The 115,343-nt window shown below is 58.0% G+C and carries 94 protein-coding genes, 1 tRNA gene and 2 pseudogenes (1 of these 97 cut by a window edge); 58 read left to right on the top strand and 39 right to left on the bottom strand.

The annotated features are described in order from the left end of the window. Positions 1 to 48: 48 nt before the first annotated feature. From CLU84_RS11495 to CLU84_RS11475, 5 genes are all read left to right on the top strand, one after another. On the top strand, positions 49 to 1,305 hold the full coding sequence (locus tag CLU84_RS11495; protein ID WP_099737281.1) for an MFS transporter: 1,257 nt from the start codon (positions 49 to 51) through the stop codon (positions 1,303 to 1,305). 167 nt (positions 1,306 to 1,472) lie between these two features. Next, positions 1,473 to 1,979: a BON domain-containing protein gene (locus tag CLU84_RS11490; protein WP_099737280.1), complete on the top strand. Its 507-nt coding sequence runs from the start codon at positions 1,473 to 1,475 to the stop codon at positions 1,977 to 1,979. 85 nt (positions 1,980 to 2,064) lie between these two features. Further along, positions 2,065 to 3,288 (top strand): PLP-dependent transferase, encoded by a 1,224-nt coding sequence (locus CLU84_RS11485; protein ID WP_099737279.1) that lies wholly within the window; start codon positions 2,065 to 2,067, stop codon positions 3,286 to 3,288. A gap of 253 nt (positions 3,289 to 3,541) precedes the next feature. Next, positions 3,542 to 4,348, top strand: a complete 807-nt coding sequence (locus CLU84_RS11480; RefSeq protein ID WP_099737278.1) for a DUF2189 domain-containing protein — start codon at positions 3,542 to 3,544, stop codon at positions 4,346 to 4,348. Positions 4,349 to 4,368: 20 nt separating this feature from the next. Continuing rightward, complete coding sequence (locus CLU84_RS11475; RefSeq protein ID WP_233210018.1) at positions 4,369 to 4,626, top strand: hypothetical protein; 258 nt, start codon at positions 4,369 to 4,371, stop codon at positions 4,624 to 4,626. Here the strand turns inward: CLU84_RS11475 and CLU84_RS11470 are convergent. Continuing rightward, positions 4,607 to 5,329 (bottom strand): arylesterase, encoded by a 723-nt coding sequence (locus tag CLU84_RS11470; RefSeq protein WP_099737277.1) that lies wholly within the window; start codon positions 5,327 to 5,329, stop codon positions 4,607 to 4,609. The two genes, CLU84_RS11475 and CLU84_RS11470, sit on opposite strands and share 20 nt — an antisense overlap. Here CLU84_RS11470 and CLU84_RS11465 point away from each other — a divergent pair. Next, positions 5,328 to 6,008 (top strand): ABC transporter ATP-binding protein, encoded by a 681-nt coding sequence (locus CLU84_RS11465; protein WP_099737276.1) that lies wholly within the window; start codon positions 5,328 to 5,330, stop codon positions 6,006 to 6,008. The genes CLU84_RS11470 and CLU84_RS11465 overlap by 2 nt on opposite strands. An 86-nt stretch (positions 6,009 to 6,094) precedes the next feature. Here CLU84_RS11465 and sstT read toward each other — a convergent pair whose 3' ends face one another. Then, complete coding sequence (gene sstT / locus CLU84_RS11460; protein ID WP_099737275.1) at positions 6,095 to 7,327, bottom strand: serine/threonine transporter SstT; 1,233 nt, start codon at positions 7,325 to 7,327, stop codon at positions 6,095 to 6,097. 305 nt (positions 7,328 to 7,632) lie between these two features. Here sstT and rlmB point away from each other — a divergent pair, with 305 nt between their 5' ends. Next, the gene (rlmB, locus tag CLU84_RS11455) at positions 7,633 to 8,427 is read left to right on the top strand and encodes a 23S rRNA (guanosine(2251)-2'-O)-methyltransferase RlmB (RefSeq protein WP_099737274.1); all 795 of its coding nucleotides are present in this window, start codon (positions 7,633 to 7,635) and stop codon (positions 8,425 to 8,427) included. Between the two features lie 101 nt (positions 8,428 to 8,528). Here rlmB and CLU84_RS11450 read toward each other — a convergent pair whose 3' ends face one another. Then, positions 8,529 to 10,430 (bottom strand): hybrid sensor histidine kinase/response regulator, encoded by a 1,902-nt coding sequence (locus tag CLU84_RS11450; protein ID WP_233210017.1) that lies wholly within the window; start codon positions 10,428 to 10,430, stop codon positions 8,529 to 8,531. Between the two features lie 136 nt (positions 10,431 to 10,566). Here CLU84_RS11450 and CLU84_RS11445 point away from each other — a divergent pair, with 136 nt between their 5' ends. Continuing rightward, complete coding sequence (locus CLU84_RS11445; RefSeq protein WP_099737272.1) at positions 10,567 to 11,343, top strand: NAD-dependent deacylase; 777 nt, start codon at positions 10,567 to 10,569, stop codon at positions 11,341 to 11,343. Positions 11,344 to 11,414: 71 nt separating this feature from the next. On the opposite strand, the gene CLU84_RS11440 is transcribed toward CLU84_RS11445, so the two are convergent. From CLU84_RS11440 to CLU84_RS11420, 5 genes are all read right to left on the bottom strand, one after another. Beyond that, a complete protein-coding gene (locus CLU84_RS11440) occupies positions 11,415 to 12,014 on the bottom strand; it encodes a chromate transporter (RefSeq protein ID WP_099737271.1) in 600 nt (199 codons plus the stop codon). Next, the gene (locus CLU84_RS11435; RefSeq protein ID WP_099737270.1) at positions 12,011 to 12,601 is read right to left on the bottom strand and encodes a chromate transporter; all 591 of its coding nucleotides are present in this window, start codon (positions 12,599 to 12,601) and stop codon (positions 12,011 to 12,013) included. Before CLU84_RS11435 ends, CLU84_RS11440 begins: the two co-directional genes overlap by 4 nt. Before the next feature lie 196 nt (positions 12,602 to 12,797). Continuing rightward, positions 12,798 to 13,013 (bottom strand): hypothetical protein, encoded by a 216-nt coding sequence (locus tag CLU84_RS11430; protein ID WP_233210016.1) that lies wholly within the window; start codon positions 13,011 to 13,013, stop codon positions 12,798 to 12,800. Between the two features lie 169 nt (positions 13,014 to 13,182). Beyond that, positions 13,183 to 13,734: a GAF domain-containing protein gene (locus CLU84_RS11425; RefSeq protein ID WP_099737268.1), complete on the bottom strand. Its 552-nt coding sequence runs from the start codon at positions 13,732 to 13,734 to the stop codon at positions 13,183 to 13,185. 125 nt (positions 13,735 to 13,859) lie between these two features. After that, complete coding sequence (locus CLU84_RS11420) at positions 13,860 to 14,153, bottom strand: helix-turn-helix transcriptional regulator (RefSeq protein ID WP_233210015.1); 294 nt, start codon at positions 14,151 to 14,153, stop codon at positions 13,860 to 13,862. A gap of 126 nt (positions 14,154 to 14,279) precedes the next feature. Between CLU84_RS11420 and cls the strand changes: the two genes are divergently transcribed. The 3 genes from cls to sbcB all read left to right on the top strand — a co-directional run bounded on the left by cls (position 14,280) and on the right by sbcB (position 18,265). Then, positions 14,280 to 15,734: a cardiolipin synthase gene (gene cls, locus CLU84_RS11415; protein ID WP_099737267.1), complete on the top strand. Its 1,455-nt coding sequence runs from the start codon at positions 14,280 to 14,282 to the stop codon at positions 15,732 to 15,734. Positions 15,735 to 15,743: 9 nt separating this feature from the next. Continuing rightward, positions 15,744 to 16,580: an NAD-dependent protein deacetylase gene (locus tag CLU84_RS11410; protein ID WP_233210014.1), complete on the top strand. Its 837-nt coding sequence runs from the start codon at positions 15,744 to 15,746 to the stop codon at positions 16,578 to 16,580. A 245-nt stretch (positions 16,581 to 16,825) separates the two neighbouring features. After that, complete coding sequence (sbcB, locus tag CLU84_RS11405; protein ID WP_099737994.1) at positions 16,826 to 18,265, top strand: exodeoxyribonuclease I; 1,440 nt, start codon at positions 16,826 to 16,828, stop codon at positions 18,263 to 18,265. 650 nt (positions 18,266 to 18,915) lie between these two features. Here the strand turns inward: sbcB and CLU84_RS11400 are convergent. After that, positions 18,916 to 18,992: transfer RNA gene (locus tag CLU84_RS11400), tRNA-Val, on the bottom strand. Positions 18,993 to 19,169: 177 nt separating this feature from the next. On the opposite strand from CLU84_RS11400, the gene CLU84_RS11395 reads away from it, so the two are divergent. Then, a complete protein-coding gene (locus tag CLU84_RS11395) occupies positions 19,170 to 20,081 on the top strand; it encodes a Dyp-type peroxidase (RefSeq protein WP_099737265.1) in 912 nt (303 codons plus the stop codon). Positions 20,082 to 20,159: 78 nt separating this feature from the next. Here CLU84_RS11395 and CLU84_RS11390 read toward each other — a convergent pair whose 3' ends face one another. Then, the gene (locus CLU84_RS11390; RefSeq protein ID WP_099737264.1) at positions 20,160 to 20,600 is read right to left on the bottom strand and encodes a biopolymer transporter ExbD; all 441 of its coding nucleotides are present in this window, start codon (positions 20,598 to 20,600) and stop codon (positions 20,160 to 20,162) included. A gap of 13 nt (positions 20,601 to 20,613) precedes the next feature. Further along, positions 20,614 to 21,246 carry a MotA/TolQ/ExbB proton channel family protein gene (locus CLU84_RS11385; protein WP_099737263.1) on the bottom strand — a complete coding sequence of 211 codons (633 nt, stop codon included), beginning with the start codon at positions 21,244 to 21,246 and terminating at the stop codon, positions 20,614 to 20,616. A gap of 388 nt (positions 21,247 to 21,634) precedes the next feature. On the opposite strand from CLU84_RS11385, the gene xseA reads away from it, so the two are divergent. The 6 genes from xseA to CLU84_RS11350 all read left to right on the top strand — a co-directional run bounded on the left by xseA (position 21,635) and on the right by CLU84_RS11350 (position 30,088). Next, the gene (xseA, locus tag CLU84_RS11380; protein WP_369826837.1) at positions 21,635 to 22,972 is read left to right on the top strand and encodes an exodeoxyribonuclease VII large subunit; all 1,338 of its coding nucleotides are present in this window, start codon (positions 21,635 to 21,637) and stop codon (positions 22,970 to 22,972) included. A 430-nt stretch (positions 22,973 to 23,402) separates the two neighbouring features. After that, on the top strand, positions 23,403 to 23,987 hold the full coding sequence (locus tag CLU84_RS11375; protein ID WP_099737261.1) for a Fe-Mn family superoxide dismutase: 585 nt from the start codon (positions 23,403 to 23,405) through the stop codon (positions 23,985 to 23,987). Positions 23,988 to 24,173: 186 nt separating this feature from the next. Continuing rightward, complete coding sequence (locus CLU84_RS11370) at positions 24,174 to 25,025, top strand: class III extradiol ring-cleavage dioxygenase (protein ID WP_233210013.1); 852 nt, start codon at positions 24,174 to 24,176, stop codon at positions 25,023 to 25,025. An 897-nt stretch (positions 25,026 to 25,922) separates the two neighbouring features. After that, the gene (locus CLU84_RS22410; RefSeq protein ID WP_099737260.1) at positions 25,923 to 26,282 is read left to right on the top strand and encodes a DUF2946 family protein; all 360 of its coding nucleotides are present in this window, start codon (positions 25,923 to 25,925) and stop codon (positions 26,280 to 26,282) included. A 90-nt stretch (positions 26,283 to 26,372) separates the two neighbouring features. Beyond that, positions 26,373 to 28,559, top strand: a complete 2,187-nt coding sequence (locus CLU84_RS11355; RefSeq protein ID WP_233210012.1) for a TonB-dependent siderophore receptor — start codon at positions 26,373 to 26,375, stop codon at positions 28,557 to 28,559. An 11-nt stretch (positions 28,560 to 28,570) separates the two neighbouring features. After that, the gene (locus CLU84_RS11350) at positions 28,571 to 30,088 is read left to right on the top strand and encodes a PepSY domain-containing protein (protein WP_099737258.1); all 1,518 of its coding nucleotides are present in this window, start codon (positions 28,571 to 28,573) and stop codon (positions 30,086 to 30,088) included. Positions 30,089 to 30,355: 267 nt separating this feature from the next. Here CLU84_RS11350 and CLU84_RS22405 read toward each other — a convergent pair whose 3' ends face one another. Together CLU84_RS22405 and CLU84_RS11340 are read right to left on the bottom strand one after the other, a co-directional pair. Beyond that, positions 30,356 to 30,568, bottom strand: a complete 213-nt coding sequence (locus CLU84_RS22405; protein WP_233210011.1) for a hypothetical protein — start codon at positions 30,566 to 30,568, stop codon at positions 30,356 to 30,358. 84 nt (positions 30,569 to 30,652) lie between these two features. Beyond that, positions 30,653 to 30,874, bottom strand: a complete 222-nt coding sequence (locus tag CLU84_RS11340; RefSeq protein WP_233210010.1) for a phage protein GemA/Gp16 family protein — start codon at positions 30,872 to 30,874, stop codon at positions 30,653 to 30,655. A gap of 1 nt (position 30,875) precedes the next feature. Between CLU84_RS11340 and CLU84_RS11335 the strand changes: the two are divergent. After that, a pseudogene (locus CLU84_RS11335) lies at positions 30,876 to 31,514 on the top strand (DNA adenine methylase); the annotation flags it as partial. 33 nt (positions 31,515 to 31,547) lie between these two features. Here CLU84_RS11335 and CLU84_RS11330 read toward each other — a convergent pair. Further along, positions 31,548 to 31,841 carry an H-NS family nucleoid-associated regulatory protein gene (locus CLU84_RS11330; RefSeq protein WP_099737257.1) on the bottom strand — a complete coding sequence of 98 codons (294 nt, stop codon included), beginning with the start codon at positions 31,839 to 31,841 and terminating at the stop codon, positions 31,548 to 31,550. A gap of 512 nt (positions 31,842 to 32,353) precedes the next feature. Between CLU84_RS11330 and CLU84_RS11325 the strand changes: the two genes are divergently transcribed. Beyond that, the gene (locus tag CLU84_RS11325; RefSeq protein ID WP_099737256.1) at positions 32,354 to 33,682 is read left to right on the top strand and encodes a GGDEF domain-containing protein; all 1,329 of its coding nucleotides are present in this window, start codon (positions 32,354 to 32,356) and stop codon (positions 33,680 to 33,682) included. 893 nt (positions 33,683 to 34,575) lie between these two features. On the opposite strand, the gene CLU84_RS22220 is transcribed toward CLU84_RS11325, so the two are convergent. From CLU84_RS22220 to CLU84_RS11310, 4 genes are all read right to left on the bottom strand, one after another. Then, positions 34,576 to 34,962, bottom strand: a complete 387-nt coding sequence (locus CLU84_RS22220; protein ID WP_199173723.1) for a hypothetical protein — start codon at positions 34,960 to 34,962, stop codon at positions 34,576 to 34,578. Positions 34,963 to 34,966: 4 nt separating this feature from the next. Beyond that, positions 34,967 to 35,236: a hypothetical protein gene (locus CLU84_RS22215; RefSeq protein ID WP_199173722.1), complete on the bottom strand. Its 270-nt coding sequence runs from the start codon at positions 35,234 to 35,236 to the stop codon at positions 34,967 to 34,969. A gap of 200 nt (positions 35,237 to 35,436) precedes the next feature. Next, the gene (locus CLU84_RS11315) at positions 35,437 to 36,456 is read right to left on the bottom strand and encodes a DUF4062 domain-containing protein (protein WP_099737255.1); all 1,020 of its coding nucleotides are present in this window, start codon (positions 36,454 to 36,456) and stop codon (positions 35,437 to 35,439) included. A gap of 354 nt (positions 36,457 to 36,810) precedes the next feature. After that, the gene (locus tag CLU84_RS11310; RefSeq protein WP_099737254.1) at positions 36,811 to 37,050 is read right to left on the bottom strand and encodes a Mor transcription activator family protein; all 240 of its coding nucleotides are present in this window, start codon (positions 37,048 to 37,050) and stop codon (positions 36,811 to 36,813) included. Positions 37,051 to 37,185: 135 nt separating this feature from the next. On the opposite strand from CLU84_RS11310, the gene istA reads away from it, so the two are divergent. The 4 genes from istA to CLU84_RS11285 all read left to right on the top strand — a co-directional run bounded on the left by istA (position 37,186) and on the right by CLU84_RS11285 (position 43,409). Next, positions 37,186 to 38,712: an IS21 family transposase gene (istA, locus tag CLU84_RS11305; RefSeq protein WP_099735609.1), complete on the top strand. Its 1,527-nt coding sequence runs from the start codon at positions 37,186 to 37,188 to the stop codon at positions 38,710 to 38,712. Next, positions 38,702 to 39,487, top strand: a complete 786-nt coding sequence (istB, locus tag CLU84_RS11300; protein ID WP_099735610.1) for an IS21-like element helper ATPase IstB — start codon at positions 38,702 to 38,704, stop codon at positions 39,485 to 39,487. Before istA ends, istB begins: the two co-directional genes overlap by 11 nt. A gap of 1,173 nt (positions 39,488 to 40,660) precedes the next feature. Beyond that, entirely contained in the window at positions 40,661 to 41,980 is a 1,320-nt protein-coding gene (locus tag CLU84_RS11290) for a GTP pyrophosphokinase family protein (RefSeq protein ID WP_099737252.1), read from the top strand. Between the two features lie 328 nt (positions 41,981 to 42,308). Further along, the gene (locus CLU84_RS11285; protein WP_144445443.1) at positions 42,309 to 43,409 is read left to right on the top strand and encodes a hypothetical protein; all 1,101 of its coding nucleotides are present in this window, start codon (positions 42,309 to 42,311) and stop codon (positions 43,407 to 43,409) included. A gap of 243 nt (positions 43,410 to 43,652) precedes the next feature. Here the strand turns inward: CLU84_RS11285 and CLU84_RS11280 are convergent, their stop codons facing one another. Both CLU84_RS11280 and CLU84_RS11275 read right to left on the bottom strand, forming a co-directional pair. Continuing rightward, positions 43,653 to 44,069 (bottom strand): Mor transcription activator family protein, encoded by a 417-nt coding sequence (locus tag CLU84_RS11280; protein WP_099737250.1) that lies wholly within the window; start codon positions 44,067 to 44,069, stop codon positions 43,653 to 43,655. Beyond that, positions 44,066 to 44,476, bottom strand: coding sequence for a regulatory protein GemA (locus tag CLU84_RS11275; RefSeq protein ID WP_233210009.1), 411 nt, complete (start codon positions 44,474 to 44,476; stop codon positions 44,066 to 44,068). Before CLU84_RS11275 ends, CLU84_RS11280 begins: the two co-directional genes overlap by 4 nt. Between CLU84_RS11275 and CLU84_RS11270 the strand changes: the two genes are divergently transcribed. The 7 genes from CLU84_RS11270 to CLU84_RS11240 all read left to right on the top strand — a co-directional run bounded on the left by CLU84_RS11270 (position 44,447) and on the right by CLU84_RS11240 (position 49,829). Further along, on the top strand, positions 44,447 to 45,091 hold the full coding sequence (locus CLU84_RS11270) for a hypothetical protein (protein WP_233210008.1): 645 nt from the start codon (positions 44,447 to 44,449) through the stop codon (positions 45,089 to 45,091). The genes CLU84_RS11275 and CLU84_RS11270 overlap by 30 nt on opposite strands. 82 nt (positions 45,092 to 45,173) lie before the next feature. Then, positions 45,174 to 45,953 carry a hypothetical protein gene (locus tag CLU84_RS11265; protein ID WP_099737249.1) on the top strand — a complete coding sequence of 260 codons (780 nt, stop codon included), beginning with the start codon at positions 45,174 to 45,176 and terminating at the stop codon, positions 45,951 to 45,953. A 109-nt stretch (positions 45,954 to 46,062) separates the two neighbouring features. Continuing rightward, the gene (locus CLU84_RS11260) at positions 46,063 to 46,278 is read left to right on the top strand and encodes a hypothetical protein (RefSeq protein WP_099737248.1); all 216 of its coding nucleotides are present in this window, start codon (positions 46,063 to 46,065) and stop codon (positions 46,276 to 46,278) included. A gap of 3 nt (positions 46,279 to 46,281) precedes the next feature. After that, complete coding sequence (locus CLU84_RS11255; protein WP_099737247.1) at positions 46,282 to 48,519, top strand: hypothetical protein; 2,238 nt, start codon at positions 46,282 to 46,284, stop codon at positions 48,517 to 48,519. Then, positions 48,512 to 48,733 (top strand): hypothetical protein, encoded by a 222-nt coding sequence (locus tag CLU84_RS11250; RefSeq protein WP_099737246.1) that lies wholly within the window; start codon positions 48,512 to 48,514, stop codon positions 48,731 to 48,733. The genes CLU84_RS11255 and CLU84_RS11250 overlap by 8 nt, the downstream gene beginning before the upstream one ends. Positions 48,734 to 48,883: 150 nt before the next feature. Further along, positions 48,884 to 49,117, top strand: a complete 234-nt coding sequence (locus CLU84_RS11245) for a Com family DNA-binding transcriptional regulator (RefSeq protein ID WP_099737245.1) — start codon at positions 48,884 to 48,886, stop codon at positions 49,115 to 49,117. Continuing rightward, the gene (locus tag CLU84_RS11240; protein WP_099737244.1) at positions 49,038 to 49,829 is read left to right on the top strand and encodes a DNA adenine methylase; all 792 of its coding nucleotides are present in this window, start codon (positions 49,038 to 49,040) and stop codon (positions 49,827 to 49,829) included. The genes CLU84_RS11245 and CLU84_RS11240 overlap by 80 nt, the downstream gene beginning before the upstream one ends. A 75-nt stretch (positions 49,830 to 49,904) precedes the next feature. Here CLU84_RS11240 and CLU84_RS11235 read toward each other — a convergent pair whose 3' ends face one another. Beyond that, positions 49,905 to 50,198: an H-NS family nucleoid-associated regulatory protein gene (locus CLU84_RS11235; RefSeq protein ID WP_099737243.1), complete on the bottom strand. Its 294-nt coding sequence runs from the start codon at positions 50,196 to 50,198 to the stop codon at positions 49,905 to 49,907. Between the two features lie 689 nt (positions 50,199 to 50,887). Then, positions 50,888 to 52,282 carry a DUF4145 domain-containing protein gene (locus tag CLU84_RS22205; RefSeq protein WP_199173777.1) on the bottom strand — a complete coding sequence of 465 codons (1,395 nt, stop codon included), beginning with the start codon at positions 52,280 to 52,282 and terminating at the stop codon, positions 50,888 to 50,890. Between the two features lie 622 nt (positions 52,283 to 52,904). On the opposite strand from CLU84_RS22205, the gene CLU84_RS11225 reads away from it, so the two are divergent. Then, a complete protein-coding gene (locus CLU84_RS11225) occupies positions 52,905 to 55,136 on the top strand; it encodes an NADP-dependent isocitrate dehydrogenase (RefSeq protein ID WP_099737242.1) in 2,232 nt (743 codons plus the stop codon). A 396-nt stretch (positions 55,137 to 55,532) separates the two neighbouring features. Here the strand turns inward: CLU84_RS11225 and CLU84_RS11220 are convergent, their stop codons facing one another. Continuing rightward, positions 55,533 to 56,555: an ABC transporter substrate-binding protein gene (locus CLU84_RS11220; protein WP_099737241.1), complete on the bottom strand. Its 1,023-nt coding sequence runs from the start codon at positions 56,553 to 56,555 to the stop codon at positions 55,533 to 55,535. A 284-nt stretch (positions 56,556 to 56,839) separates the two neighbouring features. Here CLU84_RS11220 and CLU84_RS11215 point away from each other — a divergent pair, with 284 nt between their 5' ends. Continuing rightward, positions 56,840 to 57,493: a flavin reductase family protein gene (locus tag CLU84_RS11215; protein ID WP_099737240.1), complete on the top strand. Its 654-nt coding sequence runs from the start codon at positions 56,840 to 56,842 to the stop codon at positions 57,491 to 57,493. A gap of 15 nt (positions 57,494 to 57,508) precedes the next feature. On the opposite strand, the gene CLU84_RS11210 is transcribed toward CLU84_RS11215, so the two are convergent. After that, complete coding sequence (locus CLU84_RS11210) at positions 57,509 to 58,138, bottom strand: N-methyl-D-aspartate receptor NMDAR2C subunit (protein ID WP_099737239.1); 630 nt, start codon at positions 58,136 to 58,138, stop codon at positions 57,509 to 57,511. 60 nt (positions 58,139 to 58,198) lie between these two features. Then, positions 58,199 to 59,428, bottom strand: a complete 1,230-nt coding sequence (locus CLU84_RS11205) for a nucleoside recognition domain-containing protein (protein ID WP_099737238.1) — start codon at positions 59,426 to 59,428, stop codon at positions 58,199 to 58,201. A 161-nt stretch (positions 59,429 to 59,589) separates the two neighbouring features. Between CLU84_RS11205 and CLU84_RS11200 the strand changes: the two genes are divergently transcribed. The 3 genes from CLU84_RS11200 (at position 59,590) to CLU84_RS11190 (ending at position 61,575) form a co-directional block, all read left to right on the top strand. Next, positions 59,590 to 60,015 (top strand): virulence factor MviN, encoded by a 426-nt coding sequence (locus CLU84_RS11200; protein ID WP_099737237.1) that lies wholly within the window; start codon positions 59,590 to 59,592, stop codon positions 60,013 to 60,015. Positions 60,016 to 60,172: 157 nt separating this feature from the next. After that, the gene (locus CLU84_RS11195) at positions 60,173 to 60,877 is read left to right on the top strand and encodes a YebC/PmpR family DNA-binding transcriptional regulator (RefSeq protein WP_099737236.1); all 705 of its coding nucleotides are present in this window, start codon (positions 60,173 to 60,175) and stop codon (positions 60,875 to 60,877) included. A gap of 149 nt (positions 60,878 to 61,026) precedes the next feature. Further along, positions 61,027 to 61,575, top strand: a complete 549-nt coding sequence (locus CLU84_RS11190) for a cupin domain-containing protein (protein ID WP_099737235.1) — start codon at positions 61,027 to 61,029, stop codon at positions 61,573 to 61,575. A 192-nt stretch (positions 61,576 to 61,767) separates the two neighbouring features. Here CLU84_RS11190 and upp read toward each other — a convergent pair whose 3' ends face one another. The 5 genes from upp to CLU84_RS11165 all read right to left on the bottom strand — a co-directional run bounded on the left by upp (position 61,768) and on the right by CLU84_RS11165 (position 68,217). Further along, positions 61,768 to 62,400: a uracil phosphoribosyltransferase gene (upp, locus tag CLU84_RS11185; protein ID WP_099737234.1), complete on the bottom strand. Its 633-nt coding sequence runs from the start codon at positions 62,398 to 62,400 to the stop codon at positions 61,768 to 61,770. A 111-nt stretch (positions 62,401 to 62,511) separates the two neighbouring features. Continuing rightward, positions 62,512 to 63,486, bottom strand: coding sequence for a threo-3-hydroxy-L-aspartate ammonia-lyase (locus CLU84_RS11180; RefSeq protein WP_099737233.1), 975 nt, complete (start codon positions 63,484 to 63,486; stop codon positions 62,512 to 62,514). A 219-nt stretch (positions 63,487 to 63,705) separates the two neighbouring features. Next, the gene (locus CLU84_RS11175; protein WP_099737232.1) at positions 63,706 to 64,602 is read right to left on the bottom strand and encodes an enoyl-CoA hydratase-related protein; all 897 of its coding nucleotides are present in this window, start codon (positions 64,600 to 64,602) and stop codon (positions 63,706 to 63,708) included. Between the two features lie 156 nt (positions 64,603 to 64,758). Beyond that, positions 64,759 to 66,348, bottom strand: coding sequence for a methyl-accepting chemotaxis protein (locus CLU84_RS11170; RefSeq protein ID WP_099737231.1), 1,590 nt, complete (start codon positions 66,346 to 66,348; stop codon positions 64,759 to 64,761). A 342-nt stretch (positions 66,349 to 66,690) separates the two neighbouring features. Next, a complete protein-coding gene (locus tag CLU84_RS11165) occupies positions 66,691 to 68,217 on the bottom strand; it encodes a helicase HerA-like C-terminal domain-containing protein (protein ID WP_099737230.1) in 1,527 nt (508 codons plus the stop codon). Between the two features lie 77 nt (positions 68,218 to 68,294). Here CLU84_RS11165 and CLU84_RS11160 point away from each other — a divergent pair, with 77 nt between their 5' ends. The 7 genes from CLU84_RS11160 to rng all read left to right on the top strand — a co-directional run bounded on the left by CLU84_RS11160 (position 68,295) and on the right by rng (position 75,051). Beyond that, on the top strand, positions 68,295 to 69,014 hold the full coding sequence (locus CLU84_RS11160; RefSeq protein WP_099737229.1) for a YebC/PmpR family DNA-binding transcriptional regulator: 720 nt from the start codon (positions 68,295 to 68,297) through the stop codon (positions 69,012 to 69,014). Next, entirely contained in the window at positions 69,011 to 70,303 is a 1,293-nt protein-coding gene (purD, locus tag CLU84_RS11155) for a phosphoribosylamine--glycine ligase (protein ID WP_099737228.1), read from the top strand. Before CLU84_RS11160 ends, purD begins: the two co-directional genes overlap by 4 nt. Further along, positions 70,303 to 71,256, top strand: a complete 954-nt coding sequence (hemF, locus tag CLU84_RS11150; protein ID WP_099737227.1) for an oxygen-dependent coproporphyrinogen oxidase — start codon at positions 70,303 to 70,305, stop codon at positions 71,254 to 71,256. The genes purD and hemF overlap by 1 nt, the downstream gene beginning before the upstream one ends. Before the next feature lie 240 nt (positions 71,257 to 71,496). After that, complete coding sequence (gene rsfS / locus CLU84_RS11145) at positions 71,497 to 72,180, top strand: ribosome silencing factor (RefSeq protein WP_099737226.1); 684 nt, start codon at positions 71,497 to 71,499, stop codon at positions 72,178 to 72,180. Beyond that, positions 72,180 to 72,647 carry a 23S rRNA (pseudouridine(1915)-N(3))-methyltransferase RlmH gene (rlmH, locus tag CLU84_RS11140; protein WP_099737225.1) on the top strand — a complete coding sequence of 156 codons (468 nt, stop codon included), beginning with the start codon at positions 72,180 to 72,182 and terminating at the stop codon, positions 72,645 to 72,647. Before rsfS ends, rlmH begins: the two co-directional genes overlap by 1 nt. A 167-nt stretch (positions 72,648 to 72,814) precedes the next feature. After that, entirely contained in the window at positions 72,815 to 73,429 is a 615-nt protein-coding gene (locus tag CLU84_RS11135) for a nucleoside triphosphate pyrophosphatase (protein ID WP_099737224.1), read from the top strand. A gap of 134 nt (positions 73,430 to 73,563) precedes the next feature. Next, complete coding sequence (rng, locus tag CLU84_RS11130) at positions 73,564 to 75,051, top strand: ribonuclease G (protein ID WP_099737223.1); 1,488 nt, start codon at positions 73,564 to 73,566, stop codon at positions 75,049 to 75,051. 110 nt (positions 75,052 to 75,161) lie between these two features. Here rng and CLU84_RS11125 read toward each other — a convergent pair whose 3' ends face one another. Beyond that, positions 75,162 to 76,982, bottom strand: coding sequence for an acyl-CoA dehydrogenase (locus CLU84_RS11125; RefSeq protein ID WP_099737991.1), 1,821 nt, complete (start codon positions 76,980 to 76,982; stop codon positions 75,162 to 75,164). A gap of 491 nt (positions 76,983 to 77,473) precedes the next feature. Here CLU84_RS11125 and CLU84_RS11120 point away from each other — a divergent pair, with 491 nt between their 5' ends. From CLU84_RS11120 to CLU84_RS11110, 3 genes are all read left to right on the top strand, one after another. Beyond that, positions 77,474 to 78,454 carry a quinone oxidoreductase gene (locus CLU84_RS11120; protein WP_099737222.1) on the top strand — a complete coding sequence of 327 codons (981 nt, stop codon included), beginning with the start codon at positions 77,474 to 77,476 and terminating at the stop codon, positions 78,452 to 78,454. Positions 78,455 to 78,603: 149 nt separating this feature from the next. After that, on the top strand, positions 78,604 to 79,269 hold the full coding sequence (locus CLU84_RS11115) for a DsbA family protein (RefSeq protein WP_099737221.1): 666 nt from the start codon (positions 78,604 to 78,606) through the stop codon (positions 79,267 to 79,269). After that, complete coding sequence (locus tag CLU84_RS11110; RefSeq protein ID WP_099737220.1) at positions 79,238 to 79,591, top strand: Rieske (2Fe-2S) protein; 354 nt, start codon at positions 79,238 to 79,240, stop codon at positions 79,589 to 79,591. The genes CLU84_RS11115 and CLU84_RS11110 overlap by 32 nt, the downstream gene beginning before the upstream one ends. A gap of 150 nt (positions 79,592 to 79,741) precedes the next feature. Here CLU84_RS11110 and CLU84_RS11105 read toward each other — a convergent pair whose 3' ends face one another. From CLU84_RS11105 to CLU84_RS11090, 4 genes are all read right to left on the bottom strand, one after another. Beyond that, positions 79,742 to 80,863 carry a porin gene (locus CLU84_RS11105; protein WP_233210007.1) on the bottom strand — a complete coding sequence of 374 codons (1,122 nt, stop codon included), beginning with the start codon at positions 80,861 to 80,863 and terminating at the stop codon, positions 79,742 to 79,744. 185 nt (positions 80,864 to 81,048) lie between these two features. Beyond that, entirely contained in the window at positions 81,049 to 82,065 is a 1,017-nt protein-coding gene (locus tag CLU84_RS11100) for a tripartite tricarboxylate transporter substrate binding protein (RefSeq protein WP_099737219.1), read from the bottom strand. 95 nt (positions 82,066 to 82,160) lie between these two features. After that, positions 82,161 to 82,757, bottom strand: coding sequence for an alpha/beta hydrolase (locus tag CLU84_RS11095; protein ID WP_099737218.1), 597 nt, complete (start codon positions 82,755 to 82,757; stop codon positions 82,161 to 82,163). A gap of 14 nt (positions 82,758 to 82,771) precedes the next feature. Continuing rightward, positions 82,772 to 83,683, bottom strand: a complete 912-nt coding sequence (locus tag CLU84_RS11090; RefSeq protein ID WP_099737217.1) for a TauD/TfdA family dioxygenase — start codon at positions 83,681 to 83,683, stop codon at positions 82,772 to 82,774. A gap of 110 nt (positions 83,684 to 83,793) precedes the next feature. Between CLU84_RS11090 and CLU84_RS11085 the strand changes: the two genes are divergently transcribed. Further along, on the top strand, positions 83,794 to 84,819 hold the full coding sequence (locus tag CLU84_RS11085; protein ID WP_099737216.1) for an AraC family transcriptional regulator: 1,026 nt from the start codon (positions 83,794 to 83,796) through the stop codon (positions 84,817 to 84,819). 84 nt (positions 84,820 to 84,903) lie between these two features. Here the strand turns inward: CLU84_RS11085 and CLU84_RS11080 are convergent, their stop codons facing one another. Together CLU84_RS11080 and CLU84_RS22040 are read right to left on the bottom strand one after the other, a co-directional pair. Then, positions 84,904 to 85,896 carry a tripartite tricarboxylate transporter substrate binding protein gene (locus tag CLU84_RS11080; RefSeq protein ID WP_099737215.1) on the bottom strand — a complete coding sequence of 331 codons (993 nt, stop codon included), beginning with the start codon at positions 85,894 to 85,896 and terminating at the stop codon, positions 84,904 to 84,906. Positions 85,897 to 85,922: 26 nt separating this feature from the next. Then, entirely contained in the window at positions 85,923 to 86,060 is a 138-nt protein-coding gene (locus CLU84_RS22040; protein ID WP_158235186.1) for a hypothetical protein, read from the bottom strand. A 539-nt stretch (positions 86,061 to 86,599) separates the two neighbouring features. Between CLU84_RS22040 and CLU84_RS11075 the strand changes: the two genes are divergently transcribed. Beyond that, positions 86,600 to 87,670 (top strand): 3-keto-5-aminohexanoate cleavage protein, encoded by a 1,071-nt coding sequence (locus CLU84_RS11075; protein ID WP_099737214.1) that lies wholly within the window; start codon positions 86,600 to 86,602, stop codon positions 87,668 to 87,670. A gap of 150 nt (positions 87,671 to 87,820) precedes the next feature. Here CLU84_RS11075 and CLU84_RS11070 read toward each other — a convergent pair. Then, positions 87,821 to 88,758, bottom strand: a pseudogene (locus tag CLU84_RS11070) (MBL fold metallo-hydrolase). Between the two features lie 86 nt (positions 88,759 to 88,844). On the opposite strand from CLU84_RS11070, the gene CLU84_RS11065 reads away from it, so the two are divergent. Beyond that, positions 88,845 to 89,444, top strand: a complete 600-nt coding sequence (locus CLU84_RS11065) for an NUDIX domain-containing protein (RefSeq protein ID WP_099737213.1) — start codon at positions 88,845 to 88,847, stop codon at positions 89,442 to 89,444. A 238-nt stretch (positions 89,445 to 89,682) separates the two neighbouring features. Further along, positions 89,683 to 89,991, top strand: a complete 309-nt coding sequence (locus CLU84_RS11060) for a metalloregulator ArsR/SmtB family transcription factor (RefSeq protein WP_099737212.1) — start codon at positions 89,683 to 89,685, stop codon at positions 89,989 to 89,991. 56 nt (positions 89,992 to 90,047) lie between these two features. Here the strand turns inward: CLU84_RS11060 and CLU84_RS11055 are convergent, their stop codons facing one another. Further along, positions 90,048 to 90,461 (bottom strand): DsrE family protein, encoded by a 414-nt coding sequence (locus tag CLU84_RS11055; RefSeq protein ID WP_099737211.1) that lies wholly within the window; start codon positions 90,459 to 90,461, stop codon positions 90,048 to 90,050. A gap of 1,114 nt (positions 90,462 to 91,575) precedes the next feature. On the opposite strand from CLU84_RS11055, the gene CLU84_RS11050 reads away from it, so the two are divergent. From CLU84_RS11050 to CLU84_RS11015, 8 genes are all read left to right on the top strand, one after another. Then, entirely contained in the window at positions 91,576 to 93,063 is a 1,488-nt protein-coding gene (locus tag CLU84_RS11050) for a TolC family outer membrane protein (protein ID WP_099737989.1), read from the top strand. A gap of 38 nt (positions 93,064 to 93,101) precedes the next feature. Beyond that, the gene (locus CLU84_RS11045; RefSeq protein WP_099737210.1) at positions 93,102 to 93,347 is read left to right on the top strand and encodes a hypothetical protein; all 246 of its coding nucleotides are present in this window, start codon (positions 93,102 to 93,104) and stop codon (positions 93,345 to 93,347) included. A gap of 12 nt (positions 93,348 to 93,359) precedes the next feature. Then, positions 93,360 to 95,639 (top strand): type I secretion system permease/ATPase, encoded by a 2,280-nt coding sequence (locus CLU84_RS11040; RefSeq protein ID WP_233210006.1) that lies wholly within the window; start codon positions 93,360 to 93,362, stop codon positions 95,637 to 95,639. 14 nt (positions 95,640 to 95,653) lie between these two features. Then, entirely contained in the window at positions 95,654 to 97,066 is a 1,413-nt protein-coding gene (locus CLU84_RS11035; RefSeq protein WP_099737987.1) for an HlyD family type I secretion periplasmic adaptor subunit, read from the top strand. Positions 97,067 to 97,101: 35 nt separating this feature from the next. Then, positions 97,102 to 97,740 (top strand): response regulator transcription factor, encoded by a 639-nt coding sequence (locus CLU84_RS11030; protein WP_099737209.1) that lies wholly within the window; start codon positions 97,102 to 97,104, stop codon positions 97,738 to 97,740. Positions 97,741 to 98,016: 276 nt separating this feature from the next. Then, positions 98,017 to 113,034, top strand: a complete 15,018-nt coding sequence (locus CLU84_RS11025; RefSeq protein WP_144445442.1) for an Ig-like domain-containing protein — start codon at positions 98,017 to 98,019, stop codon at positions 113,032 to 113,034. A gap of 301 nt (positions 113,035 to 113,335) precedes the next feature. Then, positions 113,336 to 113,995, top strand: a complete 660-nt coding sequence (locus CLU84_RS11020; RefSeq protein ID WP_199173721.1) for a transglutaminase-like cysteine peptidase — start codon at positions 113,336 to 113,338, stop codon at positions 113,993 to 113,995. A gap of 45 nt (positions 113,996 to 114,040) precedes the next feature. Next, on the top strand, positions 114,041 to 115,343 hold the 5' portion of the coding sequence (locus CLU84_RS11015) for a LapD/MoxY N-terminal periplasmic domain-containing protein (RefSeq protein WP_099737206.1). 686 nt of this gene lie beyond the right edge of the window; the window shows 1,303 of its 1,989 coding nt (coding positions 1–1,303); its start codon is at positions 114,041 to 114,043; the stop codon falls past the right edge of the window.

Here is a 115,343-nt window from a genome sequence, read left to right as displayed (position 1 = left end):
TCGATGGCTCATTGACGGTGCCTGACAGCCTCATCAAAGAGACAAACAATGCCGCAAAGCAATACATGGCAGGCAGGCACCGCAGCCATGCAGGCCTCTGCCTGGTGGGTGGGCTTCGCCTTGGTGGTCGGTGTCATGGGGGCGGCGCTGATCAGCCCGCTGTATGCGCTGTACCAGCAGGCCTGGCAGTTGCGGGCCAGCGATATCTCGATGATCTATGTGCTTTATATGTGCGGTGGCCTGTGTGCGCTGCTGTTTCTGGGGCGGTTGCCCGATCGCATTGGCTTTCAGCGCGTGCTGCTGTGCTTTTTGTTGCTGACGCTGGTGGGCACTCTGATCTCCATGCTGGCGTGGAATCTGCCCAGTCTTATCGTGGGTCGCTTCATGGTGGGTGTGGCCTCCAGCCTCATCACCATCAGCGCTACCACGGGGCTGACGGTGCTGGCCGCCAGTGGATCTACCGGGCTGCGCCCTCAGCGCGTGGCCATGGTGGCCAGCTTTCTCAATGTACTGGGTTTTGGTTTGGGGCCGCTGATTGGCGGCATGGCCGGGCAGTGGTTGCATCAGCCCTTGATGATGGCCTATGTAGCGCCACTGGTGCTGGGCTGCGCGGGTGTCGCAGCCATCGCTTTGCTAAAGCTGCCGCAATCTGCATTACAGGCTGCAGCAGCACCCAGTCGCCTGCGCTGGCAAGATTGCAGGCCCCGTTTGACCTGGCCTGCGCGTGATGACTCTCTGGCTTTCGTCCTGACCTGTGGCTACCCGTTTGTGGCCTTTGGTGTCTTTGGGCTTTATGCAGCCATGGCACCGCTGTTCTTGCAGCAGATGATTCCGTGGAGCGGCCCGATCGTTATTGGCACCGCAATTGCAGTCATCTTGCTGGTGTCTGCCTGCATTCAGCTGGTGGCTGAGCGGCTGGCGCTGCACCGCTGCGGATTCACCGGTATGGCGCTGCTGGTGGTCAGCAACGGCATGCTGGTTGTGAATCTGCACAAAGGATCAACCTTGCTGTTTGTTCTTGGTGTGAGCTTGACCGCACTGGGCCACGGCATGTGCATGTTGGCGGGCATGACCATGGTGGGCCGCATTGCACGGCCCGATAACCGGGCGGGCATGCTGTCCACCTATCAGACCATTGGCTTGCTGGGCTCCATGCTACCCATGATGGCGGTGGGCTGGATTGCCGATCATTGGGGCATCCAGGTGGCTGTGACCGCTTTTGCCTGCTTTGTTATGGTGCTGGGCTCTTTACTTGGGCTGGCATTTGTGCGGCATCCACGCGTGAGGGCGAAGTCAGAAGTCTGAAATGTCAGGCTAATTACTATTGCTGCTCAGGCTGTCAACGAGCATATTTCCACAGGCGGCATCAGAGTTGTCCTACGGTCATGTGCGAACAGTTCGTATGAGGGGGCAAATATTGAGTCGTTAAAGTTAAACGTCAAATTTATGTAAGAAATAAGGGAGCAATAGAGATGACTCAACTTTTTAAGCGTTCTGCACAAATCCTTGCCATTACTGCTCTGTCTTTTGGTCTGGCTGCCTGCGGAAAGTCGGATGACAAGACTGCAGGCCAGAAGCTGGACTCTGCAATCTCCCAGACCCAGCAAGCCGCTGAAAATGTCGGCAGCAAGATTGAAGACGGTGCTGCCAAGGCTGGCGATGCCACCGCAAATGCACTGGACAAGGCTGGCGAGAAAGTCAGCAACGCCGCTGATGCAGCAGGCAACAAGATTGAAGAAGGCGCTACCAAGGCTGGTGCTGCACTGGACGATGCCGGCATCACCGCGGCCGTCAAGACCGATCTGATCAAGGCCCCTGAAATCAGCGCCCTGCAAATCAATGTGGACACCCAAGGCGGTGCTGTGACCCTGTCGGGTACCGTGCCCACGGATGCGATCAAGACACAGGCTGGCGATATTGCCAAGGCCGCAAAGGGCGTGACCTCGGTCAACAACAATCTGACCGTGAAGGCTGGCTGATACTCTTCAGCTACCGTCTCGTATGAAGCCAGAGCGCGCAAGCCCTCTGGCTTTTTTTCGTCTGTGTGGCAGCTAAGATGGCTTCATGACCCAAGCCGATCAAAAGCTCTCCACCCATCTGATTCACCATCCGTACAAACCCCCGGCGGATTTTGAAGGTCCGCTGACTGCGGTGCACAAAGCCTCGACGGTGTACTTCGAGAATGTGCAGGCCATGCGCGATCGTCGCTGGCTGGACAAGAGCAGCTACACCTATGGGCTGCACGGCACGCCCACCACCTATACGCTGGAAGAGCGACTGGCCTCGCTTGAAGGCGGTTTGCAATGCCTGCTGGTGCCCAGCGGTCTGGCGGCCATTGCCACGGTGTCGCTGGCGCTGCTGAAGACTGGCGATGAAGTACTGGTGCCTGACAACGCCTACGGCCCCAACAAGACCCTGACCGAGGGTGAGCTGGCCCATTTCGGTATCACCCACCAGTATTTCGACCCCATGAATGTGGAGGATCTGGCCGCCAAGATCACGCCCGCTACCAAACTGGTGTGGCTGGAGGCACCGGGCTCTGTCACCATGGAGTTCCCTGACCTCATCGCCCAGGTGCGCCTCTGCCGTGAAAAAGGCGTGACTACAGTGCTGGACAATACCTGGGGCGCAGGTTTGGCCTTTCGCCCGTTTGACTTGCTGGGCGACGGCAGCCTGGGCGTGGATGTCACCGCCCATGCGCTGACCAAGTACCCCAGTGGCGGCGGCGATGTGCTGATGGGCAGCATCATCACGCGCAACCAGCCGCTGCACATGCGCATCAAGCTGGCCCATATGCGCATGGGGCTTGGCGTGAGCGGCAATGATGCGGAATCCGTGCTGCGCAGCCTGCCCAGCATTGGCCTGCGTTACCACGCCCAAGACCGCGCCGCGCGTCAGCTGGCACAGTGGCTGGCCACGCAAAACGCCGTGGCCCAGGTGCTGCACCCGTCTATGCCTGATGCGCCGGGTCATGCGCACTGGAAGCAGCTGTGCGCTCAGGGTCAGAACGCCGAAGGCGTGGCCGCAGGCCTGTTCAGCGTGGTGATTGACGAGCGCTTTGACCAGGCGGCGGTTGACCGCTTTTGCGACAGCCTGCGCCTGTTCAAGTTGGGCTACAGCTGGGGCGGTCCGGTCAGTCTGGTTGTGCCCTATGAACTGCCAGAAATGCGCAGCCGCGCTACGCCGCATATCAAGCCCGGAACGGTGGTGCGCTTCGCCATTGGTCTGGAAGATGCGGCCGATCTGCAGGTTGACCTAGCGCAGGCCTTGGTCAAAGCCTTTGGTTAAAGTGAATTTAAAGCGATAAAGCAATTGATTCGCTATTGAAATAAAAGCGGTCAGCGCCTTCTACGGGCTGATTTCAGGGCATTTCATGCCTGAAATTCAGCAGATACAGGCGCTGGCCGCTTCTGTTTTGATCATTGGCGCGCAGGCAAGTGGATGCGGGCTTTCCGCAATGCCGATTAAAGCGTGAGCAGTTAACTTGTACTCATCAAGTGCACGCAGCACTGCGGCGCACGGGTCACAAGGAGGTTCTCGCATGCAAGCGTCCCCTGTATCCGAAGTCAAGGCGGAGTCCGGCAATCTGCAGATACAGCGGTTGCGCTGGACCGACCCCTGGCAGTGGCTGGCGCAAGGCCTGCACGATGTGCGCAGGGCACCGGGCATTGCGCTGTTCTATGGCCTGTGCTTCTGGGGCATGGCGCGAATGATGGTCTGGGTATTCAGGGCCAGCCCTGAGTATGTGATGTCCATGGCTAGCGGCTGTCTGCTGGTCGGGCCTTTTATGGCCATGGGCCTGTATTACGTCAGCAAGCAGCTGGAGCAGGGTAAATCGCCACAGCTGTCCGAGTCGCTGACCTGCTGGGACTCACACCTGGCCAGCATGGGCATGCTGGTCATGGTGCTGATGGTGCTGGAAATGCTCTGGGGCCGTGCCGCCATGGTGGTGTTTGCTATTTCTTTTGATACGGGCATGCCCACCACCGCCAATATGCTGCAGACCCTGCTGCGGCCCGAAAACTGGGAGTTTTTGCTGGTCTACACGGCCGTCGGCGCCGTGTTTGCGGGGCTGGTGTTTTCCAGCATGGTGGTGTCTTTGTCCACCATTCTGGATCTGGATACCGATGCGTTGACGGCCTGCATCACCAGCATGCGCGTGGTGGGCAGCAACACGGGGGTGATGCTGCTCTGGGGCATGATCATCACTGTGCTGATCGCCGTATCTTTCTTGTTCTACAGCGTGGGCTTGATTGTGGTGGGGCCGGTGCTGGGCTGCGCCAGCTGGCATGCTTATCGCTCTAGCGTCAGCGCTGAAGTGAAGGCCAAAGCCGATGCAGCCGCCTGAATCAGAAAAGTGAGAACGCCATGGAGTTTTTGAACTGGTTGAAAAAAGTCTTCACGCCGCAGCCCGCAGGTATGGGGCGCGGCTCAGACGCGTCCCAGAGCTGGACTTTATCGAGCAGCCGCGATGATGGCAGCGATGTCTTCAATGACAGCTACTTCAACGGCTCAGGTGGTGTTGAAAGCGACACTCAAGCTGCTCGGACAGCAGCGACGGTGGAGGTGATGGCGGCGGTAGCGGTGGCGACTGAGTCCGCGGCTCTTATTTCAGTAGTGGCTTGAGTTTGGGCCAGACATTGCCCAGCATCAGTGGCTGGGCCTTGGCGTTGGGGTGAATCCGGTCTGACTGAAACCATTGCGCGGCATCCGGCGCATCGCCAAAGCCAGAGAGCAGAAACGGCACCAGCGGCAGCTTTTGCTCGCTGGCAATTTTCTCGAACATGCTGGCAAACTGCTCGGTGTAGGCCGTACCGTAATTGGGGGGCACCTGCATGCCCACCAGCAGCACCTGGGCACCGGAGTCTTTTGATGCTTTGACCATGGCTTGCAAATTGCTCTGCGTGCTTTGCAGCGCCAGTCCGCGCAGGGCGTCATTGCCGCCCAGCTCAAGCACCACCAGCGCCGGCTGGTGCTGGGTCAGCAGCGATGGCAGTCGTGACCTGCCGCCGGATGTGGTTTCGCCGCTGATGCTGGCGTTGACCACTTTGCGCGGGATTTTTTCATCGTCCATATGCTGCTGCAGCAATTGCACCCAGCCCTTGCCGCGGGTCAGCCCGTATTCGGCACTGAGGGAATCGCCCAGCACCAGCACCGGGCCGAGTTTTAAAGGCACGGACGCTTCTTTGGATTTGCCCTGAGATGCGGCGGTGGCTGTACCGCAAGTCCCCGAAATTGCCAGCATCAGCGCAACAGCGATACAGTGACGACGCGGCAGTGCAAAGTTCTGGCGGCTGCCCTTGGTGTTTTTCTTGTCCAATTGATTCATGTCCAAAACTCTTGCCATTCCTTTGATTGCGGTTGAGCAACTGTCCAAGTCGGTCAGCGACTCCACCGGCGTGTTGGATATTTTGCGGGATATCAATCTGAGCTTCACTGCGGGCGAAACCGTAGCTATTGTGGGCGCATCGGGTTCGGGCAAAAGCACTTTGCTGTCGATTCTGGCGGGTCTTGATACCCCCAGCCGTGGCACGGTTCAGCTTCAAGGGCAGGACTTGTTTGCGCTCAGCGAAGACGAGCGTGCAGCGGTGCGGGCGCAGAAGATGGGTTTTGTCTTTCAGAGCTTTCAGTTGCTGGGCAATCTCACCGCCTTAGAAAACGTCATGCTGCCGCTGGAGCTGGCTGGCCAGCGCGATGCCAGAGCACGCGCCACACAGATGATGGAGCGGGTGGGGCTGGGCCAGCGTCTCAATCACTACCCTAAGCTGATGTCGGGCGGGGAGCAGCAGCGCGTGGCCCTGGCTCGGGCCTTTGTGGTGGAGCCAGCTGTGTTGCTGGCGGACGAGCCTACGGGCAGCCTGGACTTCGCCACCGGTCAGACCATCATGGAGCTGATGTTCGCCCTGAACCGCGAGCGCGGAACGACCCTGATTCTGGTCACGCATGACCGAGGGATTGCTGCGCAGTGCGATCGCAGCATCACGATTGAGGCCGGTCAGGCGGTTTGATCTTGATGCCCTGAAAACACAAAAGGCCTGTGTCAAACAGGCCTTTTGCTTAGATGCAGTATGCGCTTGCAGCTATCAAATCTGCATTAGATGCTGGGTACTTCTTCACCGGCCTTGCGCTGGGCAGCGCGGCAGGCGGCGGCGGTGAATAGTACGTCGGTGGAGGAGTTAAGGGCGGTTTCGATCGAATCCTGAATCACGCCGATCACATAGCCCACGCCCACAACCTGCATGGCCACATCGTTAGAGATGCCGAACAGGCTGCAGGCTAGCGGAATCAGCAGCAGCGAACCACCGGCGACGCCTGAGGCACCGCAGGCGCTGATGGATGCCAGCACGCACAGCAAAATGGCGGTAGGAATATCCACTGCAATATCCAAGGTGTGTGCAGCGGCCAGCGACAGCACGCTGATGGTGATGGCCGCACCAGCCATGTTGATGGTGGCGCCCAGCGGGATGGAGATGCTGTAAGTATCTTCGTCAAGCTTGAGCTTTTCAGCCAAAGCCAGATTGACGGGAATATTGGCCGCCGAGCTACGGGTGAAGAAGGCCGTCACAGCACTTTCGCGCAGGCAGGTCAGCACCAGCGGGTAGGGGTTGCGGCGGGTCTGGGTCCAGACGATGACGGGGTTGACCACCAGTGCCACAAACAGCATGCAACCCACCAGAACGGTCAGCAGGTGCGCATAGTCCTTGAGTGCATCCAGACCGCCTTCAGAGAATGTGGCAACGACCAGACCGAAGATGCCGAAAGGAGCCAGTCGAATAATGCCTTGGATGATGCGGGTGATGCCCTTGCTCAGATCATCCAGCACGGTGCGCGTGACTTCATTGGCGTGGCGCAGCGCAACACCCAGCGCAATGGCCCAGGCCAGAATGCCGATGTAATTGGCCTGCAGCAAGGCGTTGACGGGGTTGTCGAACGCGCTTTTGAGTACATTCATCAGTACCGTACTGATGGCGCCGGGAACACCCTGCGCGGCAGGTGCTTCACGAAAGTGAATGACCGAGGGGAACAGCATGCTGGCGGCAACGCCCACGCAGGCCGCAGCCAGAGTGCCAATCAGATACAGCCAGATGACGGGCTTGATTTGCGTCTCCTGGCCGGGGCGGTGGTTGCTGATGGCGGCAATCACCAGCAGAAAAACCAGTATCGGAGCGACGGCCTTGAGGGCTGAGATGAACAGCGTGCCCAAGAGGGAGGCTGGCTGGGCCGCAGCTGGCGCGAGCCAAGCCACGAGGCCGCCCAGAACCAGGGCAATCACAATCTGTAGCACCAGACTGGTGCGGTTAAGCCTGTCGAGCAAAGCGTTGAGCATGCTGAGTATTTATTGTGGAGGGGTGAGTGGTGGCAAGGGCAACTCTCGCCATGCATGCACATGGTGAAGAGGGGGACCTGCCGTTTTCGTGGTCAGAGATGCGGATCTGTGCCTGCGCAGCGGGACGACCTCTGCGTGTCATGTAAAGACTTGCACCCGGCAAAAATATTGTGGGTGCTGCTTGATGGGTGGCGGCTTTGTCCTTTGGGCGCGCAGTGTAGCGGCAATAAAAAAACACAGCCGCCAGCCCAGGCATGGCCCTGCGCGCGCCATGCTTGATGAAAAGGCCAGGATAATGTGGCCCTATGTCGTCCCCCAAAGTTCTTTTCGGCTTTCACGCCGTCGGCGTGCGTCTGAAGACCGCCCCCCAATCCATCGTCGAAGTCTATTTCGAGTCCTCGCGTCGCGATGCGCGCATGCGCCAGTTTCTGGATCGTGCCAAGGAAGCCGGTGTTCGCCTGATCGAAGCCGATGCCCTGCGTATCGCTAAGCTGGCTGGCTCGCATGGTCACCAGGGCGTAGCTGCCCGCGTGGAAGAAATCAAGGACACGCGTACGCTCAATGAGCTGCTGGAAGATCTTGAGGCCGACGGCGTCAAGGCACCTTTGCTGCTGGTGCTCGATGGCGTGACCGATCCTCACAATCTGGGCGCCTGCCTGCGTGTGGCCGATGGCGCTGGCGTTCACGCCGTGATCGCCCCCAAGGACCATGCGGCTGGCATCAACGCCACCGTGGCCAAGGTGGCCAGCGGCGCGGCTGAGACGGTGCCTTACTTCATGGTCACCAATCTGGCCCGCACCCTGAAGGAGCTCAAGGATCGCGGTATCTGGATCATTGGTACCAGCGGCGATGCCGACAAGCACCTCTACCAGGTGGACTTGACTGGCCCTACGGCGCTGGTGCTGGGGGCTGAAGGCGACGGTATGCGTCAGCTCACCCGCAAAACTTGCGATGCGCTGGTCAGCATCCCCATGCAGGGTGCGGTGGAGAGCCTGAATGTGTCCGTGGCCAGCGGTGTTTGCCTGTACGAGGCGTTGCGCCAGCGTGTGGCAACAGGTGCTGTGGCTGTTGGTGGTGCTGTCGGTACAGCCAAGATCTGATTTTCGACTCGGCTTTAAGCCAGACAGGCGCCTTCTGCGAAAGCAGAGGCGCATTTTCCATACCCTTTTGAGAAGGGCTGAGTCTGCGTTTTCAGGCAGGTTCAGGCAGGTGACTGGTCAAGCGGAGACTCGGCCGGGTCTGCCCGATTCGCATCCAGCAGCTCTTGCACGGTGCGAGCCAGCTGGTCCATATCCAGTGGTTTGGGCAGGGCCACGCAGTCGCTGGCTTCTGGCCGTTCGGTGGGGGCTGCGCTGGTCGTGAAGATGATGGGAATGCATCGCCCCTCCAGCCTGAGCTTTTCCTGCATCTGGGCAACGCTCATCAGCCCTGGTACTTGATCGGAGGCAATGATGAGATCCACCTTCATGCCGTTGCTGATGTAGCGCAGTGCGACTTCAGGCTGGTAGGCCGTGACGACTGCGTAGCTCTGTTCATACAGGCGCTGAGCCATCGCATTGCGGGTGTCCAGATCGGGTTCTATGAGCAGTATCGCTGGCTGCTTGCCTTCCGCACTGCGCTCGTGCGGGTCCGGTGATGCAAGCGGAGATTGGGCCCTAGGGAAATAAAGGCTGACAGTGGTGCCCATACCCGGAGTGCTTTCCACCTCAATCAAGCCGTGGACATGGTCCATGAAATTTTTCACCATGGGCAGGCCCAGACCTGCACCTTTACCTTCGGGTTTGGTGGTGAAGAACATATCAAAAACGCGAGCGAGTACCTCTTCGTTCATGCCCATGCCGTTATCGGTCACGCTGACTATCACATGTTCGCCCACATGGCTGGGGCGCTTGAGCAGCACGTTTTCCATTGTCAAGGTGATCTGGCCGTGCGCTTCGGTCGCATCGCGTGCGTTGATGCAGAGGTTTATCAACGAATTTTCAAAATACAGCTTGTCCACGCTGATGGGCCAGACGCTGGCGGCGATATGCAGTTGCAAGCCTGCGTCCTGCCCCACGGCATTTCTCAGCAGGGGCTCCAGATCGTGGAGCAGCGCACGCGGATCGACGGCGGCCAACTGCATCGATTTGCGGCTGCTGAACCCTGTCAGATTCGAGGCCAGACTGCCAGCCTTCTGAATGGTGTCGAGAATGACATCCACATGCTCGCGCTGCTCAGGATCGGCCAGATGTTTTTCCAGCAGGCCAGCATGCAGGCCGGTGATGAAGAGCTGGTTTTTTATGTCATGCACAACGCCAGCCGAGAGCTGGTTCACCATGCTCATCTTCTGGGCCTGTGCCAGATAGGTCTCGGATTGTTCCAGGGCCCGCTGCTTGAGCATGAGCTGGTGGTTGAGCGTTGTGACCTGATCGCGAAGCCGATTCTCGGACTGCCTCAGGCCATCAATGCTGAGGTTGGCACCGACCCAGTACAGCGTCTGCCCCGCATCGTTCTTGACGGGTGAGAGCGAGGCAAAAAACCAGTGGTAATCACCGTCGTGCTGCTTGATGCGCAGCCGGTATCCCGTGGATTTCCCTGTGATTAGTGCACGTGAAAAACCGGTGTTGACGGCGGCCAGATCATCGGGGTGAACGATATCGATCCAGATACCGTCGTTCAGATTCAAGTGCTGCACTTGTCCGTAGGCATATGCATGCAGGGCGCGGTTAAGCCAGGTCAGTTCACCATGCGGCGTTGCAATCCATACTTGGTAGGGCAGGTGATCCAGAAAGGCTTCAAAGTGGTTGGCATGCCCGAGTCCCGGCGCTAGCTCGGGCTGGTTGAGTGGGACTGAGGGCAGCACGTAACACTGCACGGCATCAATTCCCGCATCGCCGCGAACCGGGGAGAAGTGCCAGCACCCGGTGGTTCCGGGTAATGCGGTGCTGACTTCTTGCCCTGTTTCAATGCATTGGGCAATGGCCTGCCTAGCCTGTGTAAATGCTTGCAGCTTAAAGAGGCAGGGCAGGCCGCTGAGCTGCAGATGCCGCTGCAGGGCCGGGTTGCTAAAGCGCAAATCCAGCGTTTGGGCATCAACAAGTCCCCATGCCAAGGCAACTGGCATCATGGTTTGCTGAAGTGCGAAAAGTCGCCCCGATTCGTTCATGTGCTGATTGCTTGCAATATCTTCTGGCAATGTAAGGTCTCGCAGTGAAACTTAAGTATTTCACGTTGCTTCTTGCTTTTTAAGGACTTCCCCCTTGGTTCAAGCACTTATTGACAATTCTTCAACATGGGCGAGATCCATTGCAACCGTACGTCATTGGATTCACGAGGCGCAGCACGTTGCCGTTCTGACGGGGGCAGGCGTCAGCGCTGAATCGGGCGTGCCGACTTTCAGAGACGACACCAGTGGTTACTGGGCGAAGTTCAAGCCTGAAGAAATGGCCAGTGAGGCGGGGTATCGCAAGGACCCGCCCTATGTCTGGCGCTGGTATGAGCACAGGCGTGCGCAGATCGCAGGTGTGGAGCCCAACGCAGGGCATTTGGCCCTGGCGCAATGGGCGCAGCAGCACCCCGGCCGCATGACGCTGATTACACAGAACGTGGATGGCTTGCACCAGCAGGCGGGCAGCTGCGATGTACTGAGTCTGCATGGCGAGCTAAGAAAAAACCGCTGGCTGAACCGCCGTTGCGCTCAATGTGATCTGGACAACCCCGCACCGGGTGAGCCGCCCCATTGCCCCGCATGTGGCAACTTGTTGCGCCCCGCTGTGGTGTGGTTTGGTGAGTCCTTGCCCGGCGCTACCTGGGCCAAGGCAGAGCAGGCGGCCGAAGAGTGCCAGCTGATGCTGGTGGTGGGCACCTCGGGGGCGGTCTATCCCGCAGCGGGTCTGGCAAAGATTGCGCGTCGCACGGATTCACGCGTGGTCATCATCAACCCCCATGCGAGCGAGCTGGACTCTGTGGCCGACCATCTGATCGCCATGCCGTCTGCGCAGGTGCTGCCTTTGCTGTTTTCAAGCCTTGAACTTTGATTGATGAGTATCAAATTTATAGCTGTTAGCGCTTTATTCATAAGCGCTAACAGCCTGTTTGGCTTAGATTTTTACACCCAGTGCAGCGCACCCAGCAGGGCGCCGCCGCCCAGAAGCCACAGCAGATGAATGCGCGTGCGCCAGACCATCAGCGTGCACACCAGGCTCAGCAGCCACAGCTTCCAGTCCTTTTGCCACTGACCGCTGGCGCTGCCCAGCAGCCAGCCTGTGGCCAGCAGCAGGCCAATTACCAACGGTGCCATGCCTTGTTTGAAGGCGCGCACGCCGCGCTTGTCGCGGTTGCGCTGACCCCAGCGCGACGCTTGCCAGGTCAGTAGCGAGCTGGGCAACAAGATACCCACCATGCTGATCGCCACGCCCAGTGCGCCCAGGGCCCATGCTTCAGGCCCGCTACCGCCGCCAGCGTTCAGCCCCACATTCCAGCCCAGAAGGGCAATGAACAGCACATTCGGGCCGGGGGCTGCCTGTGCAATGGCGATGGAGCTGGTGAACTGTGTTTCGGTCAGCCAGTGATTGCCATCGACCAGATAGCGGTGCATATCGGGTGCTGCCGTAATCGCGCCGCCTACGGCCATCAGCGACAGCGTTAGAAAATAGACCAGGAGATGCAACCAGTCCATGGCCGTCAGGTGAATGAGCAAGGTGTTCATGTCAGCCTCCGGTATGTCAGCACGCAGCCCGTGCCGCCGACAAAAACCAGAGCCCAGAACAGCGGCAGGCGCAGCACGGCTACCAGCCCAAAGGCGGCTATGGCCAAGCCTGTGCAATACCATTTGCCCAGCGGATGCTTGCGCAGCGTGCCTGCCAGCTTGAGGCCCATGCCCGCCACCAGTCCGGCGGCCACGGCGCCCATGCCGCGCAGCGCCCCGGCAACGGCCGGGTTGCCTGCAAACTGCGCATAGACCAGGGTGAGGCTGATGACCACCAGCATGGGAAAGGCCAGCATGCCGCACAGCCCCACCAGCGCGCCGCGCCAGCCAAAGTAGCGCTCGCCCAGCATGATGGAGAGGTTGACCACATTGGGGCCGGGCATGATCTGGGCCACGGCCCAGTCCTCCATGAATTCCTCGTTGCTCAACCACTGACGCTTTTCGACCAGCTCGCGTTGCACCACGGCCAGTACGCCGCCAAAGCCTTGTAGGGCCAAAAAGGTCAGCGACCAGAACAGCTCGCGCAGGTGACGAGGTCGAGGGCGCTCGTTCAGTGAGGCGGAAGGAGGTGTAGGGCCAGGGCTCATGCGTGCAACTATTGATATATGCGCATGCAATCAGCACATATTGCTATCAATTATGAATTGCTTGATGGATTCTGAACATGCCTGGGCGGCCATATCAGCTATCAGTTGCACTCATACCGCCTTGCACAAGTGAGATGGCAGTGCAGTCAGTGCGGTGGTAATGATGAAGGTTTGCTTGCAGGCAGACTTGAGCTTGCTAGTCGGAGGTCTGTTTGAGGCTTTGCTGGTAACAGTCCAGGGATTCGAGCAAGCGCCCATACAGCTCATCTGTGGCCATGGAGTTGAGCATCTGGGTTTTCATCTTTTCGGAATAGCACTCAAAGCGCTTTTCCAATTGCTCTCGCAGCTCTGGGCGAAGCGCTTCAATCAAGGCCAAATTGAGCGCTTCGAGAGCCAGAAGTTGCGCCTTCATTTTTCTGATCTCGTTGCTCTGATTTCCTAAAAAATCCATGAAGCCTCCCTGATTGTCAGAGCTGCATCCTACGGTTATTAACAGACGAGCGAGTCAGAACTTACGAGACGTCATCGGTCTTTTTCATGAAATTTGGCGATGAGATTTTCTGTTCAAGTGCTTGCAGCACCTACTTTGAGAGCTGTTCCTGCGAGTGGCGAGCCTGCTTGATGTCGATTCGCTTGGCGGCAATCTTGGCTACGCATTCGAGCTTGTTCAGGTCTTGGGCCGTCAGGCTTTCATCGGCGGCCTGACTGAAGCAGCACAGCGTGCCATAGATCTGGCCACTGGCCAGCACGATGGGCGTGCTGATGTGCGCACCAACGCGAAAAGGCGTGACGGGCAGCAAAGGGAAGGCCGGGTGTGTGGCGGCATCGTTGACAAGGCTGGGCAGGCGGCCATCCAGAACGCACTGGCAAAATGATTCTTCCAGCGGGCCACCGCCGCCGGTGGCAATCAACTCCTTGCCCACCGCAGCATCTACATGCTTGAACATGCGCTGACCGTCGCGAATTTCGGAGACAAAAATCACCTCCATGGACAGGTGCTGGCGCAGGTCGTGCAAGACCTGGCGCACATTTTCATCAATCAGTTCATCACTCTGGTCGGCAGTGGCCAGCAGCAACTCGCTGACCTGAACCTCCAATGCCTCTGGTGCGTAATCCCAATTGTGAATAGCCATCTCTCAAACCTCGAACTGCGTTACAAAAACCAGACCATTGTGGAGGAACACTTTCTGCCAGCGCATTAACAGGACGTAAGAATTTTGGCTAAAAGCAGGTCAGGCGCAGCATAGGCTTCAGCGCTTTAGTTAGTTGGGCTGGCAGGTGAATCGACAGGCGATTCGGCGGGTATTTGTGGGTTGCTGGCCGACTGAATCAAGGCCTGCACTTGCCCGTGCAAAGCAGCGGGCACGGCAATCAACTCCATGCCCAGCACACGGGCCATTTCCTGCAGGGTGGAAAAGCGCGGATCCACATCGCCGGTTTCTGTGCGCTGCACCGCCATGCGCGACAAGCCAGCGCGCTCGGCCAAGTCGGCCTGGGTGATGCGGGCCGCTTTGCGGGTCTGTGCCAGGGTGGTAATGAGTTCAGAAGTCATGCGTATGAATGTACGCTTTTTGTGGGGTGTGAATCGCCTACAGAGCCCGGAAGTTGGCGTTTGTCGGCATTCCGTCGCCAGAGTGTGCGAGCATGATCATGCCCAATACAACAATAGGAGTGCCAATTGGACTGGATCGCTGCCCAGCTCGGTCATGAAAACGTCAAGCTCTGGCTCTCAGCAGGCTGGACGTTCTATGTCGTCGTGGTCGGCGTCTGGATCTTGCTGCAGCGCAGCCAGCCGATTGCCACGCTGAGCTGGCTGCTGTCCATGGCAGCCTTGCCGGTTGTCGGCCTGGTGGTCTATTACTACTTCGGGCCTCAGCGCATCAAGCGCCAGCGCATCAAGCGATTGCGCTCCCGAAAACGCTCGCGTGTGCGCAGCAGCATGCAAAAACTCAGGGAGCGCATTCCGGCCCAGCAGGAGCGCTTGCGCCAGGTCGCCCGGCTGGTGGGCATGACCAGCGACTTTCCGGTGAGCACGGCGACCTCGATGCGAGTGCTGGTGGGCGGAGCAGCGACCTTCGATGCGATTAGCGAGGCCGTGCGTGCCGCGCGCCACCATGTTCATCTGGAGTACTACATCTATGAGCCCGACCAGACTGGCACGGCGCTGCGCGATCTGCTGATCGAAAAGGCCAAGGCTGGCGTGCAGGTTCGGCTGCTGGTCGATGCGCTGGGCTCCAAAAAACTGGGGCGAACATTTCTGAAACCACTGCAGCAGGCTGGGGCTGAGGTGCTGCGCTTTCACGACTCCAAGATAGGGCGGCGGCTGCGACCTGTGGTCAACTTTCGCACCCACCGCAAGATTCTGATCTGCGATGGCAAGGTGGGCTTTACCGGCGGCGTGAACGTGACCGACGAGGAGAACGAACGTATCCGTGCCGACGCTTATCACGACGTGCACATCCGGGTGGAGGGCTCTGTCGTCAACTGGCTGCAGACCGTGTTTCTGGAGGACTGGGCATACACGCTGGGCAAAGACCCGTACAAGCTGCCCGAAACCTTGGATGACTTGCTGCCCGATTGCGAGGATGGCTCCATCCCCATGCAGGTCGTCACCTCAGGCCCCGACGATCAGCTCGATGCGATTTACCGCGCCTACCTGGCGGCCATCAATGCAGCCCAGCAGCGCATCTGGCTGACCACGCCTTACTTTGTGCCGACTGAAGGAGCGCTGACCGCGCTGACCAACGCTGCGCTGCGCGGGGTGGATGTACGGATTCTGGTGCCCAAAAAGTCCGATTCCCTCTTTGTGACGGCCGCTGCACGCTCCTATTTTGATGAACTGATTCGCTGCGGAGTGCATATTTATGAATATGACGCCAGCATGCTGCACTCCAAAACACTGGTGGTCGATGACAACATGGCCATGATCGGTACGGCCAATTTTGACTACCGCAGCTTCTTTCTGAACTACGAGGTTTGTGTGATTGGCTATGGCACTGAGCTCAATCAGGCGCTGGACAAGCAGTTTTTGGCGGACCTGGGGCAGGCCAGCGCCGTTCAATACCGCAGCGAAAAAGGCCTGCTCCGCCGCCTGTTTGGCTCTATCGCGCGACTGACTTCACCGCTTTTGTAATGAGACATCGTGACTAATTTTGTAGAACCTCTGGCGCTATGGCGCCTGAAAGACTGGCTGCACGCGCACCCGCGCCTGCTGGTCATTGGCGGCGCAGGCTGCAGCACTGAAGTCGGCATTCCCGACTACCGCGACCAGAGCGGGCAGTGGAAGCGCCCGCAACCCGTCACCTATCAGGACTTTATGGGCGATGTGCTGGTTCGCCAGCGCTACTGGGCACGCTCCATGCTGGGCTGGCGCGTCATGGGACAGGCGCAGCCCGGAGCCGCCCACAAAGCGCTGGCGCTGATGGAGCAACAAGGCCGGCTTGAGCTGTTGATTACCCAGAATGTGGATGGCCTGCACGAAGCGGCAGGCAGCCAGCACACCGTAGATCTGCATGGCCGCATCAGCACCGTGCTTTGCACCGACTGCGGCCACCGCTTTGCGCGGGCTTATCTGCAGCAGCAATTGCTGGCCTTGAACCCTGCATGGGCCCAGTTGTATGCAGCCCCTGCGCCGGATGGGGATGCTGATCTTGAGGGACAGGACTTCAGCCAGTTTGTGGTGCCTAGCTGCCCGCATTGCGGCACGGGCCTCATCAAGCCCGATGTGGTGTTTTTTGGCGAAACCGTGCCGCGTGACCGCGTGCGGACCTGTATGGATGCCGTGGCCAGCGCCGATGCGGTGCTGATCGCCGGCTCCTCGCTCATGGTGTATTCGGGCTACCGCTTTGTGCTGGCTGCGCACGAGCAGGGCAAAAGCATCGTCGCCATCAACCGGGGCGTGACGCGAGCGGATGCGCTGCTGGACTTCAAGGTTGAGGCTGATGTGGGGCAGACCTTGATGGCGCTGGCGGCTTACTAAGACTCGTGAACACCTGCCAACATCACCCTTGATACGTCGTTGCGAAGCATGGTCGCACTGGCGTACTGCCTGCGGCTTCGCGCCTCGTCTCAACCGTAAACCCACGGCGTGTTTGCGGCTCTGAATGCGGGCTCTTACCGATGAATTCCTGTTTTGATAGCTGCCAGCGCATTGCTACCAATAGCTTGAGGCCTATTTGATGCATTTTCTTGCCAGCCATGGCTTCGCAGGCATACTTTCGCCCCATGGCTCATACCTTTTTCTGGCACGACTACGAAACCTTTGGCGCCCAGCCGCGCTATGACCGCCCGGCGCAGTTTGCGGGCATACGCACAGACGATCAGCTCAACGAAATCGGAGAGCCCGTCATGTGGTACTGCCAGCCCGCCAACGACTATCTGCCCGACCCGCAGGCCTGTCTGATTACGGGCATCACGCCCCAGCGCGCGCTGGAAGAGGGCATTCCTGAGCACGAATTTTCTGCACTGATCGAGGGCGAGCTGGCCCAGCCCGGCACCGTGGGCGTGGGTTACAACACCATTCGCTTTGATGACGAGATCACGCGCTTCATGTTCTGGCGCAACCTCACCGATCCTTATGCGCGTGAGTGGCAGAACGGCTGCGGCCGCTGGGATTTGCTGGATGTGGTGCGCATGGTTTATGCGCTGCGCCCCGATGGGATTCAATGGCCCAGCAAAGAAGACGGCACACCCAGCTTCAAGCTCGAAGATCTGGCCCGTGCCAATGGTCTGCTGCATGAGCAGGCCCACGATGCTTTAAGCGATGTTCGCGCCACGATTGCGCTGGCAAAGCTCATCCGCGACAGGCAGCCACGACTGTTTGACTTTGCCTTTGGCCTGCATAAAAAGGAAGGCGCGCTGCGCGAGATGGGCCTGCCCGCCACGCAAGAGCATGCCCGCCCCTTCTTGCATGTGACCGGCATGATCAGCCCCGCCCGTGGCTGCATTGGCGTGATGTGGCCGCTGGCCACGCACCCGACTAACAAGAATGAGGTCATCTGCTGGGATCTATCTGCTGATCCGACAGAACTTGGCGGTATCAGCATCGAGGACCTGCGCCTGCGCATGTTTACCCGTCAGGCGGATCTACCCGAGGGCGTGACACGCTTGCCCATCAAGAGCATTCATATCAACAAATCGCCCATGGTGGTGGGCAGCTTGAAGACGCTCAGCTCCGCCATGGCCGAAAAATGGGGTGTGAGCATGGAGCAAGCCCTGCAATACGCAGCCATTGCCCGTGACCTGCCCGACATGAGCGCCCAGTGGAAGGCCGTCTTCACCCGCGAGTCAGGCGAGCCGCTGGATGCCGATCAAGATCTGTACGGCGGTTTTGTCGGTAACGAAGACCGTCGTCGTCTGGAGCGCATCAAGCGCCTCTCGCCGCAAGAGCTGGCCCTGGACAAGACCGGCTTTGACGACGCCCGCCTGACGGAGCTGGTCTGGCGCTACCGCGCGCGCAACTTCCCCATGACGCTGAACGACGGCGAGCAGCAGCGCTGGGAGCAGCACCGCGTGGCCTGCCTGATTGAAGGCCAGGGCGGGGCGCGCACGGCTGAGCAAATGTTTGCCATGATCGACGCCCTGTCCGAAACCGCCGACGAGCGCGCTGAGGAGGTTCTGGGTGAGCTGTACGACTATGCCGACGGCATCGTGCCTGAGGTCTGAGCGGCAGAGTTTTGCCATACAAAAACCAACAAAACTGAATGGATACGGCCAATTCCCATAGTCAGTTGAGGTCGAGGACCGTTACCTCGCTTTGGGTGTTAGGGATCTATCATCACGAAAAGCTCTTGCTAGGGCTCGACCTTATTTATCGTCACTAGGAATACATCGCAGCTGGCTGGGCATCGGTACTACCCAAAGCAATCATTGGTATTTCTACAGCAGCGAACCTAAAGCTGAGCCAAAGGGGGCCCCAAGTCAAACTCTGCTCTGGCCGGGCTTTCAGCCAATCGTGTCCACTCAATACGGCGGTAGTCGATGAAGACCCTTGTGGGTGTTGATCGTTACAGAGGTGAAAGCTGGGGAGGAGACGCGCCATTGCGTAAGCTTTTTGCTCAGAAGTGACACCAGTCTGCGCTTGCAAAGTGCCTTCCAGATCGTCCAAGGCTGATCGATCAGCTTCCTGAGTCTGAGAAGAGAGCGATGTTAGGCGGTATATGGTGAGGAAAACGTGATGCGAAAAGTACAAATATCGGCTTAAACGGCTTTGTTTGTGCGCCGTTTTCCGCGAACGGTTTTCATACTGCACAAACAAAAATGCCCGCTTGTTAGCGGGCATTTTTGCTGCAAGCACTGGTTTTGCTTGCGATATTTGGTAGGCGCGATTGGACTCGAACCAACGACCCCCACCATGTCAAGGTGGTGCTCTAACCAGCTGAGCTACGCGCCTGTTTCGTTGATGAAGCAATTGTAGCAGCCTAAAAAACCGGTTTTTTGAAAGATTCGACTTTTTTGCGTTTGCGGAGTAATTTTTTCAATTTTTGAGGCTCTGGCCAATGCTTGGCGGGGTGCTCTTCATTCGCCACTAAACTTTGATGTGTCTTCTCTCTATCGAATCGGCAATTTCATGACCAAAGCACAAGCGGGCATTCTGGCGTCTCTTCCTGAACAGGGGCGCTATGTTTTTTTCACCTTGTCTGGGGCTGGTGCTCAGGTGTCGAGTGCGCTCAAGACATTGCAGGCCTCTATAGATAGCACGCAGGTGGTGGTAGGGCTGGGCCAGCAAGTGCTGCAGGCGCTGGATAAGCGCATTGCGCAGATGCATGAGTTTCCGCAGTTTAAGGGGCCTGAGTTTGAAGTGCCCAGCACGCCGCAGGCGCTTTGCCTGTGGCTGCGCGGCGATCAGCGTGGGGATTTGATTGCTCTGACGGCCAGGCTGGCGTCGATGCTGGCACCGGCCTTTATGCTCCGTCATGTGGTGGATGCGTTTGTGCACCAGCGCTCGGGCGGGCATGGCCGCGATCTGACAGGTTATGAAGACGGTACAGAAAACCCCGAGGGCGATGACGCCGTGGCCACAGCCATTGCCTCAGAGCAGGGCGCAGGGCTGGATGGTGGCAGCTTCTGGGTGCTGCAGCAGTGGCAGCATGACTACGCCGTGTTTGATCGTATGCCAGCACATGAGCAAGACCACGCAGTGGGCCGCCGTCGCAGTGATAACGAAGAGCTGGACGATGCGCCGGAGTCTGCCCATGTCAAACGCACAGCGCAGGAGAGCTTTGAGCCTGAGGCTTTTCTGGTGCGCCGCTCTATGCCCTGGTGGAGCGTCAGCCCGCAAGGCGCGGATCGCAGCGGTCTGATGTTCTCGGCCTTCGGCTGCAGCTTTGATGCCTTTGAAGCCCAGATGCGACGCATGCTGGGCATGGATGACGGCATCAGTGATGCGCTGTTTCGCTTCTCCAGCCCTTTGACTGGTAGTTATTTTTGGTGCCCGCCTGTGGCGCATGGCAAGCTGGATTTGTCCGCGCTTGGTATGTGATGAGTAGCTGAGCAGTGCAAGTGCAATAAAAAACGGGCCAGATGGCCCGTTTTCTTTGATGCAGGCATTAAGCCCTGCTCAGTGTGTACTGCGAGAACCACCTGATCCGCCTGAAGGCTGGGTGGCAAACGTGATCTGAGACAGGCCGGCGTGGCGAGCTGCTTCCATGACTGTCACCACGGACTGGTGGGGCGCATTTGCGTCGGCACTGATGATGACCACGCTGTCTTTGCCGGCAGAAGCCGCGCCAGAGAGGGCGGCTGCGACGGTGTTGACGCTGCGATCGTTCACGGCCTGTTTGTTGACAGCGTAGCGGCCATCGCTGGCCACGGACACGATGATTTCCTTGGGCCTATCGCGCTGCTGCTCGGCGTCGGCCACGGGCAGGGTCAGCTGCAGCTCGGTGAACTTGCTATAGGTGGTGGAGAGCATCAAAAAGATCAGCACCACCAGCAGCACATCGATGAAGGGGATCAGATTGATCTCGGGCTCATCACGGTGGCGGGGACGAAAGTTCATGGGGGCGTCCGTTTTACTTGGCCGAACCCACGCGGGCCAGATGGCGCACAAACTGCTCAGAGGCCAGCTCCATACCCAGCAGGTAGCCATCCACACGGCCGCGGAAGTAACGCCAGAAGATGAGGGCGGGAATTGCCACCATCAGGCCGAATGCGGTGTTGTACAGCGCAATCGAGATGCCATGCGCCAGCTGGGCCGGGTTGCCTGCGCCAGAGCTTGCGCCGGGCTGGGAACCAAAAATCTCAATCATGCCGATCACCGTGCCCAGCAGGCCCAGCAGCGGCGCGGCCGAGGCGATGGTAGCCAGGGCGCTCAGATACTTTTCCAGCTTGTGGGCAGCGGCGCGACCAGCGCCTTCCATGGCGGAGCGCAGCTCTTCTTCGCTGCTGTCGGGGTGGGTTTGCAGCGTGTTCAGGCCGGTGGCCAGCACTTCACCCAGAACCGAGCTCTGGGCCAGCTGTTTTGTAGTCTCTGCACTGGGCAGGCTCTTGGCAGATACGGTAATAGCTTCATTGAGCAGGTTCGCTGGTGCGACCTTGCTGGTCTTCAGTGAGGTGAAACGCTCAAAAATCAGGGCCAGAGCCAGAATCGAGCAGGCAATCAAAGGCCAGATTGGCCATCCTGCGGCTTGTATGATCGACAGCAACGTTCTCTCCCTCGTCTTATTCGGAAATTGCACTCGACGATTATGACCTACAGCTGTGCGGGTCTGACCCGTATTTATGAGGGCGTTGATGACGTGGTTTGCGCCAGCTCAGCAGAGTGGCACTTGCTCTTACGCATTGCAACTATCACAAAAAACTGTGGATAACTTTGTGATCTATTAATGGCGCACAAAAGCTTTCAAGGGTGTATTGGATATTTGTTACGACTTTGACGCTTGGATGAATCTAAATAATCTTTAAAAATCAAAGACTTACTTTCTATTTTCTACGATTTATTCAGGATGCTAGGCAGCGAGCTACTTCAAGACCTGGTGCCTCTATCTGTGGAAAATTTCGGCAAGAAAAGCTCTTTAACACCGCATGAATTCAATGTTTGATAGTCAAAGCCCAGCAGCCACGCCGCGTGTATGGGATGTTGGGGCGCTATGCCACGCCATTGGTGATGCCCTGCAGGCCCGCTTCAATCCGGTCACGGTGCGCGGCGAGCTGAGTGGCTTTTCGCGTGCGGCCAGCGGGCATTGCTACTTCAATCTCAAAGACGCCAGTGGGCAGATTCGATGCGCTATGTTTCGTCGCGCCGCCGAGCAGGTGGGCTTTTCACCGCGCGATGGTGAACTGGTGGAGGTGCGTGGACGTCTGGGCGTGTATGAACAGCGCGGTGACCTGCAACTGGTGGTGGAGGGCATGCAGCGCGCCGGGCAGGGCGCTTTGTTTGAGCAGTTTTTGCGCCTCAAAGCCCTGCTGGAGAGTGAAGGCCTGTTTGAACAAGCCCGCAAGCGCCCGCTGGCACCGTTACCGCGCGGCATTGGCGTTGTGACCTCGCTAGGCGCAGCGGCCTTGCACGATGTGGTGACTGCGCTGCGCCGCCGTGTGCCGCATATTCCTGTGGTGATTGCGCCAGCGCTGGTCCAGGGTGTGCAGGCGCCGCAATCCATTGTGCAGGCGCTATCAAAAATGTATCAGCTAGCGCATGCAGGACAAGCGCTAGAGGGTGATTTGGCTCTTAATAAAGCGCAGCAACCCGTCATCGACACCATCTTGCTAGTGCGCGGCGGGGGCTCGCTGGAAGACCTTTGGGCCTTTAACGACGAGCAGGTGGCGCGCACCATCGTGCAAAGCCCGGTGCCGCTGATCAGCGGGGTGGGGCACGAAACAGATTTCACCATTGCCGACTTCTGCGCCGACCTGCGCGCGCCCACGCCCACGGCGGCGGCAGAGCTGGTGGCCCAGCCGCGCGAGGTCTGGCTGGGCACGCTGGATTTGATGCTAGACCGGCTGAACAACGCCATGCAGCGCTTGCTGGACAGGCAGGCCCAGCGGCTTGATCTCGCCGCCGGTCGGCTGGGCCGGCCCCGCGAGCAGCTTGGGCGCAACCACTTGCAGCTGGCAAGGCAGGCTCAGCGCCTACGCCATGCCATGCTCTTGAAGTTGCAGCGCCTTGCGCAGAACCAGCAATCGCTACAAGCCAATTTGCCTCATATTTTGCAGCGCAGTCTGGAGCAGAAAAAAACTCAGCTCGAGCGCATGGACCTGCGCCTGCAACTGCTGGATCCGCGTCTGGTGCTGCAGCGCGGCTATGCCTTGCTGACGGATGAGAAGGGCAAGCCTGTGACCCAGGTCAGACAGGCTGAGCCGGGGGCGGCGCTCAAGGCGCAGCTGTCGGATGGGGCTGTGGATCTGGTCGTCACCCAGCCGCGCCTGCTCTGAGATCGCACCTAAGAGGTGCTCACACCACCCAGCAAATCTCAGATTTGCGGTTGGTGAGGCTTGAAGCGCTAAGTGGTACAAGCGTACGGCAAGGCGAAACAACGAGCTATCAAGGGCGGTGTTAGCGACTTTAAATACCTGCGTGGCCACTGGGCTCTTCATCAGAACTCTTTTGCTGTAAGCGCAGGCAATCGCGGCAAAGCAAGGATTGGCGCGCGGTAGACTGTGAGTGCATGCCTTTTGTTGCTGCCGTAATAGTCCTGATGAATGGCGTCGTGTGGTTCAGTTCTTTCTACAATGGCCCGGTTAGTGCAATACTTGACGGCTGTAGTACAGCAATGTGCAGCTGTTCTGGTCCGCACAACGGCCACCACGCCAGCATCCAGATGCCGGGCGGTCCTAAAAAATTTCAACCACGAGGAAAACCATCATGGAACGCACTCTGCCTTCTCTGCCTTATGCAATCGACGCCCTGGCTCCCCACTACAGCCAGGAAACGCTGGAGTTCCACCACGGTAAGCACCACAACGCTTACGTGGTGAACCTGAACAACCTGCAAAAGGGCACCGAGTTCGAGAACATGGACCTGGAAGAAGTGGTCAAGAAGTCTTCCGGTGGCATCTACAACAACGCTGCCCAGATCTGGAACCACACCTTCTTCTGGAGCTGCATGGCTCCTGCCGGCGGTGCAGAGCCTACAGGCGCTCTGGCTGACGCTATCAACAAGAAGTGGGGCTCCTACGCCGAGTTCAAGAAGGCCTTCGTGGCTTCGGCTGTTGGCAACTTCGGTTCCGGCTGGACATGGTTGGTCAAGAAGGCTGACGGCTCCGTGGACATCGTCAACATGGGTGCTGCTGGCACCCCCCTGACCACTGCCGACAAGGCTCTGCTGACTGTGGACGTGTGGGAACACGCTTACTACATCGACTACCGCAACGCCCGTCCCAAGTTTGTCGAGACCTTCCTCGAAAAGCTGGTGAACTGGAAGTTTGCTGAAGCCAACTTCGCTGCTTAATGCAGGGTATCAGGTCTGGTGCTGCAAAGCTCAAGACCTGATTGCAGGCCAAGCCAGAACCTCCGCAAGGAGGTTTTTTTGTGCCTGCTGTCTGGTTTTTATGATGACTTAAGGCTCTAGCCCATTTACATCAAGCGCAGACAGCTATCTTTTTGATACTTGAATCAACAGTGCAGAGGTGTGGCGATGAGTGAAGGTGCAAGCGTTTCAGTGCCCATGAACAGCGATGGCCGTATGCCGGCGTACTTTCTCTGCCACGGCGCAGGCCCCTGGCCCTGGGTGCCCGAGATGCGCGACTGGCATGCCCAGATGGCGGCAGGCCTGCGCGACATTCCGCGCCAGTTGCGGCGCACACCGCGTGCCGTGCTGCTGATTTCGGCCCATTGGGAAGAGCCTGTTTTCACCGTGCAAAGCGCGGCTCAGCCCGACATGCTGTACGACTACGGCGGCTTTCCCCCGCATACCTACAGCCTGCATTACCCCTCGCCCGGCGCGCCAGAACTGGCCGGCCGCGTGCTGCAACTGCTGGCGCACAGCGGCATTCAGGCCCGTGCTGATGCGCAGCGTGGCTACGACCACGGCATGTTTTCGCCCATGGCCGTCATCTACCCACTGGCCGATGTGCCCGTGCTGCAACTCAGTCTGCGCAGTGATCTGAATGCGGCAGAGCATCTGGCGCTGGGCCGTGCCTTGGCACCGCTGCGCGATGAGGGCGTGCTCATCATTGGCAGCGGCAGCAGTTATCACAATATGCGCACCTTCGGCCCCATAGGGCGCGCGCCATCCAAGCTGTTTGATGACTGGCTGGCCGAGACACTGATGCAGGTCACACCTGTAGAGCGCAGTCAGCGGCTGGCTGACTGGCACGCTGCGCCCGGTGCCCGCATGGCCCATCCGCGCGAGGAGCACCTGCTGCCGCTGATGGTGGTAGTGGGCGCCGCTGAGCAAGAGATGGCGCGGCGTGTTTATTTTGAAGAAGCCTTCATGGACTCGGCCACGGTGTCCAGCTATTGCCTGCAGCCGGAGTCAGAGCGCTGAACCAGAGCTTCTTCTTGCTCATCGAGCGGGCTAGCCAAAAACTCCAGCCTGTCATCGTCAATGGAGTTAGTGCTAACCTGCAAAAAACGCTGAAGCTGGCATTTGGAAGATTGGTAAGTGCCTGCCGGTACCTGGGCGGCGGCAGGGCTGCTACATCAACGATATAGCCGCAGCGGCAGGCGGCTATGTGCAGCCTCACAACACTGACCAGGTGCTGTGCATCTTGCCTAAGTACCCCACTGCACCCTGGCACTGGGGCGATGTGGTGCCGGATTTCGAGATCCCAACTGCCGTGGTTGAGTGTGGGGGAGTGACCGCTTTGGCACAGAGGTGGGGCAGGGTATATTTTGAGAATGCTAATTTTGGCGCGGGTTTGCGGGCGATTTGAGTCACGTGGGGCATGTTGCCAACTTTGGCTCCGAATGGGCCGACCAAGTGCATAAAGCAGCCAGAATGGGCTGGTAGCGAGCAGAAGACGGCAGTGGATGGGATCGCCGGTATCCCTTATCTGTCGGGCGCTGAGGGGGACGTTTGGTCGCGCTGCCAGGAATTTGCCTCTGTTCCAAGCTCGGAAGTCTTGAGGTCGGAACGTGTTTTGCTTTCCACCTAAGAATATCTATAAAAATCAAATAGATAGTTGGATCTCCCACGATCTTCGATACTTCCAAGCTCGCGGTAAGCCGGAAGCGTCAGATTTGGGTTTTATAGGCCCAGCTCAAAAAATGTCCAACCTGAAGGAGTTTGGACGTTTCAGTCACCATTGCTCAGAATTACGATTTTTCTGCGTCCAAGCACACACGGAAACGTGGCCACGCAAAGCTATATTTTTTGGATAGTGGGAGGTAACGAGAATTCGACAACTCTACGCTTTCGTAAGAGGCCTCATAATGCGCAGCCATGCAAGCACTGCGTAACTCCCTGTCGCTGACCCGCCTAGTTCTGGCGTGGTTCTTGCTGACTTTGAGTATGGCAATGGCTTCGCCCATAGTGCATCCAAAAGCCATCGAGGTGGTCTGTACCTCAAGTGGCAGCATGCAGGTGATCATGCTTGATGACGACGGTCAGCCAGCGCCAGGGATTCATCACTCGTTGGACTGCCCCTTGTGTCTGACCATCACGACACCTCCCACCTATTCTTCACAGCATCTCGAACAGCCACAGCCGCTAGGCTTGGCGCTACATCCTGTCGTTTCAGCGCGCATTGCTGCGCTAGTGGGGGCACCCTTACCCCCGCGAGGGCCGCCAACACTCGTGTAAGTCCACTGTGTCCGCTAGTTGATAACGGATGCAGCCTATCGCCGTCGGGCTAGTCCTGCCCGGCCGATTTCACTTGCACGCAGATAGTTCATGACCCATCCTTTTTATGGCGCGATGCCCAATGGCAACGCGGGCTCCTTTTCGCTCGTTTCCTTTCAACGCAACCGCGTGGCCCTCGCTGTGGCCCATCTGTTGTTAGCTGCCCCTCTTGCCGTATCTAGCTCTGCTAGTTGGGCGCAAGCCGACGTTACCTTGGACACCGTTACCGTACGTTCATCGGGAGACACTCCCCTTGATCGCTCAGTGGGCACCGGTAGTCGTCTCGATCTCAGTGCACGCGACACTCCGGCGAGTGTCGAGGTGACTACGCGCGAGCAGTTGGAAGCTCGCGGCGACACCTCTCTTGTTGACGCAATCACGCGATCTACCGGCATCACCAGTCTGGGGCATCCGGGCAACAGTGGTAGCTCACTATCTGTACGAGGGTTTACGGACAATACCTCGGTCATGCGTCTGTACGACGGTACGCGCCAATATGGGGGAGTCGGCGTGAGCTTTCCCTTCGACACATGGTCGATCGACCGTATCGAAGTGCTGCGTGGACCCGCATCTGTGATCTACGGTGATGGTGCGATTGGTGGCGTAGTCAACGTGATTCCCAAGAAACCCACACGCGGGCCTGTTCAAAATGAAGTCCAAGCAACGGTAGGAACAAAAGGCAAACGTGCATTGGCCTTTGGCAGCGGGGGCACGATCAATGACCAATGGTCTTACCGCTTTGATGTCAGTGGTGACCAATCGGATGGGTGGGTGGATCGTGGTGACTCCAGCAATCGGACGATATCCGGCGCTCTGCGCTGGGATGTGACACCTGATTTCAACCTGCAGCTGTCGCACGCACAAGGCCGGCAAAATCCCATGCGCTACTTCGGTACACCGCTGATCAATGGGGTACAAGACCCGGCCATCCGAGAGCGCAACTACAACGTTGCCGACAGCCGCATCCAGTTCAAGGATCGCTGGACCGAACTGGCTGCTCAATGGGCTCCTAGCAGCAATATCGTTGTACGCAGCAAGCTTTATCACATTGGCAGCGACCGCTATTGGCGCAATGCTGAAGCGTACCGGTACAACGCCACTACGGGATTGATTGACCGCTCGGACAACACCGAGATCGGTCACGACCAGACGCAGACAGGCAACACCACGGATGTGACCTTCCACGGCAGCTTGCTCGGACGTCCAAACCAGCTCTCCCTGGGCTTCGACGTGAACCGCGCATCGTTTCAGCACACCAATAACACTTACACCGGCAGCTCCGGTCCGGTCGATCCCTTTAACCCAGTCCCGGGCTATTACAGCAGCTCCGTACCTTTCATTCCGCGCTATCAAAACAAGGCTGAGCAATATGCGCTGTTTGCGGAAGACCGGTTTGAACTGACAGATCGCTGGTCTGTCGTGGCGGGCACTCGCTTCGACCATGCGGACCTATCGCGTCAGGATCTGGTGGCGGGCAATCAGGCTTTCAAACGCAGCTACTCCAACACCGGTTGGCGACTTGGCTCGGTCTACAAGCTAAGTCCTCAGCTATCCCTGTATGCGCAGGCATCCAAGGCCGCAGATCCAGTGAGCGGCCTGCTGATGTTGTCGGCGGCTAATTCCGTCTTCGACGTATCGAGCGGCAAACAGTTTGAGGTCGGTATCAAGCAATCCTTCTGGGGCGGCAAGGGTGACTGGACGCTTGCAGCGTATTCCATCACCAAAAACAACTTATTGACGCGAGACCCTGCAAACCCCGCTTTGCGCATACAGGTTGGCGAACGCTCCTCCAAGGGCATTGAGGGGACCCTGTCGATGCAAGTCAGCAAGGCCGTGCAGATTGATGCCAACTTTGCGCTGCTCAAGGCTCGCTATGACGATTTCAGCGAGTCCGTGGGCGGCATCGCTGTTTCACGCAATGGCAATATTCCCACCGACGTGCCGGAGCGTGTTGCCAATGTCTGGGTGAGCTGGAAAGTTGTGCCTGACTGGACGCTGTCCGGCGGCCTTCGTCATGTGGGCAAGCGCTATGCAGACAATGCGAATACCTTGAAACTGCCTGCCTACACCACGGCAGACCTGGCGCTGCAATGGAAGGCAACCAAGGCCACCACGTTCACGCTGCGCGGCTTCAACATCTTCGACAAGCACTACTTCACGACCTCCTACTACACCAGCACGCAGTGGTTCGTCGGGGAAGGGCGGCGTGTTGAGCTGACACTGAATCATCGTTTCTGAACGGGCCGCCGATGTGGACTTCTGCCCATGCCAAACGGCTTGTGTTTCTGGTGCATCGATGGACCGGAGTGGGAGCCTGTGTGCTGATGGCGCTCTGGCTCTTCAGTGGAGTTGTGATGCTATTTGTCGGCTACCCCAAACTGCAGCCGATTGAGCGTTTGCAGGCATTGCCTTCCCTGAGTCCAGGCCAGACCTACCTGCCTGTTGAGGCAGCCCTGAAGCAAAGCCAGTCTGCTGACAAGGTGCAGCAGGTCATGCTCACCACTATTGCGGGCCGCCCCAGCTACCGGCTCAGGGAAGCAGACGGCACGCTGCGAGTGGTGGATGCCAGCACGGGCGCTGTTGTGACGCCGCCCGACGACGCAGCGGGCTTGCGCAGCGCCCAGGTGTTCCTGTCCGGAGCCAATGGAGTGCTGCAAGGTCGCACGCAAGACGATCGATGGACGCATTCCGCCTCGCTCGATCCCCATCGGCCTCTCATCAAGGTCCTGATGGATGATTCCGCATCAAGCCTGTTGTACATCTCGTCGACCACCGCCGAGGTGGTCATGGAGGTAACGCGCCATCAACGCTACTGGAACTACGTGGGTGCCTGGCTTCACTGGGTGTATATGCTGCGTGAAGGCTCCAAGGACCCTGTGTGGAGCTGGCTGGTCATCGCACTCTCGGCATTGGGAACCGTCTCCGCTATTGCCGGTGCCTTGGTGGGCATCTGGCGATGGCGCTTCAGCGGACGCTACAAATCTGGAGCCAAGACCCCGTATCGGGAGTTCCAGATGCGCTGGCATCACATCTCCGGCCTCGTATTTGGAGTGATGATGATTTGCTGGATCTTCAGCGGCCTGATGTCCATGAATCCGCTGGGGATCTTCAGTCCGCAAGGACCTCGTCCCGATCTGCGTGCCTACCAGCATACAAGTGCAGGAAGCAATCCCTTCAGGCTCACCACGCTCGAAGCGCTGACACGGCTCGGTGCCGAGGGGTTTGACACGCGCGAGGTCGAATGGAAAGTGTTGGATGGGCAGCCCTACCTGCTGGCTTTCAATGGAGTGGGGCAGACTCGAGTCCTATCCGTAAACCTTGCTGCACCGCAGGTAGAGAAGGAACTTGACCGCTCGAGACTAGAGCAGGCAGCGAAGAAACTGCTTCCTTTTGCCATCCGCTCGACCACTTTACTGACCGAGTACGACGCCTACTATTACCGTCGGGGTGAGGCTTCAATGTACTCAGCAGTGGCACGTGATCTGCCTGTGCTTCGGATGCAATTTGAAGATCCAGGAAAAACGGTCGTGTACATAAGTCCGAACTCAGGTGATGTTGTACTGAGCTTGGACAGAACACAGCGGACAGGCCGGTGGTTGTTTAATTTCCTACACAGCTGGGACCTTCCATGGATGCTGCGCCACGCTTGGCCGCGTGATGTCACCCTTGTTTTGATAAGCATTGGAACGTTGGCTCTGGCACTGAGCGGTATCGTGCTGGGATACAGGCGACTCAAGCGGTTTGTTGGGCATAAACGCAGATTTTGATCTGAGTGAATGAAAAACGCCCAACCAGAGATGGTCGGGCGTTTTTTGTGGCAAAGGACGGGTTTAAAAGAGTGGCCGCTGCCTCCGATCAAGCGGAGCTGTCAATCCCATACTAGCCACGATGCGAGCCACCTGTCCCTCAGTGAGACCATATTCGGCTGCGATCTCCTGAACTGTCTTGTTCGTTGAATACTCCGCCGCAATCCGTGCATTGCATACAGCCTGGAGCGCTCTTTTCGCTTTCAGTAGTTGGAAATGAGGTAACCCTTAATATTCTTTAGCCAGCTTTAAAAGCGCATCTATACCAATGACCACCGCGTAGGGATGCTCTTCAGTGGCGCGCTCTGGCGTCAGAAAGTACACCCGCGGACCACCCCATTTCTGAAGCAATGCCATGGTTGCTTGCAGACCAACCAGGCGCTCAAACTCCTGTAGCAGCGGTAGCAGCAGGTCGATGGAAACGTCGAAGGACTGGGTCATTTGGCCTGTGCCTGGCGTTTGGCCCGATCCAACATGGACATCAGTGCTTCAATGACAGTGCTGGCCTGGGCGGTTGGCCGGAACTTAACGTCCGACACCCCAGTGCCTAGGGTTCAGGCCACGAAGGCGAGCAGGGCTGTCGTCGCGCAGGCCGCCCGCTTCGTCCAATTTTTTCCAGAGCCACTTGATCTTCTCGGGCTGACCAAACGGTTTAAAGCTCGCGGACTTAGGTTTAAAACCCAGCTTGGCCATGTGAGCCAGTACCTGGGCACGGCCAGCAGCATCCAGATCCGCAGAGCGGGCCACAGACGTTGAGGTTTTAAACGACGTCAACGGTGACCTGGTCAACCTCTACCGGGTGGTCACTCACCATCTGGAAGAGTTTGTGCGCCAATTTAAATGGGCCTTGACCAGCAGGCAGGTCTTTAAATGGTTGCAAGAGACCCGGCCTGAGACCCTGACGGATATCCAGCGGGCAGCCCGTTTCTTTTATCTGCAGCAGCAAAGTTTTGGTGGAAAGGTGGCTAGTCAGACCTTTGGTACGGCCACCACCGCGCCTGCCATCAACCTGCTTCGGATTGAAGAAAACCTCTCGGCAGCACACCTGCGCATGGCGGGTGGCACCTATATCGAGCAACTGGATTGGGCCAAATGCATTGACCGCTATGACCGGCAACATACGCTGTTCTACCTGGACCCACCTTACTGGGAGACAGAAGGTTATAGCGTGCCTTTTGAGTGGGACCAGTACGAGCTAATGGCCCAGAAACTCAAGGCGGTGATCAGCATCAACGACCACCCAGCCATCCGGGAATGCTTTAAAGACTTCGAGATGGAAGCTTTGAAACTTGACTACACGGTCGGCGGTGGAGCCAATCGAGTAGAGCGGGGCGAGCTGGTGATTTACAGCTGGGCCAGAAGTGAGGAGCCTGCAGGGCTGTTTTGAGCAAATAAAAAAAGTGGCCCTCGAGGGCCACTTTTAGATTTCGAACTTGGAACGGTCTTGATCTTTGATCCAGGTAGGTGGCTTTCCTCGACCAGTCCAAGTCTGGCCAGTTGCTGGGTCGCGGTATTTAGGAGCGACGGAAACTTTCTCGCGCATTGGTTTTTGTTTGGCGGTCGAGAAGACATCGTCCTGTGTCAGACCAAAAGCTTCAATCAAGCTCTTAATTTCTTGCACCGCACCTGCGACTTCAGACTTTCGAGCGGCAGCAATCTGTTTCTCCAGAGCTTCGCGTTGCGCTAATAATTCCTTGTACGAATGTGTACTCATTTAAAAGATGTCCTTAGTAAATATTTGAGCCAGCACTAAATTGGTGCACTCATACATGAGATACATCGCTTATGCAGTTGGTTCACTTTCAATTGAAAGTGGCCGCGCACATTGTGTCTTGGTTTGAGGCCTGTCAACTTCAAAAAAACATAGGCGCAGCACAAATACTGAATGTGATCACTTACTGATATTTCAGCTTCAGTGCTGAAAAGGGAGCGGGGCGAGTTGGTGATCTACAACTGGTCGAGAAGCGAGCAGCCTGCGGGAATGTTTTAAGGTGAGGAGGCTGACTGTTGTCGGCCACAAGCGGACTCATGCATAAATCAAATCGCGGCTTTGCAAGGACTCTTCAGCACTAACACCAACTCGCCCAGGATTGATCAACTGATATTATGTAAAGATAGGAACGCCTACATTGTTGAGAATTCTAAGAATTTATCGCGTTTACCTGAGAGTTTACAAAGTCTTTACAAAGTTAACTTGCGTAGTTAACTTGATTTGCATAGCGGCCCTTGATCTCGATTCTTCGATTAGTTGCAGTTGCATTGGACCAGTTAGAGGTGGCAGTCTGCATCTTTGACACCAAGGACAGGACCCTGCTTTGGAACGATACGTTTTTGCAGTTTTTCCCTGAGCACGCTGGACACGTCTATGTAGGTGAGGACTACCGGGAGAATTTGCGGCGCTTCTACCTGCGAAGGCTCTCTGAAGACGAACTGTCAGGAATGGAGCGCTACATTGAAGAAGGCCTTCAGCGGCATCAACACCAGCAGCGCGCTTTTGAATTCGACCATTATGACTATCGCGTTCGAGTAGCGTCTCTTTCACTGAGAGCTTTTGGCCGGATCAGGTTGTGGCGTAAGACGGCTCCTTTGCTCACAGGAATGCAGGACCGCATTAGTCCAAAGCAGGTGCAGTTGCCAAATCACATATCGGCAGACACCGTTATGGCCTTGGAGAGCTTGGCTGATGGAATCTTGATGGTGGACCAACAAGATAGAGCGGTTTGGGCCAACCACGCTTTTCTTGTGCTCTATGGTTTGCTAAACATCGAGAGCCTGAATAGGCGGATGTTTGACGATATTTATGTCGCGGCATGGCATCATAAGCAAACCACATCTGACTTCGCAACCGGACTTTCCGTTCTCAAAGAGCGTCAACGCTTCTCTGGGGCTCCTTATGTGCTTGCTCTGCCACAAGATCGCTGGGTACGGGTTGTGGAGCTACGTGGGACCCAAGCCAACGGCTGCAGCTACTTTTCGCATGTCGACATCACTGATTCGCGACAGCAACAAGAAAAGCTGAGGCAACTGACGATGCATCTAGAGTCATTGGCGGTGAAGGATGCTTTGACAAACTTGGTGAACCGCAGGCGGTTTGACGAGGTGCTGGAATCAGAGTGGCGCAGAGCGCTCCGGTCAGAGGCAACACTTTCGCTGCTCATGTTGGATGTGGATCACTTCAAGTATCTCAACGACACCTTTGGACATCCCTTTGGAGATGAGGTGCTTAAGCGCTTTGCCACTCTGCTGGACCACTGCGTCCAACGCGCGGGAAGTTTAGTTGCTCGCTACGGGGGCGAAGAGTTTGCAGTTCTGCTGCCAGGCACAGATTTACCCGGTGCGACAAAGCTCGCAGAATTCATCAGGCAACAGGTTGAGGGTATGTCGCTTGGTAATGAGCAAACTAAATTGGTGCGGATCACTATCAGTATTGGGGTTGCATGCGTAAGTGGCTCTGAGCTGGAGTTGTCTTCCTCTGCGCTCATTGACATGGCTGATAGGTCCCTTTACGAAGCCAAAAGAGAAGGCCGCAACCGAGTTGTCATTGCCAATAAATAGGCCAACATGTTTAGCTGGGCATTGCTGTTTGCATTTTAACTTTTGGTAGCAAAGCTGCTCATAGGTGGCGAATGCCTGCTAAGGGGCGATCAGAGACAGTCGCTTCAAGGCGCTGAGCATCAAAGCAACATCTTGCGTTAAGTGATTGCTTGCGGCATTGTCAGCTTCGGTGCCAAAGGCTGCGCAACTTTGTGCCAAAGCGCGTGCAACTTTGTGCCAAAGGCGGCGCAACGCAATTTACTTTTGTGGGGGAGTGATCGCTTTGGCACAGGGGTGAGGGCTAATAAATTTTGGGTTCGCTAATGTTGGCGCGGGTTTGCGGGCGATTTAGGGTATGCAGAACAGTTTGGCCGCTTTGGCACCGAATGGGCTGGTCAGGGAGCAAAAATGGCCCAAATGAGCTGATAGCGCTCTGAATGAGGGCTTGGCGCGGGATTTCTAGTTTCCATCGTGTGGCAGCCATTTACCGGGGATGGAGGCTCATTTTGGGTGAGAATGTGCCCGTGAGTATCTACCCCAAAAGTTGGGCGTATCGAAGTTGGGCGCACCTTTTTCTCGTTTTGTATAAAGGCCATAGAAGTCAAAGACTTAAAGAACGTTCCTGCTCCGAATGAAAACGCCCAGCTTGCAAAAAGCTGGGCGTTTTCATTCGGAAGAACTTTAAAACAAGGTGCGCTGCCTTCGTTCTGGATGCGTTATCACGCCAAAGCTTGGCACGATTTTGAGTACCTAGCCTTCGGCAATGCAATGCGAGGTTTGGCAGCTATCTCGCCTTTAGCCAAGGTGCGGTTGTCGGTGTCCAACCTTAAAGTGGACAGAAGCTAACGATTGAATTCACCTACGGGTTACTGGTGACGACGCCAGCTTTTTGCATCGTAGGATGCAATGAAGTGTTAGATTCCACGCGCAGTTAGGGCTGCAGAAACTTGCTCTTTGAAAGGTTGCATGCGCAAATAGGCGCGTTTCGATAGATCTAGTTGGTAGTTCAGTGACTTCCGAATTTCGGCATGTATGTGAATCGCGTTTCGCGCTTCATAGAACTCGATCAGTTCATCCTTTAGCCAGTCTTCTATTAGGCCAAGCGCTGCAGCACACTCGGCCTTTTTGTCAAACCGAACCTTTGATTCACTTGTCTTTCCAACTGCTTCGTATGTGGGAATGATCTGCTTGCCAGCATGTTCAAGATGCTTCTGCAGCAGCGCAAGACTCTCATTCGGTATTGAAAATTGCTTCTTTACTGGAAACTCAGTCAAAGAAATAACTGCCGGATCAGCGCTCAAGCGATCAAAAAGGATGTGATGTATGACGGCCATCATAGATGGAGGCATAAGACAGGATCTGCAGTCGTATCTGGGCTCGTAAGAGCCACCCATCAGCTTCGAGACCCTCAAGTAACTTGTAGATGTACCGTGTGGATATGAACTCCTCGCCAAGTCGCTTTTCAAGATTAGGCTCTTTGACGAAGTCGAAGTACGTGACATGCCAATCTTCATTTGCGATATGCGCGTCGATATAGGCAGTTATTTGATCTTTGACGGCTGCTTCGAAGGCCATAAACAGTCTTTAATATGGCCTAACTAGATTTAGGTTGAAAACCAAAATAGAAGGCCGATGATGGGATGGGCAATTTTTCTCGCTTGTTGCAGTCGATGCTCGAACCTGGGCCGACTTTAGTTTGCACCATTTCTTGGCACATGCTGCAACAAATGAGGTACCACTGCCGCATTGCTGAATGGGGTGGACTGTCAAAAAGGCTATTGCTTAGTTGACCGAGCAGTTGTTTTTTTTGCAGGAGCAGCTATTTTCTTTGCAGGAGCAGCTTTGTTTTGGACGATCTTTTTATCAAGTTCTGCTAATAAAGAGATTCCCAAAGCTGTCGTTGCATAGCGCCTGTAAGTAACGCCAGCAACCTTCTCATTCTCCACAAGCCCATGGATTTGAAGCTTGGGGCAAATATTGAAGTACAAGAATTTCTGAAGATCAGTAGAATTTATTTGATTGGTGATGCCGCGAACCAATAGCTCTTTTTGTGAAAAAAAGATGTCGAGCAAGGTAACTGTTACATCGTCCCCGGTAACAAGGTTTTCAGGGATTTTTATATCAATTTCGCTTAAAAGGTCGATAAGTTCTTGGAACTTCTTTTCGGATTTCTCTGATGCGCTAGTCCTACTACTCTCCAGTGAGACAATTGCATTCTTAAGCTCGTTGTTCTCATCCGTAAGCTTCTTAATTTCGTCGAACAGAGGCTTGGTATCGACGATTTCGTCAGCTTGAACCCACCCTTTTAGAGCTCGATTTGTGGAAAAATCCGATAGCGTTTCGTGAACACAAAGCTTGATGTCTTTTTCGTCATCGAAAAAAGAAGAAATGCTGTCCATCACCTTCTTCCTGAACAAGACAAGCTCTTTTGTGTTAACGCGCTCTAAGGCAGATTGGCCAGCGTCACGAACTTTTTTCTCCAGTGCATTTTCAGTAATCACGACTGCAAAAAATGCTTTTTTTTGTTGTACAGCGTAATCATATTCAAGCTCTGTGTAGCTAATTCCAGACGTTGGCTCTACTGATCCATAGCGTCCTCCAAGAATCAACATATAGACGTCAGATTCGTCGATCCATCGTTTGATTGTTTCGAGCTGAGAGCTGTCTCCCGAAGTGAATAGTTCCATACCTGCTGGTATATGCCCAGCTTTTAGGACAGCGCTAACTGCTGCTTGCCTCTCTGGCAGCAAATCAATGTATGTGCTTGATATAAATACTTGTAAACGACGCTTCATGTTGATGCTTTAAAGGAAGAACGTCTAAAGATAGCGCACTTTTATGCTCAAACGAGAGAACGAGCCTTTAGCAAAGTCTAGTGTGAGGAGTCAATGCAGATTCATTTAATGAGGTTTCCAAGACTGAAGAGGGCTGCTTCCCTAAGGTTCGATGTGTTTTTATTTGAGTGATTGCTTACTTTAATTTGTATTTGCGGGTTGTCTCATATTGACATTTAAAGGAGATGAGTATTATTTTATTTGCGGTTTGCATGCTGAGCAGTCTTGACAGGTTGCGTATCTGTGACAGCCTAGTTGAATGAAAAAAACGCCCCACCGGGAATGGTCGGGCATTTTTTGTGGGGAAGGACGGGTTTAAAAGAGTGCCCGCTGCCTCCGGTCGAGCGGGGCTGTCACTCCCATGCTGGCCACGATGCGAACCACTTGGCCCTCAGTGAGACCATATTCGGCGGCGATCTCCCGAGCGGTCTTGTTCGTTGCATACTCAGCCGCAATCCGTGCATTGCGCACAGCCTGGAGCGCTCTTTCCGCTTTTGGCAACTGAAAATGAGGCAACCCTCCATATTCCTCCGCCAGCTTTAAAAGCGCGTCCATTCCAATGACTGCTGTGTAAGGATGCTCTGTTGATTTCCACCCAGAAGTGACCCACTAGCCCCCGGTTTTTCCATCTCAGTCTGATCCACGCATTAACCCTAGCCTGCTGCTTTCTTGTGCAGTAGGAGACCAGGAGTGATTGACGTGGCTACTTTGAGTGTCATCAGACGCTGGGCTCTACGTGAGCACCTGTCCATCCGAGAGATCGCCCGCAGAACCGGGCTTTCTCGCAATACCATCCGCAAGTATTTGCGCTCCGACGTTGTGCAACCTCAACTTGCACAGCGCACCATTGCCACCAAGCTCGACCCCTTCGCCAGCAAGCTGTCAGGCTGGCTGCGTACAGAAGTCAACCGCTCTCGCAAGCAGCGGCGCACGATCAAGCAGATGTTTCTGGACTTGGAGGCGTTGGGCTACACCGGCTCCTACAACCGAGTCGCTGCCTTTGCCAGAGTATGGAAGGCTCAGTGTCATGCGGCGGAGCAGACATCAGGGCGAGGCGTTTTTGTGCCCCTGGTCTTCGGCGCTGGAGAAGCCTTCCAGTTTGATTGGAGCGAGGATTGGGCTGTCATTGCGGGTGTACGCACCAAGCTGCAAGTGGCTCACTTCAAGCTCAGCCACAGCCGAGCCTTCTATCTGCGGGCCTATCCCCTGCAAACCCATGAGATGCTGTTCGATGCCCACAACCGTGCCTTTGCGGTGTTTGGAGGCGTCCCTAGGCGGGGGATCTACGACAACATGCGCACAGCCGTCGATCGTGTCGGCCGTGGCAAGCTCAGAGAGGTCAACGCCCGCTTCAGTGCGATGGCCAGCCATTTCCTGTTCGAGGCACAGTTTTGCAATCCGGCCTCGGGATGGGAGAAGGGACAGGTCGAGAAGAATGTTCGGGACGCTCGCCATCGTATCTGGCAATCTGTACCAGCGTTTCCGACACTCAGAGCCCTCAACGATTGGCTAGAGCAACGGTGTCAACAGTTATGGCAAGAGATTGCGCATGGCCAATTGCCTGGCTCACTTGCTGATGTGTGGGAGCAAGAACGCTCAACCTTGATGCCCATGCCTCGGCCGTTTGACGGCTTTGTCGAGCATGCCAAACGAGTCTCTCCCACCTGCCTAGTTCACTTCGAGCGCAATCGCTACAGCGTGCCGGCCTCTTATGCCAACCGACCTGTGAGCTTGCAGGTGTATGCCGACCGCCTGGTCGTCGTGGCCGAAGGCCAGTTCGTCTGTGAACACCCGCGCATCATTGAGCGCAATCACCAAGGCTCTGGGCGTACGGTCTATGACTGGCGTCATTACTTGGCCGTATTGCAGCGCAAGCCCGGCGCATTGCGTAATGGTGCTCCGTTCGTCGAACTGCCAGATGCGTTCAAGCGCCTGCAAGCACTACTCCTGAAGCAGCCCGGTGGCGACCGTGAGATGGTGGAGGTGCTTGCCTTGGTGTTGCAGCACGATGAGCAGGCCGTCCTGGCCGCTGTCGAGTTGGCTCTGGAGGATGGCGCACCCCGCAAGACCCACATCATCAATGTCTTGCACCGCCTCATTGATGGAACACCGGAACCTGAGCCCATCCATTCACCCCAAGCCTTGGCCTTGATCGTTGAGCCCCAGGCCAACGTCGTGCGCTACGACCAACTCCGACAGGTGCGCCATGCGTCATGACCCCGCCATTGCTGCGATCATCATCATGCTGCGCCAACTCAAGATGTTTGGCATGGCCCAGGCCGTGACAGAACTTGCCGAGCAAGGCTCACCAGCCTTTGAAGCAGCACATCCCATACTCTCGCAACTGCTCAAGGCCGAGAGCGCAGAGCGAGAAGTGCGCTCCATTGCCTATCAGCTCAAGGTGGCCAAGTTCCCTGTCTACAGAGATCTGGCAGGCATTGACTTCGCACACAGCGAGGTCAATGAAGCCTTGGTGCGCAGCCTTCATCGCTGTGAATTCATCGAGAAGGCCAACAATGTGGTGCTTGTCGGAGGCCCCGGTACTGGCAAGACGCACATCGCTACGGCCCTGGGTATTCAGGCCATTGAGCACCACCGTCAAAGGGTGCGCTTCTTCTCTACGGTGGAATTGGTTAATGCCTTGGAGCAAGAGAAAGTACAAGGCAAAGCCGGACAGCTCGCCCACAGGCTGGTGCATACCGATCTGGTGATACTCGAGGAGCTGGGCTATCTGCCCTTCAGCTCATCTGGTGGTGCGCTACTGTTTCATCTGCTCTCAACGCTTTACGAACGCACCAGCGTAGTGATCACCACCAACCTGAGCTTCAGCGAATGGGCCAGCGTGTTTGGGGACGCCAAGATGACCACCGCATTACTGGACCGCCTGACCCACCACTGCCATATTCTGGAAACAGGCAACGACAGCTACCGCTTCAAGCACAGCAGTGCAGTCCAACAACCGCCCATGAAGAAGGAGAGAAACAAAACCTGATCCACATCTTGAGCCTTGCGGCTCAAGCCAAAGGGTGGGTCAGTTTGAGATGGAAATTGCGGGTCAGATTTGCGTGGAAATTAACATTCATGCCTTTGCTCTCGCAAAACTCTTCCCATTCACTGCTCATTTCTTATGTCTTTCTTCAAAAGATGTGGCTTCCTGAATGTGTCATTTTGCAGGATGGCAACTTTGTGGATCTTCTCTCAAAGACTGCTCAGGGTCGTTTCCTGTCGCTGCTTCAGGCTGTGAAGTCAGCAGGTCGAGCATTCGTCGTCAGCGACTGAGTCAAGGTGATGGGTGAAAAAACAACACTTGGCAGGATGTGCTCACTTGCTGATTTGTCAGCTTCGGTGCCAAAGCGTGCGCTACTTTGTGCCAAAGCGTGCGCAAATTTGTGCCAAAGGCCGCGCAACGCAATTCTGTGGGGGAGTGACCGCTTTGGCACAGAGGTGGGACATGGGATATTTTGAGATCGCTAATGATGGCGCGGGTTTGCGGGCGATTTGGGACCTGTGGGACAGTTTGGCCGCTTTGGCACCGAATGGGCCGACCGGGCGTACAAAACGGCCAGAATGGATCGATAGTGCGTCGAACAGGGTTAGCCATAGAAATTCTGGTTTCCCTTGCGTGGCGAGTATTTAGGATGAGAAAGCGCTGATAGGGAAGGTTCCTCGAGATTCACTGAGGTCGGACAAGATGAGGTTGGACATGTATTTGTGTCCAGCCTCATCTTGTTTATGTATATCAGTGACTTAGGTAAAAGATTGGCTCAGGATTGTGACGTCCGACCTGAGACGAGGCTGGTCGTTATCGACGCACCCTCCAAGTAGCATTTGGCAAAAAAGTCGTCTTCGTCTCACTGAGGTGAGTGGTCTTCATTAAAGGCGGTGGGGTGGGAGCTCAAAAAAGGCTAGCGGCCTTCGCTCTGGATATGCTGTTGTGCCCTAGCTAGCCGCGATTCTGTACTCAACTCCTTCATGGCCTGGCTGCCACCCTGCGTTCAGCTCCTGTGCGACGGTTGCTATTCGAGTATTGACGCCAATCGGAACAGTGCTCAAAGCCGTAATTGAAGATTACATTTAGCTACAGCTATAGTGCTGATTACAAGGGCGTTCAAGCAGCATCGCTAATTTTTAGTTTGAGAAACTAAGTTCAAGCAGGAAAAAAACAGTGGATCTCATTTCACAATTCGTCGCTAGGTACCGAAAAGAGTACGACTTCTATGAGCAAGCCTGCCGAATGGCTGCACAGGTCCTTGACTCGAACCTGCAATCAACTGGTGTAAGAGCCATCGTAACGTCTAGGGCAAAAAATCCAGCTCGACTTGAGGTTAAGGTGCGCCAGCGCGCGGCAAAGACTGCTTACACAAGCGTTGAGCAGATCTACGATGACATAGTCGATCTTGCTGGAGTTCGTGTTGCCCTCTACTTTCCGGCAGAACGGGGAGAGGTAGGCAGGGTCATACGGTCTCTATTCGCACTCGTGTCCGATCCCAAGGAGTTTCCAACTCCCGGCCAGCCATCGTACAAAAAGCGCTTTTCAGGCTACTGGGCAACACATTACCGTGTGCGTTTACCCGAAACGCTATTAAATGAATCGCAGAAGAGGTACAGCGAAGCAAATGTTGAGATTCAAGTCGCATCTGTCCTTATGCATGCATGGTCAGAGGTTGAACACGACTTAGTTTACAAGCCGCTACAAGGGAAGCTTTCGGACGACGAATATGCAATCCTTGATGAACTGAATGGCCTAGTCCTTGCAGGGGAAATTGCACTTGAACGCCTGCAACGTGCTGGCGAACATCGCATATCTGAGCATGACCGCGAATACACCGATCACTACGATCTTGCATCTTCCTTACTAGACTTGGCTCGGGAAAAGCTGTCAGGGCAGAACATCCATGACTCTGCACTTGGCAAGGTGGATCTTTTGTACGCGCTGCTGCATGAACTCAACTTGGGAACTCCAGAGAATCTCGCTCGCTATATAGATGCACTGCACTCCGACCTAGAGCGCAGGCCACTTGCGGAGCAGGTCATCGATCAAGTGCTCAGTGAAGACCCAACACGCTATGCGACGTATGAACGAATCAGGGCTTTAGATACCTCTGTTATGTCAAATACAACCTCGGGCCTTCCAAGAGTTAGCCAGTCTGAAGCAATTGGTCAATTCGTTTCTTTATGGATCGACTTCGAGAAGATGCTTAGAAACATTGCAGCGGAAAACGGAGTTGAAGGTTATCCCATACCATCATTAAAACTGTTGCGCGTCGCCAAAGAGGTCCCAGTAGAGCTTTATGTATTGGCAGAGAACCTCCGTCGGTTTCGCAATCAACTAATTCATGGTATAGAAGTTCCTGACGCGGATTACATTCGAGCTCAAACAGCGGAGCTGCAGATTCTGGTCAATCGCCTGAAGATGGCATTGGAGTCTCAGGGAAAAACTACACGTAAAGCAGCTACGAAGAAGAAACCACCAACTCCACCGTGATACATGACTTAATAACCTAATCTTTAGCATCTAGTTCGTCGTTCAGGCCGACGCCAACACCTCCATGGCTTCACATAGTTTTGGTCCTTGATGCCGCTTACCTTGTGCGTCCGGTGACTGCTTTCAATCAAGGTCAGTGTTACTTTTTGGCCGAGATTAATATGTCGCAAAGAAATGGGGCAGACCCTGATTCGTCTCTAAGACTCTCGAAGAACGTCAAAGAATGCGGGTAAGTGGGTAGAGTTCTAAGCCGAGACGTAAATACGTACTTAAAAACTCTCTCCAGTGGACCGCTTTCAACTCCCAATGAGCTATATCGCTAGGCGACATGAAAAACAGCAGTGCAGAGATTTCTCGAAGGATGCTTCGTCCTTTGTTGAGGCGACGCGCAGAACCTGCTAACGACGGGGTACTGCAAGAAGCGATGGCGCAGTTTGAGGAGCGTGCCATCGCGACATCTCTGCTTCCGCATATGGCGGATCTGCAAAAGGCAGCGAATCAGAGACGCACGCCGGATCGTTGGAAGGATCCGAATGCTGCAGTACAGAAGGTGGAACTCTCGCTAACCCTCTACCGTGCTCGAAAGATCTCTCTGCAGGAGTATGTCTTCCACGTAGCGCACGTTGTCGAAGGCGTACATGAAGGGCGCTTTGTGGATAGTCGCTACCCTAGCCTACAAAAGCTGTCTGATGAGATGCAAATGATCGAGGCCAATCACGGGCTAAAGCCTGGCGAATATTGGCCAAAATCGGATGCACCTCCTTGTTGGCAGGCGCTCTCTGCTAGGTGGGACTCAACTTGCCAAATGCTTTTGGCACAGACGTTCGCTGAATTGGAAGGCGGGTTAGCCTCAGACCTCTTTACCCATCAACGGCGTGAGTTTGATCGACTCCGAGAGCGAGGACGCCGAGCCCTTTTCCATAAGAAGGAATTGATACCGTCTCTAGCTGACACCGTAAAGCGCTACGAGATCGAAGCAAGAGCGGCAGCAGGGGCCAATGCGTACACCGCCGCAGTCACGCTAATCGGTGCTGCACTCGAGGGATTGCTACTTCTTCGCTGTCTCAGCTCCCCAAAGAAGAGCTCCCAAGTCGCTCAACTCCTACCGTCGAAGAAGCGCCCAAAGCAGGTCAGCGTTCCTTCGACTTGGACATTCGACAACCTTATCCAGGTCTGTCTGGCCGCAGGCTGGCTGCCTAAAATCGAAAATCAGAACATGTCAGTAGACCCCTCGGGCCTCGCAGATCTGCTACGCCGGATGAGGAACAATGTTCATCCTGGCCGCGTTTGTACAGAAAGTCCTTGGGTTGAGACTGAACTTCGCGACTTTGAGGATGCTGAACTCATATATGCGACGCTCTTTGCTAGGGTCTTTCGAGGTCATATGTTCAAACAATTAAGAGAGAGGCTCGGCGAGCATGTCACCTAACCCCTCACTGGTATCGATCCGCGACAGAAGGCACTGCTTGCCTCTTCGGTTGCTCAGCTCAAACGCTGAGTGACCGCTTTCCCCTGTCGCCATCGGCTGCTCTTGGACGCAAAAAGACCTAGTCGCTCTTTTTGATGAACATATTGAAGGTTTGCTAGGCCAGCACAACTTGCGCAGCTTTGTTGAATGAAAAACGCCCAACCATGGGTGGTTGGGCGTTTTGAAGTGTGGTGTGGGATGGGTCTAAAAGAGTGCCCGTTGCCTCCGATCGAGTGGTGCTGTCACTCCCATGCTGGCCACGATGCGAACCACTTGGCCCTCAGTGAGACCATATTCGGCTGCGATCTCGCGAGCGGTCTTGTTCGTCGCATACTCTGCTGCAATCCGTGCATTGCGGACGGCCTGGAGCGCTCGTTCCGCTTTTGGCAGCTGAAAATGAGGCAACCCTCCATATTCCTCCGCCAGCTTTAAAAGCGCGTCCATGCCAATGACCGCCACATAAGGATGCTCTTCAGTGGCGCGCTCGGGCGTTGGAAAGTACACCCGCAGCCCACCCCATTTTTGCACCAGCGCCATGGTGGCTTGCAGGCCGACCAGGCGCTCAAACTCCTGGAGCAGCGGTGGCAGCAGGTCGATCGGGACGCTGAAGGACTGGGTCATTTCACCTGTGCCTGACGTTTGGCACGATCCAGCATGGACTTCAGCGCCTCGATGACCGTGCTGGCCTGTGCGGTTGGCAGAAACTTCACATCCGACACCTCTGCGCCTAGCGTACGGCCCACAAAAGCAAGCAGGGCAGCGGGACTGCCGTCGCGCAGGCCTCCAGCTTCATCCAGTTTTTTCCAGAGCCACTTGATCTTCTCTGGCTGACCGAACGGTTTAAAACTCGCGGACTTGGGCTTAAAACCCAGCTTGGCCATGTGCGCCAGTACCTTGGCTCGGCCTGCTGCATCCAGATCCGCAGAGCTGGCCACAGCCGCGCTGGTGCCATATTTGAAATGCGCATGCAGGATGCCTGGACCCTGGGAGAGAATTTTGTGGACAAGCCCCTTGGCATCATTGGTCATCGCGTGGAACTGCAGCTTGCCCAGCTCGATGTGGGCGTGCTCAAGCAGATGAAGGCGTTTGGCTCGCTGCGGCTCAAGGACGTGGGCAATGAAGCCGCCCGCAAGATTGGTCATCACCTGGGCCAGACCACTATTGGTGCGCAGACTCCATACCAAGCCATCCAGGCGGTACAGAAGATTCTCGGGGCCGAATCACCCAGACGCGCGGCGACTATTGTTCGCACGGAAGTCAGCCGCGCATTTGCCGTCGCCTCCAACGAACGCTTGCAACAGGCCGAGCCCCTTGTGCCGGGTCTGGGCAAGCAGTGGCGGCGCAGCGGCAAGATCCACAGTCGGTGGAATCACGACATCATCGACGGCCAGATTGTGGAAGCTAGCAAGCCCTTCAAAGTGCCAAACCCTGGCGGCGGCATCGACAAGATGCAGTGTCCGCATGACCCAAGGGCTCCAGTGGAGCAGATCATTCACTGCGGGTGTATTTCCATACCGTGGATGAAGAACTGGAAGGTGATGACGCAAGGGGCCAAGCCCTTCACTGAGAGGGAGCTGCAGCTGGATGGGCGCAAGGCTGCGCTGGATCAAGCGGCGAAGAGGGTAGGGAATCGGGTGGAGTGATGCGCTAGGACGCTTTAAACGCCTCTAGTGTGGCGGTTGTATAGCTGGTTATGCTTGCGTCCCGCAGGAGGGGATTTAAAGCATGTTTAAACAGAAAATTGCTACGGTTAGGGGTTGGCTGTGGAGTGGGGCACGTCTTCAAATGCTCATTTCGGCGATTCTCGTTGCGTTTGTCGGGCTTCCTGGGCTTTGGTATCTATGGGCAACAAAGGGAGTCCAATATTTTGAGCGGCTGCTGTGCAGTGATGTGGAAAGCTGTGCTCGACTAGGGCAGGTTGGGGACTTGTTTGGCGGTGTGAATGCTCTGTATGCAGGCTTTGCCTTTACCGGGTTACTAGTCAGTATCGAGCTGACCAGGCGAGCTAGCCAAGATGAGAGAAATCGTTCGCTTGACAAAGAGCTGGTAGAGCAGGTTTCTAAATCCTATGAGTGGGCGTTCAAATCGTTGAGGCATCAGGACACTATGACTAACGAATATCGATTGACTGCTTCTAGGCTTGGGTGGCTTGTGTCCGCACGTCACATCGTGCGGGCTCAAAAAATAGTCGATCAACTGAGAACTGATACCTATCGAGTGATACAGCAGGAGATTGAGGAATACTGGCGTGGTCAGTTTTATGAATTGCTAAATAAAGGTAATGAACTAAGAGGGATGCTGAATTTTTCTTCCGTGATGGAGTCGCATGAAAGAATTGCGCCAGTGTCAATTTCTGTAATTCTCGATTTTGCATCGTGGCGAAATGATCGAGAGGATCCGTTAGCAGGTTTAGATGAGACGTACGCTCTAAGAATTGGGCAAGTGCGCTCAATGGATTGTTTCGAGCATGTACAAGAGTACTGTAGAAATAACTCTGAACGATAGTTTCCACATACAGGCCAGCATTTGCGGGCCTTATTTATTTGTGCCCCGCTAGGCACAGTCACTCCATCGCAATGCCGCGCCCTGCGGCTCAACTTCGATGGAGTGACCAATGTCCGAAACCGAGACAAAAGAAACCAAGCTGACGGCAGCCGATGCCGCCAAGCGTGTACAGCGCATCGTCCTGGAGCCTGCAGAAGGCAAGGACAAGTTCAAAGAAAAGCGCGTTCCCGTTTCCGCTGAAGAAATGCTGTCCTTCAAGGATTACGGCACGCATGTGGTCGTTGTCACCCGCGACGGTCAGAAGCTGACTGGCTCTGCCAAGTAAGCAATGCCGCTCAAGCTCATTCCCCAGGGCAGTGGCTTTGCCCGTCTGACGGAGGCGGTCACCTCTGAGTATGGTCAGCTCATCGAGCTGGTGCGCCAGGCAGTGCGCGACAAGCTGCGCCTGACGGTCAACAGCGACTATTACGTGGACATGCGCGGCATTTGGCCTGACCGGGCCGTGGTGCAGGTCAAGGGTCGCCTTTACAGCTACGCCTATACGGTCAGCGCGGACAACACCGTGGCTCTGGCTGAAGGTGAAGAGGTGGTGGCGCAGTTTCAGCCCGTGTCCGATAAGACGGGAGCCATCTTTCCCGATATCTCCGAGGCCGACCGTGCGGCGGGGAGAGTCAAGCTTTCAGAGATCGTGCGCGAATCTCAGGAAGCTACGGCCTTCCGCGAAGCCCAGGACGGCACGATCGAAGTCACGCTGATCCGTTCTGGCCGCAGCGGCAACCGCAACTATTACCCCGACGAGGCACTGCGCGAAGCGGTCTCCATGTTTGAGGGCGTGCGCGTTTTTGCCAAGTCCGATGCTGATCACAGCGCAGGCAAGGGCAAGGATGTGCGCAACCTGATCGGCGGCATTTACAGCGTGCGTTTTGTCGAAGGCAAGACGCCTGACAGCGGCAGCCTGGTTGGCACCTTTAAAGCCATCGACCCCAGCGATGCAACGGTCACCAAGATGGTGGGCTCCGTCAAGCGGGGCATGCAGGGGCTGCTGGGGCTGTCGATCGACGCTGATGCTCGCACTCGCCATCGCCGCAATGGCAGCGAAACCCTGCGCGAAGCCGTGAAGTTCACCAAGGTGCACTCGGTGGATCTGATTGTCGAGCCAGGCGCGGGCGGTGGCCTGGATCGTTTGACTGAAGCCGCTGCCGACTCTTCGTCTCCCCAATCTCCCCCTGAATCTCAACAAGGAAGCAAGACCATGCCTCTGTGGAAGCAACGCATGCTGGAGGCCGTCAAGGCCAAAGACCCGGCGAAGCATGCCGCCGTCAACCTGGAAACGATCACCGACGATGAGGTGGTCAATCTGCATGAAGCCGTTTGCGGTCCGCTGGTCCCCCAGTCTGGCAACGATCGCATGACTGAGGCCGTGGGCGACAACACGCCGCTGACGCGTGCCGATCTGCAGGCATTCGAGCTGCGTGGTGCGGCCCGTGACCGTATCAATGCGGCCAGACTGCCCCAGGCGTCGAAGGAACGCCTGCAAGCCCAGGTGGCCATAGCGACCGCTGATCGCCTGACGGAAGCTGCGGTGGGTGAGCTGATCAAGGCCGAAGGTGACTATGTGGCTCGCTTGACCGAGTCGGGCACGGTACGTGTGCCTGTGTTCGGTTCTGGTGCGGTCACGGTCGAAGACCGCAGCGTCTCCATTCGTGAAATGCTCAATGCGTTCTTTGACCCGGCTCACAAAGAGCACCGCAATGTGCAGTCGCTGCGTGAGTGCTATATCGAGATCACGGGCGACCGCCGCGTCACAGGCCAGGTCCGTGACTGCGATATGGGCCGCATGGCAGAAAGCCTGGCCGCTGTGCTGGCAGAGCCTTGGGCCAAGTCCATGTCTTTCGGTAATCTCACGCAGACGCTGACGGCCCAGCAACTGGCGATCGAGGTGCTCAAGATCAATGGAGTCTCCATTGGCTGGGGCATCGACTGGCAGTTGGAAGACTGGCAAGTGCCTGCAGGGGTTTGGGCGCTGCAGGGCAGCTACATCGATGCCATCAACGATATCGCAGCAGCGGCTGGCGGCTACGTGCAGCCTCATACCACTGACCAGCTGCTGCGCATCCTGCCCAAGTACCCAACAGCACCCTGGTACTGGGGCGACGTAACGCCTGATTTTGAAATTCCAGGAGCTGCGGCTGAGGTCGAGGGTACGGAGTTCATGGACAAGCCTCAATACAACCGGGTGTTTGTTGGCGGGATGAGTGCTGGCGTCTTCGGCCCCATCACCCGAGCTGGCACAGCTGGTGACCTGATTGCCCTCCAGGTCACGCATGCCTTGATCACCGACTCCATTGCTCAGCGGCAGCGTGGCATGGCTGAGCTGGCCGATACGGGCCGCCAGGCCCTGGTCTCGCTGTCGATGCAAGTACTTCCCGAAACCGGTGTGATCTTGCCAGGGCAGTTTGTTCGATATGCGGGCTCTGAGACCGTGACCGGAATAGTGCGGTCGACGTCGATCAATTGGGCAGCTCCCAAGCTGCGCCAGACGCTGGAGGTCGAGACCCATGCCTAACCTCTACAAACAGTTCATGGACCTGCAGTCGCCCAAACCGCTGGAGGTGGGAACAGTTGCTTTTGTGGTCAACGGTGTGGCCTCCGTCGACCTGCCTGGTGGCGGACGGCTTCAGGCCAGAGGGGCGGCTCAAGCTGGGCAGCGCGTCTTTGTGCGCGATGGAGCGATCGAGGGCGAGGCCCCGAGCCTCACCTACACAGAAGGGGAGGTGTAACCACCAAAAAAGAACGGGCGACTTGATCAAGTGCTACGAACACCTGACCAAGCCCCAACCGCAGTTCATGCCTGCAAGCTGGCAAGGCCCGCTCACCCTGTACAGAGCGCGCTGAGCCTACCAGAGTTTTAAAGGTTTAAAGGCTTGCAAATGGACGAAATCCGCTGCGGCAGCTGCCGCAAAAAGTTAGGTGAGGGCGTATTCCAGCGCCTGAACATCAAGTGCCCCCGATGTGGGGCCTTCAATCAGCTGAGCGCCCAGAGCGCCACACCAGAGCCCCAGCGAGGGCCGACAGCTGAAACTTATGACAAACCCAATCGTCCCCTGGATCGGGGGCAAACGCCGCCTGGTCGACATGCTCCTGAAGCGCTTTCCAGCCCATAGCTGCTATGTCGAGGTCTTTGCTGGTGGGGCGGCAGTCTACTTTGCCCGCCACCCAGCCGATGTCGAAGTCCTCAATGACGTCAACGGAGACCTGGTCAACCTCTACAGAGTGGTCACCCACCACCTGGAAGAATTTGTGAGGCAGTTCAAGTGGGCCTTGACCAGCAGACAGGTCTTTAAATGGCTGCAGGAGACCCGGACCGAGACCTTGACGGACATTCAGAGAGCTGCCAGATTCTTCTATCTTCAGCAGCAAAGCTTTGGAGGCAAGGTGGCTGGCCAGACTTTCGGCACGGCGACAACGGCCCCGGCCATCAATCTGCTGCGGATCGAGGAGAACCTGTCAGCGGCTCACCTGCGCATGGCAGGCGGCACCTACATAGAACAGCTCGACTGGGCCAGCTGTATCGATCGCTACGACCGAGCCCACACGCTCTTTTATATGGATCCACCATATTGGGAGACTGAGGGCTATGGCGTGCCTTTCGAGTGGGAACAGTATGAACAGATGGCCAAGAAGCTCAAGGCGATCAAAGGCAAGGCCGTCATCAGCATCAACGACCATCCAGCCATCCGTGAATGCTTTAAAGACTTCGAGATGGAGGCTTTAAAACTGGACTATACGGTTGGTGGTGGCGCGAATCGGGTAGAGCGAGGGGAGCTTGTGATTTACAGCTGGGCTAAAAGCGAGGAGCCAGCGGGTCTGTTTTGAAGAATGCACGACGTGCGGCAGGACCGGTAAAAGCTCAAGACTCAAGAAATAAAAAGTGGCCCCCTTGGGCCACTTTTAAATCTCAAACTGAGAACGGTCTTGATCTTTGATCCAGGTCGGAGGTTTTCCTCGGCCAGTCCAAGTTTGGCCTGTGACTGGGTCACGGTACTTAGGGGGGACTGAGCGAGTCTCGCTTTTTTGTTTTTGCTTTCCTGTCGAGAAGATATCGTCCTGTGTCAGTCCGAAAGCTTCGACTAAGTCCTTGATTTTTTTCACCGCATCTGCGACTTCAGCCTTGCGAGCAGCGGCAATCTGCTGTTCAAGAGCTTCGCGTTGCGCCAACAATTCCTTGTACGAATGTGTACTCATTTAAAAGAGATCCTCTGTAAATATTTGAGCCAGCACTAAATGGGTGCACTCATACATGAGATACATCGCTTATAGATTTAGTTCACTTTCAAGCGCAAGTGACCGCACGCATTGTGTCTCAAATCGATGTGTCTAAATTCCAAAAAAGGAATAACAAAAATGTTGGCTGCACTTCTCAAACATGCCAGCCCTGCAGCTAGGTATCTTGTTGTCTTACGGCATCCAGAAGGAGAGATAGGCAGCGTTCGGCCAGAAGCAGTCGCATGAGTTTCTAGGAAAATGTACTAATGCCGTTGTGACGACCACATAACCATCATCCGTTTTATGAAAAGCTACTTCAATAAATTAAAGAAGAAACTTTCGAGCTTGTTAACACCTGGGTGGATGGTTTTGATAATTTTTGGATCGTTCATAAGCGGGGCATACCTTCTGGGGTTCTTCCTTCCAGCTCCCAGAGATGCAACTCAAGAATGCAGGCAACAGTGCATACCAAGGGCAGGAAATTTGGTAGACGACAAGAACTACCCAATGTCGGCAAAGGGTATGTATCGAAAGATCTGTGAATGTTCTTGATTAGGCGCAGGGGCTAAGAAGAGAGGGTCATGTCCATAAGCCGCCTCTGGTCGGAAAGCGACGGTCACTGTCGGCCAAAAGGAGTCCTCCGCGGGGTTGCCTCAGACCTATCGGCGTCAAGCACCGCAGCATTTCTTATGCTTCAAGCCTGACATACAAGCGCATGGGTCATTGCGACCTTGCTTTGTTACACCCGAGCGTACCTTCTGGACTTGCGGCTCCTGCAATATTTTCAGTTTCTTGTACAACTGCTTAAACGCACCCTGCACATGCTTAACTAATTTGTCATCAACCATCAATGCAGAATAGTGCGAAGCTGTTGCATGTCCCGCATCAGCAGCGGACTTCAGCAGCGCTTTTCCACGCTCTTTGTCTTGCTCTAACTCTTTGCCCTCATAGAGAAAGCGGCCAAGAAGGTACTCGCAGTGGCTAGATCCACTTGCAATGCCATTCTCAAAGCATTGTTCTGCCAACTTCTGCGAATAGTCAGAGTAGTCTTTTTCAAGATACAGAAGCCCCAGCCCTGCATGACACGAAATTTCCCCTTTCGCCAATGAGTTGGACAAAAGCTCAAAGGCCTCGCCGAACTGCCCTTTATCTCGTAAAAAATCACCGTACTGCGCACAAGCAGCGGCATACCCCCTCTTTGCAGCGACCTCCAAGGCTTTCACGCCGCGCCGTTGGTGTTCTTCACCTTCTGCTAGGTCAACGGTGAGCAGAGAATATCGGTACAAGGCCTCTGTGTTTGCGAAACTAAACAGGCAGGCATCCTCTCCGCCCCTTTGTCCAATTTCTACCAGTGTCAGTCTGTCTACTCTGGCACTGATCACACAAGCTGCCCAATACAGTTCTGCAGCCATTTTTCGGGTCGTTTTCCTGTGTGCGTCCTCACTACGCGCAATGATAAGGACTCCCTGGGGTATCGGAGCCAACGACTGAGCCTCAAGAATCAGTCCCGCGGCCATCTTGGCCTCAAAGTCTATAGATGAGACGGCCTTCCAAAGTGTTTGCTGACTGGTGATGTCGCCAACCTCCACAATGGTGATTTCAGGTAGCTCCTCACTTTTATTTATCAGGAGAAAAACACTCTCAAAAATACCGAGAAGCGTTTTTCTGGCAGCAACTGTACTTTTCAAATCTCCTGCCCCGGAATCCTTGCTGGGTTCCACGGAGGCGTCAGATGTATGCTTTTTCGTTAGCTTGGCATGTACAACTTCATTTCCAAGCAATCGGATCGCGTGCAGATCAGTGCGCAAACTACGGTCAATGATTTGGCACTCATACAGCTCATTGATACTGCTGTACAGGTCAAGGTTTTCAATATCAACTTTGAATTTCTTGGCCAGAGTCACTATCAAGTGCTCGATTACGATCCTGAACTTGGTTTTGGCATAGTCTGGAAATGCCGTCATTACTTGTATAGCGAGGCGGTAATCGTCCCCAGCTTCGGGCGCGAGCGCAATACAAAGCTCAACATCGGACATCTTGCGTTTGATATTCTGGCGATTCATTTAGTTCTTGATCAATGCTGCGAGCAACTATTTGACCATGCCCGAATAAATCGGCCTAGAGCTTGCACGCACAACAGCAAAACTGGCAGATCTAAATGTCTGCTCTGGGTCGTTTCCTGTCGCTGCTTAAGGCTGTGAAATCAGCAGGTCGAGCACTCATCGTCAGCGACTGAGTCAAGGTGATCGGCGAAAAAACAACACTTGGCAAGATGTGCTCACTTGCTGATTTGTCAGCTTCGGTGCCAAAGCGTGCGCTACTTTGTGCCAAAGCGAGCGCAAATTTGTGCCAAAGGCCGCGCAACGCAATTATTCGCAACGCAATTCTTTGTGCCAAAGCGCGTGCAACTTTGTGCCAAAGGCCGCGCAGCGGAATTAAATTATTTACATGGCAAAAATCAAGGGGTTTTGTGCACTTCCCCTATGGAGATGCCTCATTAAAGCAGACCTAAAACCCTGGGTCTTGTACAAGACTTGAAAAAAACTGCCCGGTTGCGCTTAGAATTTTGTATTGTGGGAACGCATTGCATCAAGATAGTGTCGTCCCGCTGTGTCAGGCCCCATTGCGCAAGCTCGGGATGTCGGCCCTAGGCACTCCCCCTTTTTTCATAACCTGAGACACGAGATGAGTACGCAGCAACCCACCATCATCTATACCTTGACTGACGAGGCTCCTCGTCTGGCCACCAGCGCATTTCTGCCTGTGATCCGCGCTTTTGCGGCGCCTGCTGGCATCAATGTGGAAACCAGCGACATCTCGCTGTCCGGCCGTATCCTGGGCGAGTTCCCCGAATTCCTGACAGAAGCACAGCGCGCTCCCAACAATCTGGCTGCGCTGGGCAAGCTGACGCTGACGCCTGAAGCCAACATCATCAAGCTGCCTAATATCTCGGCATCTGTGGGCCAGCTGCAAGAGGCCATCAAGGAGCTGCAAGGCAAGGGCTACGCTCTGCCTGACTTCCCTGAGAACCCCGCTACCGACGCAGAAAAAGACATCAAGGCTCGCTACAGCAAGTGCATCGGCTCTGCCGTGAACCCCGTGCTGCGCGAAGGTAACTCTGACCGCCGCGCTCCTGCTGCTGTGAAGAACTACGCCAAGAAGCACCCCCATTCGATGGGCGAGTGGAAGCAGTGGTCGCAGACCCACGTGTCCCACATGGATAAGGGCGACTTCTACCACGGTGAAAAGTCCATGACTCTGGACAAGGCCTGTGAAGTCAAGATGGTGCTGGAAACTAAGTCCGGCCAATCCATTGTTCTGAAGGACAAGGTCAAGCTGCAGGCTGCAGAAGTGATCGATTCCATGTTCATGAGCAAGAAGGCGCTGTGCGACTTCTATGAAAAGGAAATCGAAGACTGCAAGGAAGCCGGCATTCTGTTCTCGCTGCACGTCAAGGCCACGATGATGAAGGTGTCCCACCCCATCGTGTTCGGTCACTGTGTGCGCATCTTCTACAAGGAAGCCTTCGAGAAGCACGGCAAGCTGTTTGACCAGCTGGGCGTGAACGTGAACAACGGCATGGCCGACCTGTACGCCAAGATCGAAAAGCTGCCTTCGTCGCAGCGTGAAGAGATCATCCGTGACTTGCACAAGTGCCAGGAAGATCGTCCTCGTCTGGCCATGGTTGACTCTGCCAAGGGCATCACCAACTTCCACTCGCCCAACGACGTGATCGTTGACGCATCTATGCCTGCCATGATCCGCGTGGGCGGTCAGATGTGGGCTGCTGATGGCAAGCCTTACGACTGCAAGGCCGTGATGCCTGAGTCCACCTTCGCCCGTATCTACCAAGAAGTGATCAATTTCTGCAAGTGGCACGGCAACTTCGACCCCAAGACAATGGGCACCGTGCCCAACGTGGGTCTGATGGCTCAGAAGGCTGAAGAGTACGGCTCGCACGACAAGACTTTCGAAATCGCCGAAGACGGCGTGGCCAACATCGTTGACACCGCCACTGGCGAAGTGCTGATGAGCCAGAACGTCGAAGCTGGCGACATCTGGCGTATGTGCCAGGTCAAGGATGCACCCGTGCGCGACTGGGTGAAGCTGGCCGTGACCCGTGCCCGCAACTCCGGTATGCCTGCCGTGTTCTGGCTGGACCCCTACCGTCCCCACGAAGCCGAGCTGATCAAGAAGGTGCAAACCTACTTGAAGGAATACGACACCACGGGTCTGGAAATCCACATCCTGTCGCAAGTGCGCGCCATGCGCTACACGTTGGAGCGTGTGGCTCGTGGTCTGGACACCATCTCGGTGACCGGCAACATTCTGCGTGACTACCTGACCGACCTGTTCCCCATCCTGGAACTGGGTACTTCGGCCAAGATGCTCTCCATCGTGCCTTTGATGGCAGGTGGCGGCATGTACGAAACCGGTGCTGGCGGCTCCGCTCCCAAGCATGTACAGCAACTAGTGGAGGAAAACCACCTGCGCTGGGACTCGCTGGGTGAATTCCTGGCCCTGGCCGTCTCGTTCGAAGACCTGGGCATCAAGGAAGGCAACGCGCGCGCCAAGCTGCTGGCCAAGACTTTGGACGAAGCCACTGGCAAGCTGCTGGACGAAGACAAGTCGCCTTCGCGCCGCACTGGTGAGCTGGACAACCGTGGCTCGCAGTTCTACATCGCTCTGTACTGGGCTCAGGCTCTGGCCGCTCAGACCGAAGACGCAGAACTGGCTGCCAAGTTCGCCACTCTGGCCAAGACGCTGGCCGACAACGAAGCCAAGATCGTGGCTGAGATGAAGGAAGTGCAAGGCAAGGCTGTCGATATCGGCGGCTACTACATGCCCGACGTCGCCAAGCTGGACGCAGTGATGCGCCCCAGCGCCACCTTCAACGCCGCTATCGCAGCCGCGTAAGCAAGAGTTTTGCAGTGCGAGGCCGCAGGCCTTGCCTGCAAGCTACAAAAAACCGGTGAGTCTGAGAAGGCCGCCGGTTTTTTTATATTTCCGCTATTGAATATATAGCTGGTAGCACTTGATTGATATGCGGTATAGCCATATTTGATGTATGAAAGTCGGCTCGGACATTTGCTGCGGCGGATTCAGCGGTGCGACCCAACACAAAGTCCATGGAGCACCCTTGATTGGTGCAGCCAGAGGTGCCCAGCGGGCAACGAGCCTCCCGTGCTACGCAATTGGGGAAGGGCGTCGCCCACTTTGTCCCTAACGCTCACAAAAAACCCAGCTGACGATATGAGTCACTGGGTTTTTCTTGCGCTTGCTAAAGCACTTCTGCATCGCAAGAGAGGACGCTTAACGCTTGGGCAAGATATCCAGCTCTGCCGCACTGGGTAAAAAGCTGCCATTCCACACGGCACGTGCAGGCACGGGGTTCTTGGTGGCATAGGCCTTGGAGACCTGCTCGGCCATGGCTTGCAGGCGCTCTGTGCGCAGCTGGCCAAAACCTTCAGCGCGTGCACCCGCGCTGTCAATGGCGGTCTCTATGGTCAGTTTCAGGCGTTTGACTTCCAGCGGCGCGTTAACCAGTCCGTCCTTGGCCTTCATGGAGGCAATGGCCGCTTCGGGGTTGGCAATGCCTTCCTTCGCGCCACGGGCAAAGGCTTTGAGGAAGGCGCGCACAGCCTCGGGCTTTTCGGCAATCAGTTTGGGGCTGGCGATGATCACATTGCCGTAGAGCTGTACGCCGTGGGTGGCATAGGGCAGTACCACCACATCCTCGCGCTTGATGCCACGCGCTTCCAGGTTGAGCAGGCTGGTGAAGGTGTAGCCCGTCACGGCATCCAGATCGCCACGCGCCAGCATGGTTTCGCGCAGCTGCGGGTCCATGGTGCTCCACTGCACATCGCCCACACCATTGGCTTGCGCAAAGATGGGGAAGGTGCGGCGACCCGCATCAAAAATGGGGGCTCCCAGCTTCTTGCCCGTCAGGTCTGAGGCCTTGGTGATGCCGGATTTTTTGAGCGCCATGACGGACGCAGGCGTGGTGTTGTAGATCACCATGATGGCCACGGGCTTGATGGGGGCGTCGGGGTTGTTGGCGTGAAACTCCATCAGCGCCGCCAAGTCGGCAAAACCCAGATCATGCGTGCCAGACGCTACACGCTGAATGGCGCCTGCGCCGCTGGCCGCTTCCACATTCACATCCAGACCTGCTTGCTTGAAATAGCCTTTTTGCTCGGGATGCACGAAGAGGGCTGCAGGCCCTTCAAAGCGCCAGTCCAACTGAAATTTGAGAGGCGTTTCTGCCGCCTGAGCGTGGCCCCAGGTCATGGCCATGGCGGCTGCGGCGGCTTGCAGAAAAAATCGTTTGCGCATGAAGCTTCCTTATGTTGTCGATCGCTGAAGAGATGACAAACCTGAGCGCAAGATCAATGCCAAGTTGTATACAAAGTGAGCGGTGGTGAGGGCCGCACTGCGCTGGTGCAGATAGGGTGCGAAGTTGCGCGGCGCTGGTGCATGGGTCCGGCGTGAAAAGGCTTTTCGTGTGCTGCGTGCTGGGCATGAATATTGCAATGAATAACCCGTTGGCGCAGGTACTGCTTGCGCTACGTGCTATTGAATCCATATCAAACCCGTTTCAAAAATGGATAGAAACTGCCATGACAGAGATCGATTTTTCCCTGCTCGACACCTATGCCCGCTACAAGCTGATGGCCAGCCTGATCGTGCCGCGCCCGATTGCGCTGGTCACCACGCTGGGGCCCGATGGAACGGTGAACGCCGCGCCTTTCAGCATGTTCAACATGATGGGCGAGGACCCGCCGGTAGTGATGCTCAGCATCAACAAGGTGCAGGATGCGGCGCAAAAAGACACGGCCAGCAATATCTTGCGTACGGGTGAATTTGTGGTGCATATCACCGACGAGGCCATGGCCGCCGCCATGCACCGCTGTGGCGACCGTCTGCCGCCAGAGCACAGCGAGTTGCTGCATACGGGGCTGACAGCTACGCCATCACAAAGCGTGAAGCCGCCGCGCATTGCTGAGGCACCAGTCGCCTTTGAATGCGTGCTGCACGAGACGCTGGAGACGGAAAGCCGCTATGTCTTTATCGGCCGCGTGCAATGGCTGGCCGTGCGCGAAGGGCTGGTGGATACCGAAAAATGGCGCGTACGCCTGCAAGACTTCTTCCCCGTGGGGCGCTTTGGTGCCAGCTTTTACGTCAACTGCCGTGATCGCTTCGCGATTGAAGCGCATGAGGGCATGGCCGCCGCACAGAGCGGTGCGGCAAGCACAGTGATCGACGAGATGTGAGGGGCCTGGAATCTCTCAGCTCTGACTCAGATTGCGACGGGCCTGTGCCTCTAGCAGTTGGTGAAAGTGCGGCGTGAGGTAAATGGCATCGCGCTGCAAAAAGCTGTTAAGCACCTGCTTGCGCTTGAAGCGATAGACCAGCCGTGGCACCCAGGCGTATTCGGCGGCGACTTGCGCGTCGTACTCGGCAAAGCGCTCTGGGCTGGCGCCCAGAATGGCGAGATCTATGTCGACCAGCAGCTTGGCATCGGCTTCCGTGTATGCATCGGCAGGTGTCGCAGTGTGGCAGGTGGCCATGATGAGGGCATGCACACGCTGACAGGTTTCATCCGCTGCACCGCAGTCTTTGAGCGCCTGCACAGCCCATTGAGCGCTGCACAGCTCGTTGTCCTTGCCCTTGACTTCGTAGATGGCATCGTGAAACCACAGCGCAATTGCCATTTCGCCGGGGCGCTGCGTCTGCTGCCAGACCGCATCAAAGTGCACCAGGCATTCGGCCAGATGCTGGTGGGTGTGATAGTGGCGCTGAGGCTGGGCATAGGCGGCCAGAAGGCGCTGCTGCAAATCAGCGGGTGGCATCAGGCCCAGAGCGGCCCAGCAGCGCTGCCATGAGGTCTGAAACAGGGATATGGGCTCTGTGTTCATTGGGCGAACCTCTGGATTTCATTTCAAAAATGGGCTTGCCGCGCTTGGCAGTCTTGGGTCTTAACCAAAAAATTGATAGCAAACCACAATGGCAGCGACCACGCCCGCCAGTTCGGCCAGCAGCGCGCAGGGAACGGCGTGGCGGGCGCGCTGAATGCCTACGGCACCAAAGTACACGGCCAGCACGTAGAAGGTGGTTTCGGTGCTGCCCTGAATGGTGGCGGCGACCAGCGCGGCAAAACTGTCTACGCCCTGGCTTTGCATGGTCTCGATCAGCATGGCGCGGGCGGCGCTGCCCGAAAACGGTTTGACCAGCGCGGTGGGAAGGGCGTCGACAAAGCGGGCGTCCATGCCCACGGCATGCACGACCCAGCGAATGCCTGACAGCGCATATTCCAGCGCTCCCGATGCGCGAAACACGCCTACGGCGCAGAGCATTGCTACCAGATAAGGCAGCAGGCCCTTGGCCACATCAAAGCCTTCCTTGGCGCCTTCGATAAAGCTGTCATACACAGCCACTTTGCGCCATGCGCCCAGCCCCACAAACAGCACGATCAGCGCAAACAGCGTGAGGTTGCCCATTAACGATGAAAGATGCGACAGAGCCGCCGCGCTGAGCGTGGCCAGAAACGCCATGAAGGCCGCCAGTGCCAACGCCAGAGGCAGCAGATAGGCCAGCACCACGGGGCTGAAGATGGGCAGGCGCTGCACTAAGGCGACGCTGATCAGGCCCACCAGTGTGGAGGCCGAGGTGGCCAGCAAGATGGGCAGAAAGACCAGGGTCGGGTCTGCCGCACCTTGCTGCATGCGGTACATGAAGATGGTGACAGGCAGCAGGGTGAGCGAGGAGGCGTTGAGCACCAGAAACAGAATCTGCGCATTGGTTGCGGTGTCCGGGCGCGGGTTGAGCTCTTGCAGGGAGCGCATGGCTTTGAGGCCCATTGGCGTGGCGGCGTTATCCAGCCCCAGCCCGTTGGCGGCAAAATTCAGCGTAATCAGCCCCAGCGCTGGGTGGCCGCGCGGGACCTCGGGCATCAGTTTGGAAAAAAGCGGACCCAGCACCTTGGCCAGCCATTCGACCACGCCGGCTTTTTCAGCAATGCGCAAAAAGCCCAGCCACAGCGTGAGCGTGCCAAACAGCAGCACCATCACCTCGACCGAGAGTTTGGCCATGGAAAACAGGGCTTGCACCATGGCCGAGAAAACTTCGGCTTGCCCGCCCACCAGCCACTGCGCCAAAGCAGCGACAGCTGCTACCAAGAAAAATCCTAGCCACAAGGCATTGAGCATAAAAGCGCCTGTTTTTGTACTGGCGCTGATTGTGGCGTGAAATCAGGGCGGCGGTGGCACACTGCATCTCTTGCTTACCCGGGGAACGCGATGACGAAAAGAGGCGACGTCTTTTGGATGAAGGAGATCAGGGCTTGCTTCGAGCGGGGCACTCTGCATTGATGCAGAACAAGCAGCCGCTCTGGGAGCAGCCCTATGGCAAGGGACTTGTCCTGCTGATGAGCATGTTCGCGTTTCTGGGCCTGATGAGTGGCTGGATGCTGCTGGAGGTCGATTTTTCTGACGCCTGGAATTCCGCAGGGCGCACGCAGTGGACGCTGGTGCTGCAGGCCATGCTGGCGCTGAACTCTTCCATGTGCTTCACGCAGGTCTGGCTGCTGTGGACGCGCAACCCGTCGGCCGTGCTGCTGAGCATTCTTTACGGGGCGCTGGGCGTGGTCACACAGGCGGGCATGTTCTGGTATGTCGGTCAGAGAGGCCAACGCCCTGATGCTTTCTTCATCGCCTTCTGGCTGGCCGAGGTGATTTTCTGGTCTTGCATCGTGGCGTATCTGTACTGGCTCAAACGCCGGGGCGTGCTGCGCTAGTGGGCATGAACCTCTCTTGGGCACGAAGCCGTGTCAAGAACTGTGCAAGCCGCCAGCCTTCAGGGCCGCACAGGTGTATAACCTTGCTTCGAGTTTTTTCTCTGATTCTTGTGCATTTTGCGCAAATCATCCCCCCAATCAACAAGGAATCGCACCCATGGGCGCGCAATGGAAAGCAAAGGGCAAGGCGCTGGTCGCCGATGCCAAGGGCAAGCTGTTTGGCAAGCTGGTCAAGGAAATCATGGTCGCAGCCCGCCTGGGCGGCGGAGACCCCGCAGCCAACTCGCGTCTGCGCATGGCTGTTGAAGCGGCCCGCAAGGCTTCCATGCCCAAGGACACGCTGGATCGCGCCATCAAGAAGGGTGCCGGCGTTGGCGCTGATGCGGTGAACTATTCCAGCGTGCTGTTTGAGGGCTATGCCCCTCACCGCGTGCCTGTGATGGTCGAATGCCTGACCGACAACCCCAACCGCACTGCGCCCAATATGCGCGTGTGTTTCCGCAAGGGCCAGATGAGCGCTGTGGCATGGGATTTTGACCATGTGGGCATGGTTGAAGGCGAAGCCGAAAACGGTGCAGATGTGGAAATGGCTGCCATTGAAGCGGGCGCTCAAGACTTCGAGCCCGGCGACGAAGAGGGTGTGACCCTGTTCATCACCGATATCGCCGATCTGGATGCGGTCAGCAAGGCTCTGCCTGCTCAAGGCATCAAGGTGGTGTCTGTCAAGCTGGGTTACAAGGCCAAGAACCCGGTCAGCATGGCTAGCCTGTCTGCCGAGCAGCAAGAAGAAGTCCAGGACTTTCTGGCTGGTCTGGAAAACGACGACGACGTGCAACATGTCTACGCCGGTCTGGTGGACTGAGGACGCGGCCCACCGTGTCTATCAAGGGAGCAGTGCAGTCACTGCTCCTTTTTTATTTGGGCTTTGACCCGATGAAATCCTGAATTGATAGCTGCTGGCGCTTGATGGATAAGCGCTGCATGGCTTTTTCTTCATAAAAATAACCGCTTATGTCCAATTTGTCGGCACAGAACATTGTTGGGGCTCCCGATCCGCAGCTGCTGGCTGCAGTCGCCGCGCTGGGCGTGGACTGGCAGCACCGACCGCTGCAGGCCGAGCCTGCCCTGGCGGCCTTGCTGGCCCAGCCTGAGCTGGACGAGGGCGGCAGGGCCACGGTAGTGCAGGCGCTGGGCATCACGCTGATCGACGTTTGCATCGCCCATGGCTACCAAAGCATGGATCTGGTGGTGCTGCACCCCAACACGGCTGGCCTGGAGGATGCGCTGGCGCGCCTTGACCGCCCGCACACCCATGGCGATGACGAGGTGCGTTTCATCGTGGACGGCGCGGGGCTGTTCGGCTTTTTCGACGCCCAGGGTCGTGAGTACCGTGTGCCGGTGGGGCCGGGCGACTATCTGCGTGTGCCCGCGGGCACAGAGCACCGTTTTACCCTGAGCAGCGCACGCCGCATCAAGGCGCTGCGCCTGTTTAGCGATATCGCCGGCTGGGTGGCGCAGTACACGGGGCGGCCGGTCGCGCCCATGGCGATGGCGGTGTGACTTGGCCTTGTCTCCCCCATGCGCTAAGCGTATGGGTCAACGCAACCATCTTGCACTAGGGTCGTGATCGAGTTGCTGACAATTCGATAGCGCCATGCGCTTGCGTGGATTGGGATTCAGGCTATTTTGATGCGTAAGTGAAAAAGCCCCCGCAGCGCTTGGCTGCAGGGGCTTTTTACAGAGCAGGCCCAATTACTTGGTGCCAAAGATACGGTCGCCCGCATCGCCCAGACCGGGCAGGATGTAGCCGTGGCTGTCCAGCTCGCGGTCTACCGCTGCGGTGTAGATGTCCACATCGGGGTGGGCGGCTTGCATGGTCTTCACGCCTTCGGGGGCGGCCAGCAGGCACATGAACTTGATGGACTTGGGAGCGCTCTTGTCCTTGAGCTGCTGCACGGCAGCCACGGCCGAGTTGCCGGTGGCCAGCATGGGGTCGACCACGATCACATCGCGCTCTTGCATGTTCTCGGGCATCTTGTAGTAGTACTCGACGGGCTTGAGCGTCTCGGGGTCGCGGAACAGGCCGATGTGGCCGATGCGGGCGCCGGGCACCACATTAAGCATGCCGTCCAGAAAGCCGTTACCCGCGCGCAGGATGGAGACCAGGGCCAGCTTTTTGCCGTCGATGACCTTGCCGGTCATCTTTTCCATGGGGGTTTCGATCTCGATGTCCTGCAAGGGGAAGTCGCGTGTCAGCTCGTAGGCCATCAGCGTGGACAGCTCGCCCAGCATGCGGCGAAAGCTGTTGGTGCTGGCTTCCTTGCGGCGCATCAGGGTCAGTTTGTGCTGGACCAGTGGGTGGTCAATCAAATGCAAAGTGCTCATGTTCTTGGTCTTTGTGTTGAAAAGAGGCAGGCCCGCTTGTGACTGGCGCGTGCTTGCAGAAAAGGGTGAAACTGGGCGCGGGATGGCCCGCAGCAGCCGCTATTTTCGCTGTCAGTCGGCCAGAAGGCTGGCGAAACGTGATAAATCCACATTGCCGCCACTGATCACAATGCCCACGCGCTTGCCCTTCAGGGGCTGGCCGCCGTGGATGGCGGCTGCCAGTGAGAGCGCGCCCGTGGGCTCCACCACGATTTTCATGCGCTCGGCATAAAAGCGCATGGACTCGACCAATTGCTCGTCGCTGACGGTCAGCACTTCGTTCACGCGCTGCTGGATGATGGCAAAGGTCAGCTCACCCGGTGCCTGCGTCTGCGCACCATCGGCAATGGTGCGAGGGGTGTCGATCTTGACGATGTGGCCGGCGCGCAGCGATTGCTGTACATCGTTGCCAGCCTCTGGTTCTACGCCAATGACCTGACATTTCGGGGCCAGCGCATTGGCCGCCAGCAGGCTACCCGACAGCAGACCGCCGCCGCCCAGGCAGACGAACAGGTAGTCCAGATCGGGCACTTCCTCCAGCAGCTCCTTGACGGCCGTGCCTTGGCCGGCAATCACATCGCGGTGGTTATAGGGCGGGATCAGCGTCATGCCGCGCTCGGTGGCCAGACGCTGAGCGATGGCTTCGCGGTCTTCGGTAAAGCGGTTGTAGGTGACGACCTGAGCGCCATAGCCACGTGTGGCTGTCATTTTGGAGGCGGGGGCGTCCTCGGGCATGACGATGAGGGCAGGCATGTCCAGCAGTTGCGCAGCCTGGGCAATGGCTTGCGCGTGGTTGCCGGATGAGAAGGCGAGGGCACCGCCCTTGCGCTGCTCGGGCGTGAACTGGGCCAGCGCGTTATAGGCACCGCGAAACTTGAAGGCGCCAATGCGCTGCAGGTTCTCGCACTTGAAGAACAGGCGTGCGCCCAACTGCTCATCCATGGTGCGGCTGGTCAGCACCGGCGTGCGGTGGGCCACGCCTTGCAGGCGCTTTGCAGCGGCCACGACATCGTCATAGGTAGGAAGCAGGGCGGGGGTGTTGATCATGGTGATACAGGCTGGGGTGAAGACTGAATCCATGATAACGGGGCATCGTCTGCCGGCATGTAGATCGGTGCGGTGTTTGATGCGGCAATGTCGATAGGAGCAAATGGCAGCTCAAACGGCGGCTGAGAAGGGGCCGTGAGCAGGAGCAGTAATGTAAGTAAAAAAGGCATCTAGCCCTTTATATGCATGCGCTGGCAGCTATGAAATCAGCAGTTCTCATCAGTTTTTGTGGGCGGCTGGCGCAAAGGCTTGCAGCGGCTCCAGCGGCGGAAAGTCGCCTTCTCGCTTGGCCTGCATGGCGCTGACTGCTTCCATCACATGGCGGTTGCTCCAGATGCCGCTTTGCACCCAGCCCATTTGCTGCAGCGAGTCGTGCACGCTGTGGTCGCGGGCGTAATTGATGACTTGCTTGCTGCCCCAGATGGCGACAGGGGGCTTGGCCGCAATCTCGCGGGCGCAGGCCAGTGCTGCGGTGAGGGCTGCCTCGGGCGATTCATAAACGGCGTTGACCAGGCCGTGGCTGGCGGCTTCTTGCGCGCTCAGGCGGCGGCCGGTGTAGGCCAGCTCTTTGACAATACCCAGCGGCATGAGCTTGGGCAGGCGCTGCAGGCTGCCCAGATCAGCCGTCATGCCAATATTGATTTCTTGCACGCAGAAAAATGCCTCGCGGCTGGCATAGCGTATGCAGGCTGTGGCGACCAGATCCAGCCCGCCGCCCACGCAGGCACCCTGAATGGCGCAGATTACGGGCATGCGCAGGGCTTCAATCTTGTTGAAGGTGGTTTGCAGCTGCGCCAGCGTGTCGATGATGGCGGCGCGGCCCTCGGGGGTGCGGTCGTTGGGGGCGAAGCTGGGGTCGGCAAAAGTCTCCAGCGCCATGCCCGCGCAAAAGTGCTTGCCCGTGCTGCTGATGACCAGTGCTCGCGCCTTGCCGCTGCGGTGCAGGGCGTCCAGTACCGCATCCAGCTCTTGCCAGAACCTGGGGTTCAGGGTGTTGAACGCATCGGGGCGGTTGAGCACCAGATGGGCAATATGGTCGACCTGCTCCAGCCGGAAGGCGGTCAGGTCTGTGGGCAGCGAGGCGTCGTTAGAGCTGGTGTCAGAGGTATTGGGCATGCACAGATGGTGTCCTGTGCGCTGGCGCACGCAAGTCACCCGTGTGACGGACGGTGTGCTGAATGAGTCGGGGAATTCCCTTGCGGCGCCCTGATTGCCCAGACTGCCCGCTTGATACGGCAGTCTGGGTGCGGCCTAGTGGCCGCTTCCGCAGGTTTATGCGTGCAGCGCAGGCTCAGAGTAAGCCAGCGCATGGCCTGAAGTGCCGACCTTGAACACGGACACCATGCCGGTCAGGCGCTGGGTCTGGTCGTGCAGCGAGACGGCGGCTGCTGCGGACTCTTCCACCAGGGCAGCGTTTTGCTGCGTCATCTGATCCAGATGGGTCACGGCCTGATTGACTTGGCTGATGCCGTCACGCTGCTCTGTGGAGGAGGCGCTGATCTCACCAATCATGTCGGACACCTTGCGCACGCTGCTCACGATGTCTTCCATGACCAGACCTGTCTGGGAGACTTGCTCGGCTCCGGCGTTGACGGCGTCCACGGAGGTGCCGATCAGGGTCTTGATTTCCTTGGCGGCTTCAGCGCTGCGGTGGGCCAGAGCGCGTACCTCGCTGGCCACGACGGCAAAGCCGCGACCTTGTTCGCCGGCTCGGGCGGCTTCCACGGCGGCGTTGAGTGCCAGGATATTTGTCTGGAAGGCGATGGAGTCAATGACGCCAATGATGTCGGAGATGCGGTGCGCGCTTTCGTTGATGCGACTCATGCTGCTGACGACCGACTCCACGACGCTTCCGCCGCGCTGAGCTGCCTGCGCTGCATTGCTGGCCAGGTGTGTGGCCTGACGCGCGGTATCTGCGGCCTGCGCCACCGTTGCCGTGAGCTGCTCCATGCTGGCAGCTGTTTCCTCAAGATTGGAGGCGGTTTGCTCGGTGCGCGCGGACAGATCGTGGTTGCCAGAGGCAATCTCTGAAGATGCGGTGGAGATGGAGTGCACACTGTCGCGAACATCCGTCACCAGTCCGCGCAAACGGGTGGCCATGGCCGAGACAGAACTCAGCAGCAGGCCGAATTCGTCTTGACGATGGCTGCTGGCGGTTACCGTCAGGTCGCCCTTGGCGATGGCATTGGTCAGCTCCACGGCTTCTGCCAGAGGGCGGGTGATTGAGCGAGTGAGCGCCAGCGCAAGGCCAAGGCCTGTCAGCAGAACCAGACCTTGTACGGCCCATGCCCACCAGGCGGCGCGTTGCTGGGCCTGCTGCGTGAGAAGGATTGCGGCATCGCGCTGCTGCTCTTGCAGCTTTACAAAGGACTCCAGCGAGCCCACATAGCGGGTGATGGCGCCCAGGTACTGCTCCCGGATGAAGGTGCGCAGGGCGGTGATGTCGCCCGTGAGCTTGATTTCACGGGCCTGCTTGTTCAGGGCCAGCACCTCACTGCGCACGGCCGAAATCTGCTCCAGCGCCTTCTTGTCGGCATCGCTTTGGGCCAGCTTGACCACCTGGGCCTGCAACTGGGAGTTTGCGACGACACCGGCCTTGACGCGTTCATCCATCAGAGTGGTCAGTTCTTCGTCAGGCGTCACATTGCTGGTGAGCACGCGCTCGCCTGTGGTTTCCGTCGCGCCTTTCCATTGAAGGGCGAGGTTGATGCGGTTGTCATAGTCGGCCTGGCTGCGCATGCCTTCCTGCATGGTCTGGGCTGCCATGTGCTGAGTCCATAGCGAGACCGCCAGCATCATTGCCAGTAGACCGCCGAGAGTGCACCACAGCTTGGTGGAGACGCGCCATTGATTGAATTGCATTCGCTGTGCTCTTGTCCTGAATGAATAAATTGCAAAAAGCGCCCTCGGGCGCGATTGCTGCTCGTTGTGTGGATGGGGTGAAGAGACTGCGGCCATGGCCATCGGGTTTGAAGTGCCCCGATGTAGCTGTGGTGAGCGCAAGGTCAGATTCAGATTCCTTATGTATCGACATAATGAATGCGAGCTTGAGAATTTTCTTTTGTCAAGTCCTGCTTGGGGCTGTGGTGTAGCGCAGAAAATGGTGGTTGTCTGCGCTTCAGATGGCTTCTGCAGCACCAGGGGATCCGCTTGAGCCATAAAAAAGGCCTGCAGATGCAGGCCTGGAAACAGCGTCGCAGGAGCTCAGCGTTTCTTGCCGCCGAGAATACCGCCCAGCACGCCGCGCAGAATTTCCTTGCCCAGGCTGTTGCCCACGGTGCGTACGGTGGACTTGGCCATGGTCTGCACCAGACCGTCATACTGGCCGCCACGCGGGCCGGTGCGGCCAAACAACAGCTCCTTGAGACCATCCATCATGGAGTCGGTCGCTCCTGCCTGCTGCGCGGCACCCGCAGCGGCGGGCGCATCACCGGGTTTGGCTGGCGTGGCGCTGCCAGCGCGGTCACGCAGCAGCTCGAAGGCTGATTCACGATCGACGGTCTGTTCATAGACGCCGGCGACCAGCGAGCTGGCGAGCAAATGCTTGCGCTGCTCGGGCGTGATGGGGCCGAGCTGGCTGCCGGGCGGGATGACGAAGACGCGCTCGGTCACGCTGGGTCGGCCCTTTTCGTCGAGGAAGCTGATCAGCGCTTCGCCCACGGCCAGCTCGGTAATGGCGGCGGCAATGTCGAGACCGGGATTGGGGCGCATGGTCGATGCTGCCGAGGCCACAGCCTTCTGGTCACGCGGGGTGAAGGCGCGCAGAGCGTGCTGCACGCGGTTGCCCAACTGGCCCAGCACGGAGTCGGGCACATCCAGCGGGTTCTGGGTGACGAAGTACACGCCCACGCCCTTGGAGCGCACCAGACGCACGACCAGCTCGATACGTTCAATCAGTACCTTGGGCGCGTCGTTGAACAACAGGTGAGCCTCGTCAAAGAAGAAGACGAGTTTGGGTTTTTCAGGGTCGCCAATTTCCGGTAGCTGTTCGAACAGTTCGGACAAGAGCCAGAGCAAAAAGGTCGAGTACAGGCGCGGGGCGTTCATCAGCTTGTCGGCCGCCAGCACGTTGATGACGCCCATGCCGTTGGCGTCGGTCTGCATCAAATCGTTGATGTCGAGCATGGGCTCGCCAAAGAATTTGTCGCCGCCCTGGCTTTCAATGGTCAGCAAGCCGCGCTGGATGGCTCCCACGCTGGCCGAGCTGATGTTGCCGTACTGCGTGGTGAACTGCTTGCTGTTGTCCGCCACAAAGGTGAGCATGGAGCGCAGGTCTTTGAGGTCCAGCAGCAGCATGCCGCTGTCGTCGGCAATCTTGAAGACGATGTTGAGCACGCCCATTTGCGTCTCGTTCAGGTTCAGCATGCGGCCAATCAGCAGCGGGCCCATGTCCGAAATGGTGGCTCGTACGGGGTGGCCTTGCTCACCAAACACATCCCACAGCGTTGTGGGGCAGGCCAGAGGCTCGGGCAGGGCCAGGCCGCGCTCTTTGAGCGAGGCGGCGAGCTTTTCTCCAATTTTGCCGCTCTGACTGATGCCGCTCAGGTCTCCTTTGACGTCGGCCATGAAGACCGGCACGCCAATTTGTGAGAAGCTCTCAGCCAGTTTTTGCAGGGTGACGGTCTTGCCGGTACCGGTGGCACCGGTGATCAGGCCATGCCGATTGGCCAGTCCGGGCAGCAGGAGACATTCTGTGGCAGAGTGCTGGGCAATCAAAAGGGGTGAAGCCATTCGGTTTTCCTCTGGGGGACTTACAGTCAAAAGTAAAATCTCATCCGCTAGGTTAAATCAAATATCAAAGGACTCCCGTGGCAGGACACAGTAAATGGGCCAACATCCAGCACCGCAAGGGTCGCCAGGATGAAAAACGTGGCCGTATCTGGACCCGCATCATTCGTGAAATCATGGTGGCAGCACGCCAAGGCGGCGCTGATCTGGGCGCCAACCCGCGCCTGCGTCTGGCGGTGGACAAGGCCAAGGCCGCGAATATGCCGGCCGACAATATCAAACGCAACATCGACAAGGCGACGGGCAATCTCGATGGGGTGACATACGAAGAAATTCGATACGAAGGCTACGGAATTGGCGGCGCCGCCATTATTGTGGACACAATGACGGACAATCGCGTGCGGACAGTGGCCGATGTGCGTCATGCTTTCAGCAAGTACGGCGGCAATATGGGCACCGAAGGCTCGGTGGCTTTTCAGTTCAAGCATGTGGGGCAGTTGATGTTCGCCCCCGGCACGGACGAGGAGAAAGTCATGAATGCCGCACTGGAAGCCGGTGCCGAGGATGTCATCACCGATGACGAAGGCGGCATTGAGGTGCTGACAGCCCCGGCCGACTTTGAAGCCGTGCGTGATGCACTTCAGGCCGCTGGCTTGACCCCGGACATGGCAGAAGTGACCATGCGCCCAGAAAATACAATCGCTCTTGAAGGCGACGACGCAGCTCGCATGCAGAAGCTGCTGGACATGATTGAAGACCTGGATGACGTTCAAGACGTCTACCACAACGCAGACCTATGAAAATTCTTGTGATTGGCGGCGGTGGCCGTGAGCACGCTCTGGCGTGGAAATTGGCCGAATCGCCCAAAGCGACCAAGGTGTATGTGGCTCCCGGTAACGGTGGCACAGCCCTGGCTGGCGGCAAGCTGGAAAACCTGAACATCACTGATGTGCAGGCCCTGCGCGAATGGGCGCAAGCCGAAAAAATTGCCTTGACCGTGGTGGGCCCCGAGGCACCCCTGGCCGCTGGCGTGGTCGATGAGTTCCGCGCTCATGGCTTGAAGGTCTTTGGCCCGACCAAGGCTGCAGCCCAACTGGAATCGTCCAAGGCTTTTTCCAAGGACTTCATGGCGCGCCACAGCATCCCGACTGCGCAATATGAAACCTTTACCGACGCCGTAGCGGCCCACGCTTATGTGGACCGTCTGGGCGCGCCCATCGTCATCAAGGCCGACGGTCTTGCTGCTGGCAAGGGCGTGGTGGTTGCCATGTCGCTGCAGGAAGCGCATGACGCCGTGGATTTCATGCTGGTGGACAACAAGTACGGCGTGACCCACAACGAAGGTGGTGCTCGCGTCGTGATCGAGGAATTCCTCGACGGCGAAGAAGCCTCTTTCATCGTGCTGTGCGATGGCAAGAACGTGCTGGCGCTGGCGACGAGCCAGGATCACAAGCGTCTGAAAGACGGTGACCAGGGCCCTAACACCGGCGGCATGGGCGCTTATTCGCCCGCTCCCGTGGTGACAGCCGATGTGCACCACCGTGCCATGCGCGAAATCATTCTGCCCACCATTCGCGGCATGGAAAAAGACGGCGTGAATTACACCGGCTTCCTGTACGCGGGCCTGATGATTGACAAGGCTGGTCAGCTCAAGACGCTGGAATTCAACTGCCGCATGGGCGACCCAGAGACTCAGCCCATCATGATGCGCCTCAAGAGCGATCTGGTGGACGTGATGCTGGCAGCCTGCGACGGCAAGCTCGACCAGTTTGAGCTGCAATGGGATCGCCGCACTGCTCTTGGCGTGGTCATGGCAGCGGCTGGCTACCCTGAAGCTCCCCGCAAGGGCGATGTCATCACCGGCCTGCCCGCGGCGGCTGACGATGCCATGGTCTTCCACGCTGGCACGCAACTGGGCGATGATGGCCAACCCGTCACCAGCGGTGGCCGTGTGTTGTGCGTGACGGTGCTGGCTGACAGCGTCAAGCAAGCCCAGCAAAAAGTCTATGACGTCGCCCGTGGCATCCATTTCGATGGTGCCCAGTACCGCCGCGACATTGGCTTTCGCGCCATCAAAAAGGCAGACTGATGACGCAGTCCTCCTCATCTTTCGTAGCTGACCAGCTGCCCGCAGGCGAGGTGCGCGAGTACCTGATGGGTCTGCAGACCCGTATCACCGAGGCGCTGGAAGCGATCGAAGGTGAGAGCGGCGCTCGCTTTCTGGCCGACGCCTGGCATAAAGAGCCGGGCGAGAAGCTGCAGGGCAACGGCATCACCAAGATCATGGAAGGCGGGCGCGTCTTTGAGCGCGCAGGCTGTGGCTTCTCGCATGTGAGTGGCCCGCAGTTGCCACCTTCGGCGACTCAGCACCGCCCTGAGCTGGCGGGTGCGCCGTTTGAAGCCATGGGCGTATCGCTGGTGTTTCACCCGCGCAACCCCATGGTGCCTACGGTGCACATGAATGTGCGCATGATCTCGGCAGGTCACCCCGGCCAACCCAAAACTTGCTGGTTTGGCGGCGGCATGGATTTGACGCCCGTCTACGGTTTTGAAGACGATGCAGTGCATTTTCACCAGACCTGCCGCGATGCGCTGGCGCCGTTTGGCGATGCGCTCTATCCGCGCTTCAAGACCTGGTGTGACGAGTATTTCTTCCTCAAGCACCGCAACGAGCAGCGTGGCATTGGCGGCATCTTCTTTGATGACTTCAGCGAACTGGGGCAGCAGCAGAGCTTTGCCATGCTGCGCTCGGTGGGCGATGCCTTTCTGAAATCCTATCTGCCCATTGTGGAGCGTCGACAGAATGCGGCGTATACCCAGCAGCAGGTCGATTTTCAGCGCTATCGCCGTGGCCGCTATGTGGAGTTCAACTTGGTCTGGGACCGCGGCACGCACTTTGGCCTGCAGTCTGGTGGCCGGACCGAGTCCATTCTGCTGTCCATGCCGCCCCACGCGGACTGGAGCTATCAGCGCGAAGATGCACCGGGTACGCCTGAACGTGATCTAGTCGACAAGTTCCTGATTCGTCGGGACTGGCTGTAATCTGCCTTGATGAGCCTATTTCCCTGCTGGCAGCACATAAAGCCCTGTCAGCAAGGAAATTTTTAGAAAACTATAATTTCCATAGCTGGATGCGCACTAATCAATTGGCGCATCAACCTTTTTCAATGCGTGGTGAGTGCAGGCCTTGCGGGTCTGGATGCTTACGCTAACCCAGCCCTTATACGGGTGTGGCGCAGCACACGCTATATTGATCCCATCACTTACTGATTCCATCGCCTGATGACCACCTCCACACAATCGGATTCCGCAGCCAAGCGCGACGTCACCAAACTCCAGCGCGCCATTGTTGACGGCCTCGAAGACGTCAAGGCCCACGATATCCAGGTGTTCAACACCGAAGCGCTGTCGCCGCTGTTCGAGCGCGTGATCGTGGCCTCGGGTACTTCCAACCGTCAGACCAAAGCTCTGGCCTCCAGCGTGCGCGAAGCCGTCAAGGAAGCTGGCTTTCCCGTGCCCCGCCAAGAAGGCGAGCAAAACGGTGAATGGATCATCGTAGACTGCGGCGCTGTCGTTTGCCACATCATGCAGCCCGTCATTCGCCAGTACTACCGCCTGGAAGAAATCTGGGGCGCAACACCTGTGCGCCTGAAACTGGGTGCTGCCAAGCCCAAGCCCGCTGAACTGGCCGCCAAAAAGCTGGCTGCCAAGCTGGCGGTGGATAAGGCTGCTGCTGCCAACACCGTGGTTGAAAAGAAACCTGCCGCTAAGAAGGCCGCTGCCAAAAAGCCTGCGACCAAGACTGCTGCTGCCGGTGCCAAGCCTGCTGCAAAGAAGCCAGCAGCCAAGAAGGTTGCTGCCAAGACCGTTAAGACCGTGGTCGTCAAGCCCAGCGTTCCTCGCACTGCCAAGGCTGAAACTGCTGCCAAGCCCGCTGCAAAGCGTGCTCCTCGCGCCAAGGCCTGATGAAGCTGACCATTGTGGCCGTAGGCCTGCATGTGCCCGACTGGGCGCAGACGGCCTACGACGATTACGCCAAGCGCTTCCCGCCTGAACTCAAGGTTGAACTCAAGGCCGTCAAAACCGAGCCTCGCGGCTCCAAGACGCTTGAGACCTTGTACGCAGCGGAGCGCAAGCGTATCGAAGCAGCGATTCCGCGTGGCACCCGCATCGTGGTGCTCGATGAGCGCGGCACCAACCTGACCACCAAGGCGCTGGCCCAGCGTCTCAAGGGCTGGCAGCTGGAGAGTGATGATGTGGCTCTGATCATTGGTGGCCCCGATGGTCTGGACCCCGAGTTTCGCGCGCTTGCGCATGAACGTATCCGCCTGTCTGACCTGACCCTGCCACACGCCATGGTGCGCGTGCTGCTGATTGAGCAGCTCTACCGAGCCTGGTCGGTCAACGCCGGTCACCCTTACCACCGCGAATAACAGCGGCTTCTGCCGCCCGCTTGTGCTTGTATTGCTGCAAGTCAGCCGGTCACGGCCAACCGTCGTGACTGGGCGCAGCGTGCAATTTTGCCTAGCGCGTGGTACTATGATTTTGATAGCCTGATGCGCTTGATTTATGCGCGCTAGAAGCCTTTTTAATCAAAATCATGGCCCCCTTCATCTACCTCGCATCCCAAAGCCCCCGTCGTCGTCAACTGCTGGAGCAGCTGGGCGTGGCGCATGAACTCCTGCTGGCCAATGCTGCAGGAGATATTGCCGAAGATGCCGAGGCCATAGAGGCCGAGCTGCCCGGTGAAGACCCGCACGACTATGTGCAGCGTGTGACCGCCGGCAAGCTGGATGCGGCCGTAGCCCGCCATGCACGTCGTGGTCTGACTGCTGCGCCGATTCTGTGCTCTGACACCACCGTAGCTCTGGGCCCGCAAATTCTGGGCAAGCCTGCCGATGCAGACGATGCGCGCCGCATCTTGCGGCTGCTGTCTGGTGCTGAGCATGAAGTGCTGACCGCCGTAGCGCTGCAAAATGGCGCACTGCGATTGCAGGCCCTGTCCATCTCTACTGTGCGCTTTGCCCCCATGAGCGAGGCGCAGATTGACGCCTATGTCGCCACGGGCGAGCCCACGGGCAAGGCCGGTGCCTATGGTATTCAGGGCTTGGCGGCGGCGCATATCGCAGAAATACGCGGCAGCTACTCGGGCATCATGGGTTTGCCGGTGTATGAAACTGCGGGTCTTTTGCGCCAGCTGGGCTGGGCACTCTGAACCTTTGCTGCGGTTGGTACTCTGATCAGGCATTCTGCGTTCGCAGAAGACGCCCATAGCCTTGCGCCCGCCGTGCTCGCGTCGCACACTGGGTCAAGCAAACGACAAGACCGATAAAGAAAGAACAACAGTCAATGCAGCAAGATATTTTGATCAATTGGTCGCCACAGGAAACGCGGGTAGCGATTGTCGAGAACGGCGCGGTGCAGGAGTTGCACATGGAGCGCCCGCTGGAGCGGGGTCTCGTCGGCAACATCTATCTGGGCAAAGTCTCGCGCGTGCTGCCTGGCATGCAGTCGGCCTTTATCGACATTGGCCTTGAGCGAGCGGCCTTTCTGCATGTGGCCGATGTGTGGCAGCGTCAGGAGGGCGGCGAAGCCCCCATGTTTGCGCGCAAGGATCAACCCCTGATACCGATTGAAAAACAGGTGTTTGAAGGCCAGTCCATCATGGTTCAGGTCATCAAGGACCCGATTGGAACCAAGGGTGCACGCCTGTCCACGCAGGTCAGTATTGCAGGTCGGCTGCTGGTGTTTTTGCCGCAGGACGACCATATTGGCATCTCCCAGAAAATTCCGCAAAACGAGCGCGATGCACTGCGCGCGCGTCTGCAGGAGCTGGTGGGCACCAAGGCCAACGGCGGCGGTGGTGGGTTTATTTTGCGCACCAATGGCGAAGAATCCAGCGAGGCAGAGTTGGCCGACGATATCCGCTACCTGCGCAAGACCTGGGCGCGCATCAAGGACTCGGCGCAGAAACTGCCCGCCATGTCGGTGCTGCATCAGGACCTGAACTTGCTGCAGCGCGTGCTGCGCGATCTAGTGGGTGAGAACACCCAGAGCATCCGCATTGACTCCAAAGAGCAGTTTGCTTTGCTCAAGAGCTTTGGTCAGGAGTACATGCCTGCTGCCGTGCCAAAACTGGCGCTGTACAAGGGCGAGAGGCCGATTTTTGACCTCTATGCCATCGATGAGGAAATCACCCGAGCATTGGGTCGCCGGGTGGACTTGAAGTCGGGGGGGTACCTGATCATTGATCAGACCGAGGCCCTGACCACCATCGACGTGAACACCGGTGGCTATGTGGGGGCACGCAATTTTGACGACACCATCTTCAAGACCAACCTTGAAGCGGCCCATGCCATTGCCCGCCAGCTGAGGCTGCGTAATCTGGGCGGCATCATCATCGTGGACTTCATCGACATGGTGCGCGAAGAGCATCAGGGCGAGGTGCTGTCCGAGTTCCGCCGCCAGCTGGGTCGAGACCGTGTCAAAACCATGGCGGGTGGTTTCTCTCAGCTCGGCCTGCTGGAGATGACGCGCAAGCGCACCCGCGAATCGCTGGCGCATATGCTGTGCGAGCCCTGCGCGGCTTGCTCAGGCAAGGGCGATGTCAAGACTGCACGCAGCGTCTGCTACGAGGTGCTGCGTGAAATCCTGCGCGAAGCCCGTCAGTTCAACCCCAAGGAATTTCGCGTGGTGGCGTCTCCCAAGGTGGTGGAGATGTTCCTTGATGAGGAAAGCCAGCATCTGGCGAGCCTCTCCGACTTCATTGCCAAGCCCATTTCCTTGCAGGCTGAATCAGCGATGGCGCAAGAGCAATACGACATTGTGTTGCTTTGACGATTTAGAGGCTAAACAATAAAAAGAGCTGCTAGCGCTTATTTAATGGGCGTTAGCAGCTCTTTTTTTTGAAGCACTCCATGTGCTTCAAGCGTTCTTGCTGAAGTGGATCAGAACATATCCATGGGCAGTGCCATCACGCTGGCGGCGCCGTTGACCACGGCATCGGCCTGACCAGGCACGCGGGTCAGGATGTGCTCTGCATAGAACTGGGCCGTGGCCAGCTTGGCTTGCATGAATGCAGCATCCTGGCCGTTTTTCCGTTGCTGCTCTGCCACCAGAACCGAACGGCCCAGTTGCCAGCCAGCCACCAGATTGCCGGTCAGCATGAGATAGGGCACGCTGCCTGCATACACGGCGTTGGGGTCCGTCTTGGCCTGTGCGGCGATGAATTCCACCACCTGTACAAAGGCCTGGCGGGCCTGTGCCAGATGCTTGGCAACCGTCCTGGCCACAGCGCTGCCGCTGGCATTGAGTTCGGCTTCGGTCTTTTCAATCTGGGCGGCGATGGCCTTGGCGGTTTCGCCGCCATCACGGGCGGTTTTGCGGCCCACCAAGTCGTTGGCCTGAATGGCGGTCGTGCCTTCGTAGATGGTCAGAATCTTGGCATCGCGGTAGTACTGGGCGGCGCCGGTTTCCTCGATAAAGCCCATGCCGCCGTGCACCTGAACGCCAAGGCTGGTCACTTCCAGGCTCATTTCAGTGCTGTAGCCCTTGACCAGGGGCACCATGAATTCATAGAAGACGGTATTGGCCTGGCGCACTTCGGCGTCTGGGTGATGGTGGGAGGCATCGTAGGCCGCTGCGGCCGTGGTGGCCATGGCGCGGCAGCCTTCGGTGAAGGCGCGCATGGTCATAAGCATGCGTCGCACATCGGGGTGGTGAATGATGGTGGCGCTGGCCTTGACGGAGCCATCGACCGGGCGGCTTTGCACGCGCTCTTTGGCGTAGGCCACGGCATGCTGGTAGGCACGATCTGCCACAGCGATGCCTTGCACGCCCACGGCATAACGGGCGGCGTTCATCATGATGAACATGTATTCGAGGCCCCGGTTTTCTTCGCCGACCAGATAGCCCACAGCGCCGGGGCCGGCGCTGTCTGCAATGCTCGCCGCCGTGCCGTCGCCAAACTGCAGCACGGCCGTGGGCGAAGCCTTGATGCCCATCTTGTGCTCGATGCTGACGCAGTGAACATCGTTGCGCTCGCCCAGAGAGCCATCCTTGTTGACCAGAAATTTGGGCACGACGAAAAGGCTGATGCCCTTGACGCCTTCAGGCGCGCCCGCCACGCGGGCCAGCACCAGATGGACGATGTTGTCCGCCATGTCATGCTCGCCGTAGGTGATGAAGATCTTGGTGCCGAACACCTTGTAGCTGCCGTCGCCTTGCGGGTCGGCCTTGGTACGAACCAGCGCCAGATCGGAGCCGGCCTGTGGCTCAGTCAGGTTCATGGTGCCGGTCCACTCACCGGTCACCAGCTTTTCTAGATAGGTGGCCTTCAGCGCATCGCTGCCAGCCGTCAGCAGAGCTTCAATCGCGCCATCGGTTAGCAGCGGGCACAGGGCAAAGCTCAGGTTGGCGCTGTTGAGCATTTCAATGCAGGCTGCGCCAATGGTCTTGGGCAGGCCCTGACCGCCAAAGTCGGTGGGGTGCTGCAGGCCTTGCCAGCCGCCTTCGGCGTACTGCTTGAAGGCATCGGCAAAACCGGGCGTGGTGGTGACTTTGCCGTCCTTGAACGACGATGGATTCAGATCACCGGCCACATTCAAGGGGGCGACAACCGTTTCGCAGAGCTTCGCGCATTCTTCCAGTACCGCCTGAGCTGTTTCCAGTCCTGCATCTTCAAAGCCGGGGAGCTGAGCGACTTGCTCGATCTGGGCCAGGTGCTCCATGTTGAACAGCATGTCTTTGATGGGGGCGGTGTAGGTCATCGTCTCGGTTTCCTTGAAAGGTTGTCCATGCGGTGGCGGGTTCAGGGCCAGGCCTCTGTTGTATTTTTCAGGAGGGTGCGAGCCATGACAGCAGCGCTCCTCCTTCGACTTCATGCCCAGACTGTGAGCGTAAAGCTTAAGTCTGATTATTAAGTTGACGTTTACGTAAACGGAATGATTCTAGAGCTTGGATAAGCCTAGTTGCAGTCGCAGATGCGCAATATGGTGCTTAAGGCTTGCGCTAAGCTTGCAGTTAAAGTGAAATTAATTGGTAAATTTTTGATAATTAAGTGTTTACCCTTGTTGTCGCGTAAAGACAAGAAGCAGGCGTTCTTGGGAAATGCGTGAAAAGCGAATTCCTCTAAATTCTTGGAAGTCTGAATATGAAAATTACCGGTGAATAGCCAGCAGGTTATTGATTTGTATTCATTTTTATTCGAGGTGAGGCAGTTTTTGCATCATCTGTCGCTTGGTATCTGACTGGAGTTTGTATGGCTAAAGTAATCCGTTATCACGAAGTTGGCGGCCCCGAAGTGTTGCGCCAAGAGGACATTGAAGTCGATGAACCCGGTCCAGGTCAGGTCCGTCTCAAGCAAGGCGCTGTGGCTCTGAACTTTGCCGACACTTATTTCCGCTCCGGTCTGTATCCTTCGCCCCTGCCTGCTGGCGTGGGCAGCGAAGCCTGCGGCACGATCACCGCTGTGGGTGACGGTGTGACGGATTTCAAGGTCGGCGACCGCGTGACCTACACCGGCGCGCTGAACACCCTTGGTGCCTACGCGACAGAGCGACTGATTTCTGCCGCCCCTCTGATTCGCCTGCCAGACAGCATCAACTTTGAAACCGCAGCCGCAATCACCATGCGCGGACTGACGGCGGCTTATCTGATGCGCCGCATCTGGGACTTCAAGAAGGGTGACACCATCTTGCTGCACGCTGCAGCGGGTGGCGTGGGCCTGCTGGTGTCGCAATGGGCTAAGCTCGAAGGCCTGAATGTGATCGGTACGGTCTCCAGCGATGCCAAGGCTGAAGTGGCCAAGGCTCATGGCTGCGATCACACCATCAACTACAGCCATGAAGACGTGGCCAAGCGCGTGCGTGAGCTGACGAATGGCGTGGGCGTGAATGCCGTCTTCGACAGCGTGGGCAAGGACACTTTCGAGGGCTCGCTCAACAGCCTGAAGACACGTGGCCTGATGGTTTGCTTGGGCACCGCTTCTGGCTCTATCCCTCCGTTCAACCCGCAAATTCTGGCTGGCAAGGGCTCGCTCTTCCTGACCCGTCCTGCATCGGCACACTACATTGCCGACCCCGTGGAGCGTGCAGAGCTGGCCAACGAGCTGTTTAGCCATGTGGCCGAAGGCCGCATCAACGTGGACATCAGCAAACGCTACGAACTGGCAGACGCAGTGCAGGCGCACCGTGACCTGGAAGGCCGCAAGATCGTCGGCTCGGCCATCTTCACTCTGTAAAAGCAAGCCTGGGGCGGGGGTGCAGGGTGAGCCTGCGCTTTTGTCGCCAGGTTTTTTCTTTGGGCATGTGCCGGGGGCTGCGCCTGTGCGATCGCGTACCGAACACGCCTCACGCCTTATTTCGTCAAAATCTCGTCAAAAGATTCGTCATGACACAAAGCCCCAACTCTTCCGCATCCCCTACGTTGCAGGTTGATTTTTCACTGGATCTGATCTGCCCATGGTGCTGGATTGGCCTGCGCAATCTCCTTGCCGCCCGTGCAGTTTTGATGGACAAGTACCCCGGTCAGCAGCTTGCAATTGCGTGGCATGCAGACACCTTGCTGCCCCATATTCCAGAGCAGGGCGTGCCTTACCAGGCTTTTTATGAAGCGCGACTTGGTGGCCCCAAGGCGGTGGAAGCCCGCCGCGCCCAGGTGCGCGCCTCTGCAGCCGCTGCAGGTCTGCAAATCAACCATGCAGCGATTCAGACCTTTCCCAATACGCGGCTGGTCTGCGCGCTGGTGAATTACGCGCAGACTCAGCTGGGTGGCGAGGCCATGATTGGCTTTGTTGAATCCATCTTTGACGCCTACTTTGTGCAGGGCCTGGATATTGGCTCGGCGGCGGAGTTGCAGCAGCTGGCCGATTCGTCTGCGCTGGACTGGGACTCTGCCAGCTTTGACGCGGTGCGCTACCAAAGCGAGCTGGGTCATGCAGGGGGTGTGCCGCACCTAGTGTTCAACCAGCGCTTGCAAGTGACAGGGGCTGTGCCGCCTGCCGAGTTGCTGCGCGCCATGGAGCATGCCCGTGCTGCAGACCACTCTCTTGTCTGATTCCCCGCTGCTGGCCGCTGGCGCTGTGCAGGATTTTCCACCAGGTGGGCGAAAGCTGGTCTTTGCGCCGGGTGGCGAGACAATTTTGCTGCTCAATGTCGAAGGCGAGTTCTACGCCATGGAAAACAGCTGCCCGCACGCAGGCGCATCCTTGGCCAGCGGAGCCTGCGATGCGCATGTGCTGACTTGCCCAGCGCATGGGCTCAAATTCAACATCAGGAACGGGCAGTGCACGGCATCGCTGCAGATGATGATTCCTCTGTACGAGGTTCTGGAGCGCGAAGGGCGACTTTGGCTCAAGCGGCCTGACACCGTCATGTGATGGATGCTGCGGGTGTGCTGCCCCCACAAAGCCTACGAAAAGCCAACGAAAAAAGGCCCGGATATAAGTTCCGGGCCTTTTTTGTATCTTTGATTGTTTTTGCGCTCTAGCGCTCAACCAGCATGCGCTGGCTGCTATCAAATTTGTATTTTAGAAGCTCTGGCGCATGCCGATGTCAAAGCCCGAGGCATTGCCGCCAGCGGTGGGGATAGGGCCGTTGACTGCACCGGAAGCCACGGGGAGATTGATGCTGCCGCGATTGTCGACGTAAGCGTAAGTGCCGTAGAGGGCCGTGCGCTTGGACAGATTGTGCACATAGCCCACGGCGTACTTTTGCGAAGAGCTGCTGGCCCCATCGTTGCGTGTCAGGCGCATGAAGCTCATGGGGATGGTGTCATTGCCCACCTTCCACTCTGCACCCAACTGCCAGTAACGAACGCGATTGGCGTTGCCGACTGCGGCAAGACGGTTGCCGGTGCGGTTTTCAGCCGCCAGTGCCATGAATTTATGACCATTCCACAGATAGGAGGCCGCAATATTCATCGAGGTGTAGTCGTCAGCGACGCGGTTGCGGGTCGTGGTCACTGCTGCGGCGGCATTCCACTGCTCACCGCCATAGCCTACGCGCAGACCATAAAGATTGCCGTCCTGGCGGTCAGGGCCTGCGCCGTTCTCACCGAAGGCGACCATGCCCTGATAGAAAAATCCTTGGCAGCTAGGACCCGAGCAGCCGGGCGAAAAGTAGCCAACGCTGTTGGAAGCGCGAAAGCCTGTAACCGTCGTGCCGTGCAGCACATGGGTACTGGCGCCCACACCCACGCGGAAGGGGTCAAAGAGAAACGTGTTCCAGAACGCGGGCGTGTAGTCGCGGCCCAGGCGCAGCTCACCCCATTGCTTGCTTTGCAGATAGACGAAGGATTTGCGGTTGAAGGTCAGTCCGCCCCCACCGCTATTGCCCGAGGCTTGGTTGTTGGTGTTGGTCAGCTGACCGGTTCCCGTGTCGGCATTGATACCCGACTCCATATCGAAACCGGCAACCAAGCCGCTACCCAGGTCTTCACGACCTCTAAAACCCAGACGGCTGGCTTGATTGCCGCCGGAAGTCACCATTTGGCGCGATCCTGCACCATCGCCCTTATAGGACGAAACGCCCATATCCACCACGCCATAGAGCTGTACCGAGGACTGGGCCGATGCGCCCAGCGGCACAAACGGCAGCATTGTGCAGGCCAGAGCGCCGATGGCGCCGAAAGTCATTTTTTGAGTAGCCATTAATGTCTCCTTGAACCGATAAAAAAGAGTGAAACCAAACAGACGAGAAACACAGGTGAACGGCATCCGTGCAGACACGGACGCCAGGAAAGCTGGATACAGTGGGGCGGCTGCCTGGTTGCTGTTGGGCGCGCAGTGCAGCGATTGAAGTCAGAGGGGCTGGGGCGTGATGGCCTGCAGGGGGCTTAGTTTTCGGGCTTGTAGCCTATGGACTTGAGCAAGGCAGCCTGCTTCTGGCTGGCATCCTTGAGGTCGGCGATCATCTCTGCGGTGGTGACTGGCAGGCCGGGTTCCATGCCGATGCTGGCAGTCTGTTTGAGCACAGCCTCTTTGCTGAAATGAGTCAGTGCCGCATCACGCATTTTTTGCTGAATGGCGGCAGGGGTCTGCGGGTGGGACCAGAGGGCAAACCAGCCGGGTTTGGACAGTTGCGGATAACCCAGTTCCTTGAAGGTGGGGACGTCGGGCAGGGCCTGCAGACGCGTGGGGTAGATGGTCGCCAGCGCCTTGATCTTGCCGCTGCGAATCAGTGGCAGCGAGGTGGTGACACCATCAAACATCACCGGGATATGGCCGCCCATCAGGTCAACCAGCGCGGGGGGTGAGCCCTTGTAGCCCACGTGGCGCATATTGATCTTGGCCAACTGACCCAGTTGCATGCCCGAGGTATGGGCTTTGAAACCGGTGGCATAGGAGGCAAAGGGCGCGCCGTCGGGCTGTTTCTGGGCGTAGCTGATGAATTCAGGCAGATTCTGGAAAGGCCGGTCCTTGTTGGCCACCATGACAAGGCCTGTGCGGGTGAGCTGCGCCAGCGGAGTCAGATCTTTGAACGGGTCATAGCTGACTTTCTGGGCGAGCGGCGCTTCGCTCAGCGCACCATCCTGTATCACCAGAAATGTATAGCCGCTTTTGCCGCTGGCCTTGAGCTCATGAATGCCGAGAGCACCCGAGGCACCGGCCTTGGATTCGACGATCACGGGCTGCTTGAGATCCTGCTGCAGACCTTCGGCCAGCAGGCGCGCGAGGATGTCTGCCGTGCCGCCTGCGGGGCCGGTGACGATGAGGCGTATGGGCTTGCTGGGCCAGTCGGCGGCTTGCTGTGCCTGTGCGGGCAGCGCAAGACTTGCGGTCATGACCATCACGGCCATGCCCAGGCGGTGGCGCAGTGCAAGAGCGGGCGAGGCGGGTGTTGTTGCCTTCATTTTTGTCTCCTTCTGTGGGCGCTTTCATTCCCCAGCTACGCGCACCCTTGGCCGGTTTCTGGCGGGTGCACGTGCTGCATCTTAGGGACGAGGTCTCAGCCTTGAGCCACCGGTTCGGTCTGCTGCGCTTCAATCTGCGCCAGAAAATCCTGAATCAGCTGCTGTGCCTCAGGCCAGTGGCCATGGCCCGAGGCAGGGTTGAGGTGGCCGACCGGGCCCAGTTCCACCAACTGGCTGCCCCAGTCATTGGCAAAGCGGCGTGCGCGATCGAGCTGGGTCAGCGGGTCGTTGCTGCTGGCGGCCAACAGCGTGGGAAAGGGCAGGCGCTGGCGCGGAATGGGCGTCCAGCCGTTGTCAGCCAGCACATCCTTGGTGGGGTAGCCAGCGGGCATCTGGGTTTCCACATCGGCAGGGGCGGCCAGCACGGCTCCCAGAATGGGTCGGGCGCGGCGCAGTGCCCAGTGCGCAACCATCATGCAGCCCGCGCTGTGAGCCACGATGAGGACGGGGCCATCAATGCTGTCCAGTGCGCGGTCAATGGCATCCAGGCGAGCCTGGCAACTGAGTTTGTCCTGCTCCAGCGGCGGTACGATGACGCATTTGGACAGCTCCTTGGCCAGATAGGTCTGCCAGTGCGCTTCCACATGGTCGCGCAGGCCGGGGATGATGAGAATGGTGGGGTTCATGGACATGATGTTTTTTCTTCTCAATCAGTCGGTCCGCCCATGATGGCGGTGCGTTCCATCTTGCGGTGGCAAGGGGCGTAGTCCATGACTGCGTAGTGCTGGGTGGAGCGGTTGTCCCAGAAGGCCATGCTGTTTTTCTTCCAGCTGAAGCGCACCTGATACTCAGGAATCATGGCCTGGCTGGTCAGGTAGTTCAGCAACTGAGAGGAGCCGGGAGATTTGTCCAGACCAAAGCGCACGTTGGAAGGCGTGTTGTAGTTGGTGAAGTGCGTGGTGAAGCTGCTGTTGACGAACAGAATCTTTTCGCCCGTTTCAGGGTGAATGCGCACCACGGGGTGCTCTGCATCGGGGAACTTGGCCTTGAGCGCCAGACGCTTTTCTATGGGCATAGCCGCGCCAAAGCTGGCTTCAATGCTGTGGCGCGCGCGCAGATGCTCGATCTTGGTCTTGATTTCGTCAGGCAGGTTCTCGTAGGCCATCACCATGTTTACCCACATGGTGTCGCCGCCCACGGGCGGGCATTCCACGCAGCGCAGCACGCAGCCCATGGGGGGCTGGTCACGCCAGGTGGCATCGGTGTGCCAGGAGTTTTCGTTGCGGTCGATTGGACTGTCGGGCGTCTTGTAGATCTGCACCAGACCGGGATGGTCGGGGTGGCTGCCGACCACGGGGTGGTCTTCCAGCTCGCCAAACTTGCGGGCAAAGGCCACATGCTCGGCGCGGGTGATGTCCTGGTCGCGGAAGAAGATCACGCGGTGCTTGAGCAGCGCCTGGCGAATCTCGGTCATCAGGCCTTCATCTTCAGCGGCGGCACCCAGGTGTACGTTGGAGAGTTCTGCGCCAATGGAGCAGGTCAGCGGGTTGACCTCCAGAGTGCGCGTCAACGAGCTGGAACGGATAACGGCGGGTACGGCGCTAACGTCTGTTTTCATTGTGAAGTCTCCTTATAGAATTGATGCTTCTCAGTGTGAAAACTACCTGGTAACAGCGCTTGTCATTAGATGACTGGTGCTTTGCAATTAGTGCCAACTAAGTGAAACCCATGGCGTCTCTTGTCCGCGCAGCCTGTCTGACCAATTACGAAGCAGTGGCGACTGCCTCGGGGTTGAACTGTACGCGCATGCTTTTCGATGCGGGGCTGAGTCCGGGTGTGCTCGATGAGCCGGATTTGATGATTCCCGTCGACAAAGTGGGGCGCTTGCTGCAGGCCTCGGCCATGCAGTCGGGCAACGAAAGCTTTGCGCTGTGCATGGCGCGCTCGCGTCTGCTGTCCAACATGGGGCCGGTGGGCCTGCTGATTCGGGATCAGGAGACGCTGCGTGACTCATTGAACCTGCTGGTACGCCACCTGACCTTGCTTAACGGCGCCATGACGCTGGAGGTGGACGAGCAGGCCGATACGGTGCTGATTCGTGAGCTGCTGCTGGCTGGCCGCGCCCATGAGCCTACGCGTCAGCGGGTGGAGTTGGCGCTAGGGGTGATCGTGCGGGCCATTCGTCAGCTGATTGGCCGCGACTGGCAACCGCGCAGGGTGTGCTTTGAGCATGCTGCACCCAAGGACTTGAGCATGCATCACCTGGTCTTTGGCCCGCGTGTGGAGTTCAATCAGGCATTCAACTGCATCATCTGCGCCAAGTCCGATCTGGACACGCGCAATGAATTTGCCGACCCTGCCATGGCGCGCTATGCGCAAAAGCTGCTGGATACGGCAGCCCCTGCCAATGATGAGGCGGTGCTGGATGATGTGCGTCGGACCATCGTGCTGCTGCTGCCCAGTGGCCGCTGCAGCATCGAAAAAGTGAGCGAACATCTGGGCGTGGTACCGCGCACCATTCAGCGTCGCCTCACGAAAAAAGAGCAGAGCTTTTCGTCGCTGATGAACGATATCCGTAAAGAACTGGCCGCGCGTTATGTGTTTGAGACCAATCGCTCTCTGACCGAAGTGGCCGAGCTGCTCGGCTTTACCGCTCCCAGCAGTTTCTCGCGCTGGTATCTGAGCCAGTTTGGCTGCAGCGCCAAGGACAGCCGTGCCAAGGTGCAAACCGGAGGCGTTGGCGGCGCGGCATAAAAAAGCGGGCCGCAAGGGCCCGCTGAACACACTACCAAAAAATACCACGCTCAGGAAAAATACGCGTGGCTGCCCCCATAGTCCTTAGTTGCCGGCGACTTTGAGTTTGCTCATGATTTTGCGGTTTTGCTCCACCGTGGCCAGCATCTTCTGCTGCAACTCTTGCATGCTGCTGGGCTGGGGTGCATCAAAGCCCTGCGCCTTCAACTGTGCTTGAAACTTGGGCGATTGCGTGATTTTTTCCATCTCCTGGCGAACCTTCTGCGTCAGTGCGGCCGGTGTGCTGCTCAGTACAAACAGGCCCACGCTGGCATCAGGCAGCACAAAGTCGGGCATGTTCTGCTCGGCAAAGCTGGGCACATCAGGCAGAAGGCGTGAGCGGTTAGGCGAGACCACGCCCAGAGCCTTGAGCTTGCCCGCCTTGATCAGCGGAGCGGCATTGGTCACGACTTCAAAAGTCATCTGAACCTGGTTGCCAATCAGATCGACGATGGCCGGGGCCGAGCCCTTGTAAGGCACGGTGGTGATCTTGCGGCCACTTTTTTCGCTCAGCAACTCGCTCAGCATGTCAGAGCGGGTGCCGGGGCTCAGATTGGCGATATTGATGGGCTCTTTGCTCTGGCGCGAGTAGTCCAGCACCTCCTGCAGCTTGTTGGGCGGGAAGTTGTTGTTGGCTACCAGCATGTGCACCATGGAGGCGACATCCGAGACATAGGTGAAGGTCTTGTGCACATCAAAAGGCGTCTTCACGGTCAGCGGAAAGTCTGTCCAGACGCTTGAGGGCGCAATCATCAACGTGTGCCAGTCGGCGGGCGCATTCATCACGGCGCGTTCGGCAATCACGGCAGAGCCACCTGGCTTGTTGTCCACGACCACGGGCTGTCCCAGGTTGGTCTGCAAATGGTCTGCTACCAAGCGGGCCACACCATCGGTGATGCCGCCCGGAGGCGCAGGCACAACCAGGCGAACGGGCTTGGTGGGCCAGGGCTGGGCCTGTGCGTGGGCTGCGGTGGTGGCGACCACGCCAAGGCAGAGTACGGCGGCGCAGGAACGCAGGTTTTGAGCAATGTTTCGCATGTTGAACTCCTGAAAGGTCGCGGCGCTTAGATGGCAAGGATGAGAGAGCATGTGGGCTGGGTCTGCGTGGCCTGTTTGGCATAAGCAGGCTCATGGCACTGGCTGATCTCGATCTGGGCGATGGCGCTGCCACCGGCTTCCTTGAATGTCGCAACGGTTGTCATTGATGTCTCCTGTATTTATTCCTGATGCTCAGCGCAGTTTTAGAGAGCGCTGGCCTCTATCGTGAAAGGTGGCAAGTCAAGCGGCTTAGAGCCGCGTCTGGCTGACTGGCATACCTTTATTTCTTGTGCCTGAGGTGTATGAATGCACGAGTTCATGATCGATTGCAGCCACTAGTCGCACTTGACGCTTCATGCCTGTGACTTCGCATTTGGTGACTGCATGCCCCCGCACTTACCCGATGCAGGGCGGCGAAAAGAGGGACTGAACGGCTCGTGAGTGCGGTGCCTGAAAACGAATTTTTCAGAGTGAAATGCGCGCTGAACTGGATGCCTTTTCAGGCCTGGCTGATGAGCAGTCGATGGGCTAAATCAGCCTTCCCCTGCACTTTCCCCGTGTTGTCGCGATTGAGAAAGCGTGTGTCTTGAAATGCAAAGTGACTTTGGAAACTGCGTTTGATACTGGCTTCACAAATCAGCAAGGGTCTGGCACTCAGAAACCCGAACCTGATTTCCTCGCACTCAAACCGGAGACAACAACCATGAACTTTCTTGACGGCCACCTGTACCCTGAAAACCAGCAACCGCTGATCATCACTGCCGCTCCCTATGCTCCGGGCTGGATTCCTGCTGACTTCCCTGAAGACATCCCAATCACCATGGAAGAGCAGATTCAGAAGGCTGTGGACTGCTACGAAGCCGGCGCCACCGTGCTGCACCTGCATGTGCGTGAAGACGATGGCAAGGGTAGCAAGCGCCTGTCCAAGTTCAATGAACTGATTGCCGGTGTGCGTGAGCGCGTGCCTGAAATGATTATTCAGGTCGGCGGCTCCATCAGCTTTGCCCCAGAAGGCCCGGACGGCGCAGCCAAGTGGCTGTCGGATGACACACGTCACATGCTGGCCGAGCTGACGCCCGTGCCCGACCAGGTGACTGTGACCGTCAACACCACGCAGATGAACGTGACAGAGCATGCCGGTGAAGACGACTTCCGTGGTGTCTCGCGTGGCTTCCCCCATCTGCACAAGACTTACAAGGACATGATTGTTCCTTCGAACCCCAGCTTCATCGAAGAACATATTCGTCGCCTGTCCGAGAACGGCATCCAGAGCGCGTTCCAGGTCTACAACATCAACAGTTTCGAGACCATCGAACGCATGATCCGCCGCGGTGTCTACAAGGGCCCGCTGGTCATGAATTGGGTCGCCATCAGCGGCGGTATGGATCAGGCCAACATCTACAACCTGGCCAATATGCTGCGCGCCGCGCCTGACAACGCCATCATCACGGTGGAGAGCTCGGTGCTGAACGTGCTGCCTATCAACATGATTGGCATGGCTTTAGGCCTGCATGTGCGTTGCGGTATTGAAGACGTGCTGTGGAACCAGCAACGCACAGGCAAGATGAGCACGGTTGAGCAGATCAAGCAATTGGTGCGTATCGCTGGTGAATTTGGTCGCCCCATTGCCACAGCCCAGCAGGCCCGAGAGATCAAGCAGATCGGCGTGTTCTATGAAACGGCTGATGAAACGCTGGCTAAGAACGGCTTCTCGCCTAACCGCAACGGCGGCAATCAGGGCTTCCTGCGCAAGCCTATGGACGCAGTAGCCTGAGTCAAAAGGCCCAGGTGATTGGGTCTATTGATTAATAGCAGCCGCAGCGCTTTATTGAAGCGCTCGTCACGCACCGACCTGGTGGGGGCGTGATGAAGCGGTTGCCCAATTCAATGAGCTGTTTGCCGACTTCTTTGGAAGTCGGCTTTTTTATGCCCGAAAGTAGATGGCTTCACCTGCCGCGTTGTTTTCTTTCTGGATTTGATCTGCCGCCAGCAGCTCATCCAGATGTTGAGAGATGCTGTGCGCCTCGGCTCCCAGAACCCAGGGCGCATCAAAGCCCAGCGGGTAAAGCAGGCGTTTTTCCACCATCTGGGAAAGCGTCAATGGCTGCTGCGCCAGCCAGTCCAGAATGCGCTGCTCACGCGCGTCAATCGCAGCGGCAAAGCGCTGCAGGTCACGCAAAAACGCTGGGCGATCGGTGTAGATGCCTTTGTGGTGTGATGTGACCCACACCTTGGCATCAATCTCAGGCAAGCGTGCCAGACTGCGGCGAAAGTTCGCCAGGTTGGAGCAGGCGTCGCCGTAATAGGGCCCAAAGCCCGTCAGGTCGATATCTCCAATAAAGGCCACGCCTTCAGGCTCGATCAGCAGCGCGGTGTGGCCCGCCGTATGGCCGGGCATGTGAATGGCGCGAATTTTTGTCTCGCCCAGCTCCCAGACTTCGCCATCTTCATAGCCCTTGGCATCGGGTCTGGGGCGTAGAAGAACTCGGCCTCCAGCTTGGCGCGCAGGGTCTCGGCCAATGCGCCGTTGGCCCAGCCAAAGGTGGCCAGCAGTCCCTCCCAGCTTTGCGCGGCGCTCAGGTCGGCCTGGTGCACAAAGACTTTGGCTTGAGGGATGCGGTGCAGGCCAGCCATATGGTCCTCGTGCACATGGCCCATGACCACCAGCTCGGCAGCATCAAATTCCACGCCGATATGGTTGGCTACGAGCGGTGTATCCATCACAGCCAGCGTATCGCTGCCAGCAATCACGATCTGATTGCCATCGGGGTACTTGCCGCCCTTTGCGCCGCGAAACACGGTCACGCGGCCAAAGTGCTGGCGCTGTATTTCGACGGGGATGTGATCGGTGGTCAGTGTCATGATGTGGCTGGCAAAAAGTGAAGCAGGCTTCTGCGAAGATTAGGGCCTGGATTATTTTTACGCTGTCACCACAGCGCGGGCATGAAATGACACAGCAAGACAAAGAAGCGCACCTTAAAGAAGAGCATCTGATTGAGCATCCCATCAAGAGCGAGGTTGTGCATCAGGGCAGCTTTCTGCAGGTAAAGCTCGACACCGTGCGCCTGCCCCATGGCGGCGAGGCCACGCGCGAGTATGTGGTGCACCCCGGTGCCGTAGTGGTGATTGGCCTGCTTGATGACGGCAGTGTGTTGCTGGAGCGGCAATTTCGCTATCCTGTGGGCCTGGTGATGACGGAGTTCCCCGCAGGCAAGCTAGACGCGGGCGAGCAGCCCCTGTTCTGCGCCCAGCGCGAGCTGCTGGAAGAAACCGGCTACACCGCCCGCGAATGGGCTTATGCCGGTCCCATGCATCTGGCGATTGGTTACTCCACCGAAGTCATCCATGTCTTCTTTGCCCGAGGCCTGACGGCGGGTGAGCGCCAATTGGATGCCGACGAATTTCTTGACGTTTGCAGCATGACGCCTGCCGAGTTGATCGGCGACGTGCGCACTGGGCAAGTGACAGACGCCAAAACCCTGAGCTGCTGCCTGTGGCTGCAGAACGTGCAAAGCGGTGCGTGGGCGCTGGACTGGAAAGCAGTTTGAATTTTTGATAGCTGCTTGCGCTCGATTTAAATGGGCTTGAGAAAGAAAACTCTCAAAAATTCAGCTGTAACGCGCGTTACCTGCTCTTTTTATAGGATGCGCCGCCCGTAGTTCTACGGCATAAGAAGTGCCCAGGAACGCAATGAAACACAGCCATCCGATAAACTGCAGCCATGGCATGAGCGCACACAGCCCCGGGTTGGAGGCTACATGCGCCTAGCGTGCTCAGGAGTGTTCCATGGAATCGTCAGAGATTGAGGATGACCGCGTTTTCGAGAGCGCCGCTGAATTGTTCAAGGCCATGGCAGCGCCCATGCGACTAAAGATCATCAGCGCGCTGTGCAATGGCGAGAAAAATGTGTCAGAACTGCTGGTCGCTATCGACACTACCCAGCCCAACATGTCACAGCATCTCAACACGCTGTACCAGTCCGGCATTCTGGGCCGCAGGCGTGAAGGGGTCAGCATCTATTACTTCATTGCCAACGAGAAGGTCGTGCACATGTGCCGAACCATCTGCGTGCAGATCGCGATTGAGCAGAATTGACGGCTGAAACAAAAAGCAAAGGCGCTCAAGAGCGCCTTTTTTCATGGGCGTGTCGCTCAGGGCTTGAGGTAGACAAAGCCTTCCTTGGCCTGCAGGCGCGCGACTTCGGCAACGCCTGAGGGAACGATCGAGGTTTCCATCAACAGATTGGATGCGTCGATTTTTCGCGTCTGCAGTGTGTTGTTGCAGACTTTGAATTCCACGCCGCGCCCAGCCAGAGCGCTGACCTGACCGCTGAATTCCCGGCCCTTGCTGTCTTTGGCGTTGTTGAGCAAAAAGTCTACGCCCGGCCCATGCGTGACCACCACGATTTTGTCGGTGGGCGAGGCATTGAGTTCATTGCTGATGTTGTTGAGGATGGCTGCGGCTGTTTCCACATCAGTGTTGACATGGTAGACCACCTTGATGTCCTGCGCCGCCGCGATGGCGGTGCACAGCGCAAAGCTCAGGGCGAGAAGTTGATGCTTCATGAGGTGTGTATGGTCAGAATAAATTGGAAAACTGGCCCTTTAGTTCACGCTACCTTACAGCGCTTACCTCGCATATTGCAAACAGAAAATTCATAAAAATTGCCCTAATTTTGCCTAGTAGCTTGAGAACCTCAGGAATAAATTCGCAAATTTTGCTCGGAGCCCTTACCACTTGCGTTTACTGAAACCTGTCTTGGGTATGCCCATCCGTTAAGGCTAATAGCTTTTCCACACGCCTCAACGTTCACGTGCGTCGTTTGACCTGTGCCGATTAAGGCTGGCCGCGCCACCAGTGTGACCGTATGCGTTTAGCCAGAAGCTGCCTTTGAAGTCATTGTGCTGCATTGATCAGTTGAATCCACATGCCATTTCAGGCGTGGTGCGTCAGAACTTCCGTCAGATGGACTGCCTCTGCTGCAGTTGGCAAATCCCAGCCTCATGTCCGGTCGCGTTCAAACGCCTCGGGACTGAATCGCCCAGATGACTGCGGCGACGTGACAGGTTGTAGAGCCCTTCAATGTAGTCAAACACATGTTTCCTGCTAATGCCCTGTGAAAATGGTTGACATTTTTTGAAACAGTTTTTTGAAATGATTGTGATAAATTGCAACTGAAACCTGTTGTTTAACCGTGTAATGAAATCCGGTAATCAACATGGGACTTCATATGCAAGGTTAAGCGTAAAGAACACCGGCCGGAAACCGGCGGCTCCGCCTTGCCTTTGGAAAGGAAAATCTCCAAATGAGCTGTATCTAACCCTGTTGCTTCACGGCCTGTTTGATTGCTGCAAGCGAGGACAGCCTAGGCTGCCTTGTCGTTTGTGTGCATTTCTGGCGCTGACTGCTGCTGCTACCGCTCTTGTGCTGCATCTATTCCATAGCGGCCTACGTTGAGTAGTGGAGTCAGGTGTGGCTGTGACTTACGGAATCATGCGATTCCTGTTTTGACTTTGGGACCGAAAAGTATTGCCATACTCATGGCTTGAGGTCTGAGTCTGCTATCAAAAACAGTTTCCAGTTGGAGCGACCTGGTGGTTATCAGGCGCGTAACTTGCCATGTATGTGGCAGGAAGTGCTTGGCGTTGCCTGCTGGAAGTCAATTATTGGGATGTAAAAATGAAAATTCGCCAAATCGTGCAAGTCCTGGCATCTTTGGGACTTGGGTCTTGGGCTGCGGGAGGTATGGCTCAAACTCAAGCTCAAACGGGAATGAATGCCCAGCAGGCGAGTGAGCAGGGGGCAGGGGTGCAGAATGTGGTAGAAAAAGTGCTGATGACTCATCCAGAGATACAGGCACGGTTTCAGGACTTCAACTCCTCGATGGAGGGGCAAAACGTAGCGCGGGGTGGCTGGCGTCCGCAGGTGACGGCTCAGGGCTGGATTGGCAAGGAGTGGCGCAGTCATATCAAAGACTCGCCATCGCAGGACTGGAGCCGTCCTGGCTGGAATTTGCAGTTGCGTCAGCTGATTTTTGATGGCTTCACCACCAGCAGCAACATTCGCCAATTGGGTTTTGAGAAGCTGGCTAAGTTCTATGACCTGCGCGCAACGACAGAGAGCCTGGCCAACGATGCCGTAGCGGCCTATCTGGATGTGCAGCGTTACCGCGAGATGGAAAAGCTGGCGCGTGAGAACTTTGGCACGCACCAGACAACACTGAGTCAATTGCGTGAGCGCCAGCAGTCTGGCGTGGGCCGCGGTGTGGATATGGAGCAGGCCAGTGGCCGTTTGTCTCTGGCTCAGAGCAATCTGATGACAGAGAGCAACAACCTCAACGATGTCATGCAGCGCTATCGCCGTGTGGTAGGGGAGTACCCTGCCGCAACGCTAGACCCTGTACCTGATGTGACTGGCAAGCTGCCTGTTTCTGGTGCTGCCAAGGATTTTGGAGACTCGCTGCGCGCAAGTCCTTTGCTGCTGTCCAAGCAGGCGCTGGTGCAGGCTGCAGAAGCGGGCCAGAAATCTGCCAAGGGCGCACATAGCCCAAAGCTGGAACTGCTGGCATCAACAGGCCGCGATCGTGATCAAAATTCGCCCGCTTACTGGGATGTGCAGAGCTCGCGCGTGCAGCTGATGCTTACCTACAACCTCTATCGCGGTGGCGCGGATGAGGCGCGCTTGCGCCAGACCATTGCTCAAGGCTATGCCGCGCAGGATGTACGTGACTACACCTGCCGCAATCTGCAGCAAGAGCTGTCCATCAGCTGGAACAACATGGCTCGCCTGCGTCAGCAAATGCCTTTCTTGCAGGAGCATGTGCTCTCCACTTCCAAGGTGCGCGTGGCGTATCAGCAGCAGTTCAAGATCGGTCAGCGTTCGTTGCTGGATGTGCTCAATACCGAAAACGAGTTGTTTGATGCGCAGCGTGCCATGGTCAACGCGCAGTACGATCTGAAGAAGGTGGAGTACCAGTGGCTGACCCTGTCCAGCCAGATTTTGCCGGTGCTGGGTCTTGCGCAGCCGCACAGCGACAGCCGACCTGAAGAGCAGCAGGCGTTGACTTTGCCCGACGACCTGCTGCGCAGCTGCAAATCCTCGGTGCCTGATACGACCAACCTGGCGCCTGTGGCCGCCAATAACGCTGCTGGAACCTCTGGCCGCTAGTCAAAAATGGGGTGCTTTGTGCACCCCTGTAAAAGTTGATGGACAAGATGGATAAAAGCGATTTACCGCCCTCAGGGCAGTCTTCCCGGCAAGAGCTTTCGGCTCTGGATGCGGATTTCATCCGTGTGCTGGAGGATTTGATCGACGCCTTGCTGAGCAATGGAACCCTGCGCCTGACGGATCTCCCCCCGCAGGCGCTGGAGAAGTTGAGCCAGCGAAAGCGTGCGCGTCAGCGTTTGCGCAATTCGCTGGACTTGATTGATGACGGTGAAGAGCTTTTATAGGTTGAGTTGAATATGTCTAAAACAGACTTCGTACCCTCGCTGGCGCCGGGGCATGTCACGGAAGAAGCGACTCAGAAAGCTCATGATGCGCAGCGACAGGCGGCTTCGCCTGAATCCTCAGGGGCTGCTTTTTCTCAGGCAGCTGGCTGGCGCATTCCTGCGCATGAAACCCATGCCGACCCTTTGCTGGATTGTTTGGTGCAACTGACGCAGTTGCATGGCAAGCCCTATACCGCACAGGCGTTGAGCAATGGTTTGCCGCTGGTGAACCAGCGCTTGACCCCGTCGCTGCTGGCCCGTGCTGCGGCGCGGGCACAATTCACCACGCGGATTGTTGAGCGTGGCTTGGCAGATGTGCCCGCAGGGCTGCTGCCGGCTATTTTGCTGCTCAACGGCAATCGTGCCTGCCTCTTGCTCAAGAGTCTGGATAACGAGCGATTTTTGCTGCAATACCCCGAATCTGACAGCCCGGTGGAGGTCGATGCGCAAGCTTTGCGGCAAGACTATGCGGGGCTGATGTGCTTTGTGCGCCCACAGTACCGGTTTGAGCAGCGTTCTGTGCAAAAAGGAGTGGAGCCGCGCAGCAGTCATTGGTTCTGGGCCGTTGTGCTGGAAAACCGCCGCCTGTACCGCGATGCGCTTCTGGCTGCCGTGCTCATCAATATCTTTGCGCTGGCCATGCCCTTGTTCAGCATGAATGTGTATGACCGCGTAGTGCCTAACAACGCGGTAGAGACCTTATGGGTGCTGGCGATTGGCATTTCACTGGTGCTGATCTTCAACTTTGTGCTGACGACGGCGCGTGCCTATGTGGTGGATGCTGCCAGCAAGCGGGTCGATGTGAAGCTGTCGGCACAGATCATGGAGCGCGTGCTGGACTTGCGCATGGAGAGCCGACCCGCATCCGTGGGCTCGTTTGCGGCCAATCTGCGCTCGTTTGAGTCGGTGCGCGACTTTATTGCTTCGGCAAGCCTCACGACCTTGGTGGACTTGCCCTTCGTGCTCCTGTTTTTGGTAGCAATCGCCTGGGTATCGCCGTGGATGCTGATTCCACCAGTGGTTGCTATTGCCGCCATCTTGCTGGTGTCTTTCTGGGCGCAGGCGCGTATGGAGGCGCTGACGCTCAAGACCTTTCAAGCCTCATCGCAGCGCAATGCCTTGCTGGTGGAGTCGCTCACCAACCTTGAAGCGGTAAAAACGCTCAATGCCCAAAGCGGTGTGCAGCGCTTGTGGGAAAGCTCCACGCAGTACATCGCCTATATGGGCGGCAAGATCAAGTTCATTTCCTCGGGCACGGTGAACTTTGTGCAGACCTTGCAGCAACTGGTGACGGTGGCGGTGGTCGTCATTGGCGTCTATCAGGTGCAAGATGCGGCGATTTCCATGGGCGGCATCATTGCGGCATCCATGATTGCGGGGCGCTGCCTTGCGCCGTTTGGCCAGGTGGCGGGGCTGATGATGCAGTACCACAATGCCCGCACCTCGCTCAGCTCCATCGACAACTATATGAAGATGCCAGTGGAGCACGAGGCCGACCGCGAGTTTGTCTCGCGGCCTGATCTGCGTGGTGCCATCGAGTTTCGCAATGTCAGCTTTAGCTACCCTGGCAGTGAGCAGAGCAGTCTCTCTGGCGTGAGCTTTGCAGTGCAGCCCGGCGAGCGCGTTGGCATTATTGGCCGTATTGGCTCTGGCAAGACAACGCTGGAAAAGCTGGTGCTGGGCCTGTATCAACCTACGGAAGGTGCTGTGCTGATTGATGGCGTGGATGCGCGCCAGATTGACCCGGTGGATCTGCGCCGCGCCATTGGCCATGTGCCGCAAGACCCGATGCTGTTCTATGGCAGCCTCAAGCAAAACCTGCTGGTAGGAGCTCCGTTCGCGGGTGAGGCGGATATGTTGCGTGCCGCCCGCGTTGCCGGGGTGGATGAATTTGTGGCCAGTAATCCCAAGGGCTACGACATGCTGGTGGGCGAACGCGGCGAGTCGCTGTCTGGTGGTCAACGTCAGTCCATCGCCATGGCTCGTGCCTTGATCAATGACCCGGCCATGCTGCTGCTTGATGAGCCCAGCAGCAACTTGGACAACCAGAGCGAAGCACAGCTAAAGCGCCGTTTGCAAGAGGCATCGGCCGGTAAGACGGTGGTACTGGTCACGCATAGAACGGCGTTGCTGACGCTGGTGGACCGACTCATCGTGATTGATAACGGAAAAATCGTCGCCGACGGCGCCAAGGATCATGTGATCGAGGCGCTTAAGCAAGGCCGCATTGGCGGCGCAGGAGCGCGAGCATGAGCGAGTCCGAAGCAATGAAGCAGGATCCATCGGCCAGCTCGTCAGATCAAAAGTCTTCACGCCTGAAGGCGCTGATGGATAGAGGGCAGAGCTGGTTGCTTGATGGCAATGATGCGGTGGGCGCGCACCAGCCAGATGACATGAAGGCCGACGCCCAGTGGGCGGCAGGCCAGCAGCAGGCGCGCGGCTCGCGTCTGCTGATCTGGGTGTCGCTGGCAACGGTGCTGGTGCTGTTGATTTGGGCCAGCCTTGGTTATATCGATGAAGTGGTGCGAGGGCAGGGCAAAGTCGTGCCTTCGCGCCAGGTGCAGGTGGTTCAGAGTCTGGATGGCGGCATCGTCAAAGAAATTCTGGTCCATCCCGGCGAACATGTCGAAAAAGGGCAGGTCATTCTGCGTATCGACCCGACGCGCTACGGCTCGTCCCTAGGTGAAAACAAGGCCGAGCTGCTGGCGCTGAAAGCCAAGGCAGCGCGCCTGCAGGCACTGGCATCGGGTGAGGCTTTCAAGGCGCCAGAGGATGTTCAGGCGGCTGCCCCTCAACTTGTTGAGATGGAGCGGCGCATGTGGGAGAGCCGCTCGCAGGAGCTCAATACCAACGTCAATATTGCACGTGACCAGCTGCGCCAACGCCAGCAAGAGCTGCGTGAAACGCAGGCCAACCGTGATCAGGCATCGTCAAGCTGCAGCCTGACTTCTGAAGAGCTGTCTGTCACCCGCCCCTTGCTCAAGAGTGGTGCGGTGTCTGAGGTCGATCTGCTCAGGCTGCAACGCGATGTGGCACGTTTTTGCGGAGAAGCCCGCGCCGCTGGCGCACAGGTGGGGCGCATTCAGGCAGCAATTCAAGAAGCGGAACGCAAAATTCAGGAGTCCGAGCTGAATATGCGCAACCAGTCCCGCGCCGAGCTGTCTGAAGCTCAGGCCAAGCTGGGGACGCTGGAACAGGGCAAGGTCGCGCTGGAGGACCGCGTCAAGCTGGCCGAAGTGCGTTCTCCCGTGCGCGGCACCGTCAATACCTTGATGGCTAATACCGTAGGCGGCGTAGTGCAACCTGGCAAAGACATCCTTGACATCGTTCCGTTGGATGACACCTTGCTGATGGAAGTGCAGGTCAACCCACGCGACATCGGCTTTCTGCACTTTGGTCAAGAAGCTCAAGTGAAGTTCACCGCATACGACTTTGCAATTTACGGCGGTTTGCAAGGCAAGCTGGAGCAGATTGGTGCCAACACCGTGACGGATGAGAAGGGTAATTCCTTCTATGTCGTCAAGGTGCGCACTGAGAAGGCGCACGTGGGCGATAACTCTCGCCCCATCATTCCGGGCATGCAGGCCGAGGTGCACATCCTCACAGGCAAGCGCACGCTGATGCAGTACTTGCTCAAGCCTATTTTGCGCGCTAAGTCCAATGCATTGATAGAGCGCTAGATCTCATGGATCGTCAACAAATCATAGGGAGAGGCATGAATACATTGCCTGTTTTGTTGCTGACTCAGGATGCCACGTTGTGGCAGAACTGGCAGCAAATCGCAGGCCCCCAGTGGATGCCTGCGCGCGGCCAAAGTCTGGCGGACCTGCAACGTTGGAAGCTGCAAGGCCGTAGTCTGGTGGTGTTAGATTCAGCCTTACCTCAGCTCCCTGCACACAGCGATGAGCGCTGGGCAGAATTGCTGCAAGGCTTGCAGGTTCTGGTGCTCAGCAACCGGCCCGGCGATGAGGAAGGGCGACAACTGCTCTCTCGTGGTGCTTGTGGTTATGCTCATGCGCAGTCAAGTGCAGAAGTTCTGTCTCGCATGCTGCAAAGCATGGCTGGCGGCAATATCTGGCTGGGCCGTTCACTGCTGCAGCGCTTGCTGCGCGATGTCGATGCCCGCTTGCCTGAGGCTGAAGTGGACTGGACCGAGCCTCTCTCAGCCCGCGAGCAGGAAGTGGCGCGATATGCATCGCTGGGTGACAGCAATTCCGAAATTGCCGAGCGGATGTCCATCAGTGAGCGCACGGTGCGCGCACATCTGTCAGCTGTGTTTGAAAAGCTGCAGGTGCAGGATCGATTGATGCTGACGCTCAAGGTTCACGGCATTGGTCGTAAACAGCTGGCTTGATATTGAACTTCATATCAAAAGTGCCTGAGACGCTTTATTTATAAGCGCTCGCAGCTATTAATACAGTAGTTTTTGCTTCTGTAAAGCCAAGGGCCCGCATGTGCGGGCCCTTGGCTTTTGACGGACGTGATTGAAGCAGAAAAGTGAGAAACCGGGCTGTATTGGCTTTGACGCCAATAGCGGCTTTGTGAGCGTACTCTTACTATTCCATCAGAAATATTGGAGAGGTGTCGAAGCACACCTCCACGACCTAATTCATTGAAGAGGCAGATCATCATGGCAGCTCAAACCGTTCTCGTTACCAAGCTCACTGGCCAAGCATGGATGCGGGGTACAGATGGCAATCTGACCGTGATTCACGAAGGTATGCGCATCCCAGCAGATGCGCAAATCATCACAGCTAGTGGATCCTCGGTAGAGCTGCAGGCAGACGGCCAGCCACCCCTCATCATTGGTGAAAATCAGGATGTCGCATTAACAGGGGATTTGCTCAATCCACCCCAGCCTCAGGAAGCGGCCATCGCACAACCGGCAGCCATTGATATCAATCAAGTCCTTGCCGCCATCAATGCGGGTCAGGATCCGTTTGCCGACTTGGATCCTACTGCGGCCACTCTGAGCGGAGGTAGTGAAGGCGGCAGCACCTTTGTGCGCTTGAACAGCATTCTCGAACTCACTTCGCCGCTGGCGCTGGCGTACCCAAATCCTTCTTTAGTGTCGGTGTCTGAGAATCGGATTAGTGGTGTAGCCAGCGATGTGACCGTGGGTGCCAACGGCACCAGCGTCACCGGCCAGATCACAGGCAACGGAGCGGAAGACGGTGCAGCCATCAGCGGCAAGCTGACAGCGAGCGACCTGGACGGGCTGGACAGCACCACGCCTTACAGCGTCAGCGCAGCAGCGCAGCACGGCACGGCGAGCATCGACGCCAACGGCAACTGGAGCTACACGCCCAAGGCCGACTACAACGGAGCGGACAGCTTCACGGTGACGGTCAAGGACGCCCTGGGCAACACGACGACGCAAGTCATCCACCTCAACGTGGCGCCAGAAAAAGACGCCAGCGACGACAGCGGCAGCACCACCAGCGGACAGAGCGTCAAAATTGATGTGCTGGCCAACGACGCCTTTGAAGGCAACCACAAAGTGGTCACGCACGTCAACGGCACGGCTATCACGGCCGGCGGAGCAGCCGTGGCCGTGGATCACGGCACGGTGACGCTGGGCACGGATGGACAGCTGAGCTTCAAGGCGGATGCCGGCTACACCGGAGCGGCCGAGTTCACGTACACCGCTAAAACCGACGACGGCACGCCCGAGAGCGCCAAGGTCACGGTGACCGTGGGTGCCAACGGCACCAGCGTCACCGGCCAGATCACAGGCAACGGAGCGGAAGACGGTGCAGCCATCAGCGGCAAGCTGACAGCGAGCGACCTGGACGGGCTGGACAGCACCACGCCTTACAGCGTCAGCGCAGCAGCGCAGCACGGCACGGCGAGCATCGACGCCAACGGCAACTGGAGCTACACGCCCAAGGCCGACTACAACGGAGCGGACAGCTTCACGGTGACGGTCAAGGACGCCCTGGGCAACACGACGACGCAAGTCATCCACCTCAACGTGGCGCCAGAAAAAGACGCCAGCGACGACAGCGGCAGCACCACCAGCGGACAGAGCGTCAAAATTGATGTGCTGGCCAACGACGCCTTTGAAGGCAACCACAAGGTGGTCACGCACGTCAACGGCACGGCTATCACGGCCGGCGGAGCAGCCGTGGCCGTGGATCACGGCACGGTGACGCTGGGCACGGATGGACAGCTGAGCTTCAAGGCGGATGCCGGCTACACCGGAGCGGCCGAGTTCACGTACACCGCTAAAACCGACGACGGCACGCCCGAGAGCGCCAAGGTCACGGTGACCGTGGGTGCCAACGGCACCAGCGTCACCGGCCAGATCACAGGCAACGGAGCGGAAGACGGTGCAGCCATCAGCGGCAAGCTGACAGCGAGCGACCTGGACGGGCTGGACAGCACCACGCCTTACAGCGTCAGCGCAGCAGCGCAGCACGGCACGGCGAGCATCGACGCCAACGGCAACTGGAGCTACACGCCCAAGGCCGACTACAACGGAGCGGACAGCTTCACGGTGACGGTCAAGGACGCCCTGGGCAACACGACGACGCAAGTCATCCACCTCAACGTGGCGCCAGAAAAAGACGCCAGCGACGACAGCGGCAGCACCACCAGCGGACAGAGCGTCAAAATTGATGTGCTGGCCAACGACGCCTTTGAAGGCAACCACAAGGTGGTCACGCACGTCAACGGCACGGCTATCACGGCCGGCGGAGCAGCCGTGGCCGTGGATCACGGCACGGTGACGCTGGGCACGGATGGACAGCTGAGCTTCAAGGCGGATGCCGGCTACACCGGAGCGGCCGAGTTCACGTACACCGCTAAAACCGACGACGGCACGCCCGAGAGCGCCAAGGTCACGGTGACCGTGGGTGCCAACGGCACCAGCGTCACCGGCCAGATCACAGGCAACGGAGCGGAAGACGGTGCAGCCATCAGCGGCAAGCTGACAGCGAGCGACCTGGACGGGCTGGACAGCACCACGCCTTACAGCGTCAGCGCAGCAGCGCAGCACGGCACGGCGAGCATCGACGCCAACGGCAACTGGAGCTACACGCCCAAGGCCGACTACAACGGAGCGGACAGCTTCACGGTGACGGTCAAGGACGCCCTGGGCAACACGACGACGCAAGTCATCCACCTCAACGTGGCGCCAGAAAAAGACGCCAGCGACGACAGCGGCAGCACCACCAGCGGACAGAGCGTCAAAATTGATGTGCTGGCCAACGACGCCTTTGAAGGCAACCACAAGGTGGTCACGCACGTCAACGGCACGGCTATCACGGCCGGCGGAGCAGCCGTGGCCGTGGATCACGGCACGGTGACGCTGGGCACGGATGGACAGCTGAGCTTCAAGGCGGATGCCGGCTACACCGGAGCGGCCGAGTTCACGTACACCGCTAAAACCGACGACGGCACGCCCGAGAGCGCCAAGGTCACGGTGACCGTGGGTGCCAACGGCACCAGCGTCACCGGCCAGATCACAGGCAACGGAGCGGAAGACGGTGCAGCCATCAGCGGCAAGCTGACAGCGAGCGACCTGGACGGGCTGGACAGCACCACGCCTTACAGCGTCAGCGCAGCAGCGCAGCACGGCACGGCGAGCATCGACGCCAACGGCAACTGGAGCTACACGCCCAAGGCCGACTACAACGGAGCGGACAGCTTCACGGTGACGGTCAAGGACGCCCTGGGCAACACGACGACGCAAGTCATCCACCTCAACGTGGCGCCAGAAAAAGACGCCAGCGACGACAGCGGCAGCACCACCAGCGGACAGAGCGTCAAAATTGATGTGCTGGCCAACGACGCCTTTGAAGGCAACCACAAGGTGGTCACGCACGTCAACGGCACGGCTATCACGGCCGGCGGAGCAGCCGTGGCCGTGGATCACGGCACGGTGACGCTGGGCACGGATGGACAGCTGAGCTTCAAGGCGGATGCCGGCTACACCGGAGCGGCCGAGTTCACGTACACCGCTAAAACCGACGACGGCACGCCCGAGAGCGCCAAGGTCACGGTGACCGTGGGTGCCAACGGCACCAGCGTCACCGGCCAGATCACAGGCAACGGAGCGGAAGACGGTGCAGCCATCAGCGGCAAGCTGACAGCGAGCGACCTGGACGGGCTGGACAGCACCACGCCTTACAGCGTCAGCGCAGCAGCGCAGCACGGCACGGCGAGCATCGACGCCAACGGCAACTGGAGCTACACGCCCAAGGCCGACTACAACGGAGCGGACAGCTTCACGGTGACGGTCAAGGACGCCCTGGGCAACACGACGACGCAAGTCATCCACCTCAACGTGGCGCCAGAAAAAGACGCCAGCGACGACAGCGGCAGCACCACCAGCGGACAGAGCGTCAAAATTGATGTGCTGGCCAACGACGCCTTTGAAGGCAACCACAAGGTGGTCACGCACGTCAACGGCACGGCTATCACGGCCGGCGGAGCAGCCGTGGCCGTGGATCACGGCACGGTGACGCTGGGCACGGATGGACAGCTGAGCTTCAAGGCGGATGCCGGCTACACCGGAGCGGCCGAGTTCACGTACACCGCTAAAACCGACGACGGCACGCCCGAGAGCGCCAAGGTCACGGTGACCGTGGGTGCCAACGGCACCAGCGTCACCGGCCAGATCACAGGCAACGGAGCGGAAGACGGTGCAGCCATCAGCGGCAAGCTGACAGCGAGCGACCTGGACGGGCTGGACAGCACCACGCCTTACAGCGTCAGCGCAGCAGCGCAGCACGGCACGGCGAGCATCGACGCCAACGGCAACTGGAGCTACACGCCCAAGGCCGACTACAACGGAGCGGACAGCTTCACGGTGACGGTCAAGGACGCCCTGGGCAACACGACGACGCAAGTCATCCACCTCAACGTGGCGCCAGAAAAAGACGCCAGCGACGACAGCGGCAGCACCACCAGCGGACAGAGCGTCAAAATTGATGTGCTGGCCAACGACGCCTTTGAAGGCAACCACAAGGTGGTCACGCACGTCAACGGCACGGCTATCACGGCCGGCGGAGCAGCCGTGGCCGTGGATCACGGCACGGTGACGCTGGGCACGGATGGACAGCTGAGCTTCAAGGCGGATGCCGGCTACACCGGAGCGGCCGAGTTCACGTACACCGCTAAAACCGACGACGGCACGCCCGAGAGCGCCAAGGTCACGGTGACCGTGGGTGCCAACGGCACCAGCGTCACCGGCCAGATCACAGGCAACGGAGCGGAAGACGGTGCAGCCATCAGCGGCAAGCTGACAGCGAGCGACCTGGACGGGCTGGACAGCACCACGCCTTACAGCGTCAGCGCAGCAGCGCAGCACGGCACGGCGAGCATCGACGCCAACGGCAACTGGAGCTACACGCCCAAGGCCGACTACAACGGAGCGGACAGCTTCACGGTGACGGTCAAGGACGCCCTGGGCAACACGACGACGCAAGTCATCCACCTCAACGTGGCGCCAGAAAAAGACGCCAGCGACGACAGCGGCAGCACCACCAGCGGACAGAGCGTCAAAATTGATGTGCTGGCCAACGACGCCTTTGAAGGCAACCACAAAGTGGTCACGCACGTCAACGGCACGGCTATCACGGCCGGCGGAGCAGCCGTGGCCGTGGATCACGGCACGGTGACGCTGGGCACGGATGGACAGCTGAGCTTCAAGGCGGATGCCGGCTACACCGGAGCGGCCGAGTTCACGTACACCGCTAAAACCGACGACGGCACGCCCGAGAGCGCCAAGGTCACGGTGACCGTGGGTGCCAACGGCACCAGCGTCACCGGCCAGATCACAGGCAACGGAGCGGAAGACGGTGCAGCCATCAGCGGCAAGCTGACAGCGAGCGACCTGGACGGGCTGGACAGCACCACGCCTTACAGCGTCAGCGCAGCAGCGCAGCACGGCACGGCGAGCATCGACGCCAACGGCAACTGGAGCTACACGCCCAAGGCCGACTACAACGGAGCGGACAGCTTCACGGTGACGGTCAAGGACGCCCTGGGCAACACGACGACGCAAGTCATCCACCTCAACGTGGCGCCAGAAAAAGACGCCAGCGACGACAGCGGCAGCACCACCAGCGGACAGAGCGTCAAAATTGATGTGCTGGCCAACGACGCCTTTGAAGGCAACCACAAGGTGGTCACGCACGTCAACGGCACGGCTATCACGGCCGGCGGAGCAGCCGTGGCCGTGGATCACGGCACGGTGACGCTGGGCACGGATGGACAGCTGAGCTTCAAGGCGGATGCCGGCTACACCGGAGCGGCCGAGTTCACGTACACCGCTAAAACCGACGACGGCACGCCCGAGAGCGCCAAGGTCACGGTGACCGTGGGTGCCAACGGCACCAGCGTCACCGGCCAGATCACAGGCAACGGAGCGGAAGACGGTGCAGCCATCAGCGGCAAGCTGACAGCGAGCGACCTGGACGGGCTGGACAGCACCACGCCTTACAGCGTCAGCGCAGCAGCGCAGCACGGCACGGCGAGCATCGACGCCAACGGCAACTGGAGCTACACGCCCAAGGCCGACTACAACGGAGCGGACAGCTTCACGGTGACGGTCAAGGACGCCCTGGGCAACACGACGACGCAAGTCATCCACCTCAACGTGGCGCCAGAAAAAGACGCCAGCGACGACAGCGGCAGCACCACCAGCGGACAGAGCGTCAAAATTGATGTGCTGGCCAACGACGCCTTTGAAGGCAACCACAAGGTGGTCACGCACGTCAACGGCACGGCTATCACGGCCGGCGGAGCAGCCGTGGCCGTGGATCACGGCACGGTGACGCTGGGCACGGATGGACAGCTGAGCTTCAAGGCGGATGCCGGCTACACCGGAGCGGCCGAGTTCACGTACACCGCTAAAACCGACGACGGCACGCCCGAGAGCGCCAAGGTCACGGTGACCGTGGGTGCCAACGGCACCAGCGTCACCGGCCAGATCACAGGCAACGGAGCGGAAGACGGTGCAGCCATCAGCGGCAAGCTGACAGCGAGCGACCTGGACGGGCTGGACAGCACCACGCCTTACAGCGTCAGCGCAGCAGCGCAGCACGGCACGGCGAGCATCGACGCCAACGGCAACTGGAGCTACACGCCCAAGGCCGACTACAACGGAGCGGACAGCTTCACGGTGACGGTCAAGGACGCCCTGGGCAACACGACGACGCAAGTCATCCACCTCAACGTGGCGCCAGAAAAAGACGCCAGCGACGACAGCGGCAGCACCACCAGCGGACAGAGCGTCAAAATTGATGTGCTGGCCAACGACGCCTTTGAAGGCAACCACAAGGTGGTCACGCACGTCAACGGCACGGCTATCACGGCCGGCGGAGCAGCCGTGGCCGTGGATCACGGCACGGTGACGCTGGGCACGGATGGACAGCTGAGCTTCAAGGCGGATGCCGGCTACACCGGAGCGGCCGAGTTCACGTACACCGCTAAAACCGACGACGGCACGCCCGAGAGCGCCAAGGTCACGGTGACCGTGGGTGCCAACGGCACCAGCGTCACCGGCCAGATCACAGGCAACGGAGCGGAAGACGGTGCAGCCATCAGCGGCAAGCTGACAGCGAGCGACCTGGACGGGCTGGACAGCACCACGCCTTACAGCGTCAGCGCAGCAGCGCAGCACGGCACGGCGAGCATCGACGCCAACGGCAACTGGAGCTACACGCCCAAGGCCGACTACAACGGAGCGGACAGCTTCACGGTGACGGTCAAGGACGCCCTGGGCAACACGACGACGCAAGTCATCCACCTCAACGTGGCGCCAGAAAAAGACGCCAGCGACGACAGCGGCAGCACCACCAGCGGACAGAGCGTCAAAATTGATGTGCTGGCCAACGACGCCTTTGAAGGCAACCACAAGGTGGTCACGCACGTCAACGGCACGGCTATCACGGCCGGCGGAGCAGCCGTGGCCGTGGATCACGGCACGGTGACGCTGGGCACGGATGGACAGCTGAGCTTCAAGGCGGATGCCGGCTACACCGGAGCGGCCGAGTTCACGTACACCGCTAAAACCGACGACGGCACGCCCGAGAGCGCCAAGGTCACGGTGACCGTGGGTGCCAACGGCACCAGCGTCACCGGCCAGATCACAGGCAACGGAGCGGAAGACGGTGCAGCCATCAGCGGCAAGCTGACAGCGAGCGACCTGGACGGGCTGGACAGCACCACGCCTTACAGCGTCAGCGCAGCAGCGCAGCACGGCACGGCGAGCATCGACGCCAACGGCAACTGGAGCTACACGCCCAAGGCCGACTACAACGGAGCGGACAGCTTCACGGTGACGGTCAAGGACGCCCTGGGCAACACGACGACGCAAGTCATCCACCTCAACGTGGCGCCAGAAAAAGACGCCAGCGACGACAGCGGCAGCACCACCAGCGGACAGAGCGTCAAAATTGATGTGCTGGCCAACGACGCCTTTGAAGGCAACCACAAAGTGGTCACGCACGTCAACGGCACGGCTATCACGGCCGGCGGAGCAGCCGTGGCCGTGGATCACGGCACGGTGACGCTGGGCACGGATGGACAGCTGAGCTTCAAGGCGGATGCCGGCTACACCGGAGCGGCCGAGTTCACGTACACCGCTAAAACCGACGACGGCACGCCCGAGAGCGCCAAGGTCACGGTGACCGTGGGTGCCAACGGCACCAGCGTCACCGGCCAGATCACAGGCAACGGAGCGGAAGACGGTGCAGCCATCAGCGGCAAGCTGACAGCGAGCGACCTGGACGGGCTGGACAGCACCACGCCTTACAGCGTCAGCGCAGCAGCGCAGCACGGCACGGCGAGCATCGACGCCAACGGCAACTGGAGCTACACGCCCAAGGCCGACTACAACGGAGCGGACAGCTTCACGGTGACGGTCAAGGACGCCCTGGGCAACACGACGACGCAAGTCATCCACCTCAACGTGGCGCCAGAAAAAGACGCCAGCGACGACAGCGGCAGCACCACCAGCGGACAGAGCGTCAAAATTGATGTGCTGGCCAACGACGCCTTTGAAGGCAACCACAAGGTGGTCACGCACGTCAACGGCACGGCTATCACGGCCGGCGGAGCAGCCGTGGCCGTGGATCACGGCACGGTGACGCTGGGCACGGATGGACAGCTGAGCTTCAAGGCGGATGCCGGCTACACCGGAGCGGCCGAGTTCACGTACACCGCTAAAACCGACGACGGCACGCCCGAGAGCGCCAAGGTCACGGTGACCGTGGGTGCCAACGGCACCAGCGTCACCGGCCAGATCACAGGCAACGGAGCGGAAGACGGTGCAGCCATCAGCGGCAAGCTGACAGCGAGCGACCTGGACGGGCTGGACAGCACCACGCCTTACAGCGTCAGCGCAGCAGCGCAGCACGGCACGGCGAGCATCGACGCCAACGGCAACTGGAGCTACACGCCCAAGGCCGACTACAACGGAGCGGACAGCTTCACGGTGACGGTCAAGGACGCCCTGGGCAACACGACGACGCAAGTCATCCACCTCAACGTGGCGCCAGAAAAAGACGCCAGCGACGACAGCGGCAGCACCACCAGCGGACAGAGCGTCAAAATTGATGTGCTGGCCAACGACGCCTTTGAAGGCAACCACAAGGTGGTCACGCACGTCAACGGCACGGCTATCACGGCCGGCGGAGCAGCCGTGGCCGTGGATCACGGCACGGTGACGCTGGGCACGGATGGACAGCTGAGCTTCAAGGCGGATGCCGGCTACACCGGAGCGGCCGAGTTCACGTACACCGCTAAAACCGACGACGGCACGCCCGAGAGCGCCAAGGTCACGGTGACCGTGGGTGCCAACGGCACCAGCGTCACCGGCCAGATCACAGGCAACGGAGCGGAAGACGGTGCAGCCATCAGCGGCAAGCTGACAGCGAGCGACCTGGACGGGCTGGACAGCACCACGCCTTACAGCGTCAGCGCAGCAGCGCAGCACGGCACGGCGAGCATCGACGCCAACGGCAACTGGAGCTACACGCCCAAGGCCGACTACAACGGAGCGGACAGCTTCACGGTGACGGTCAAGGACGCCCTGGGCAACACGACGACGCAAGTCATCCACCTCAACGTGGCGCCAGAAAAAGACGCCAGCGACGACAGCGGCAGCACCACCAGCGGACAGAGCGTCAAAATTGATGTGCTGGCCAACGACGCCTTTGAAGGCAACCACAAGGTGGTCACGCACGTCAACGGCACGGCTATCACGGCCGGCGGAGCAGCCGTGGCCGTGGATCACGGCACGGTGACGCTGGGCACGGATGGACAGCTGAGCTTCAAGGCGGATGCCGGCTACACCGGAGCGGCCGAGTTCACGTACACCGCTAAAACCGACGACGGCACGCCCGAGAGCGCCAAGGTCACGGTGACCGTGGGTGCCAACGGCACCAGCGTCACCGGCCAGATCACAGGCAACGGAGCGGAAGACGGTGCAGCCATCAGCGGCAAGCTGACAGCGAGCGACCTGGACGGGCTGGACAGCACCACGCCTTACAGCGTCAGCGCAGCAGCGCAGCACGGCACGGCGAGCATCGACGCCAACGGCAACTGGAGCTACACGCCCAAGGCCGACTACAACGGAGCGGACAGCTTCACGGTGACGGTCAAGGACGCCCTGGGCAACACGACGACGCAAGTCATCCACCTCAACGTGGCGCCAGAAAAAGACGCCAGCGACGACAGCGGCAGCACCACCAGCGGACAGAGCGTCAAAATTGATGTGCTGGCCAACGACGCCTTTGAAGGCAACCACAAGGTGGTCACGCACGTCAACGGCACGGCTATCACGGCCGGCGGAGCAGCCGTGGCCGTGGATCACGGCACGGTGACGCTGGGCACGGATGGACAGCTGAGCTTCAAGGCGGATGCCGGCTACACCGGAGCGGCCGAGTTCACGTACACCGCTAAAACCGACGACGGCACGCCCGAGAGCGCCAAGGTCACGGTGACCGTGGGTGCCAACGGCACCAGCGTCACCGGCCAGATCACAGGCAACGGAGCGGAAGACGGTGCAGCCATCAGCGGCAAGCTGACAGCGAGCGACCTGGACGGGCTGGACAGCACCACGCCTTACAGCGTCAGCGCAGCAGCGCAGCACGGCACGGCGAGCATCGACGCCAACGGCAACTGGAGCTACACGCCCAAGGCCGACTACAACGGAGCGGACAGCTTCACGGTGACGGTCAAGGACGCCCTGGGCAACACGACGACGCAAGTCATCCACCTCAACGTGGCGCCAGAAAAAGACGCCAGCGACGACAGCGGCAGCACCACCAGCGGACAGAGCGTCAAAATTGATGTGCTGGCCAACGACGCCTTTGAAGGCAACCACAAAGTGGTCACGCACGTCAACGGCACGGCTATCACGGCCGGCGGAGCAGCCGTGGCCGTGGATCACGGCACGGTGACGCTGGGCACGGATGGACAGCTGAGCTTCAAGGCGGATGCCGGCTACACCGGAGCGGCCGAGTTCACGTACACCGCTAAAACCGACGACGGCACGCCCGAGAGCGCCAAGGTCACGGTGACCGTGGGTGCCAACGGCACCAGCGTCACCGGCCAGATCACAGGCAACGGAGCGGAAGACGGTGCAGCCATCAGCGGCAAGCTGACAGCGAGCGACCTGGACGGGCTGGACAGCACCACGCCTTACAGCGTCAGCGCAGCAGCGCAGCACGGCACGGCGAGCATCGACGCCAACGGCAACTGGAGCTACACGCCCAAGGCCGACTACAACGGAGCGGACAGCTTCACGGTGACGGTCAAGGACGCCCTGGGCAACACGACGACGCAAGTCATCCACCTCAACGTGGCGCCAGAAAAAGACGCCAGCGACGACAGCGGCAGCACCACCAGCGGACAGAGCGTCAAAATTGATGTGCTGGCCAACGACGCCTTTGAAGGCAACCACAAGGTGGTCACGCACGTCAACGGCACGGCTATCACGGCCGGCGGAGCAGCCGTGGCCGTGGATCACGGCACGGTGACGCTGGGCACGGATGGACAGCTGAGCTTCAAGGCGGATGCCGGCTACACCGGAGCGGCCGAGTTCACGTACACCGCTAAAACCGACGACGGCACGCCCGAGAGCGCCAAGGTCACGGTGACCGTGGGTGCCAACGGCACCAGCGTCACCGGCCAGATCACAGGCAACGGAGCGGAAGACGGTGCAGCCATCAGCGGCAAGCTGACAGCGAGCGACCTGGACGGGCTGGACAGCACCACGCCTTACAGCGTCAGCGCAGCAGCGCAGCACGGCACGGCGAGCATCGACGCCAACGGCAACTGGAGCTACACGCCCAAGGCCGACTACAACGGAGCGGACAGCTTCACGGTGACGGTCAAGGACGCCCTGGGCAACACGACGACGCAAGTCATCCACCTCAACGTGGCGCCAGAAAAAGACGCCAGCGACGACAGCGGCAGCACCACCAGCGGACAGAGCGTCAAAATTGATGTGCTGGCCAACGACGCCTTTGAAGGCAACCACAAGGTGGTCACGCACGTCAACGGCACGGCTATCACGGCCGGCGGAGCAGCCGTGGCCGTGGATCACGGCACGGTGACGCTGGGCACGGATGGACAGCTGAGCTTCAAGGCGGATGCCGGCTACACCGGAGCGGCCGAGTTCAACTACACCGTCAAAACCGACGACGGCACGCCCGAGACCGCCAAGGTCACGGTGACCGTCACTCCACCTCCAGTATTTGCGGTAATTAGTGTAGATAAGAGCCAGGTCACCGAAGGCGGCGAGCTTATTTACACAGTCAAGCTAGTGGACAAGGATGGCAACGACGTGAGCGTGCCTTTGGGCAAGAGCGTGAATGTAGTGCTGATGTGGAGTGGTGACGCTGCTAACAACAACGACACTACAGGTCGTCCGGCCTCAGTAACGATCAGCGGAGGTAGTCATCAAGCTACTTTTACGGTCAAAACGGTCGATGATGCAGTTGCCGAAAACGCAGAGCAACTGGTGGTCAAAATTAGTGGTGTTGTCGACACAAATGGTAGCTTTGGGCCTCTGAGTAAGGGGGCTCAAGACACCGCTACTAGCACGATCATTGATAACGATGCGATGCCAGATACCAAGACAACTCTTGAGGACACACCTGTGTCTGACAATGTGCTTGTCAATGACCCAGGCTATGGCACGAATGGCTCTTTGGCCGTAGCAAGCTTCAGCGTTAATGGCGTGTCTTATATAGCTGGGACAAGCGTCGTGTCGGTGACTGACTCGGCCGGAAAAGTGATTGGCTCTTTGTCGATGTCCGCCAATGGCAATTACAGCTTTTCCCCCAGTAAAGACTGGAGCGGAACTGTGCCGACCGTGACTTACACCACCAACACAGGACTCTCCAGCACGCTCGATATTAATGTGACGCCAGTGGCTGATACCCCTGTGGTCAGTGTGAATGTGGGTACAGGGTCTACGCCCGTTACCACATCGATCACTGCGACCAGCGTGAATACGTCCAATGCGGGCCACACCGTGACGGCGTACAACGTGAATGGAACCAAAGGGACTGTGAGCACGGTGACCGGTACGGATCACGATGGTTTCGGTGTCAGTGGTGCTGCGTCAGGAGATTCGACCGAAATTGGACGCAACTCTACAGGTTCTGAGTCTTTGGCCATTCAATTCAACATACCTGTGACGGCAATCACGGTGCAGTTTGCTTGGCTGGCTTCAGGGGAATGGGCTCGTTATCAGATGTATGACGAGGCGAAAAAGCCCGTTGTTCTGGGATACAACGCAGACGGCTCTGCGAATGCCGCAAGCGGTCTTTATGGATTCGTCAAGGGCGGCAGCGACAAGGTGGACACTCAGTTCAAACTGAGTGTTCCAGCGGGAAGCACGATCAGCCAGATCGTCTTTGACGCACCTCGTGTGGATGACGACTATCTGATTAACAAGGTGACTTACACGACGGCAACGACTTATCCCGTCACGATCACGGCCACGCCTCAGGATATGGATTATTCAGAGACGATTACCAAAGTGACTGTGGAAGTGCCAAAGGGCGTCACGCTGTCCGCTGGAGTCCAGATTGATGCGACTCACTGGTCCTTGCCATTGGCCAGCAACGGCAGTTATTCGGTGAACATTGATCCCGTCACCAAGGCTGTCACCATCACCGGTCTGAACATGACCGTCCCTGAAAATGTGAAAGTCAATGAGATCAAGGTCGTTGCAGTAGCTACCGACGGCAGCAGCACGGCAGACGGCAGCGCGAGCTTCACCAGCAAGCCGCATGCGGTCGACGATACGAACAGCGCAACGCTGACGTCTAAGAGCGTGGCGACTGATCCTACGCTGGCGAATTTCAATAGCGGTGATAGCTATGCGTGGAAGTTCGTGAGCGGCACGACGACGGTGGACAAGAACACAGCGGACCTGACGAGCAATAGCGTGCTTCGCTCCGACCTGGGGAAATGGCTGTCCACGTCCCTCAATGGCTCGGCGCTGGATGCTTCGGTCAGCGGGAGTGCCTTGGTGCTCAGGGACAACAATGGCTCGGGCTCGGGCAGTGCGCAACTGGCCACGCCGACCTATACCGTTTCTACTGCGGGAACCACGCTGCAATTCAAGGTGACAAGCGTCAGCGGTCTGACCAGTGGCTGGCAGGATTATGCGAGCTGGCAGCTCGTCAAGAGCACCAACGGCGGCACTACATGGTCGACGGTCGATGGGCAAAGTGGCTCCATCACGGCCGCCACCACCATCACCACATCGGCGCTCGACGCGAATGCGATGTACCGTATCGTGCTGACAGTGAATGAAGGCTATTCAGGCTCTGGCTCCAGCAATACTGCGACCGTGGCCTTCGATGACTTCGCGGCCATCGTGCCCGGCGCGACGACTATCGAATGGTCGAGCACGGCCGTCACCGGCTCGGTCACGTCTAACGACACGTTGGTCACGTTGGGGGAGACATCGACGCTGTCGGTGTTCAACGGTTCGACCTGGGTCAATGCGGCATCGGGTGGTACGACGATCACTGGCAGCTACGGCTCTCTGCTGATCAAGGCCGACGGTTCCTACACCTACACGCCGACCGCGAACGCGGCCGGAGCAGGAAAGGTAGAACACTTCGAGTACAAGCTGACCCAGGCCGATGGCGATACCGATACGGCAAGCCTGGACATCAGCATCGACGCGACCGGACCGGGCGCAACGACGCTGGCTGCTTCTCGCATGGCCTTGTCGAGTACCGATACTGGCAGCCATGAAGTGCACGGCACGTCGTCCGGCGACTCGCTGCTAGGCACGGCCGAAGACGATTTGTTCGTCTGGCATCAGGGCGATGCGGGTACGGTGGCGCGTCCGGTTACCGATGTGGTGAAGAACTTCGGCGCCTCGGGTAACGACGCGCTAGATCTGGCCGATCTGCTGCAAGGCGAAGAGGCTTCGAGTGATCTGAGCAAGTTCCTGCACCTCGAGACACGCACCGAAGCCGATGGTAAGACCATCGATACGGTGGTCAAGGTCTCGACGGCCGGGGCACTTGATGCGGACGGTAATGGCTTCAACCAGAAGATCTTGGTCGAGGGCGTGGATCTGGTGGGCACGAGCCATGACCAGAACGCGATGATCAAGCAGCTGATTGATCAAGGCAAGCTCAAGATCGATCACAGCTGATAAGCGAGCACGATTGAGGTCAGGCAGAATTCTTGAAGTATCAAGTCTTCTGCCTCCTCGCCGAGTCGGGTATGGCGGCTCATTTCCAGCGTTTGCATGATTGGTTACATTTGTGAGCATTGAATCTTGATTGCGTTCTCATCGAATCTTCAAAGTTCATAGCAGTAAACACAATATATAAAAGCGCTCAAGCTAAATTCTGCTTTGAGTGGTTTGCTTTTCTGTCACTCAATTGAGCACTTCGCCTAGCCTCCTGCTGCCGCATTTCGCGAGCACACTTCCGCGCCTGTCACGCAGAGGCATGCTTGTGTTCGGCTCGGGAATGCTGGGCGCTTTGGCATTGCAGGCAAGGTCGGATGCCGTTGCCCTGGATTTTGACGAAGGGCGTTTGCAGAGCAGTATGCAGTCCCGTTATGGCGCGGCAGGTGTGCAGCGACTGGGCCAGTGGCTGGCGATGCTGAAGGCCCAGAAAAGCAGACCGTTGTCGCAGCAGTTGCCTGCCGTCAATGAATTCTGGAATCGCGCTGTGGTGCAGACAGATGACAGCATGCTCTGGGCACAGCCGGATTACTGGGCGACGCCGCTGGAGACGTTGGGCAAGGGCGCGGGCGATTGCGAGGACTATGTGATTGGCAAATATTTTTCGCTGCTGCGGCTTGGGGTGCCAGGGGACAAATTGCGGCTGATCTATGTCCGGGCGCGCATGGGCGGGGTGGGCAGCACGCAAAGCATTGCACATATGGTGCTGGGTTACTACGAGGCGCCCACGGGCGAGCCGCTGGTGCTGGACAGCATGGTGGATTTTTTGCTGCCATCCAGCCAGCGTAAGGATCTGACGCCTGTTTTTAGTTTTAACGCGCAAGGGGTTTATGTGGGGGGGGCGCAGCCTTCGTCGGTAGACCGCATTACGCGTTGGCGGGATTTGCTGAAGCGAATGAAGCAGGAAGGATTTTTGCCGTGATTTTCGGATGCGATTTCTGTTTACAAGGCATGTAGAGGAAGCAGGATGTCTTTGTTAAAACAACTTTTGATCAGTGTGACGGTGGCGATTCTGGCGATTCTGGCTGGCACGCTGGTCTTCAGTATTGATTCTGCGCGCCAGTATCTGGACGGCCAGTTGCAGTCGGAAGCTGAGAATGCAGCATCCTCGTTGGCCTTGTCGCTGTCTCAGCCGGCCAATCAGGATCCGATCACGCGGGAGTTATTGATGACGGCGCTGTATGACAGCGGCCAGTTTCAACGGATTGCGCTGGCTTCCCCCGAAGGGCAGATCTTGTTTGAGCGCCAGCGCTCGGATGCAGACGGCGCAGACACGGGCAGGCGTGTGCGTAGTGATAGTGCTCCGAAATGGTTTTCCCAGCTCTTGCCGCTGCACGCGCCCAAGGCGCAGCGGGTGGTTAGTGATGGCTGGAAGCAGGTGGGGCAGCTGACGCTGGAGGTGGACGATGCATATGCGCGCAGTGCGCTGTGGAACAGTTCGGTGCGCATGGCAAGCCTGGTGGTGCTGGCCGGTGTCGGGTGGACGGTGTTTGTGGTGCTGCTGCTTCAATGGTTTCGCCGGGTGCTGAGACAGGAGATTGAGGCGCAGGTCCAAGGTATTGGGCGTACGTCGGCAGGGTCTGTTTCGGTACCGGCATTGCTTCCACAGAAATCAGCGGTGGCGGAACTGGCCCCAGTGCTCAGTGCGATTGCAGACACGCGTGAGCGCGTGCAGGCGACGGCGCTTGAGCAAATGGCGCGTATCGATTCGCTGGAGCTGGAAGTCAACCGCGACCCAGTAACTTTGCTGCCCAACCGCAAGTACTTTGTCAATGAACTGCATCGCGCCCTCAGCGGAGCGGATGCTGAGGCAGCACATGGCTATGTGATGCTGTTCCGTCAGCGCGACTTGCTGGCACTCAATGCCCAGATGACGCGTGCTAGTGCTGATACATGGCTGAAGTCGGTCGGTGAACGTGTGAGCCAAGTACTCAGTGCCCACCCGGATTCCGGTCCGCAACTGGCACGTCTCAATGGCGCTGATTTTGTTGTGCTGCTGCCCTCATTGGCCGGGCCGGAGGCCATGTCGCTGGTGCTGGAAGTTCGTCAAGTGCTGCAGTCCATGCGCCTGACCTTGAGTGGCGGCCACTGGTGCCGCTGGAGCTTTGCACTTACCGATTACACGGCCTCAAGCTCGGTGACGGGTGTGCTCTCGCGGCTGGACTATGGCGTGATGCGAGCCGAAAGTTCGGGTCAGTCCGATGTGGAATATGTGGCTTATGGGGATGAGGAAGTGGCCTCCAACATGGCTGGTGAGACCTTGTGGCGCC

Origin of the sequence: Comamonas sp. 26 (genome assembly GCF_002754475.1) — a bacterium.
Lineage (GTDB): Bacteria > Pseudomonadota > Gammaproteobacteria > Burkholderiales > Burkholderiaceae_C > Comamonas.
The sequence above is the reverse complement of the archived record's forward strand: the minus strand, read 5'-3'. Positions and strand labels throughout refer to the sequence as shown.

Excerpts from the sequence above, each read along its gene's own strand:
- CLU84_RS11495 (WP_099737281.1), top strand. The coding sequence starts at position 49 with ATGCCGCAAAGCAATACATGGCAGGCAGGCACCGCAGCCATGCAGGCC.
- CLU84_RS11490 (WP_099737280.1), top strand. The coding sequence starts at position 1,473 with ATGACTCAACTTTTTAAGCGTTCTGCACAAATCCTTGCCATTACTGCT.
- CLU84_RS11485 (WP_099737279.1), top strand. The coding sequence starts at position 2,065 with ATGACCCAAGCCGATCAAAAGCTCTCCACCCATCTGATTCACCATCCG.
- CLU84_RS11480 (WP_099737278.1), top strand. The coding sequence starts at position 3,542 with ATGCAAGCGTCCCCTGTATCCGAAGTCAAGGCGGAGTCCGGCAATCTG.
- CLU84_RS11475 (WP_233210018.1), top strand. The coding sequence starts at position 4,369 with ATGGAGTTTTTGAACTGGTTGAAAAAAGTCTTCACGCCGCAGCCCGCA.
- CLU84_RS11465 (WP_099737276.1), top strand. The coding sequence starts at position 5,328 with ATGTCCAAAACTCTTGCCATTCCTTTGATTGCGGTTGAGCAACTGTCC.
- CLU84_RS11470 (WP_099737277.1), bottom strand. The coding sequence starts at position 5,329 with ATGAATCAATTGGACAAGAAAAACACCAAGGGCAGCCGCCAGAACTTT.
- sstT (WP_099737275.1), bottom strand. The coding sequence starts at position 7,327 with ATGCTCAACGCTTTGCTCGACAGGCTTAACCGCACCAGTCTGGTGCTA.
- rlmB (WP_099737274.1), top strand. The coding sequence starts at position 7,633 with ATGTCGTCCCCCAAAGTTCTTTTCGGCTTTCACGCCGTCGGCGTGCGT.
- CLU84_RS11450 (WP_233210017.1), bottom strand. The coding sequence starts at position 10,430 with ATGCCAGTTGCCTTGGCATGGGGACTTGTTGATGCCCAAACGCTGGAT.
- CLU84_RS11440 (WP_099737271.1), bottom strand. The coding sequence starts at position 12,014 with ATGAACACCTTGCTCATTCACCTGACGGCCATGGACTGGTTGCATCTC.
- CLU84_RS11435 (WP_099737270.1), bottom strand. The coding sequence starts at position 12,601 with ATGAGCCCTGGCCCTACACCTCCTTCCGCCTCACTGAACGAGCGCCCT.
- CLU84_RS11430 (WP_233210016.1), bottom strand. The coding sequence starts at position 13,013 with ATGAAGGCGCAACTTCTGGCTCTCGAAGCGCTCAATTTGGCCTTGATT.
- CLU84_RS11425 (WP_099737268.1), bottom strand. The coding sequence starts at position 13,734 with ATGGCTATTCACAATTGGGATTACGCACCAGAGGCATTGGAGGTTCAG.
- CLU84_RS11420 (WP_233210015.1), bottom strand. The coding sequence starts at position 14,153 with ATGACTTCTGAACTCATTACCACCCTGGCACAGACCCGCAAAGCGGCC.
- sbcB (WP_099737994.1), top strand. The coding sequence starts at position 16,826 with ATGGCTCATACCTTTTTCTGGCACGACTACGAAACCTTTGGCGCCCAG.
- CLU84_RS11395 (WP_099737265.1), top strand. The coding sequence starts at position 19,170 with ATGACCAAAGCACAAGCGGGCATTCTGGCGTCTCTTCCTGAACAGGGG.
- CLU84_RS11390 (WP_099737264.1), bottom strand. The coding sequence starts at position 20,600 with ATGAACTTTCGTCCCCGCCACCGTGATGAGCCCGAGATCAATCTGATC.
- xseA (WP_369826837.1), top strand. The coding sequence starts at position 21,635 with ATGTTTGATAGTCAAAGCCCAGCAGCCACGCCGCGTGTATGGGATGTT.
- CLU84_RS11375 (WP_099737261.1), top strand. The coding sequence starts at position 23,403 with ATGGAACGCACTCTGCCTTCTCTGCCTTATGCAATCGACGCCCTGGCT.
- CLU84_RS11370 (WP_233210013.1), top strand. The coding sequence starts at position 24,174 with ATGAGTGAAGGTGCAAGCGTTTCAGTGCCCATGAACAGCGATGGCCGT.
- CLU84_RS22410 (WP_099737260.1), top strand. The coding sequence starts at position 25,923 with ATGCAAGCACTGCGTAACTCCCTGTCGCTGACCCGCCTAGTTCTGGCG.
- CLU84_RS11355 (WP_233210012.1), top strand. The coding sequence starts at position 26,373 with ATGACCCATCCTTTTTATGGCGCGATGCCCAATGGCAACGCGGGCTCC.
- CLU84_RS11350 (WP_099737258.1), top strand. The coding sequence starts at position 28,571 with ATGTGGACTTCTGCCCATGCCAAACGGCTTGTGTTTCTGGTGCATCGA.
- CLU84_RS22405 (WP_233210011.1), bottom strand. The coding sequence starts at position 30,568 with ATGACCCAGTCCTTCGACGTTTCCATCGACCTGCTGCTACCGCTGCTA.
- CLU84_RS11330 (WP_099737257.1), bottom strand. The coding sequence starts at position 31,841 with ATGAGTACACATTCGTACAAGGAATTATTAGCGCAACGCGAAGCTCTG.
- CLU84_RS22215 (WP_199173722.1), bottom strand. The coding sequence starts at position 35,236 with ATGGCCTTCGAAGCAGCCGTCAAAGATCAAATAACTGCCTATATCGAC.
- CLU84_RS11315 (WP_099737255.1), bottom strand. The coding sequence starts at position 36,456 with ATGAAGCGTCGTTTACAAGTATTTATATCAAGCACATACATTGATTTG.
- CLU84_RS11310 (WP_099737254.1), bottom strand. The coding sequence starts at position 37,050 with ATGGACGCGCTTTTAAAGCTGGCGGAGGAATATGGAGGGTTGCCTCAT.
- istB (WP_099735610.1), top strand. The coding sequence starts at position 38,702 with ATGCGTCATGACCCCGCCATTGCTGCGATCATCATCATGCTGCGCCAA.
- CLU84_RS11285 (WP_144445443.1), top strand. The coding sequence starts at position 42,309 with ATGAAAAACAGCAGTGCAGAGATTTCTCGAAGGATGCTTCGTCCTTTG.
- CLU84_RS11280 (WP_099737250.1), bottom strand. The coding sequence starts at position 44,069 with ATGACCCAGTCCTTCAGCGTCCCGATCGACCTGCTGCCACCGCTGCTC.
- CLU84_RS11275 (WP_233210009.1), bottom strand. The coding sequence starts at position 44,476 with ATGACCAATGATGCCAAGGGGCTTGTCCACAAAATTCTCTCCCAGGGT.
- CLU84_RS11265 (WP_099737249.1), top strand. The coding sequence starts at position 45,174 with ATGTTTAAACAGAAAATTGCTACGGTTAGGGGTTGGCTGTGGAGTGGG.
- CLU84_RS11260 (WP_099737248.1), top strand. The coding sequence starts at position 46,063 with ATGTCCGAAACCGAGACAAAAGAAACCAAGCTGACGGCAGCCGATGCC.
- CLU84_RS11255 (WP_099737247.1), top strand. The coding sequence starts at position 46,282 with ATGCCGCTCAAGCTCATTCCCCAGGGCAGTGGCTTTGCCCGTCTGACG.
- CLU84_RS11250 (WP_099737246.1), top strand. The coding sequence starts at position 48,512 with ATGCCTAACCTCTACAAACAGTTCATGGACCTGCAGTCGCCCAAACCG.
- CLU84_RS11245 (WP_099737245.1), top strand. The coding sequence starts at position 48,884 with ATGGACGAAATCCGCTGCGGCAGCTGCCGCAAAAAGTTAGGTGAGGGC.
- CLU84_RS11240 (WP_099737244.1), top strand. The coding sequence starts at position 49,038 with ATGACAAACCCAATCGTCCCCTGGATCGGGGGCAAACGCCGCCTGGTC.
- CLU84_RS11235 (WP_099737243.1), bottom strand. The coding sequence starts at position 50,198 with ATGAGTACACATTCGTACAAGGAATTGTTGGCGCAACGCGAAGCTCTT.
- CLU84_RS22205 (WP_199173777.1), bottom strand. The coding sequence starts at position 52,282 with ATGAATCGCCAGAATATCAAACGCAAGATGTCCGATGTTGAGCTTTGT.
- CLU84_RS11225 (WP_099737242.1), top strand. The coding sequence starts at position 52,905 with ATGAGTACGCAGCAACCCACCATCATCTATACCTTGACTGACGAGGCT.
- CLU84_RS11220 (WP_099737241.1), bottom strand. The coding sequence starts at position 56,555 with ATGCGCAAACGATTTTTTCTGCAAGCCGCCGCAGCCGCCATGGCCATG.
- CLU84_RS11215 (WP_099737240.1), top strand. The coding sequence starts at position 56,840 with ATGACAGAGATCGATTTTTCCCTGCTCGACACCTATGCCCGCTACAAG.
- CLU84_RS11210 (WP_099737239.1), bottom strand. The coding sequence starts at position 58,138 with ATGAACACAGAGCCCATATCCCTGTTTCAGACCTCATGGCAGCGCTGC.
- CLU84_RS11205 (WP_099737238.1), bottom strand. The coding sequence starts at position 59,428 with ATGCTCAATGCCTTGTGGCTAGGATTTTTCTTGGTAGCAGCTGTCGCT.
- CLU84_RS11200 (WP_099737237.1), top strand. The coding sequence starts at position 59,590 with ATGCAGAACAAGCAGCCGCTCTGGGAGCAGCCCTATGGCAAGGGACTT.
- CLU84_RS11195 (WP_099737236.1), top strand. The coding sequence starts at position 60,173 with ATGGGCGCGCAATGGAAAGCAAAGGGCAAGGCGCTGGTCGCCGATGCC.
- CLU84_RS11190 (WP_099737235.1), top strand. The coding sequence starts at position 61,027 with ATGTCCAATTTGTCGGCACAGAACATTGTTGGGGCTCCCGATCCGCAG.
- upp (WP_099737234.1), bottom strand. The coding sequence starts at position 62,400 with ATGAGCACTTTGCATTTGATTGACCACCCACTGGTCCAGCACAAACTG.
- CLU84_RS11180 (WP_099737233.1), bottom strand. The coding sequence starts at position 63,486 with ATGATCAACACCCCCGCCCTGCTTCCTACCTATGACGATGTCGTGGCC.
- CLU84_RS11175 (WP_099737232.1), bottom strand. The coding sequence starts at position 64,602 with ATGCCCAATACCTCTGACACCAGCTCTAACGACGCCTCGCTGCCCACA.
- CLU84_RS11170 (WP_099737231.1), bottom strand. The coding sequence starts at position 66,348 with ATGCAATTCAATCAATGGCGCGTCTCCACCAAGCTGTGGTGCACTCTC.
- CLU84_RS11165 (WP_099737230.1), bottom strand. The coding sequence starts at position 68,217 with ATGGCTTCACCCCTTTTGATTGCCCAGCACTCTGCCACAGAATGTCTC.
- purD (WP_099737228.1), top strand. The coding sequence starts at position 69,011 with ATGAAAATTCTTGTGATTGGCGGCGGTGGCCGTGAGCACGCTCTGGCG.
- hemF (WP_099737227.1), top strand. The coding sequence starts at position 70,303 with ATGACGCAGTCCTCCTCATCTTTCGTAGCTGACCAGCTGCCCGCAGGC.
- rsfS (WP_099737226.1), top strand. The coding sequence starts at position 71,497 with ATGACCACCTCCACACAATCGGATTCCGCAGCCAAGCGCGACGTCACC.
- rlmH (WP_099737225.1), top strand. The coding sequence starts at position 72,180 with ATGAAGCTGACCATTGTGGCCGTAGGCCTGCATGTGCCCGACTGGGCG.
- CLU84_RS11135 (WP_099737224.1), top strand. The coding sequence starts at position 72,815 with ATGGCCCCCTTCATCTACCTCGCATCCCAAAGCCCCCGTCGTCGTCAA.
- rng (WP_099737223.1), top strand. The coding sequence starts at position 73,564 with ATGCAGCAAGATATTTTGATCAATTGGTCGCCACAGGAAACGCGGGTA.
- CLU84_RS11125 (WP_099737991.1), bottom strand. The coding sequence starts at position 76,982 with ATGACCTACACCGCCCCCATCAAAGACATGCTGTTCAACATGGAGCAC.
- CLU84_RS11120 (WP_099737222.1), top strand. The coding sequence starts at position 77,474 with ATGGCTAAAGTAATCCGTTATCACGAAGTTGGCGGCCCCGAAGTGTTG.
- CLU84_RS11115 (WP_099737221.1), top strand. The coding sequence starts at position 78,604 with ATGACACAAAGCCCCAACTCTTCCGCATCCCCTACGTTGCAGGTTGAT.
- CLU84_RS11110 (WP_099737220.1), top strand. The coding sequence starts at position 79,238 with ATGCCCGTGCTGCAGACCACTCTCTTGTCTGATTCCCCGCTGCTGGCC.
- CLU84_RS11105 (WP_233210007.1), bottom strand. The coding sequence starts at position 80,863 with ATGGCTACTCAAAAAATGACTTTCGGCGCCATCGGCGCTCTGGCCTGC.
- CLU84_RS11100 (WP_099737219.1), bottom strand. The coding sequence starts at position 82,065 with ATGAAGGCAACAACACCCGCCTCGCCCGCTCTTGCACTGCGCCACCGC.
- CLU84_RS11095 (WP_099737218.1), bottom strand. The coding sequence starts at position 82,757 with ATGTCCATGAACCCCACCATTCTCATCATCCCCGGCCTGCGCGACCAT.
- CLU84_RS11090 (WP_099737217.1), bottom strand. The coding sequence starts at position 83,683 with ATGAAAACAGACGTTAGCGCCGTACCCGCCGTTATCCGTTCCAGCTCG.
- CLU84_RS11085 (WP_099737216.1), top strand. The coding sequence starts at position 83,794 with ATGGCGTCTCTTGTCCGCGCAGCCTGTCTGACCAATTACGAAGCAGTG.
- CLU84_RS11080 (WP_099737215.1), bottom strand. The coding sequence starts at position 85,896 with ATGCGAAACATTGCTCAAAACCTGCGTTCCTGCGCCGCCGTACTCTGC.
- CLU84_RS22040 (WP_158235186.1), bottom strand. The coding sequence starts at position 86,060 with ATGACAACCGTTGCGACATTCAAGGAAGCCGGTGGCAGCGCCATCGCC.
- CLU84_RS11075 (WP_099737214.1), top strand. The coding sequence starts at position 86,600 with ATGAACTTTCTTGACGGCCACCTGTACCCTGAAAACCAGCAACCGCTG.
- CLU84_RS11065 (WP_099737213.1), top strand. The coding sequence starts at position 88,845 with ATGACACAGCAAGACAAAGAAGCGCACCTTAAAGAAGAGCATCTGATT.
- CLU84_RS11060 (WP_099737212.1), top strand. The coding sequence starts at position 89,683 with ATGGAATCGTCAGAGATTGAGGATGACCGCGTTTTCGAGAGCGCCGCT.
- CLU84_RS11055 (WP_099737211.1), bottom strand. The coding sequence starts at position 90,461 with ATGAAGCATCAACTTCTCGCCCTGAGCTTTGCGCTGTGCACCGCCATC.
- CLU84_RS11050 (WP_099737989.1), top strand. The coding sequence starts at position 91,576 with ATGAAAATTCGCCAAATCGTGCAAGTCCTGGCATCTTTGGGACTTGGG.
- CLU84_RS11045 (WP_099737210.1), top strand. The coding sequence starts at position 93,102 with ATGGACAAGATGGATAAAAGCGATTTACCGCCCTCAGGGCAGTCTTCC.
- CLU84_RS11040 (WP_233210006.1), top strand. The coding sequence starts at position 93,360 with ATGTCTAAAACAGACTTCGTACCCTCGCTGGCGCCGGGGCATGTCACG.
- CLU84_RS11035 (WP_099737987.1), top strand. The coding sequence starts at position 95,654 with ATGAAGCAGGATCCATCGGCCAGCTCGTCAGATCAAAAGTCTTCACGC.
- CLU84_RS11030 (WP_099737209.1), top strand. The coding sequence starts at position 97,102 with ATGAATACATTGCCTGTTTTGTTGCTGACTCAGGATGCCACGTTGTGG.
- CLU84_RS11025 (WP_144445442.1), top strand. The coding sequence starts at position 98,017 with ATGGCAGCTCAAACCGTTCTCGTTACCAAGCTCACTGGCCAAGCATGG.
- CLU84_RS11020 (WP_199173721.1), top strand. The coding sequence starts at position 113,336 with ATGCTTGTGTTCGGCTCGGGAATGCTGGGCGCTTTGGCATTGCAGGCA.